This is a genomic window from Leptotrichia sp. SK-5 (assembly GCF_055387215.1).
In genome coordinates this window covers 1,845,489-1,960,831 of the sequence record NZ_AP028931.1, presented here as the reverse complement: position 1 = coordinate 1,960,831, position 115,343 = coordinate 1,845,489, and the positions used below count along the sequence as shown (strand labels likewise).

The 115,343-nt window shown below is 29.8% G+C and carries 94 protein-coding genes, 1 other RNA gene and 1 pseudogene (2 of these 96 cut by a window edge); 77 read left to right on the top strand and 19 right to left on the bottom strand.

Translation table 11 applies throughout. The features are described from left to right. The 4 genes in view from ACZ5B9_RS09800 to ACZ5B9_RS09785 are tightly spaced (at most 15 nt apart) and all read left to right on the top strand, a layout consistent with a single transcriptional unit that may run on beyond the window. Positions 1 to 209, top strand: the 3' end of a protein-coding gene (locus tag ACZ5B9_RS09800; protein ID WP_464422433.1) for a hypothetical protein. It extends 346 nt beyond the left edge of the window; only the last 209 of its 555 coding nucleotides appear in the window; its start codon lies off the left edge, out of view; the stop codon is at positions 207 to 209. A 15-nt stretch (positions 210 to 224) separates the two neighbouring features. Next, a complete protein-coding gene (locus ACZ5B9_RS09795; protein ID WP_146996249.1) occupies positions 225 to 377 on the top strand; it encodes a cytochrome B6 in 153 nt (50 codons plus the stop codon). A 2-nt stretch (positions 378 to 379) separates the two neighbouring features. Further along, entirely contained in the window at positions 380 to 517 is a 138-nt protein-coding gene (locus ACZ5B9_RS09790) for a hypothetical protein (RefSeq protein ID WP_464422432.1), read from the top strand. A gap of 12 nt (positions 518 to 529) precedes the next feature. Then, on the top strand, positions 530 to 1,336 hold the full coding sequence (locus ACZ5B9_RS09785) for a tetratricopeptide repeat protein (protein WP_464422431.1): 807 nt from the start codon (positions 530 to 532) through the stop codon (positions 1,334 to 1,336). A gap of 79 nt (positions 1,337 to 1,415) precedes the next feature. Here ACZ5B9_RS09785 and ACZ5B9_RS09780 read toward each other — a convergent pair whose 3' ends face one another. After that, complete coding sequence (locus ACZ5B9_RS09780; protein ID WP_464423956.1) at positions 1,416 to 1,490, bottom strand: hypothetical protein; 75 nt, start codon at positions 1,488 to 1,490, stop codon at positions 1,416 to 1,418. Positions 1,491 to 1,668: 178 nt separating this feature from the next. On the opposite strand from ACZ5B9_RS09780, the gene ACZ5B9_RS09775 reads away from it, so the two are divergent. From ACZ5B9_RS09775 to ACZ5B9_RS09680, 20 genes and pseudogenes are all read left to right on the top strand, one after another. Then, a complete protein-coding gene (locus tag ACZ5B9_RS09775) occupies positions 1,669 to 2,160 on the top strand; it encodes a very short patch repair endonuclease (protein ID WP_464422430.1) in 492 nt (163 codons plus the stop codon). 73 nt (positions 2,161 to 2,233) lie between these two features. Beyond that, entirely contained in the window at positions 2,234 to 3,139 is a 906-nt protein-coding gene (locus ACZ5B9_RS09770; protein WP_464422429.1) for a hypothetical protein, read from the top strand. Positions 3,140 to 3,222: 83 nt separating this feature from the next. Beyond that, positions 3,223 to 3,612: a hypothetical protein gene (locus tag ACZ5B9_RS09765; protein WP_006804710.1), complete on the top strand. Its 390-nt coding sequence runs from the start codon at positions 3,223 to 3,225 to the stop codon at positions 3,610 to 3,612. A 115-nt stretch (positions 3,613 to 3,727) separates the two neighbouring features. Continuing rightward, the gene (locus ACZ5B9_RS09760; protein ID WP_464422428.1) at positions 3,728 to 4,396 is read left to right on the top strand and encodes a sakacin A production response regulator; all 669 of its coding nucleotides are present in this window, start codon (positions 3,728 to 3,730) and stop codon (positions 4,394 to 4,396) included. A gap of 12 nt (positions 4,397 to 4,408) precedes the next feature. Beyond that, positions 4,409 to 6,106: a DnaJ domain-containing protein gene (locus ACZ5B9_RS09755; RefSeq protein WP_464422427.1), complete on the top strand. Its 1,698-nt coding sequence runs from the start codon at positions 4,409 to 4,411 to the stop codon at positions 6,104 to 6,106. Between the two features lie 12 nt (positions 6,107 to 6,118). Next, positions 6,119 to 7,387, top strand: a complete 1,269-nt coding sequence (locus ACZ5B9_RS09750) for a J domain-containing protein (protein ID WP_464422426.1) — start codon at positions 6,119 to 6,121, stop codon at positions 7,385 to 7,387. A 36-nt stretch (positions 7,388 to 7,423) separates the two neighbouring features. Further along, positions 7,424 to 9,238, top strand: coding sequence for an Hsp70 family protein (locus ACZ5B9_RS09745; RefSeq protein ID WP_464422425.1), 1,815 nt, complete (start codon positions 7,424 to 7,426; stop codon positions 9,236 to 9,238). A gap of 59 nt (positions 9,239 to 9,297) precedes the next feature. Then, entirely contained in the window at positions 9,298 to 9,855 is a 558-nt protein-coding gene (locus tag ACZ5B9_RS09740) for a DKNYY domain-containing protein (protein ID WP_464422424.1), read from the top strand. A gap of 110 nt (positions 9,856 to 9,965) precedes the next feature. Further along, complete coding sequence (locus ACZ5B9_RS09735) at positions 9,966 to 11,054, top strand: DKNYY domain-containing protein (protein ID WP_464422423.1); 1,089 nt, start codon at positions 9,966 to 9,968, stop codon at positions 11,052 to 11,054. A 51-nt stretch (positions 11,055 to 11,105) separates the two neighbouring features. Continuing rightward, positions 11,106 to 14,390 (top strand): DKNYY domain-containing protein, encoded by a 3,285-nt coding sequence (locus ACZ5B9_RS09730; protein WP_464422422.1) that lies wholly within the window; start codon positions 11,106 to 11,108, stop codon positions 14,388 to 14,390. Positions 14,391 to 14,451: 61 nt separating this feature from the next. Further along, on the top strand, positions 14,452 to 16,260 hold the full coding sequence (locus ACZ5B9_RS09725) for a DKNYY domain-containing protein (protein WP_464422421.1): 1,809 nt from the start codon (positions 14,452 to 14,454) through the stop codon (positions 16,258 to 16,260). Positions 16,261 to 16,384: 124 nt separating this feature from the next. Further along, positions 16,385 to 16,570 carry an AAA family ATPase gene (locus tag ACZ5B9_RS09720; protein WP_464422420.1) on the top strand — a complete coding sequence of 62 codons (186 nt, stop codon included), beginning with the start codon at positions 16,385 to 16,387 and terminating at the stop codon, positions 16,568 to 16,570. Beyond that, positions 16,561 to 17,013, top strand: a pseudogene (locus tag ACZ5B9_RS09715) (PD-(D/E)XK nuclease domain-containing protein); the annotation flags it as partial. The gene ACZ5B9_RS09720 and the pseudogene ACZ5B9_RS09715, both read left to right, overlap by 10 nt. Before the next feature lie 143 nt (positions 17,014 to 17,156). Next, entirely contained in the window at positions 17,157 to 17,558 is a 402-nt protein-coding gene (locus ACZ5B9_RS09710) for a flavodoxin (protein ID WP_464422419.1), read from the top strand. Next, the gene (locus ACZ5B9_RS09705; protein ID WP_464422418.1) at positions 17,515 to 18,702 is read left to right on the top strand and encodes an amidohydrolase family protein; all 1,188 of its coding nucleotides are present in this window, start codon (positions 17,515 to 17,517) and stop codon (positions 18,700 to 18,702) included. Before ACZ5B9_RS09710 ends, ACZ5B9_RS09705 begins: the two co-directional genes overlap by 44 nt. Before the next feature lie 16 nt (positions 18,703 to 18,718). Next, a complete protein-coding gene (locus ACZ5B9_RS09700) occupies positions 18,719 to 19,465 on the top strand; it encodes a carboxymuconolactone decarboxylase family protein (RefSeq protein WP_464422417.1) in 747 nt (248 codons plus the stop codon). Positions 19,466 to 19,501: 36 nt separating this feature from the next. Next, a complete protein-coding gene (locus ACZ5B9_RS09695; RefSeq protein ID WP_464422416.1) occupies positions 19,502 to 20,383 on the top strand; it encodes a LysR family transcriptional regulator in 882 nt (293 codons plus the stop codon). Beyond that, positions 20,367 to 21,014 (top strand): putative quinol monooxygenase, encoded by a 648-nt coding sequence (locus tag ACZ5B9_RS09690; protein ID WP_464422415.1) that lies wholly within the window; start codon positions 20,367 to 20,369, stop codon positions 21,012 to 21,014. Before ACZ5B9_RS09695 ends, ACZ5B9_RS09690 begins: the two co-directional genes overlap by 17 nt. 53 nt (positions 21,015 to 21,067) lie before the next feature. Further along, positions 21,068 to 22,033 (top strand): aldo/keto reductase, encoded by a 966-nt coding sequence (locus ACZ5B9_RS09685; protein WP_464422414.1) that lies wholly within the window; start codon positions 21,068 to 21,070, stop codon positions 22,031 to 22,033. A gap of 511 nt (positions 22,034 to 22,544) precedes the next feature. Continuing rightward, on the top strand, positions 22,545 to 24,377 hold the full coding sequence (locus ACZ5B9_RS09680) for a DKNYY domain-containing protein (protein ID WP_464422413.1): 1,833 nt from the start codon (positions 22,545 to 22,547) through the stop codon (positions 24,375 to 24,377). Positions 24,378 to 24,715: 338 nt separating this feature from the next. On the opposite strand, the gene ACZ5B9_RS09675 is transcribed toward ACZ5B9_RS09680, so the two are convergent. The 8 genes from ACZ5B9_RS09675 to ACZ5B9_RS09640 form a co-directional block, all read right to left on the bottom strand. Further along, positions 24,716 to 25,729, bottom strand: a complete 1,014-nt coding sequence (locus ACZ5B9_RS09675; RefSeq protein ID WP_021768760.1) for a LacI family DNA-binding transcriptional regulator — start codon at positions 25,727 to 25,729, stop codon at positions 24,716 to 24,718. 382 nt (positions 25,730 to 26,111) lie between these two features. Beyond that, positions 26,112 to 26,537, bottom strand: coding sequence for an RbsD/FucU family protein (locus ACZ5B9_RS09670; RefSeq protein ID WP_006804696.1), 426 nt, complete (start codon positions 26,535 to 26,537; stop codon positions 26,112 to 26,114). Positions 26,538 to 26,564: 27 nt separating this feature from the next. After that, positions 26,565 to 28,349, bottom strand: a complete 1,785-nt coding sequence (locus tag ACZ5B9_RS09665) for an L-fucose isomerase (protein WP_315287680.1) — start codon at positions 28,347 to 28,349, stop codon at positions 26,565 to 26,567. A 24-nt stretch (positions 28,350 to 28,373) separates the two neighbouring features. Next, positions 28,374 to 29,360: a substrate-binding domain-containing protein gene (locus ACZ5B9_RS09660; protein ID WP_464422412.1), complete on the bottom strand. Its 987-nt coding sequence runs from the start codon at positions 29,358 to 29,360 to the stop codon at positions 28,374 to 28,376. A 33-nt stretch (positions 29,361 to 29,393) separates the two neighbouring features. Beyond that, positions 29,394 to 30,323: an ABC transporter permease gene (locus ACZ5B9_RS09655; RefSeq protein ID WP_464422411.1), complete on the bottom strand. Its 930-nt coding sequence runs from the start codon at positions 30,321 to 30,323 to the stop codon at positions 29,394 to 29,396. Further along, positions 30,310 to 31,818: a sugar ABC transporter ATP-binding protein gene (locus ACZ5B9_RS09650; RefSeq protein ID WP_464422410.1), complete on the bottom strand. Its 1,509-nt coding sequence runs from the start codon at positions 31,816 to 31,818 to the stop codon at positions 30,310 to 30,312. The genes ACZ5B9_RS09655 and ACZ5B9_RS09650 overlap by 14 nt, the downstream gene beginning before the upstream one ends. Beyond that, complete coding sequence (locus tag ACZ5B9_RS09645) at positions 31,819 to 33,276, bottom strand: rhamnulokinase (RefSeq protein WP_464422409.1); 1,458 nt, start codon at positions 33,274 to 33,276, stop codon at positions 31,819 to 31,821. Positions 33,277 to 33,285: 9 nt separating this feature from the next. Next, positions 33,286 to 33,939, bottom strand: a complete 654-nt coding sequence (locus tag ACZ5B9_RS09640) for an L-fuculose-phosphate aldolase (RefSeq protein WP_464422408.1) — start codon at positions 33,937 to 33,939, stop codon at positions 33,286 to 33,288. 723 nt (positions 33,940 to 34,662) lie between these two features. On the opposite strand from ACZ5B9_RS09640, the gene pepT reads away from it, so the two are divergent. The 6 genes from pepT to ACZ5B9_RS09610 all read left to right on the top strand — a co-directional run bounded on the left by pepT (position 34,663) and on the right by ACZ5B9_RS09610 (position 40,438). Next, positions 34,663 to 35,904 carry a peptidase T gene (gene pepT / locus ACZ5B9_RS09635; RefSeq protein ID WP_464422407.1) on the top strand — a complete coding sequence of 414 codons (1,242 nt, stop codon included), beginning with the start codon at positions 34,663 to 34,665 and terminating at the stop codon, positions 35,902 to 35,904. A 4-nt stretch (positions 35,905 to 35,908) separates the two neighbouring features. Continuing rightward, positions 35,909 to 36,175, top strand: coding sequence for a FimV/HubP family polar landmark protein (locus ACZ5B9_RS09630; RefSeq protein WP_464422406.1), 267 nt, complete (start codon positions 35,909 to 35,911; stop codon positions 36,173 to 36,175). Positions 36,176 to 36,193: 18 nt separating this feature from the next. Then, a complete protein-coding gene (locus tag ACZ5B9_RS09625; RefSeq protein WP_464422405.1) occupies positions 36,194 to 37,210 on the top strand; it encodes a tetratricopeptide repeat protein in 1,017 nt (338 codons plus the stop codon). 55 nt (positions 37,211 to 37,265) lie between these two features. After that, positions 37,266 to 38,015 carry a 3-oxoacyl-ACP reductase FabG gene (gene fabG, locus ACZ5B9_RS09620; RefSeq protein WP_464422403.1) on the top strand — a complete coding sequence of 250 codons (750 nt, stop codon included), beginning with the start codon at positions 37,266 to 37,268 and terminating at the stop codon, positions 38,013 to 38,015. A gap of 226 nt (positions 38,016 to 38,241) precedes the next feature. After that, positions 38,242 to 39,717 carry an IMP dehydrogenase gene (gene guaB / locus ACZ5B9_RS09615; protein ID WP_314291585.1) on the top strand — a complete coding sequence of 492 codons (1,476 nt, stop codon included), beginning with the start codon at positions 38,242 to 38,244 and terminating at the stop codon, positions 39,715 to 39,717. A 28-nt stretch (positions 39,718 to 39,745) separates the two neighbouring features. After that, positions 39,746 to 40,438, top strand: a complete 693-nt coding sequence (locus ACZ5B9_RS09610) for a viral A-type inclusion protein (protein ID WP_464422402.1) — start codon at positions 39,746 to 39,748, stop codon at positions 40,436 to 40,438. Here ACZ5B9_RS09610 and ACZ5B9_RS09605 read toward each other — a convergent pair. Further along, positions 40,395 to 41,738, bottom strand: coding sequence for an ISLre2 family transposase (locus ACZ5B9_RS09605; protein ID WP_464422392.1), 1,344 nt, complete (start codon positions 41,736 to 41,738; stop codon positions 40,395 to 40,397). The genes ACZ5B9_RS09610 and ACZ5B9_RS09605 overlap by 44 nt on opposite strands. A gap of 332 nt (positions 41,739 to 42,070) precedes the next feature. On the opposite strand from ACZ5B9_RS09605, the gene rpsB reads away from it, so the two are divergent. The 7 genes from rpsB (at position 42,071) to frr (ending at position 47,950) form a co-directional block, all read left to right on the top strand. After that, positions 42,071 to 42,856, top strand: coding sequence for a 30S ribosomal protein S2 (gene rpsB / locus ACZ5B9_RS09600; protein ID WP_455035764.1), 786 nt, complete (start codon positions 42,071 to 42,073; stop codon positions 42,854 to 42,856). Between the two features lie 139 nt (positions 42,857 to 42,995). Continuing rightward, positions 42,996 to 43,898 carry a tetratricopeptide repeat protein gene (locus ACZ5B9_RS09595; RefSeq protein ID WP_464422401.1) on the top strand — a complete coding sequence of 301 codons (903 nt, stop codon included), beginning with the start codon at positions 42,996 to 42,998 and terminating at the stop codon, positions 43,896 to 43,898. A 17-nt stretch (positions 43,899 to 43,915) separates the two neighbouring features. Continuing rightward, entirely contained in the window at positions 43,916 to 44,854 is a 939-nt protein-coding gene (locus tag ACZ5B9_RS09590; RefSeq protein ID WP_464422400.1) for a tetratricopeptide repeat protein, read from the top strand. A 9-nt stretch (positions 44,855 to 44,863) separates the two neighbouring features. Then, the gene (locus ACZ5B9_RS09585) at positions 44,864 to 45,559 is read left to right on the top strand and encodes a tetratricopeptide repeat protein (RefSeq protein WP_464422399.1); all 696 of its coding nucleotides are present in this window, start codon (positions 44,864 to 44,866) and stop codon (positions 45,557 to 45,559) included. Between the two features lie 124 nt (positions 45,560 to 45,683). Beyond that, positions 45,684 to 46,514 carry a translation elongation factor Ts gene (gene tsf, locus ACZ5B9_RS09580; RefSeq protein WP_464423954.1) on the top strand — a complete coding sequence of 277 codons (831 nt, stop codon included), beginning with the start codon at positions 45,684 to 45,686 and terminating at the stop codon, positions 46,512 to 46,514. Positions 46,515 to 46,607: 93 nt separating this feature from the next. Then, positions 46,608 to 47,333, top strand: a complete 726-nt coding sequence (gene pyrH, locus ACZ5B9_RS09575) for a UMP kinase (protein WP_464422398.1) — start codon at positions 46,608 to 46,610, stop codon at positions 47,331 to 47,333. A 59-nt stretch (positions 47,334 to 47,392) separates the two neighbouring features. Then, positions 47,393 to 47,950 (top strand): ribosome recycling factor, encoded by a 558-nt coding sequence (gene frr, locus ACZ5B9_RS09570; RefSeq protein ID WP_036071947.1) that lies wholly within the window; start codon positions 47,393 to 47,395, stop codon positions 47,948 to 47,950. 933 nt (positions 47,951 to 48,883) lie between these two features. Here the strand turns inward: frr and ACZ5B9_RS09565 are convergent. The 3 genes from ACZ5B9_RS09565 to ACZ5B9_RS09555 form a co-directional block, all read right to left on the bottom strand. After that, the gene (locus ACZ5B9_RS09565) at positions 48,884 to 49,546 is read right to left on the bottom strand and encodes an HAD family hydrolase (protein WP_464422397.1); all 663 of its coding nucleotides are present in this window, start codon (positions 49,544 to 49,546) and stop codon (positions 48,884 to 48,886) included. 76 nt (positions 49,547 to 49,622) lie between these two features. Next, positions 49,623 to 50,630, bottom strand: coding sequence for a type 2 isopentenyl-diphosphate Delta-isomerase (fni, locus tag ACZ5B9_RS09560; RefSeq protein ID WP_464422396.1), 1,008 nt, complete (start codon positions 50,628 to 50,630; stop codon positions 49,623 to 49,625). 14 nt (positions 50,631 to 50,644) lie between these two features. Further along, entirely contained in the window at positions 50,645 to 51,691 is a 1,047-nt protein-coding gene (locus ACZ5B9_RS09555) for a phosphomevalonate kinase (protein ID WP_464422395.1), read from the bottom strand. A gap of 395 nt (positions 51,692 to 52,086) precedes the next feature. Here ACZ5B9_RS09555 and ACZ5B9_RS09550 point away from each other — a divergent pair, with 395 nt between their 5' ends. From ACZ5B9_RS09550 to ACZ5B9_RS09540, 3 genes are all read left to right on the top strand, one after another. Then, positions 52,087 to 52,701, top strand: coding sequence for a nitroreductase family protein (locus tag ACZ5B9_RS09550; RefSeq protein ID WP_464423952.1), 615 nt, complete (start codon positions 52,087 to 52,089; stop codon positions 52,699 to 52,701). Between the two features lie 142 nt (positions 52,702 to 52,843). After that, positions 52,844 to 53,446, top strand: coding sequence for an ACP phosphodiesterase (locus tag ACZ5B9_RS09545; protein WP_464422394.1), 603 nt, complete (start codon positions 52,844 to 52,846; stop codon positions 53,444 to 53,446). A gap of 73 nt (positions 53,447 to 53,519) precedes the next feature. Further along, positions 53,520 to 54,101: a hypothetical protein gene (locus ACZ5B9_RS09540; protein ID WP_464422393.1), complete on the top strand. Its 582-nt coding sequence runs from the start codon at positions 53,520 to 53,522 to the stop codon at positions 54,099 to 54,101. Between the two features lie 305 nt (positions 54,102 to 54,406). Here ACZ5B9_RS09540 and ACZ5B9_RS09535 read toward each other — a convergent pair whose 3' ends face one another. Further along, on the bottom strand, positions 54,407 to 55,750 hold the full coding sequence (locus tag ACZ5B9_RS09535) for an ISLre2 family transposase (protein WP_464422392.1): 1,344 nt from the start codon (positions 55,748 to 55,750) through the stop codon (positions 54,407 to 54,409). 1,045 nt (positions 55,751 to 56,795) lie between these two features. On the opposite strand from ACZ5B9_RS09535, the gene ACZ5B9_RS09530 reads away from it, so the two are divergent. The 5 genes from ACZ5B9_RS09530 to ACZ5B9_RS09510 all read left to right on the top strand — a co-directional run bounded on the left by ACZ5B9_RS09530 (position 56,796) and on the right by ACZ5B9_RS09510 (position 70,678). Next, entirely contained in the window at positions 56,796 to 65,252 is an 8,457-nt protein-coding gene (locus tag ACZ5B9_RS09530) for an autotransporter-associated N-terminal domain-containing protein (protein ID WP_464422391.1), read from the top strand. Positions 65,253 to 65,533: 281 nt separating this feature from the next. Further along, positions 65,534 to 66,955 carry a phospholipase D-like domain-containing protein gene (locus ACZ5B9_RS09525; protein WP_464422390.1) on the top strand — a complete coding sequence of 474 codons (1,422 nt, stop codon included), beginning with the start codon at positions 65,534 to 65,536 and terminating at the stop codon, positions 66,953 to 66,955. Positions 66,956 to 67,079: 124 nt separating this feature from the next. Next, positions 67,080 to 68,048: a metallophosphoesterase family protein gene (locus tag ACZ5B9_RS09520; RefSeq protein WP_464422389.1), complete on the top strand. Its 969-nt coding sequence runs from the start codon at positions 67,080 to 67,082 to the stop codon at positions 68,046 to 68,048. A 350-nt stretch (positions 68,049 to 68,398) separates the two neighbouring features. Next, complete coding sequence (gene typA, locus ACZ5B9_RS09515; protein ID WP_464422388.1) at positions 68,399 to 70,210, top strand: translational GTPase TypA; 1,812 nt, start codon at positions 68,399 to 68,401, stop codon at positions 70,208 to 70,210. A 33-nt stretch (positions 70,211 to 70,243) separates the two neighbouring features. Further along, a complete protein-coding gene (locus ACZ5B9_RS09510; protein ID WP_464422387.1) occupies positions 70,244 to 70,678 on the top strand; it encodes a hypothetical protein in 435 nt (144 codons plus the stop codon). 115 nt (positions 70,679 to 70,793) lie between these two features. Here ACZ5B9_RS09510 and ACZ5B9_RS09505 read toward each other — a convergent pair whose 3' ends face one another. Further along, positions 70,794 to 71,318 (bottom strand): hypothetical protein, encoded by a 525-nt coding sequence (locus ACZ5B9_RS09505; protein WP_464422386.1) that lies wholly within the window; start codon positions 71,316 to 71,318, stop codon positions 70,794 to 70,796. 248 nt (positions 71,319 to 71,566) lie between these two features. On the opposite strand from ACZ5B9_RS09505, the gene ACZ5B9_RS09500 reads away from it, so the two are divergent. Then, on the top strand, positions 71,567 to 72,382 hold the full coding sequence (locus ACZ5B9_RS09500) for a helix-turn-helix domain-containing protein (protein ID WP_464422385.1): 816 nt from the start codon (positions 71,567 to 71,569) through the stop codon (positions 72,380 to 72,382). 59 nt (positions 72,383 to 72,441) lie between these two features. Here the strand turns inward: ACZ5B9_RS09500 and ACZ5B9_RS09495 are convergent, their stop codons facing one another. Further along, positions 72,442 to 73,440: an ABC transporter substrate-binding protein gene (locus ACZ5B9_RS09495; RefSeq protein ID WP_464422384.1), complete on the bottom strand. Its 999-nt coding sequence runs from the start codon at positions 73,438 to 73,440 to the stop codon at positions 72,442 to 72,444. 426 nt (positions 73,441 to 73,866) lie between these two features. Here ACZ5B9_RS09495 and ACZ5B9_RS09490 point away from each other — a divergent pair, with 426 nt between their 5' ends. The 7 genes from ACZ5B9_RS09490 (at position 73,867) to ACZ5B9_RS09460 (ending at position 82,006) form a co-directional block, all read left to right on the top strand. Further along, positions 73,867 to 74,334, top strand: coding sequence for a CopY/TcrY family copper transport repressor (locus ACZ5B9_RS09490; protein WP_464422383.1), 468 nt, complete (start codon positions 73,867 to 73,869; stop codon positions 74,332 to 74,334). A gap of 178 nt (positions 74,335 to 74,512) precedes the next feature. Then, positions 74,513 to 75,418: a hypothetical protein gene (locus ACZ5B9_RS09485; RefSeq protein WP_464422382.1), complete on the top strand. Its 906-nt coding sequence runs from the start codon at positions 74,513 to 74,515 to the stop codon at positions 75,416 to 75,418. A 14-nt stretch (positions 75,419 to 75,432) separates the two neighbouring features. Beyond that, complete coding sequence (locus tag ACZ5B9_RS09480) at positions 75,433 to 76,002, top strand: hypothetical protein (RefSeq protein WP_464422381.1); 570 nt, start codon at positions 75,433 to 75,435, stop codon at positions 76,000 to 76,002. 31 nt (positions 76,003 to 76,033) lie between these two features. Continuing rightward, positions 76,034 to 78,262, top strand: a complete 2,229-nt coding sequence (locus tag ACZ5B9_RS09475) for a heavy metal translocating P-type ATPase (protein ID WP_464422380.1) — start codon at positions 76,034 to 76,036, stop codon at positions 78,260 to 78,262. A gap of 434 nt (positions 78,263 to 78,696) precedes the next feature. Next, positions 78,697 to 80,043, top strand: coding sequence for a magnesium transporter (gene mgtE, locus ACZ5B9_RS09470; protein ID WP_464422379.1), 1,347 nt, complete (start codon positions 78,697 to 78,699; stop codon positions 80,041 to 80,043). 10 nt (positions 80,044 to 80,053) lie between these two features. Then, the gene (gene mgtE / locus ACZ5B9_RS09465) at positions 80,054 to 81,400 is read left to right on the top strand and encodes a magnesium transporter (RefSeq protein WP_464422378.1); all 1,347 of its coding nucleotides are present in this window, start codon (positions 80,054 to 80,056) and stop codon (positions 81,398 to 81,400) included. A gap of 75 nt (positions 81,401 to 81,475) precedes the next feature. Beyond that, positions 81,476 to 82,006, top strand: coding sequence for a DUF5105 domain-containing protein (locus ACZ5B9_RS09460; protein ID WP_464422377.1), 531 nt, complete (start codon positions 81,476 to 81,478; stop codon positions 82,004 to 82,006). Positions 82,007 to 82,175: 169 nt separating this feature from the next. Here the strand turns inward: ACZ5B9_RS09460 and ACZ5B9_RS09455 are convergent, their stop codons facing one another. Further along, positions 82,176 to 83,159 carry an FAD-dependent oxidoreductase gene (locus tag ACZ5B9_RS09455; RefSeq protein WP_464422376.1) on the bottom strand — a complete coding sequence of 328 codons (984 nt, stop codon included), beginning with the start codon at positions 83,157 to 83,159 and terminating at the stop codon, positions 82,176 to 82,178. A gap of 329 nt (positions 83,160 to 83,488) precedes the next feature. On the opposite strand from ACZ5B9_RS09455, the gene ACZ5B9_RS09450 reads away from it, so the two are divergent. Further along, a complete protein-coding gene (locus ACZ5B9_RS09450; RefSeq protein WP_464422375.1) occupies positions 83,489 to 83,986 on the top strand; it encodes a GNAT family N-acetyltransferase in 498 nt (165 codons plus the stop codon). 958 nt (positions 83,987 to 84,944) lie between these two features. Here the strand turns inward: ACZ5B9_RS09450 and adhP are convergent. Next, positions 84,945 to 85,817 carry an alcohol dehydrogenase AdhP gene (gene adhP, locus ACZ5B9_RS09445; protein WP_464422374.1) on the bottom strand — a complete coding sequence of 291 codons (873 nt, stop codon included), beginning with the start codon at positions 85,815 to 85,817 and terminating at the stop codon, positions 84,945 to 84,947. 548 nt (positions 85,818 to 86,365) lie between these two features. On the opposite strand from adhP, the gene ACZ5B9_RS09440 reads away from it, so the two are divergent. From ACZ5B9_RS09440 to ACZ5B9_RS09415, 6 genes are all read left to right on the top strand, one after another. Continuing rightward, positions 86,366 to 86,827 (top strand): YhcH/YjgK/YiaL family protein, encoded by a 462-nt coding sequence (locus ACZ5B9_RS09440; RefSeq protein WP_464422373.1) that lies wholly within the window; start codon positions 86,366 to 86,368, stop codon positions 86,825 to 86,827. Positions 86,828 to 87,074: 247 nt separating this feature from the next. Then, positions 87,075 to 88,097, top strand: coding sequence for a hypothetical protein (locus tag ACZ5B9_RS09435; protein ID WP_464422372.1), 1,023 nt, complete (start codon positions 87,075 to 87,077; stop codon positions 88,095 to 88,097). Positions 88,098 to 88,133: 36 nt separating this feature from the next. After that, complete coding sequence (locus ACZ5B9_RS09430) at positions 88,134 to 89,087, top strand: NAD(P)-dependent oxidoreductase (RefSeq protein ID WP_464422371.1); 954 nt, start codon at positions 88,134 to 88,136, stop codon at positions 89,085 to 89,087. Between the two features lie 32 nt (positions 89,088 to 89,119). Continuing rightward, on the top strand, positions 89,120 to 90,565 hold the full coding sequence (locus ACZ5B9_RS09425) for a PTS galactitol transporter subunit IIC (RefSeq protein ID WP_314291641.1): 1,446 nt from the start codon (positions 89,120 to 89,122) through the stop codon (positions 90,563 to 90,565). A 36-nt stretch (positions 90,566 to 90,601) separates the two neighbouring features. Beyond that, on the top strand, positions 90,602 to 91,591 hold the full coding sequence (locus ACZ5B9_RS09420) for an amidohydrolase family protein (RefSeq protein ID WP_026746928.1): 990 nt from the start codon (positions 90,602 to 90,604) through the stop codon (positions 91,589 to 91,591). A gap of 88 nt (positions 91,592 to 91,679) precedes the next feature. Further along, positions 91,680 to 93,197, top strand: coding sequence for an FGGY-family carbohydrate kinase (locus tag ACZ5B9_RS09415; RefSeq protein ID WP_464422370.1), 1,518 nt, complete (start codon positions 91,680 to 91,682; stop codon positions 93,195 to 93,197). A gap of 139 nt (positions 93,198 to 93,336) precedes the next feature. Here ACZ5B9_RS09415 and ACZ5B9_RS09410 read toward each other — a convergent pair whose 3' ends face one another. Beyond that, positions 93,337 to 93,852, bottom strand: a complete 516-nt coding sequence (locus ACZ5B9_RS09410) for a hypothetical protein (RefSeq protein ID WP_464422369.1) — start codon at positions 93,850 to 93,852, stop codon at positions 93,337 to 93,339. Between the two features lie 284 nt (positions 93,853 to 94,136). Here ACZ5B9_RS09410 and rapZ point away from each other — a divergent pair, with 284 nt between their 5' ends. The 17 genes from rapZ to ACZ5B9_RS09325 all read left to right on the top strand — a co-directional run. Beyond that, positions 94,137 to 95,024, top strand: coding sequence for an RNase adapter RapZ (gene rapZ, locus ACZ5B9_RS09405; protein ID WP_464422368.1), 888 nt, complete (start codon positions 94,137 to 94,139; stop codon positions 95,022 to 95,024). A 9-nt stretch (positions 95,025 to 95,033) separates the two neighbouring features. After that, complete coding sequence (gene uvrC / locus ACZ5B9_RS09400; protein WP_464422367.1) at positions 95,034 to 96,818, top strand: excinuclease ABC subunit UvrC; 1,785 nt, start codon at positions 95,034 to 95,036, stop codon at positions 96,816 to 96,818. 19 nt (positions 96,819 to 96,837) lie between these two features. Beyond that, positions 96,838 to 97,854 (top strand): hypothetical protein, encoded by a 1,017-nt coding sequence (locus tag ACZ5B9_RS09395; RefSeq protein WP_464422366.1) that lies wholly within the window; start codon positions 96,838 to 96,840, stop codon positions 97,852 to 97,854. 285 nt (positions 97,855 to 98,139) lie between these two features. Continuing rightward, the gene (locus tag ACZ5B9_RS09390; protein ID WP_464422365.1) at positions 98,140 to 99,657 is read left to right on the top strand and encodes an ABC transporter ATP-binding protein; all 1,518 of its coding nucleotides are present in this window, start codon (positions 98,140 to 98,142) and stop codon (positions 99,655 to 99,657) included. Beyond that, complete coding sequence (locus ACZ5B9_RS09385; protein WP_464422364.1) at positions 99,650 to 100,717, top strand: ABC transporter permease; 1,068 nt, start codon at positions 99,650 to 99,652, stop codon at positions 100,715 to 100,717. Before ACZ5B9_RS09390 ends, ACZ5B9_RS09385 begins: the two co-directional genes overlap by 8 nt. Before the next feature lie 47 nt (positions 100,718 to 100,764). Next, positions 100,765 to 101,634: an ABC transporter permease gene (locus tag ACZ5B9_RS09380; protein ID WP_314291655.1), complete on the top strand. Its 870-nt coding sequence runs from the start codon at positions 100,765 to 100,767 to the stop codon at positions 101,632 to 101,634. A 26-nt stretch (positions 101,635 to 101,660) separates the two neighbouring features. Further along, positions 101,661 to 102,416 carry a class I SAM-dependent methyltransferase gene (locus ACZ5B9_RS09375; RefSeq protein WP_464422363.1) on the top strand — a complete coding sequence of 252 codons (756 nt, stop codon included), beginning with the start codon at positions 101,661 to 101,663 and terminating at the stop codon, positions 102,414 to 102,416. 22 nt (positions 102,417 to 102,438) lie between these two features. Beyond that, positions 102,439 to 102,843, top strand: coding sequence for a hypothetical protein (locus tag ACZ5B9_RS09370; protein WP_464422362.1), 405 nt, complete (start codon positions 102,439 to 102,441; stop codon positions 102,841 to 102,843). Between the two features lie 470 nt (positions 102,844 to 103,313). After that, positions 103,314 to 106,142 carry an excinuclease ABC subunit UvrA gene (gene uvrA / locus ACZ5B9_RS09365; RefSeq protein WP_464422360.1) on the top strand — a complete coding sequence of 943 codons (2,829 nt, stop codon included), beginning with the start codon at positions 103,314 to 103,316 and terminating at the stop codon, positions 106,140 to 106,142. A 248-nt stretch (positions 106,143 to 106,390) separates the two neighbouring features. Further along, positions 106,391 to 106,912, top strand: coding sequence for a DUF1439 domain-containing protein (locus tag ACZ5B9_RS09360; RefSeq protein WP_464422359.1), 522 nt, complete (start codon positions 106,391 to 106,393; stop codon positions 106,910 to 106,912). Positions 106,913 to 107,036: 124 nt separating this feature from the next. Further along, positions 107,037 to 110,420 carry a DEAD/DEAH box helicase gene (locus tag ACZ5B9_RS09355; protein WP_464422358.1) on the top strand — a complete coding sequence of 1,128 codons (3,384 nt, stop codon included), beginning with the start codon at positions 107,037 to 107,039 and terminating at the stop codon, positions 110,418 to 110,420. Positions 110,421 to 110,584: 164 nt separating this feature from the next. Then, positions 110,585 to 111,505, top strand: coding sequence for a DDE-type integrase/transposase/recombinase (locus tag ACZ5B9_RS09350; RefSeq protein ID WP_464422173.1), 921 nt, complete (start codon positions 110,585 to 110,587; stop codon positions 111,503 to 111,505). A 136-nt stretch (positions 111,506 to 111,641) separates the two neighbouring features. Further along, positions 111,642 to 111,906: signal recognition particle sRNA large type (gene ffs / locus ACZ5B9_RS09345), an RNA gene on the top strand. A gap of 106 nt (positions 111,907 to 112,012) precedes the next feature. Further along, a complete protein-coding gene (locus ACZ5B9_RS09340; RefSeq protein ID WP_464422357.1) occupies positions 112,013 to 113,260 on the top strand; it encodes a GNAT family N-acetyltransferase in 1,248 nt (415 codons plus the stop codon). 63 nt (positions 113,261 to 113,323) lie between these two features. Next, positions 113,324 to 114,622: a TIGR00341 family protein gene (locus ACZ5B9_RS09335; RefSeq protein WP_464422356.1), complete on the top strand. Its 1,299-nt coding sequence runs from the start codon at positions 113,324 to 113,326 to the stop codon at positions 114,620 to 114,622. 221 nt (positions 114,623 to 114,843) lie between these two features. Next, a complete protein-coding gene (rpmF, locus tag ACZ5B9_RS09330; RefSeq protein ID WP_006803402.1) occupies positions 114,844 to 115,035 on the top strand; it encodes a 50S ribosomal protein L32 in 192 nt (63 codons plus the stop codon). A 296-nt stretch (positions 115,036 to 115,331) separates the two neighbouring features. Continuing rightward, on the top strand, positions 115,332 to 115,343 hold the 5' end (the start) of the coding sequence (locus ACZ5B9_RS09325; protein ID WP_464422355.1) for a beta-ketoacyl-ACP synthase III. Its footprint extends 966 nt past the window's final position; only the first 12 of its 978 coding nucleotides appear in the window; its start codon is at positions 115,332 to 115,334; the stop codon falls past the right edge of the window.

Sequence of the window (115,343 nt, the reverse complement as noted above, 5' to 3'; positions counted from 1 at the left end):
ATTGGTTTCAAATGTATAAAATGTTATTTGGAAAAACAGAAATTGAAGAGTTTAAAAAAGAAGATTTGATTCCAATTGCGGAAGACGATGAATATATGTTATTCATTGAAAGAAGAACTGGAGAAGTGTATATTAATATTTATGAATTATTCTTTTTTTGTGCAATTTCTGATAGTTTTGATGAATTTTTAGATGCGATTAAAAAATAAGCAAAAGGTGATTTTATGAAATTTATAAAAAAATGGAAATTACTATTTTTATTGGTGTTTTGCATTACAATGTTAAATTCCTGTGCAGTGGTACTGGGAACAGCAATATTGGCACCGACAGCACTAATAGGAGGAGCATGTATAGTTGATCCAGGAAAATGTCCGTAAGGATGTGGAAAAATGAAGAATACAAAGAAAAATATCTGAAAATTTTGAAAGATAGGATTGAGAGGGTTTTTAATTATGAAGAAGAGAATATTTCAGTGCAGATAGAAGTTACTGAGAAAAATAAAAAATATATGAAATAAGGAGATGATGCAGTGAAAAGAAAGTTATTATTAATTTTTTTAGTCTTGATATTGTCTTTTAACATTTTTTCAAATACAAATTCTAAAGAAAAGTTTAAATTGGCAAAAACATATTTAGATCAGAAAAATTATAGGGAAGCTGAAAAAATATACTTGGAATTGGCTAGGGAAAAAGATATTCATGCGATATATAATTTAGGTTATCTTTATATGGAGCAAGGAAAAATAGTGGAAGGTGAAAAATATTATAAAATGGCTGCTGATATGGGGTATGATGATGCGATGTATAATCTAGCGATGTTTTATGATAGACAAAAAGATTTTGTTAAAGAAAAATTATATCTAGAAAAATTAGCTGTGAAAAATCAAAATGATGCAATATTCCAATTGGCTATAATTTACAGGCAGGAAGGAAACTATCAGAAGGCAGATGAACTTTATAAAAAATTATTAAAAGCAAAATATCAAGAAAGTGAAGTTTTTTATAATTTAGGAGTTTCTTGTTATTATCAAAAAAAATACGATGAAGCAGAAAAATATTTTTTAAAAGCAATAGAATTAGGTAATAATGATGATCCAAAATATAATTTAGGTATCTTATATAAAGTTCAAGGAAAATTTACACAAGCTAAAAAATATTTAATACCACTTGCTCAAAAAGGAAAAATAGATGCAATGATAAATACGGGAGCAATTTATCGAGATGAAAAAGATTATAAGAATGCTAAAAAATATTATAAAATGGCGATGGATAAAGGTTCACGAGAAGCAGAGGTGGAATACAACACTATATTGATAATGGAAGAACACGGATTATAATATTTTATAAATTGCAATATTAATTGAGACATTTTACCAATTTTTTATATTCTTTAACAAGGGGAAATCCCCTTGTCTTTTATGTTAAACCAAAATTTTGAACATCTAAAATTTTATAAAAGACAGTATATTTTAATTTTTGTAGACTTTCAATAATAGTTTTAAAAGTTTCTTTATCATCAATGGTTACTAATTCCTTTAAAAATGCTCTAGGTAGTTTTTTTCATAAAATTAACCGATAAATGATTTTTCTTTACAGAAAAATAGTTTCATGTTATTATTTATTAGATAATCTATTATTTAAAATATCTAAGAAAGTACTTATAGTAAAAATGAAAAAGAAAGCCCCTCTTACAAGAAGCCAGAACATGGCAAGAATAAAATCCAAAAATACAAAACCTGAAATTTATATCCGGAAATTGCTTTATAAGATGGGATATAGATACAGAGTAAACTATTCACAGCTTCCAGGAACACCTGATATTTTTATTTTGAAATATAATACTGCGATATTTGTAAATGGATGCTTCTGGCATAGGCATGAAAATTGTAAAATTGCAACTTTTCCTAAGACACATGCTGAATATTGGGAAAAGAAGTTTAGGAGAAATGTAGAGAGGGATATTGAGGTTCGTGAGAAGCTTTTTGAAATGGATATTAGTGTTATTACGATTTGGGAATGTGAAATTAACAGGATGAGAAAAAATGAAGAATACAAAGAAAAATATCTGAGAGTTTTAAGGGACAGGATTGAAAGAGTCTTTAATTATGAAGAAGAGGATATTTCAGTGCAGATGGAGATTGCAGAAGAAAGCATGCAATAAAATAATTGAAATTTGGTTAATTTGTACTGAAATGGCTTTGAAATAATTTGACAAAAACTAGGAGGAATTTTTTGTGAATAAGAATTTAAGCGAGTTTGAAAACAAATTGCCTAGTGTATTAGAATACGATACACAGCAGCTTTTGGATTATTATTATGAAAGTCCAGAAAAAATGAAGATTGCAGAAGTATTTTCTGAATTTCTGTCGGAAAAAGGAATAAAAGTGGAATTGAAGGAAATAGGAGAATATCAGTATATTTATGAGATTGAAACTGGATATTACTTATTGCCTTTATTTGTCGGAGGCGGAACCACTGATAAAAGAATGTCGGTGAGCATCAATGTTCATCTTTTTCACGAAAAATATTTTCCTGAAGGAATGAAAAATTGGAATGGATCTCAAATGAATCTTAATTATAAAGATTCCTTGGTACAGGCTTTTGAAAATTGGTTCAATTATGACAGGCTGAATTATTTAAAATTAGTAAATCCTGATAAAACAGATTTGAGAAGAATAAAAATTAATGGAAAGAAAAAAATCATTGTTTCTGGAAATGTAAAAACAATATATAACTATGCTGAAGAAAAATATCAAGAAAAAGAAAGAGAAGAAAATTTTGGTAATTTGAGGGAAATGGATAGAGGACATGAGGGAGATTTTGCCTTTACGATGGCTGAAGTTTTGTTTGATAAAATGATACATTGTGGTTATAATGTCAAATTAATGGATGATTGGGTGTATGATTTTGATAATGAGTGCTATTTACTTCCTTTGCTGTCAACGAAAGACTATAAAACTATTCCGCACAATGATATTTATCAGGTTGTTACTACGATACAAGTTCATAATAAAAAATATTTTCCAAAAGGGAAATTATATATTCAAAAATTGACAGGCGAACCGCTTTATGATGCAATTTGGATAAATTATAGAAACTGGATAAATAATGACTATAAAAAGTTGTGTGAAAATATTTAAATAGAAATAAACTTTTAAAGTATTAGTAACATAAGAATCATTGAAAAAGATAAATAATCAGAATAAGAAAGAAGGAGGGTTTAATGGCAATTAAAGGGAAAGAGGAATTAAAAAAACTGAATACTTTGCAAGTAAAGTTACAAAGTGAGATTGAAGCTATAAAAATAGAAAGGGAAATTCTGAATAATAAACTTCAAAGTGCTGAAAGAAATTTAGGAAAAATACGAGAAGAAATAAAAAAATTAAAGGAAGGGAACAAAATAATCGTTTCAGAACACGCAATGCTGCGTTACATAGAAAGAGTCTTGGGAATTGATTTGAAAGAAATTGAGAGACGCATTTTGACTGATGAAGTAAAGGAGCAGTATAAAATAGTTGGAAATGGGAGATTTCCCATTAATGATGAATTTAGGGCATTGATAAGGGATAATGTTGTTGTTACCATAACAGGAGTTGAAAAAAATAAACAATAAAAATAATGAAGCTATATATTTTTTCTATTTGCAATGGAGAAAGTGTATAGTTTTTTATTTTAATAAAATATGTTATAATTTTAAAAATAAAAATTAAACGAAAAGGATGATAAATATGAATAAAAAATTTAATTACAAGCCATTAATTGAATATACAGACTATGCTGGGAGAAAATATATTAAACCTGAAAAAGCAGGAGATTTGAAGGAAGATATGGAGCTTTTTAGGAAAAATGGACAGGCTGCACGAAAGATTTTTACTGAAATAGCTAAATCTGTGGAAGAAAATGTGGAAGGATTTCATTTGCAGAAAGTTAGCAGCTGGATGAATCAAGGACAGGTTGCAAGACCTTATCTTTGGGTGTTTTTGAAGCAGGATGGAGATACTGAAAATGAATCTGGAATTGCACTTAGAGTCTTTAAAAATGAGAAAACTAAAAAAGTCGGAATTTCGATGGAAGTGAGTTTTGTTGAACGTAAAATTGGAGAAAATACTCTTGAAAGACAGAATAAGGTTTTAGACTTGCCAATTAAGAAGCCACTTTATTATTTTGTGCAGTTTTCAAAAAGTAAGGAAAACTGTATGCTGGATAGAATTGAAGGAAGTGAAAAAAATAGGGAAAAATTGCTTGAAGATATGAAAGAGAAAAATATCAGAAAAGTACTTGTTAAATTTGATGTGGAAGAAATTGAAAAATTTGAAAATCTTGAAGATTTGACAAAAGAATTTTTAAAAGGCTTTAAATTGCTGATGCCATTTTATTTGAAAACCAAGGAAATTTAGGAGGTAATGATTTTGAATTTTTCAGAAGCATTTAAAATACTGGAAATAAATCCGACAAATGATAAAAAGAAAATAAAAGTTGCTTATTCCAAGATGTTGAAAAAATATCATCCTGAAGATTTTCCTGAGATGTTTATGAAAATTAATGAGGCTTACGAAAAAGCTTTGGGATATGCAGAAAATAATTTTTCTGAAAATTTATATAAAAATACTGAAAATTTTAAAAAAACAGAAGAAATGAAAGAGAGTGATTTTTCAGATATTTTTGATTCAAAAAAATTTGAGAAAAAAGAAGATAAATTTACTGAAACATCTGAAGAAAGACAGTCAAAGGAAAAGTTTTTTGAAAAAAAAGATAGTAAAAATAAATATGAAAAACTTAATATTTTTGAATACTTAAAAAATTCTATGCGGACAGAGGATAGATTTACAGAAGCGTTTAAAATACTAGAAATGGAACCTACAACTAATAAAGAAAAAATAAAAAAGAAATATAAAGAGCTATTAAAGAGGTATCATCGCAACCATCTTGAAAATTATGATGAAATATTTAGCAGAATTAACGAGGCTTACGGAATTGCTTTGGGATTTGAGCAATCGAATTTTAATGAATATGAAGGGGATTCTATTGAGGATATATTTGATAATTTTTTTAATTCTGGCAATAATTCAAGCGATAAAAGTTTTTTTGGAAAAACACAAGATTTTTCAAATAGTTTTGATGAAAATGAAATAACGAACAAATCAATATCTGAGTGGTTAGGACGGCTTAAAAATCTTCTTTTATCTGAAAAACGTCCATTAACAGAATATCGAGAAATTTTACGTGATTTTCATTTTAATTTTGATGTTTCGGAAAAAAATCAAATTAGAGAAATTTTACAAAAAAATGGATTACGTGGTTATGCTTGGAGAAATATAACGAGAATTGAAATGGAACTTTTAATTTATAATCTAAATAATTCTAATATGAATGCAGATATTTTAGGGGAAACTTGGGTAGATACTGGTAAAAGTGAAAATGTAAGTTTAGATGAAATTGTAAAAAATATTGTAAGTGAAAATTTTTCAGAAAATGAAAAAGGATATGAAAAATTTATCAAGGATTATTTTAATATTAAAATTTTTAGATTATTTGGAAAGAATATTGCGTTATACCCTTACAGAGATATAGAGCAAGTAGGCACAACTTTTAAATTTATAACTTATAAAATACGAAATGAATATGTTGATGTTAATAAATATATAGAAATTTTTGATAGAGAACAAAAAAATAATAAGAAAGTAGGAATAAGTTTACGCATAACGCCTTATTTATGGAGTATTTTTGGTGCGATAGTTTTATTTTTATTCTTTTTAAATCCTATTGTTGACTGGTACATAGGGATTCTGGGGACTATTTTTTTCATAATTTTAGACTGGGTTAATATAGCTAGGGAAAAAGAATTTGAGTGGAGTATGCAGTATGGGTATTCAAGTTATTTGTCAATCTTAATGAGTATAATGTTTGTTGTAAATCTTATTGTTATTGGCAATGCAGAATATGAATCCTTAATTATACCATTTTTACTATATTCACAGTTAATATTTCAATTTGTATTTTTTAATATCATTTTGTTTGTAAAAATGGTAGTAACTACAAATATAAGATATAAACGCCTAAGAAAATTTTCAAAACAAATTCTAGATACGTTTATTTTAGAAAAGTAAGGAGTGGTAATTTTGGAGTTTGGTGAAGCGTTTAAGATACTAGAAATAGAGCCGACAGATGATAAGAAGAAAATAAAAGTTGCGTATTCCAAGATGCTTAAAAAATATCATCCTGAGGATTTTCCTGAGATGTTTATGAGAATTAATGAGGCTTATGAGAAAGCATTAGAGTATGGAGGAGAGGATTTTCAGGAAGAGTTTTTTGGAAATGAAGAAGAATTTGAAGAATATGAATATGAAGGATTTTCTAATGAATATAATATAGAAATAACTAATGATGAAGATGAGGAGTTTTCTAATATTTTTAGTGGGGAATTGGAGAAAGTTGAGAAGAATGTAGATAATTGGATAGAGGCATTTGGGAAATTGTTGAATGGGGAGAAAATGTTTTTTGGAAGTTTGAGATTTTTGATGGAGGAGTTTGATAGCTTTGGTAAAGAAGAGAAAAGAAGAATTAAGGAAATTTTGAATTTGGAAAATGACAATTATGAGAATAATGTGATTTTACAGTCTAAAAATATTACTAAATTTGAGAAAGATTATATTTTTCTGCACTTGATAAAAGATAAAACAAAATTTCAGAAAATAGAGGAACTTTATAGAAGTAATGAGAAATCTGAAAGAAATAAGGCAGTTGAAATTTTTGTAGAAAATTATTTCAATGTAAAAAAATGGGGAATATTTGGGTTTTTTATATTTTGGAACATTTATCCTAAAAGCTGCAAGAACGGGAAATTGCATCATTTACTGTTTTTCTTAAAAAATAACGTGCCTTTTAAGAGAATTGCCTATCATTATGAAAAAATAAAGGAAATGCTTCATCGGATGGAAATTTTTCAGGATGATGAGATACAAAATCAGGAAACTGGGTTGTTTGGAATTGTATTTATTCTTAGCAGTTTAATGGTAGTTTTTATATGGATTTTTAGCCTGCCTGTAATAACGGATATGATGCCTGCTGAATATGAAGATGTTTTGACGACTTTTGGAATAGTGAAAACTTTTTCAATTATACTGGCAGTTGCTAGAAGTTATTATGATATTATGCTTGCAAAACGTGGAAACAGCATAAATATAGCGAGCATGCTTTATATTCAGATTCTGCTGCTAGGGATCTACCTTTTTAAAATTTATTTAAAATATGAAATAATTGATTTTACACTAAATGGAACACTCGTATTCTTGTTTGCAAAATTACTGATTGTAAATAGAATAAAATACAACAGGATAAGAAATTATGCAAAAGATATATTGGATAGTGTTTCTTTTGATATTTTATAAAAAACTTAAAAAATTTATTGTTGAAGGAGAATAAAAATGGGAAGAATGATTGGAATTGATTTGGGGACAACAAATAGTTTGGCGACATATATTGATGATAATGGGGAAATACAGTTTGTAAAAAATGAATATGGGAATATTTTGATTCCGTCTGTTGTGGGAATTGATGAAAATGATGGAATAATAGTGGGAGAACTGGCGAAGGAAAGAAGAATGATGAATGCTGGGGAAACTGCGAGCAATTTTAAAAGAAGGATGGGAACGGAAGCAAAAATTAAAGTAAAGAATAGAACTTTTGATGCACAAATGCTTTCTTCATTTGTACTGAAACATTTAAAGGAAAATGCTGAAAAGCAGCTCAATGAAAAGATAGACAGGGCAATAATAAGCGTACCTGCATATTTTAATGATAAACAGAGAAAAGATACTAAAATAGCGGCGGAACTGGCAGGACTTACAGTGGAAAGGCTTATAAATGAGCCAACAGCTGCGGCATTGTCGCTTGGAAGCCATATTTTAGATCAGAATTTGAAGTTTATAGTGCTTGACTTGGGTGGAGGGACATTTGATGTTACTTTGCTTGAAACATTTGAGGATATTATGGAAGTAATTTCGATAAGTGGGGATACGATGCTTGGTGGAGAGGATTTTACTACCAAAATATGTGAAATTTTCTTGAAAAATATAGGATTATCAATATCTGACTTGAGCCGTGATGAAAGAACAAAACTGTACACAAAGGCAGACAGGGCAAAAAAACTGATAAGTTTAAAAGATGTGGAAATTGAACTGGAAATTAAAGGAAAAGACTATAAAGCAGAAATTACACAGGCAGATTTCAGGGTGGCTGTAAAACCATTGCTTGTAAAAATGAAAGTTGCGATTGACAAGGCTTTGCAGGATGGAAATACGGATGCAAGAGAAATTGAGAAAGTTGTGCTAGTCGGCGGGGCTGTAAAATTAGGAATTGTGGAAGAATTTGTGGAAAAGTATTTTAATAAAATGCGTGGAGAAAAAACTTATTTTGACAATACTGATTTTATTGAAGGCAATAAACTCGTGTCAATAGCTCAAAATCCTGATACTGTCGTAGCTTACGGCGTTGGTGTAACTGTGGGAATGAAGGAGAGAAACAAGGCATTTAAGGAAAGAATTTTGACAGATGTGTGTCCTTTTACACTCGGAATTGAAGTAATTGGGCAGAGATTTGCACCGATTATTCCAAGGAATACAACGGTTCCTACAAGCAAGTCTGAATATTTTTCAACAGCAGAAGACAATCAGACAATAATAAGAATCGCAATTTATCAAGGGGAAAGCTTGAATATAAATGATAATCTATTTTTGGGAGAATTTGAAATAAATGTTCCAAGAAATAATGCAGGAAATGAAAAAGTGAACGTAAGATTCACTTACGATATAAATGGGATCTTAGAGGCAGAAGCAACTGCAATAAGTACGGGAGAAAAGAGAAATAAATTAATTATAAATGGCGATTTATCCGAAGAAGAAAAAAATGAAAGAATAAAAACATTGGAAGAAATAAAAATTCAGTCAGAAAATCAAAACAAAGATAAATTGCTGATTGAAAGAGCAAACCGAATTTATGCAGAAATAGTAAATACAGAAATCAGAAACTACATTTCAGAATATTTGGAAAATTATCAGATGATTGTAAGAACTGGCGATAGAATACGTATTCAAAAAGTAAAAAAAGAGTTTTCAGCTTTTCTTGATAAAATAGATCCAGAACTGAACGACTTGAGTGTTGATGATATTTTGAGAGATATTGACGAAAAAGAAGAAGATGGTGCTGTGGAAGAGGAAGATGAACTGGAGTTTTGGAATTAGAAAAATAAATCTATTTTAATTTTTTGATGAGTTTATGAAAAAATAAAAGGAGTAGATGTATGAAAATAAAAAATTTGTTAAGAATTTTGTTATTATTTATTTTATTGGGAAGTATTGTAAATGCTGAGTATTTGAAAGAAAATGGAAGAATTTATTTTGTTGATAACAAAGATGGGACTAAACAAGAGGTAAAGGATGTAGATTTTAAGACTTTTGAAATTTTTGAGAAGGATTATAATTTTGCAAAAGATAAAAATAGTGTTTATTATAAAAATAAAAAATTAAATGGAATAAGTTCGGATAACTTTAAATATTTTGACGGTGGATTATCAGAAGGGATTTTTGTAGATAAAAAAGGAATTTATATACTTTCAGAAAATAAAATAATTCAGCTTGATAGTAAAGGAGTAGATTTGAAAAGTATTCAAAGAATTGATAATTCAAATTATTTTAAGGACAAAAATGGAGTTTATTATATGGATTGGGAAAAATTTGTAAAAGTAAAGGGTGCAGATAAAAATAGTTTTAGAATAGTGACTCCTTGGGGATATGGACAAGATAAGAATAAACGTTATTTTTACTATCCAGAGAGAGATAAAAAAGTTTTGACAAGATAAAAGATGAATAAAGATTAAATTATAAAAAATTATTTTATTCGGATTATTGAGAAAAATAGAGAATTTATTGAAAATATGGAAATAAAAAAATTTAAAAAGGAGGAGTGATTATGAAAATTAGGAAAAATTTATTAAAAATTTTGATTTTATTTATTTTGGCAGGAAATATTGTGAATGCAGAATACATAAAAAGAAATGGAGAAATTTATTATCGGGAGTGGATGGAACAAAAGCCGAAATTATTAAAAAATATAGATAAAAAATCATTTGAAATATTGGAAAATGATTTTGCAAAAGATAAGAATAATATTTATTATCAAGGGGAAAAAATTGAAAAAATAGACCCTAAAAGTGCTAAAATATTTGGAAGCCATTTTGTGAAGGATGAGAAAATTGTTTTTGATGCTTATGAAAAAAAAGAATTGAAAGATGTGGATATAAAGACACTTAAATCAGTTGGAGATTATTATTTTAAAGATAAGAACAATGCTTATTTTGATATGAAAAAAATTGATGAGAAAGTTGATTTAGAGACGTTTGTTTATTTGGACGATTTTTATGCGAAAGACAAGAATAATCTATATTTTCGTGAGCAAAAAGTGAAAGGGATAAGTCCGAATAATTTTAAGTTTTTGACTTCATTAAGCAGTGTTCCCGACAATATCATTAAAAGCGGGAATGATTTTTATCTTGTTTATGAAAATAATTCGAATGAAAAAATATATGCGAAAAAAATGGATTTTCCAATTGACAAGGATACTTTTGAAAGTTTTTCCATGAGAGTTTATAAAGATAAAAACAATTTTTATTATTACGATGAAACTGATGATATAAAAAAGGGAAAAACGCTTATTAAATTTAAAAATGAGGCTGATATAAAAACACTTAAATTTTTGAAGGAAAAAAATGGTGAAAAAAGTGATGAATATATAAAAGATGAAAAGAATGTCTATTATGTGGATGAAGAAAATGTAGAGATAAAAAAGATAGAAAATGCTGATTACAAAACCTTTCAAGTTATTGAATACTTATATGCAAAGGATAAAAACAATGTTTATTATAAAGGGAAAAAGTTAAATAATATTAATCCAAATTACTTTAAAATTGTAGATAATGAAATAAAATATAATAATGAATTTTATAAAATTGATGAAAATATGAATCTTATAAAAAAAGAGAATAAAAGATTGATAAAATAAAAAAGTATTTTATTTACTAAAAATTAAAACTTATAAAAAAGGAGTAGGTACATGAAAAGAAAAAATTTATTAAAAATATTAACTTTATTTATCCTGGCAGGAAGCATTGCAAATGCAGAATATCTGAAAGAAAATGGCGAAATTTATTATCAAATACCGTATTATGAGATTAAGTCGAAAGTAAAAGATGTGGATATTGAAAGTTTTGAACCTTTAAGGGAAGATAGAGGTCTTATTGGTGATTATTATGCAAAAGATAATAAAAGTGTTTATCGTTTTGGTAAGAAACTTAAAGATGTTTTGCCTGAAGAATTTGAAATAGTAAAAGAAAATTATGTAAAAGATAGTAAAAATGTATATAAAATTGAATCTGAGATTACAGATATTATACCAATATTTTCAGATAATAAAATAAATACGAAAAAAATATCTGTAGACGGACTTGATGTTAAAACTTTTAGAGCTTTAGAAAATAGCAAAGATGTTGCGAGCATAGATTATTTTGTTGATAAAAATAATATTTACTATGCCTATGAGAATTTGGAAAAGATACAAGGAGCAGATAAAAATTCTTTTGAGGTTTTGGGTTATTATATCGCAAAAGATAAAAATAATGTTTATTATAATGGTAAAAAAATGGAAAATGTGGATTCTAAGAGTTTTAAAAATTTTGGTGATTTTATAGGAAAAGATAAAAATAGAGTTTTTTACATTACAGGAAATGAGGATATCAAAGATGTTGATGCAAAAAGTTTTGAGATAATGGGAGATACTCGTTATTTTAGAGATAAAAATAATATTTTTGTTATTAAATACAGTAATGATTTTCCTGATGGAGAAGGTTTTATAAAATTACCAAATATTGATAGGAACAGCTTTATTACTTTGAGTGAGGAAATTGGAAAAGATAAAAATGGAGTTTATTATATTGGTGAAAAAATAAACGGAATTAATCCGAATAATGTTAGAGTTATTGAAGAAATGGGACAGGATAATTATATTCTTCAAAGCGAAAATAATTACTATTTGACATTTAATAGCAATAGTGACTTGTATGACAGAAAAAACGATAAAATTGAAGCAAAAAAAATAAATAATTTGAACATTGATTTTAGTACATTTAAGTATTTTGGAATTTTGAACTACTATAAAGATAAAAATAGTTTTTATTATCATTCAGATAATGATTTAAAAAAAATCAAAAGTGAAATCGATGATAAAAGTGCTGAAAAAGTACTTGAATTAAATGATTTTGTAAAAGATAAAAATAATCTGTATTATTTTTCTAATGGAAAAATTAATAAAATAAATTTGAATATTGATGTAAACAGTTTAGTATTTTTGGATAATAACAGTTCTTCTTACAGCAGTTATATAAAAGACAGAAATAACGTATATTTTGTAGATAATAAAAACGGGAAAGTGAAAATAGTAAAAAATGCTGATAAAAATACATTTCAAATTGTAAACGGAAATTATGGGGTAGATAGGAAAAATGTTTATTATAACGGAGAAAAGCTAGATTCTGTTGGTATAGAAGGACTTAAAATTTTTGATGATAATTACTTAAAGGATAATAAAAATGTTTATGAAATCTATATGACAGATGATGAAAAAATAAAAATAAGAGCAATAAAAAATTTAAACATTGATGTGGCAAGTTTTGAGAATATTTTAAAAGAAGCATTTTATAAAGATAAAAATTCGGTTTATTATGTTGATATGACTGAAGATAAACAGGAATTAAAAAAACTGGAAGGAGCAGATGCTGACACATTTGAGCTGGGAATTTTTTCAAAAGATAAAAATAGCGTATTTATTGATAAACAGAAGTTAAAAGGGGTTAGTCCGAAAGGATTTGAAATTTTGGATAAAAATAGGTTTCAATTTATAAAAGATTACAAGAATATTTACTATTTGAGTGAAAATGAGAATGGTACGACTTACACACCAGTAGTACTGAATATAAATGGAGTAGATATTTCAACATTTGAACTTGTTGAAAATTCTTCTATGGGAATTCATGCATATTTTAAAGATAGCAGAAATGTTTATTTTTTTACGACATCCAATGCTAGTAATATAATAGAAATTAGAAAAGTAAATGGAGCAGATCCAAAAACATTTAAATATTCAGGTTACTATTACTATGGAAAAGATGATAAAAATGTCTATTTGTTTAATAAAAGAGCAAACGGAATAGATGCAAAAACTTTTGAAAAAGTAAGTTATAATATCGCAAAAGATAAAAATGGGTTATATATTTTGGAAAGTATTAATGAATTTGAAATGATAACTAAAAAATTGAAGATAGATGGATTGGACTGGAAAAGTTTTGTGAACATTGATGGCGACTATTATAAAGATAAAAATAATGTTTATTATGAATCAGATAATAATCTTTATAAAATAGAAAATGCTGATTTAAAAACTTTTGAAATTTTAGATTCAAGTTATACTGGTTATGGTAATTTTTCAAAAGATAAAGATTATATTTATCTAAATAATAAGAAATTAGAAGAAATAGATGCAAAAACTTTTGAAAAAATGCGGGCTAATCTTATAAGGGATAAAAATGGTATTTATAAAATTGAAGAAGACGAGGGAAAATACAAATTTAAAATAGTTCCAATCAATATAAAAATTGATTTCAAAAATCTAAAAAACTTAGATTTGGGATATTTTAAAGATAGCAAAAATGTTTATTATTTTGACGTGGATAAATTTGAAAAAATAGAAGGGGCAGATGCTAGTTCATTTGAAAAAGTAGAATATGCTGGTTTTTACAAAGATAAAAATTATGTCTATTTTAACGGTAAAAAGATAGTTGGAATGGATTTTAAAGATATTGAAAATAGAGATGAGGAATGGTCAATTATAGAACTGGAGGGAACGTGGATAAAATACAAAGATAACGTTTACTATAAAGGAAAAAAATTAAAAGGGATTAGTTCTGATAATTTTAGTTATTTTAATGGCGGATTATCGTATGAAATAATACTATCTGATAAAAATGGTGTTTATAAATTTACTGAAACTGAAGATAACAAAAAAACAATAGAAGTAACTCGATTAGATAGTAAAGGCATTGATTTAGAAACTCTTGAAAGAATTGAATCTCCAATGGATAGTTCCAATTATTTCAAAGATAAGAACGGCGTTTATTTTATGGATGGAAATAAATTTGTAAAAGTAAATGGAGCGGATAAAGATAGTTTTAGAGTAACAATGAGAGGAAAATATGGGAAAGATAAGAATAATGTTTATTTCGAAGGGAAGAAAATGGAAGGGAAAAATCCAGTTGACTTTGAGGAGGAAATGGAGATTAAGCAATAAAAATTATTTTATTTGAATTGTTAATAAATCAAAAACTTGAGAATAAAAAAGGAGAGTTGTTGTGAACATTAAAGGACATTTGTTAAAAATTCTATTTTTTTTTGTTTTGGTGGGGAGTATTGTGAATGCAGATATTCGTGTGATTCCTATTTATGAAATTAATGGAAACAATGTGTATTATAGAACAGAAAATGGATTAAAAAAATTGCCGAATGCAGATGCGAAAACATTTGAGATTCTGGGTTACCATGTTGCAAAAGATAAAAATTATGTTTATTATTGGGATGAAAAATTAAATAAAATAGATCCAAAAACTTTTGAAGTAGTTGAAAGATATGGTATTACAATTTTTAAAGATAAAAATGGAATTTATACTTTTGGAAAAAATTATGATAAATTAAAAGTTATAAATTTTAAAGAAAATGGGATTGATATAGATTTTAATGATTTTAAAGTAATTTCAAGTGAAAATCCAACTATTTATAGAAATAAGAATGATATTTATTTTCAAAAAGGCGAGAAAATTTTACAAATAAAAAATGTGGACGCAAAAACTTTTGAAGAAATAAATGGACGTAGCTATCTTGATAATAAATATTATAGGGATAAAAACAATGTTTACTATTTTTCTGAAGATAAAATATTGAAACTAGAAAATGCAGATAGAAACAGTGTTAATGAATTAAGTGAAAATATTTTAAAAGATAAAAATTATGTCTATTTTGAAAATCAACAAATAAAAGGTTTAGATGTTAACAGCTTTAAAGTTATTTATGAAAATAGAATATCAGAACCTGAAAATTTGATAAAGGATAAAAATGGTGTCTATTATATTGATGAAAATAAAAAAACTTTAATAAAATTTAGAAATGATGAGATAGATATAGAAAGTTTTGGAATAGCGAATGAAATGTTGGATGATTATTTCAAGGATAAAAATAATGTATATTATTTAGAGAATTATAAACTTCATAAGTTAGATGATTTGGATATTGAGACTTATCAAAATATTTCTATGACAAGATACAAAAAGGATAAAAATAATTTGTACTTTAAATGGAAAAAAGTAAAAAATGTTAATCCCAATGATGTTGAAATAATTGGAAATGACTTCATCAAAATAAAAGATACATTATATGAAATTTCTAATTTTGAAGAAAAAGAAGTTGAAATACTACCTTTAGCAGTTGATGTAAAAACCTTTGAATATATTGATAACAAGTATTATAAGGACAAAACTAACATTTATTATAATAAAAATGGAAAATTAAAAAAAATAAAAGATGTAAATTTCAAAAGTTTTGGAATACCAGAAGAAAATTCTTATTTTGGAAAAGATAAAAATAATATTTATTATAAAGGCGATAAATTAGAAAAAATAGATAGAAATAGTTTTAAAGTATTAAATGAATCTTACGATAATTCTATAATAAAAGATAAAAATGGAATTTACATATTAACTAAAGAGAGTAGCATAAAAAGAATTAAAATTGATAAAAATGTTAAGAATATTAATTTTAATAGGTTTGAAGAAATTACAAATTATCCTTATGTTTTTAAAGATAAAAATGCTGTTTATACTTTGAATACATATGATGATAAAATCGTTACTGTTTTCAGTTCTAAAGAAAATGATTATAAAATAAATGAATTAAGTGGTGTAAATCCTAATACATTTGAAATGATTGAACCTAATTATTTTAAAGACGATAAAAATGTTTACTATTTTTCAGATAAAGAAAAAATGATAAAGAAAATTAAAAATGCTGATATTAAAAGTTTTGAAATAATGAATGATGACTATGCAAAAGATAAGAATGGTGAATATTATCGTGGAGAAAAGATTAGAGAAAATAGAGGAATTAAATAGGATAAGTTTCAAAAAAATGATATAAAAAAAACAGGAATTGAAAAGAAAAAAAGGATAATATGCAGAGCAAGAAATTTACTATATCTTAAAGAAATAATTGAAAAAAGAAAGGGGCAAATTTAATATGGACATTGGGATTAAAGCAAAACTGCCAATTGGAATATCTGATTTCAAAAAAATTATCAAAAATGACTATTATTATTTTGATAAAATCAATCTAATTGAAAATATTTTAAATGATGGTTCTGAGGTAAAACTGTTTACTCGTCCGAGACGATTTGGAAAAACATTGAATATGTCGATGCTTTAAGAAAAGGAGATATTTCAAATTTCAAAAAATATCTAAAAGAAATTCTATTGGAAAATGCTGGAATATTTGATGTGAGTGGAACTTACAAAGAGCAATTTTATCATGGGTTGATGCTAGGATTAGTTTTAATTTTAAAAAATGAATATGAGATTACACCGAATAATTTTGCAGGAAAAGGGAGATATGATTTACTTTTAAAACCTAAAAATATTTTGAAAGGAAAAGAAGGAATTATTATTGAGTTGAAAATTATTAATGAAGTGAAAAATTTAAATGATAATAAAATTTATGAAAAACTTGAAAAAGAATGTGAAGTTGCATTAAAACAGATTGATGAGAAAGAATATGGTTCAGTTTTAAAAAATGCTGGAGTTGAGAAAGTTTTGAAAATTGAAATTACATTTTTGGGAAAAGAATTTGAAATAAAGTTTGAAAGAGAATAATAGGAAATAGTTTTTAAGATATGCTTTTAAAGCATAACTAATTATAAAAAATAAGTATTTGATATAATAGGATAAATATTGTAAAATAAATCATAAGAGAATAAAAAATTTAGATTTTATCTAATTTTGAGAGGTGATTTTTTATGAATAAAGTATTAGTGGCTTATTTTTCAGCAACAGGGACAACAAAAAAAGTTGCAGAAAAATTGGCAAAAGCGACTGGGGGAAATTTGTTTGAGATAAAACCGCAAGTTGAGTATACTTCAATTGAAAATGTTGTGGAAAATATTGATGATTATGATACTGTGTTTGTTGGATTTCCAGTTTGGTGGTATATTCCGCCTCGTATTATTCAGACTTTTATTGAAAAACATAATTTGAGCGGAAAAAAGATAATCACTTTTGCGACATCAGGTGGAAGCGGAATAAAAGGCTCAACAGAATTTTTGAAAAAAAATTATTCGGAATTGAATATTATTGAAGGCAAAAGATTTGGGTGGAATGAAAGCTTGGAAAGCATTGGGGCTTGGGCTAAAAAATTGTAATTTGTTGATAATTATAAACAACATATTGACAAACTCAAATGAAGCTGAAAAAGAAAGGATAAAAATGAATATAAAGGAAACAGAATCTAAAAATATAACGAGTGAAAATCCAGTAAATGATAGAATTGTGAAAATTACTGGAAAATTTATGAAAGAAAATCAAAATAATTTTAAACTGAAAGACAGAAGTGAAGTATTTTTAAATAGAAAAAAAGATTTGAAAATTGATGCTTTTACACATATTTTGACACCAAATTTTTTTAAAGACATTAAGGAATTAAATCCTAAAATTCCTCAAATGTTTGGTACATTAATAAATGAGCCTTTAGTAAATGTGGATACAAGAAGAAAATATCATAGTGAATATTCAGATGTTAAAGAAATTATTTCAATGATAAATTTTAATCCTGAAGATTTTACAAAAAATAGAGAAAAAACTTATGAAATTACAAGAAAAGCTAATGAAGAATTGATAGAAACAGTAAAAGACAATTCAGACTTATTCGTGGGAGCTATTGGAATGGTTCCGATGAATAATGTCGATGGAGCGGTAAAAATTATTAATGAACAAGTTGGTAAAAATAAAGAAATGTTTGGAATTCAGTTGTTTTCAAAGGCTCTTGGAAAGCCAATTGCAAGTGATGAATATTTGCCAATATTTGAGGCAGTGGCAAAAAATGATGTGGTAATATTTTTGCATCCTGTGTATGATATGAGTAAAAATGATAATAATATCGTATTTTCGTGGGAATATGAACAGACACAAGCTATGAATGAGATTGTAATGACTGGCATTTTTAAGAAATATCCAAATATTAAAATATTAGTTCATCATGCTGATGCTATGGTTCCGTTTTTTGCAAACCGATTGCCACTTGTGATGCCAAAAGAATATACAGATGATTTTAAGAAATTTTATGTTGACACGGCAATTATTGGAAATACAAAGGCTGTGGATATGGCAATTGATTATTTTGGGGAAGATAAGGTAATTTTTGCAACTGATGCTCCTGTGGGAATGCAGCCAGCTGGTGCAACTGTTGATGTGATAGAATCTATCGAAAATTTAAATGTAAGTGATACAATTAGATATAAAATATATCGTAAAAATTTAGAAAATATATTGAATGTGAAATTTGATTAAACAGAGGTGAAAGAAAATGAGTAAAAAAATTACTGTAGGAAGAGATTTATTAGGTAATATTGCACCAAAATTTGCACAATTGAATGATGATGTTTTGTTTGGGGAAGTTTGGGCAAGAGAGGATAAGTTGTCGGCTAGAGATAGAAGTTTAATTACGGTCACTGGACTTATGGCTGATGGAATTTTGGATAGTTCTTTGAAATTTCATTTAAAAAGTGCTTTAGAAAATGGGGTTACAAGAGAAGAATTGGCAGAGGCTGTTACACATTTAGGATTTTATGTGGGATGGCCAAAAGCCTGGGCTGTATTTCGGCTTTTGAAAGAGATCTATTCAGAAGATGGAACGGCTGATCCTGTAAGCAGCTTGTTTGGGAAAGGCGATTATAACGAGGCTTATGCAAAATATTTTAATGGGAAAACTTATCTAAAAACATTAGTTGAGCCGAATGACACTTCAAAAGTTGGTATTCATAATGTTGTTTTCGAGCCGGGAGTTATAAATAACTGGCATTCTCATTCAAATGGACAAGTATTATTGGTGACTGATGGATACGGCTGGTATCAAGAAGATGGGAAAGAAGCGATAGAATTACATCCAGGAGATATTGTGAATATTCCTAAAAATGTTAAGCATTGGCATGGAGCGGCAAAAGACAGTTGGTTTACTCATATTGCTTTGTCAGATGGCGGTTCGACTGAATGGTTTGGGATATTGTCAGAAGATGAATATGAAAAGTTGCCAAAAGCGGTGAATGCAAGATAAATTAGTATAAAAAAATTATAAAATGAATGAGGATTTATGGAATTAAGAATTTTAAAATATTTTTTAATGATTGCAAAAGAGGAAAATATAACAAAAGCGGCAAAATCACTTTATATCACACAACCGACATTATCACGGCAATTGGCACAGCTTGAGGAAGAGCTGGGAGTTAAACTTTTTACGAGAAGTAATCATAAAATTTTATTGACTGAAGATGGGAAATTTTTGCAACGAAGGGCGAGGGAAATACTTTATTTAACGGAAAAAACGAAAAAAGAGCTGTCTTATGACAATGAAATTGTTGCTGGAGAAATATCTATTGGATGTGGCGAATTTTTGGGAATGAATGAACTTGCAAAATTACTCTCGGAATTTCAGGAAAAGTATCCAAATGTTAAATTTGACATTTATAGTGGAACAGCCGAAGATATTATTTATAGAATTGAACACGGTTTTTTAGATATGGGACTTGTGTTTGACTATATAAATAAGGAAAAGTATAAATTTATAAGATTGAAACAGATTGAAGAATGGGGACTTTTGGTTAGAAAAGACAATAAATTAGCCTCAAATAAATTTATTTATCCAGAAGAAATCAAAAAAGAATCGATAATTATTTCTAAAAATAAATTGATTCAAAATGAATTTTCAAATTGGATGGGAATTCCTACGGAGAAATTAAATGTTGGCGCTACTTTCACACTGGTTTATAATGCTGCGATGATGGTAAAAAATGGAATGGGAATGGCAGTTTGCTTAAAATTAGAGAATAATTTTGAAGATTTGAAATTTATTCCATTTTATAAAGCAGCAATTTCTAAGACAATTTTAGTTTGGAAGCCGTGTTTGAAATATTCAGTGGCGACGGAAAAATTTATTAAATTTATTGAGGAGAAAAGAAATGCTACTAATTTTTAATATTTTTGAACTTGGTATCAAAGAAGGCAAAAAAAATGCATATGTGGCAGTTGGTAAAAATAATATTACAAAATCAGTTTTAAATGATAAAGGGACACTTGGGATGTATTTGGTTCAGGAAAAAGAAAATCCCAATATGACTTATATGTTTGAGGTTTATGAAGATGAGAAAAGTTACCAGGAACATGTCAAGTCAGAGCAATATAAAGAATTTTTAAAAAAGTCGCCAGCAATTTTGACTGAGCATAAAAAGAAAATTCAAGTTGTTCCAGAATATATGGGAGATAAAAATTTTGTGCAAACAAGAAATACCCGTGTAAATTATGTTACAGTTGATATAAAAGAAGGATTTAATGATGCTTTTAGGGAAATTGTACTTGATGAAATGAAGCAGTCGATAAAAAAAGAAGAAAGTGTTTATGTAATTTATGCTGCAACAGCAAAAGAAAATCCAGACAAATGGCACTTTTTTGAAATTTATGAAAATGAAAAAGCGTATCAAAAGCACAGAAAAACAGCTCATTTTAAAAAATATATAGAGCAAACGGAAAATATAATTGAAAATAAAGAATTTATAAATATTGAAGGTGTAATATTATTAAATAAAGGTAATTTAAATTATGTAAAATAAAAATATTAATTTTGAACTTTGGAAAAATATATGAAAAATGGAGATGATTTTAAATGAAAAAAACAAAAATACAAGAAATAGAAATACCTAAAGTAGCATTAGGAACTTGGTCTTGGGGATTTGGAGGAATCGCTGGAGGAGATTCGATTTTTGGAAATAAATTAGGAAAAGATGAATTGAAACCTATTTTTGATAGAGCAATGGATTTGGGACTAAAATTGTGGGATACTGCAACTGTTTATGCGAGTGGTCAATCAGAAACTATTTTGGGAGAATTTGTAAAAGATAGAAGTGATGCGATAATTTCTACAAAATTTACACCTGAACTTGCAGAAGGAAGAGGAGATAATGCGATTTTTGAATTTCTTGATGAAAGTTTAGAAAGATTGAATAAGAAAGTCATTGATATTTATTGGATACATAATACAAAAGATATGGAGAAATGGGCACCTAAATTGGTTGATGTGTTAAAATCAGGAAAAGCGAAAAAAATAGGAGTTTCTAATCACAATTTAGAACAAATAAAATATGTGAATAATCTTTTAAAAGAAGCTGGATTTCAGTTACACGCTATTCAAAATCATTTTAGCTTACTTTACAGAACAATTGAAACAACTGGAATTTTAGATTATTGTAAGGAAAACAATATCGTAGTATTTTCGTATATGGTACTGGAACAAGGCGCTTTATCTGGAAAATATACAAAAGAAAATCCATTGCCAGCTGGAACAAGAAGGGGTGAAGCATTCCCGCCTGAAACTTTGGCAAAATTGGAGCCGCTATTTTATGAAATGAAAATTTTAGGTGGAAAATATTCTGCAACAATTCCTGAAATTGCGACTGCTTGGGCGGTTGCAAAAGGAACTATTCCAATAATTGGAGTTACAAAAACTAATCAAGTTGACGATGCCAAAAGGGTTGCAAGTGTTGAATTAAGTGATGAAGATGTTGAACTTATGGATAGAGTAGCTATTAGTACAGGTGTTACTGTAAAAGGCGAATGGGAAAGTTCGATGTAGTTTATTCATAGGATGAGCTTTATATCTAGTGTTTATAGAAACGATAGTTTGAAGGAATAAGCATAAAAGCGTTGAAATATGCTGAAAAATTGTAGAATTAGTTAAATAAATTTAAAATATACTGTTAAAAAATAATGTTATTAAATAGCACCAAAAATTTTGGATACAAACAAGATTAGAGGTGCATTTTTTTGTTAAAAAAGTAAGTTTATTTTCAAAAACTTGATTTTATTACAATATATACTCGAATCCATTTAAAATAAAACTATTAAAAATTATATAAATTTAGGGTTTGAGTAAAATAGTCATAGCTTTTGAGTTCGCTTTTGAGGCAGTTTTACTATACAATAAAAATCATTAGAAATATAGAAATTTAATAGGGTAAATTTCAAAAAAATGATATAATAAAACCAGAAATTGAAAAGAAAAAAAGATAATATGTATAACAAAAAATTACTGTATTTTAAACGAGGTTTTAGTATAAGAATTAGATATTTAAAAAGGAGTCGATATGAAAATTAGGAAAAATTTGTTAAAAATTTTAACATTGCTTATTTTATCAGGAAACATTATAAATGCGGGCTATATTAAAGAAAAAAATAAAATTTATTTTACTGATGAAGCTACAGAACCTGAAAGAAAGGAAATTGTAAAAAATGTAGATTTCAGGACTTTTAAAATTTTTGAGAGAAATGATGATTTTGCAAGAGATAAAAATAATATTTATTATAAAAATAAAAAATTAGAAAATGTAGATGCGGATTCTTTTCAGATAGAAAATTCTTTTATTGCAAAAGATAAAGATAATGTTTTTTATATTGCAAATAATGAGATTATAAAAATTAAAGGCTTTAGTCCAGAAAAAAGTAAAGTTATTGTTCAGTTTTACGTACCAGCTATACTAATTAATAAAAATGGGATTTATACTTTTGATAAATATGAAAATGGAGAAATTACGATAAAGTCAATAAAACCTGCGGGAATAGATACGAATACTCTAGAAGTCGTGGACGGAGAAAACATGACAATGCTTTTGTACTTAAAAGATAAAAATAACGTTTATTTTATTAATTATAAAGAAAGTGAACAGAAAATTTCAGATATTGATGTCGAAAATGCAGAGGATGTGGGAAATGATAACTGTAATATCGATATTGAAATAAAAAAATTAGAGAGTGCAGATAGTGGCAGTTTTAAAATAGATTCTATATACGGGAAAGATAAAAATAACTTATACTTTTTAAATAAAAAAATAATAGGTGTAAATCCTAAAACTTTTGAAGTTGTTGGCTCAAATAAACTTATTATCAAAGATGATAAAGGGGTTTATTATCTTGGAAGAGAAGAAGTGAAAAAAATCCAAAATACTGATTTAAATACTTTTGAAGAAGTATCGAAAGAGTATTATCGAGATAAAAATAATGTTTTTTACTATGATAATTATGATGGTGATGTAAAAAGAGTTAAAGGGGCAGATGCAAAAAGTTTTGAAGTAATAGATGGTTATGCGATAGGAAGAGATAAAAATGCTGTTTATGACAGAGGAAAACAGATAAAAGGCTTGGATCCCGTGACATTTGAAGATTTGAGCGGAAATTTTTACAAAGATAAAAATGGAGTTTACTATGAGGGAATGCTGATGAAGGGAATTGATCCAAAATCTTTTGAGCCATTTGTCAATTATACACATGTGAAAGATAAAAATGGAATACACCACTTTTATCAAAAGAGCAATAACGTTGTTGTTGAAAAAGTTGAAATTTCTCCAGAAATTGATTTAAAAACCTTACAACCTATTGAAAATTATTCTGGATATTCAAAAGATAAAAATAACGTTTATTATCATTTCCAAAAAATAGAAGATGCAGATACAGGAACTTTTGAACCTGAAGGATATTCTATTGGAAAAGATAAAATGGGAGTATATTATGAAACTCGTAAAGTAAATGGAGTGGATGTAAATAGCTTTGAATATTTAAAAAATGGTTTTTTTAAGGATAAAAATAATATATATTATAAAAATAAAAAGATAGAAAATTTTAAACCAAAAAACTTTGAAGTAATAGACTATTCTTTAGTAAAACAAAATGAAGATTTGTACTATTTTACTGAAGATGAAAGTGATAATACAAAATTTGTTCCATTAGAAAGCAAAAATGTGGATATTGATACTTTTCAAATTCTTGATGTAGATTATGCAAAAGATAAGAATAATGCCTATTACAAAGGTAAAATTTTTAAGGAAGCAGATGCAAAAACTCTTGATAAACATTATAATGAAAATGATAATGGCTATAAAATAAGAGATAAGAAGAAAGTGTATAAAATAAAAGAATTAAACTAAATAAAATGGTTATATTTATAAAAATGATAATAATTCAAATATAAAATATTAAAAAAATTTACTAAAAAGATTCTGGATGTATTTACAGTTTATAGATTGTGTTATTGATGCATCCAGCTTTTTCATTGTAGTTGACACTTTTGTTACTAATGTTCGGATAAATGATGATATTATGAAGTAAATTTTAACTTTTTCATTTATTCTCCTTATGTTCTTTATATTTATTATTATTTTTATTGAAAATAATTTCCTCTTAACTTCTCCTATTTTTATTCTGAAATATAGTATAGCCATTATACTAGTTTTGTAGTAAAAAATTCATATTATCGCTATTATTATTAATCTTTAATTTTTACTAATTTTTCGGAATTTCTGAGAATTAAAGTAGGAGAAACGATAACTATTTTCTTACTTCTGCTACTATTTTTCATCTCTTCAAGTAAAAGTTTCGCTATTTCCATTCCTGTTTCTTCTATGTCTCTATTTACTGCACTTATATTTATTCCTAATATTTCAAAATATTTATGATTATCATAGGATACTATTGCTATGTCATCGGGTATTTTTAGATTTTTTTCTCTTATTGCTTGTAATGCTCCTAAAGTCATTTCATTATTACATATAAAGATTGCAGTTATTTCCTTATTTTTTTCAAGAATTTTTTTTGTGTTTTCATATCCGCTATCAAAGTGAAAATTCCCTTCATATATATTTTCTTCAGATATTTTTTTGTTTTTTTCCAACATTGCTTTTTTGTATCCTTCTAACCTATTTAATCCATTTGTTGTAGAAAAAGGTCCTGTAATTATCGCAATATTTTCATGTCCTGAATTAATTAATGCTTCTGTTGCTAAATAACCACCTTTTATATCATCAAAAAATACTCCCGTAAAAGTTTCATCAAAAATTTGTCTGTCAAATAAAACAAAAGGAATACCTGAATCAAGCAATACTTTTATATCCTTTTTTTTATGATGCTGAAGAGATATCGAAAGAATAATACCACTTGGTCTTTGTTCAATTACATTTTGAAATACTTTTTTTTCTTTTTTTATATTCTCATCAGTACTGTAAACAAGCATATGTAAATTATTTTTATCCATTATGTTAGAAATTCCCTTTATTATATCTCCAAAATATGAATTTTGAATATCTGGTATAATTACAGCTACTGTATTTGACTTATTGCTAGATAAGGAACGGGCGATTCCATTTGGTATATAATTTACCTCTTCAATAATTTTTAATATTTTTTCTTTTGTTTCTTTACTAACATAACCATTATTTGAAATCACACGAGATACTGTTGATTTTGAAAATCCTGATAATTTAGCTATTTCTTCTATTTTCATTATATTACTTCCTTAAATCATAAATATTATTTTTTTATTTCAATCATTAATAAATGTTATATCATATTTTACCATTTAAATATTAAATATCAGTTTAGAATTTTTTATTTTTTGAATATGATAAAATTATTTTTTAAATTTGGTGTAATAGATTAATTTATGATATATAAATCTTTTCTCAGTGTTCCTATTCAAAAATATAATACCATGAATTCATTATTTACGCTATCTTTTTCTTTATTTATAGAACTACATAGTATTTTTTATTAAAAAATATTTAATAATTGTAATCTATAAAAAGAACACGATTAAAAGATTAAAATTTAAAGCTTAAAAATCTATAAAATCGTGTTCCCTTATTTTGATATTTGTTATTTATATGTTATTTTATAATTCCTTTCTTTAAAATAACATTTGCATAAATAGCTTCTTCAGATGTAGCAATTATGGCGTATGCCTTTTTTGCTCTTTCATAAAATTCAAATCTTTCTACAAATTCAAAGTCTTTAAATTCTTCATGTTTTTCTAAAGTTTTTCTATAAACACTCCATACTTCAGGTTCTCCTACATACTCGCTTCCTGTTTTCATTAATGAAACTGCACTTTCTACATACGTATCAAGGGGCAATATTTCTAGTATTGATTCTAGAAGTTCTGCTACACCGCTTGCATCTGATCTGATAAGTCTTTGTGCATGACTTGCAGCAGGAAAGTTTCCATCTCCTATCACAATTTCATCTCCGTGTCCCATTTCACATAATATTTTCAGTAATTCTGGACTTAAATTTTTAGGTATATTTTTAAGCATTTTTTTACTCCTTCATTTAGATATTTTCTATTTACCTATTTTTTTATAAATTGGTCCAAAATTTTCACATGCTCTGTAATCAGCACCTTCTTCATTCATGTCTCCAAAACTTGCCCAAACTTTAGGACGGAATATTCTGTCAGGATTTACATTGTGCATACATACTGGAATTCTAAGCATAGATGCTAATGTTATAAGTTCATCACCTATATGTCCATAAGATATTGCTCCATGATTTGCTCCCCAGTTATTCATTACAGAATAAACATCTTTAAATGCTCCTTTACCAGTAAGTATAGGTGCAAACCAAGTTGTAGGCCAAGTTGGATTTGTTCTACTGTCAAGTGACTCATGAATGTCTTTATCTATATCAATTGCATATCCTTCAGCAATTTGAAGTACAGGCCCTTGCCCTTTAACAAGATTTATTCTGCACATTGTAACAGGCATTTCTCCTTTTGTAAGGAAGCATGAAGAGAATCCTCCACCTCTGAAATAATCATAATCTGCTGCAGGCCAGCTTGTAGATTTTAAGGCATTGTTCACTTCTTCTTCTGTAACTTCCCAGTATGGTTTCATAACTCGTTTACCATCTCTTATTTGATCTCCAGTTGCATCTAACGTGGCTGATCCTGAGTTAATTAAGTGAATTATTCCATTTTCAGCTTTTCCTGTCAATTTTTTACCTGTAACTCTTTCTACAGCTTCTGGACTCCAGTAAGTTCTAACATCTGCAAATATTTGTGCAGTTCCAGTCAAAAGATGTCCAAATAGCATTGATATTCCGTTTAAAGCATCATTTTCAGTTGCAACTGTAAAAGCTTGTCTTATTCCATTCCAGTCAAAAGATGAATTTAATATAGCCTCAGAAAAGTCACCATTAGGCATAAAATCTGTCCATTGTCTTTGTCCTTGGAAACCTGATACTATTGCATTATTTCCTTCAGATTCTTCAACAAATCCCATTTCAGCCAATTTAGGATTTCCAATCATCATGTCTCTTATTATAAGAGTCATTTTCACAACTGTTTCCCATTCTTTATTTTTTACTTCCTCTGTTCTAGAAACTTTATTTATATCTAATCCTTCTTTACAATGTTCTTTAACCCATTTCAAAGCTTTTTCATATTCTTCCTTATCGTAAATCTCATTTTGTATTCTTCTAGTAATTTCACTCATATCTTTGAATTCAGGACGAATTCCCAAATAATCTAGAAGGAATTCGTTATTGACCATAGATCCTGCTATACCCATGGAAACTCCACCTACAGATAAGTAAGATTTATCCTTCATTGTTGCAACAGCCAATCCAGCTTTTGTGAATTTCAGCAATTTTTCTTTTACATCGTCAGGAATGGAATCATCAGATAAATCCTGTACATCATGTCCATAAATTCCGAATGCAGGAAATCCTAGTTGTGCATGTCCTGCCAATGCCGCTGCAAGATAAACTGCTCCTGGTCTTTCTGTTCCATTAAATCCCCAGATTGCTTTTGGAATGTCAGGTGTCATATCAATTGTTTCACTTCCATAGCACCAGCAAGGTGTTACAGTTATTGACAAACCTACATTTTGATCTTTAAATTTTTGATTACATTTTGCCGCTTCAGAAAATCCTCCAATTGTTGTATCAGAAATCACGCACTCTACTGGTTCTCCACTAGGATGTTTTAATGTGGAAGAAATTAACTCTGCAAGTTTTTTTGCCATTCCCATTGTTTTTTCTTCTAAAGACTCTCTAACTCCGTTTCTTCTTCCATCAATAACAGGTCGAATTCCTACTTTAGGAAGTTCTCCTCTTAATCTGTTCATTAGTCTCACTCCTTAAATCTTTATTTATTTTCTTCCGAAAGGAAACATCTTTTTAGTAATATCTGGATTGTTTATATTTTCTTTAGTTACAAGAATTGCTCCTGTATCTATTCTTTTTTCAACTTTTTCACCTTTTGAAAGTTTATATAATTGTTGTACTGTTTGATATCCCATGTTATAAGGATCTTGTATAACTAATCCTGAAATAACACCTTTTTCAAGGAATTTAGCTAAATCTTCAGATGAATCTATTCCTACTAGAGCTACTTTACCAGTTAACCCTTTTTCTTCTACTCCTTTAGCAACACCAAAAATAGAAGGTTCGTTTGTTCCATAAATTCCTGCAATATCTGGATTTGCATTGATAATGTCAAGAGTTATTGCCAATGCTTTTGATTTATCTCCATCACTAAATTGTGTATTTAATATCTTAATATCTGGATATTTTGCCAATGCTTCCCTAAATCCAGCTTCTCTTTCTATAGCTGTTGTTGTTCCAGGATTATGAGAAACTACTGCCACTTTACCTTTTCCGTTTATAAGTTTTGCTAGTTGTTCTCCAGCCATTGCTCCTGCAGCTTTATTATCTGTTGCAATGAAACTTGATGTAATATCATCTTTTACATTTGAATCAAATGTTACAACTGGTATTTTTGCATCCATAGCTTTTTTCGCTACTACTGCCAATGCGTCTGGGTCAAGAGCTGCAATTCCTAATGCAGATACTTTTTTGTTAATTGCGTTTTCAACCATACCTACTTGTTTACCAATTTCAGTTTCTTTTTCAGGCCCAATAAAGTTTACTTCTACTCCTAATTCTTCTCCAGCTTTTTTAGCTCCTGCTTCTACTGATCTCCAAAATTCATGCTGGTAACCTTTACTTACCAATTCAATTTTAATTTTGTCTCCAGAACTTGCTGCTTGTCCTGCTCCAGCATCTTTTTTGTCTTCACTTTTTCCACAGCTAAGAATTGCTGCAAACACTACCAAAAATAATAATAACTTTTTCATAAGAAATCTCTCCTTTAAATTAAATTTATTTTTTTATTTTTTATTTTTTAAACTATCTATATATACTGCCACAAGCACTACTACTCCTATGGCAAATTGTTGCCAGAATCCTGATACATTAAGCATATTAAGCCCATTTTTCAATGTACTCATTATAAAGGCTCCTAGTATTGTTCCTAAAATTGATCCTGAACCTCCCATAAGGCTTGCACCACCGATTACTACTGCAGCAACGGCATCCATTTCATATCCTGTTCCTTCAGTAGGTTGTGCTGAAATTAGTCTTGATGCAAGAAGGATTCCTGAAATAGCACATAGAAAACCACTTAATCCATATACAAATAATTTTACTTTATCTACATTTACTCCTGAAAGTTTTGAAGCGGCTTCGTTACTTCCAACTGCATAAGTATATTTTCCAATGACTGTTTTTTTAAGTACAAAAGAAAATATTGCTGTTATTATAATTAGATAAATTACTGGATTTGGAATACCTAATACTGTTCCACCTGATAATTTATCAAAACCATCGTTTAATCCTGAAACTGGGATTCCGTTTGTTATCGCCAATACAAGCCCTCTAGCAATCATCATTAACCCCAAGGTAGTTATAAATGGAGGTAAATTAGCTTTAGATACTAATAGTCCGTTTATTATTCCACATGCTACACCACTTATCAGTCCCAAAATTATTGCTAGTATTGTTGGAATTCCAGCTTTCATTGCTAATCCCATTATAACTCCTGAAAATGCTACAATAGAACCTACTGATAAATCAATACCTCCTGTTATTATTACAAATGTCATTCCTATAGCTATAATTCCAATGATAGCTGTCTGTAAAGCTATTGTCATAAAATTTGTTATTGAAAAGAACTGACTGGATGTTATTGAGAAAAATATTATCATAATTATTAAACTGGCAAATGTAACTAATTGTTGCATTATTTTATTCTTTTTCATATTTATTTATTCCTCCTGTCGCAAAATATAGTATTCTTTCTTCTGTTGCATCTTTTATATCTATTATATTACCTATTTTCCCTTCATGCATAATCATTACTCTGTCACTCATTCCAAGTATTTCAGGTAATTCAGATGAAATCATTATAATCCCTGCTCCTGTTTCGACCAGTTCATTCATAAGATTGTAAACTTCTCTTTTTGCTCCTACATCTATTCCTCTAGTAGGCTCATCAAATATTACTATTTTCTTATTTTGACAAAGCCATCTTGCCAATATAACCTTCTGTTGATTTCCTCCACTCAGATTTTTTGTAAGCTGTTCTTTTGATGGAGTTTTTATTTTCATTTTTTCTATGTATTTCTTTGTTATATTTTCAGATTTACCTTTATTTAATACTGATTTATCTGATACTAAATTTAAATTAGCAATCATAATATTGTCTTCTATTGACAAATTAAGAAAAAGTCCATCTTTTTTTCTATCTTCTGTTAAGTATGCGATACCTAATTTTATTGCTTCCTTAGGATTTTTTATATGTACCTCTTTCCCCTCCATGAAGACTTTTCCACCTGATTTTTCATAAGCTCCAAAAATAACTTTTGCCATTTCTGTTCTTCCAGATCCCATTAATCCTGCAACACCTAAGATTTCTCCTTTTTTTACTGAAAAGTTTATTGCTTTTACGTGTTTTTTATAAGATAAATCTTCAACTTCTAGTAAAGCGTCACCAATTTCAACATTTCTTGCTGGATATTGATCGGTTATATCTCTACCTACCATCAGCTTTATTAAATCATCATTTGTTGTGTCCCTATAATTTACAGTATCTATATATTTACCATCTCTCATTACTGTTGCTCTATCTGCAATTATTTTAAGTTCTTCCATTCTATGTGAAATATAAATTATACCTACACCATTCTTTTTAAGGTTTTCAATGACTTCAAAAAGTTTTTCAATTTCCCTGTCTGTAAGAGCTGCAGTTGGTTCATCCATAATCAATATTTTTGCATTTGTTGAAAGCGCTTTTGCTATTTCCACCATTTGCTGTTCAGCTACACTTAAATTCATTACCTTTTCCTCAGGTGATATTTTTAATCCTAGTTGATTCAGAATTTTTTGAGCTTCTTCATTTTGTTTGCTTTCATTTACAATCCCCTTCATCCCTTGGAATTCTCTTGTAATAAATATGTTGTCTGCAACTGAAAGATGAGGTAGCAGGTTAAATTCCTGATAAATTATACTTATTCCATTTTCCTGTGCTTCTTTAGGATTTTTAAAATTTACACTTTTTCCATTGTAAATTATCTCACCTTCATCCTTTTGATATACTCCGGTAAGAACCTTCATTAATGTTGATTTTCCAGCACCGTTTTCTCCTAGAAAAGCATTTACTTCTCCAGCATACAAATCAATGTAAGCATGATCCAGAGCTTTTACTCCTGGAAAAGTTTTTACTATATTTTTCATTTCCAGTATTTTTTCAGCCATTTATTTTTCCTCCTTTCTTTTAGATTTATATTCTATTATTTCTACAGAATTTTTTACAATTTCTCTTCCTTCTTCTAAATTTTTAACAAGTCCAAGAGCAATAAACTGTGTTATTATATTTCCAAACGCTGATGCTTCTATTGGCCCTGCCTTAATTACTCTATCTGTTTCATCTGAAATTTCCTGACATAGGAATTTATCCTGTATTCCTCCTCCAATTGCTATAATTGAAGTGAATTCATTTCCAACCAGTTTTTCTAGTTCCTTTATACTCTTATTGTACTGTTTCTTTAAGCTGTTGTATGCTACTCTTAGTAAATCCTCATCTGTTTTTGGAACTTCTTGCCCAGTTTCCCTGCAATATGCTTTTATTTCCATGTCCATCTTTTCAGCGTGTAAAAATCTTTCATTTTCTAAATCGACAAATGAAATCAAGTTTGATTTCTTAGCCATATTTCCAAAATCTGAATAATCTATATCAAGATTTTTTTCATTAAATATTTTTTTCAGCTGCTGCAGTATCCACAAACCTGGTATCATTTTGAGCACTCTTGCTTTTTTTTCTATTCCGCCTTCATTTACAATATTATTTTTAAAAGCTTCTTCATTTACAACGGGAACATCTGATTCAAAGCCAATTATTGACCATGTTCCGTTTATTACATATAAAGAATTTTCTACTAACGGTGCTCCTGCTATTGCCGCCGCTGAGTCATGAGATGCAGTCAAGATTACATTCAAAGGTTTTATTCCCAGTTCCTTCTGAATAGTTTCTTTCAATGGTGCAAGGACTTGACCTCCATGTTCTATATCTCCAACAATGCTTTTAGGAATATCCAACTTTTCAAATATTTTTTTGCTCCATTTCTTATTATCAATATTTACCATTCCGCTAGTGGAACTGATTGTATATTCCCATGATTTTTTTCCTGTAAGAAAATATGCAAATAAATTTGGCATAAATTGAAGCTGTTTTGCTCCTTTTTCAAGAACTTTTCTTTTATGTATATCATAAAATATTTGATAAACGGAATTAAAAGAATAAAACTGAACTCCTGTTTCATTAAATATTTCTTCAAGAGAAACTTTATCGTGAACTTCTTCAAAAACTTCTTCCGTTCTCGTATCTCTATAGCATATAGGAAGCGACAATAGTTCTCCTCTTTCATCAATCCATCCGTAATCTACTCCCCAAGTATCTACACCTAATCCCAGAACCTCAATATTTTCACTAGTAACAATACTTTCCTTCGAAAATACTTTTTTTAGCCCTTCTTTTAATTCATTATATAAATAAGGGAAATCCCAATATTCATATTGATTTAATTTAACAGAGCAATTTTTAAATCTGTGCATTTCCTTCAATTCTATTTTCTTAGTATCCTCATTTAAAATACCCAAAACCAATCTTCCTGACGAAGCTCCGTAATCAAATGCCAGAACTGCTTTTTTTCCCAATGCAATCACCTACTTTATAGATTTTATTTGTCCGTATGTTTTAAATCTCTCAAGCATGCTGTTCATTTCGTTGTCAGGTAATATAATAGGTTCTCCTATATTTCTCGCCTTTATATACAAATTAGAGATATACTCTACCTGAACTGTTATATTGAAAGCATTTGCTATATCCTTTCCAGCTGTTGTCAATCCATGGTTTGCGAGTATTACTGCAAGACTGCTTCCCATTGCTTTATATGCATTTTCAGCTAGTTCCTTTGTTCCATACGAAGCATATTCAGCACATTTTACTTTTGTTGCTCCTGTAACAGCAATCATATAATCAATTGCTGGTAAATCTTCTCTCAAGCATGCTAATACTGTAGTGTACACTGGGTGGGTATGTATAACAGCATTTACATCTTCACGATTTCTGTATAAAATCATGTGCATTTCCAATTCACTTGAGGGTTTCAATCCTTCGATAAGTTTTCCTTCCAAATCAACTATTGAAATCATTTCTGGAGTTAATTCTGAATAGTTTACTCCAGTTGGGCTTATTGCAACCAACCCTTCTTCTCTGTTAAAAATACTTACATTACCAGCTGTTCCGTTTGTAAGTCCTTCTGATAATAATTTAAGAGAATATTCAATTACCTGCTCTCTTTCTTTTTCAAGAATCATAATTTCCTCCTTTTAATTGTGGGAGCGTTCCCAGTTAATTATTTTGCTCTTTTCCACGAATCATAATCTCCTTCTTTTATTCATAGGAGCGTTCCCAGTTCCCTGTTTTACTTCTTTTTCAAGAATCATAATCTTGTCATCTACTTATAGAAACGCTCCCGATTACCTGTTCCCTTTCTTTTTTAAGAATCATACTTCCCTCCTTCTGTTTATGAGAGCGTTCTCTTTAAATAGCCTCTTTTATAGCATATTATCGGTATAATCTAATTAATTTAAGTATGTGAGAACGTTCCTATATATATCTTACTACTAATATAACCTATTTTTTAAAAAAGTCAATACCCTTTCTTAATTTTTTTTAATATATTTTTGTAACAAATGTTTGACATCTATACAATTATGTTTTATTGCATACTCAATTGCCCGTTGACGAACACGGTATATTTCTGATATACTACTCATATGAAAGGTTTCTCCTTAATGTGGTTTGGTAGATTTACATTATATCAGAAACCTTTCTTTTTTTTGTATATTTTTGTCACATATGTATTATCTCACAACATATTTTTTGTAAAAATTAGTAAAAAATTTAGTTTGTATTACTAAAAAGAAAGATTTTATAGCTTTATTTATGAAGAAATTTATTATTAACATTGAAAAAAACTCTAAAAAATTGTAAAATAAATTATAAGTAAAAAAATATAAAGAAAGTAGGGAAAGTAAATGGATTTAAACAAATATGAAACGCTTAAAGAGAGATTTTTGAAATATGTTAAAATTGAGACTAGGTCCGATGAGAAAAGTGAGAGCATCCCATCCACACCAACACAGCTTGAGTTTGCCAAAATGCTTGTAAAAGAGTTGGAAGAAATAGGAATGGAAGATGTATATGTGAATGAAAATTGCTTTGTTAATGCAACTTTGAAAAGCAATGTTGATAAAGATGTGAAAACTATTGGATTTATTGCACATATGGATACGGCTGATTTTAATGCAGTTAATGTAAATCCACAGATTGTGGAAAACTATGATGGGAAAGATATTGTTTTGAATAGGGAGCAAAATATTGTGCTTTCTGTGGACGAATTTCCTAATTTAAAGGAATATGTTGGAAAAACTGTAATTACTACTGATGGAACAACTCTTTTAGGGGCTGACGACAAGGCTGGAGTTGTGGAAATTATAGAGGCTATGAAATATTTGATTAACCATCCAGAAATCAAGCATGGAAGGGTAAAAGTGGCGTTTGGGCCTGATGAGGAAATTGGGCGTGGAGCAGATAACTTTAATGTAGATGAATTTGGAGCAGATTTTGCCTATACAATGGATGGCGGGCCTGTTGGAGAGCTTGAATATGAGAGTTTTAATGCGGCTGGAGCTGTATTTAAAATAAAAGGAAAAAGTGTTCATCCAGGAACAGCCAAAGGAAAAATGATAAATGCAAGTTTAATAGCTGCAGAAATTATAAACAGTTTCCCAGCAGATGAAGTGCCTGAAAAAACAGAAGGATACGAAGGGTTTTATTTTCTTGAAAAAATTTGTGCTAATTGTGAGGATGCTGAATTATCATATATTTTAAGAGACCACGACAGACAGAAGTTTGAAGAAAAAAAGAAATTTGCTGAAAATGTTGCAAAAAAAATTAATGAAAAATACAAAAAGGAATTAGTAACAGTTGAAATAAAAGACCAATACTACAATATGGGAGAAATTATAAAAGATCACATGGAAATCGTAGAAATAGCCAAAAAAGCAATGGAAAACCTTGAAATAGAACCAATAATCAAGCCAATCCGTGGAGGAACAGACGGCTCAAAAATCTCATTCATGGGACTTCCAACACCAAATATTTTTGCAGGTGGAGAAAATTTTCATGGGAAATATGAATTTGTGGCACTTGAGAGTATGATTCTAGCAACTGATGTAATTATAGAGATTGTAAGATTGAATGCCGAAGGAGAGTAAGAAAATGCGAAAGGCGGCATTAAAAACTTATCTGTATGAAATAATTTTTATATTAGTTTATAAATTTAAGTATGGAAAAGCGTTAAAGTATTTAAATAAAATAAAAATAACTAGATTAACGTTGCCAATAATAAAGTTCAATTTAGCTAAAACATATGAAGAAATTGGAAATTTTGAAAAAGCAAAAGAGTTATATAAAGAAGTGGCTGAAAAAGGGAATAAACTTTATATGGGTAAAATTGCACAGGAGAAAATTTTGGAACTAAGTTAATAGAAGGAGTGATTGAGAATGAAAAAAATTTTATTGGTGAGTTTTATTTTATGTAACATCTATGGATTTTCCGCAAAAGTGAGCGTTCAGAGGAGTAGCACTTTAAAAAGTGAAAATAAAGATGGCAAAAACATTGGTGAAATGACTATAAAAGATACGATCAAGGAAATTAGTGAAAATGATAGAAAAAGATTTGAAGAGATAGATTTGGAAAAAAAAGAGAAAAAAGAGGTTATAGATTTAACTATGAAGGAATTGACTGAGCTCGGAATCAATAAAAAATCTATTGAAACAACATTTAAGGCAATAGAAGAAGAAAGTGACTATGAAAAAAGAAGAAAATTATTTCTGCAAGCTATAGAGGAAGATAAAAAAAATTATCTGCCATATTATTATTTAGGGCAAGAGGCGGATAATATCAAAGTTGCGATGGAATATTATAAGGATGCGATTAAGGCAAATCCTAAAAATCCGATGGCTTATACTAATCTTGTAGCAAAATATGGACAGGCAGGGATGGAAAAAGAGCAAGTGGAGCTTGCTAAGAAAATGATAACATTGTTTCCAGAGTTTCCAGAAGGATATTATTCGATAGCTGCAATAGATTTTCAAAATGAAAATTATTCAAATTCAATAAAATATGCAAAATTGGCGATAGATAAATATGATAAAATGAAGAAACTGGATTATTCTTATGTTACAGAATCAGCAAAATACAGATATAAGGCGGATGCTCAGTATCTTGTATTTTTAAATTATATTCAAATGAAAAAGTATGATGAAGCATTTGAATATTCTAAAGAAGCATATATTTTTATGGCTCAACATGATAATGATTTGAGATTTCAAATTTACAGTATGCTTGCTGATTTTACAGAAGAGATAAAAAATAAGAATAAGGAAAAATATAAGGAATATATTTCAAAATTAAATGCACTAAGATTGGCAGAAGAGCTTGTGAAGGCAAATAATAAAATAAAAAGTGGAAAAGCAGGCGATAAAACTATAAAATTTAGTCCTTTAAAAGCAGATTAAATTTAAAAATGAAACATATAAAATAAAAATATAACATGGAAGGATGTTGATTGAAATGTTTGATTTGGCTGGAGAAGTTGCTCTTGTCACGGGCGGAGCAAAAGGTATAGGAAAAGGTATTGCAAAAGCATTGAAACAAGCTAGAGCAAAAATCATTATAGGAGATATCGATAAAGAAAAAGGTAAGGAAACAGCAAGTGAACTGGATGGCGAATTTTATTATCTTGATGTTACAGATAAAGAACAAGTTCAGTATGTTGTTCAAAGTATTTACGAAAAATATGGCAAATTAAGCATCCTATGTTCAAATGCGGGAATTTTTCCACAAGTAAGCATTGAAAATATGACAGAAAAAGATTGGGATAAAGTTCAAGATATAAATGTAAAGGGAACTTTTTTTGTGTCACAGGCAGTACTAAAATATATGAAAAAACAAAGCTATGGGCGAGTAATACTGACTTCTTCGATTACAGGGCCTATTACAGGATTTTATGGATGGGCACATTATGGTGCTAGTAAAGCTGGACAGTTGGGATTTATGCGAAGTGCAGCATTGGAATATGCAAAATATGGAATTACAGTTAATGCTATTCAGCCAGGAAATATATTAACAGATGGATTGATAGAGGCTGGAGAGGAATATATGAAAAAAATGAAGGAGATAATACCAGTATATACTTTGGGAAAACCTGAAGATATTGGATACACAGCAGTTTTCTTGGCCAGTCGAGAAGCTGGTTTTATTACAGGTCAAACAATAATTGTAGATGGTGGGCAGGTATTACCAGAAACTCCCAATATGTAGGAAATAAAAGATTACATTATGATTAAACTTAGTTTAAGTTTGGAAAAATTGTAAAAAAATCTTTTAAAAAAAGTATTGAAATTATATCTTGTTTTGTGATAAAATGATATAATTTAAAATAAGGCAAGAAAAGTAATACAGAAGAGTCTAGTTTCATAAAATTTTCTCTTGATTTACTAAATTTGCAAATTTGGAAATTAAAAATAAAACGAGGAGGATATTTAAAATGAGTCAAAAAGATAAAATTGTAATTTCTGAAGGATTAACTTTTGATGATGTGTTATTAATCCCACAAGCATCAAGTGTAGTACCACATGAAGTCTCTTTAAAAACTAATTTAACTAAAAAATTGGTGTTAAATATTCCAATATTAAGTGCAGCAATGGATACTGTTACAGAATCAAAACTTGCAATTGCACTTGCAAGAGAAGGTGGAATAGGCTTCATTCATAAAAACATGACGATTGAAAGACAGGCTGAAGAAGTGTCGAAGGTAAAAAGATATGAAAGCGGTATGATTACAAATCCAATTACATTGAAGGAAGATGCTATTTTAAAAGATGCAAATGACTTGATGAAAAATTATAAAGTTTCGGGACTTCCTGTGGTTGATAATGACGGTAATTTAAAAGGAATTATTACCAACCGTGACTTGAAATATAGAGAAGATTTATCATTAAAAGTTGTAGATATTATGACTAAAGATAACTTGGTAACTGCACCTGTTGGGACGACTCTTGAAGGTGCCAAATCAATTCTTTTAGAAAATAGAATTGAAAAATTGCCAATCGTTGAAGGTACAAAATTAAAAGGATTAATTACAATTAAAGATATTGACAATGTTATAAATTATCCTAATGCTGCAAAAGATGAGCAAGGTAGACTTAGAGTTGGGGCAGGAGTTGGAGTTGGAACTGATACAGTGAGAAGAGTTGCAGCTTTAGTAGAAGCTGGGGTTGATATTATTGCTGTTGATTCAGCACATGGACATTCAATAGGAGTTATTAATAAAATAAAAGAAATCAGATCAGCTTTTCCTGATTTGGACATTATCGGAGGAAATATTGTAACTCCAGAAGCAGCGCTTGATTTGATAGAAGCAGGAGTAAATGCAGTGAAAGTAGGAGTTGGACCAGGGTCAATCTGTACAACTAGAGTTGTGTCAGGAGTTGGAGTTCCACAAATTTCGGCTGTAATGAATATTGCAGAAGTTTGTAAAGACAAAGGAATCGGACTTATTGCCGATGGTGGAATAAAATTATCTGGAGATGTTGTAAAAGCTATCGCAGCTGGAGCAGACTGTGTTATGCTTGGAGGAATGCTTGCGGGAACTGATGAAGCACCAGGAGAAGAAATTTTGTATAATGGAAGAAAATTTAAGACTTATGCAGGGATGGGTTCACTTGCGGCTATGAAGAGAGGAAGCAGCGACAGATATTTTCAGCTTGAAGCGGCAACAGAAAAATTAGTTCCAGAAGGAATCGAATCAATGGTTCCTTATAAAGGTGCATTAAAAGATACAGTTTATCAAATTTGCGGTGGACTTCGTTCTGGAATGGGATACTGTGGAACAGCTACAATTGAAGATTTAAAAGAAAATGGAAAATTTGTAAAAATAACAGGAGCAGGACTGAAGGAAAGTCACCCGCATGATGTTATAATTACGAAGGAAGCGCCTAATTATAATAATTCAAATAATTAAAACTAAAGGAATTTGTGAAAGGATGAGAATGAATAAAGTAAAAAAAATAGCACTTTTATCAGTATTGGTGTTTGGAATAAGTGTTTTGTCTTATTCCTATGAGGATTATTATCAAAAAATTTATACAGTAAAAATTTCTAAAGATGATTTGTTTAAAATCGTAAATGCAACTAAAAATCAGCAAAAAAAATTGTCAAAAATATTTGATGAATATCAGAAAAAAGCTGAGGGAGTAGAAAAGGATTTAGTCCAGTTTGATGGGAAAAAAGCTAAAATTGGTAAAATAGAAGAAGACAGATACAGAGCAATTGCAAGAGTTTTGTCAAATGAACAGCTGGAAGCTTATAATTCCTACATAAATTCCCAAAAGAATTTGTTTAACGAAAAAAATGATAAAGTTAAAAACTTTATTGACAGTATGGATTTGTCAAATGAGCAAAAAGCACGTATTTTGAAATATGAGCGGGATTTTAAACGAGAAGTCGGTAAATTAAAGGATCAAAGATTGTCAGAAGAGAATTTTATTGCAAAATATCAAGAATTAAAGCAGGAAAGAAATGAAAAAATGCGTACAGTTTTGTTAGATGATCAGGTAAAATTGATAGAAAATTTTGACAGAGTAAAAAATATAGGGGCAGTCATTAAATACCACAACAAATCTTTTTTGACTGCTTTTTTTAAAATATTTTACTTTGTGATATTTCTTTCAAAACTTCCCTAATCGGACATTCTCCTCCTCTCAAATATGGCATATTTGTGCTTTTTCCTGTTTCATTAACAATTTCTGGCAAGCATTCCATCTCTATTACCTTTTCTAGTGAACCCATTCTTTTGCCGCTAAAGTACAATTCATACGCCTTTTCCCTATCTTTTCCATAGTTTGCAAAGAAAGTGTGGTATAACGCTCTTGCTTTTATCTTTCTTCTTGAAAATGCTTTTGGCCTGCTTGATAGAAATCTTGAGCATTCGTGGGATACTAGGGCTTCCGTCCTTGAGCCTATGTAGTCCTCCTCCGTATATATTCTTCTTATCTTCTCATACTGATTAAACAGCATCTTCATCTGGTCTTTTCTTCTCTGGCTTACATTCTCCTTTTCCTTGAAATTTTCATAAAAATTCTCAAGTTCTGCAAAGTTATCTTTCTCAAACCACCTGTAAAGATTTTTTGATATTTCCTTGTCCCTTTTAGAAATTTCAGCTATGGCTTTTACTAAATGGAACTTGTCATAGATGTGTATTGGCTTGTAAATTCCAAGTTCTCTTACAAAGCTGTCTATCCATATTCCTCCATCAGAGTTCACAATTAGTTTCTTTTTGTCCATATTGTATCTTTTTTCAAGATAGTTAAGTACATACTCCGACACTTCCTCAAGCGATACGGATGTAGGAAACATTATTGTGTGCTTGTCAATGAGTTTGTTCCTGTCTGTGCAGATTTCCTCAATTCCACGATGTATTACAACCATCCTCATATATGTATTTTTACTTCTTCTACACTTCATATGGTCTTCATCAATCTCCATATATACTGGCGAATTGTTGTCTCTTTCAAATCTTTCAATATCAAGTTTTGGCATTTGAAAAGAATTGACAAGATTATACACGGTAGCCCTTGAAACACCGTAAGTTTTTGCAAGAAATGAAGCTGTAGTATGCTGATATTCAAAAAGTATAGTAAAAATCATCTCCTCAGAAAGCCGTCTATACCGCTTAAGTCCAATTTTCTCATCAATGTAATAGTGAATGCCTGTTTTCTTGTCTACATATTTTCGACGTTCAAAAGTTACATCCCCGAAGGCAGTGGTAACAGTTCTTTTAACAAATCCTTTGCTTTTAAACTTATTTTTTCTTTCGTTAGAATGAAAGAAGTAATCATCAACTCTTTTGACATAAACTCTAAACAGCGTTTCAAAGGCCTTCGAGACAAACAGCTTAAACTGCTGCTCAAACGGAAGTCTGAAAGAAAAAATATTTTTAAAAAAAGTCTTTACAAGTGAAGAAAAATTTGATATTCTAATCATAGAGGGAACCACCTTTCGATAGGATTTAGGGATTATATTGTAACTGGTTTCCTCTTTTTTGTTAATTTGAAATTTAATTAAATTTATTTGCCCCTATATTTTTTACTCTGCCAGAAAATTTTTAGAGTATTGACAAAAGTTATAAAAAAATGTTAAAATACAACGATTAATCACACTTTGTACTGTTTAGAGATAGGGTGTTGCAATTTTATAGTTTATTTTTTAAAAAATTTTTATTTACAAAAAATAAAAAAGATAAAAAACAAAAATTACAATCTGTCTTTTAAAGAAAAGTGGGAGAAAAACCAAAAAAAATTAGGAGGAAAAACGTAATGGCAGTAATTACAATGAAACAATTATTAGAAGTAGGAGCACATTTTGGACATCAAGCAAAAAGATGGAACCCTAAAATGAAACCCTATATTTTTACAGAAAGAAATGGAATCCACATTTTGGATTTACACCAAACTTTAGGAGCAACTGAAGCAGCTTACGAATTTGTAAGACAAATTTCAGAAGAAGGTGGAAAAGTATTATTCGTAGGAACTAAAAAACAAGCTCAAGAAGCTATTAAAGAAGAAGCAGAAAGAGCTGGAGGATTCTATGTAAACCACAGATGGCTAGGTGGACTTTTAACTAACTTGGACACAATAAAAACAAGAGTAAAAAGATTGAAAGAACTTGAAGAAATGGATGCAGATGGAACTTTAGATGAAGCATACACTAAAAAAGAAGCAGGATTATTAAGAAAAGAAATGGCAAAACTTTCTAAAAATATTGGTGGAATCAAAGAAATGAACACATTGCCAGCTGCATTGTTTGTAGTTGACATCAAAAAAGAATTTTTGGCATTAGAAGAAGCTAAAAAATTGGGAATCCCTGTAATCGCATTAATCGATACAAACGTAGATCCTGATTTAGTAACTTACAAAATCCCAGCAAATGATGATGCTATAAGATCAGTAAAATTATTTGCACAAGTTATTGCAAATGCAGCAATCGAAGGAAACGGTGGAATTGAAAACGTTGTTGAAGGAGCAGAAGTAGAAGTTCCTGCAAACGAAGAAATCGTTGAGGAAGTAGTAGAAGAAGTTGTTGAAGAAACTACAGAAGCATAGTTAAAACATAATCCAAAAAAATTAAATAAAAGTAATAGGGGAATAAAGCCATTCCCCTGTTCTCGTAAAAATAGTAATTAAAAGAATAAACTCATATTTCTATTGGTCAAAAAATAAAAAAAGGAAAGGATGAGAAATCATGAAAAAAGTTTTAATGGGATTATTTTTAATAGCAAGTTTAAGTATTTTGGGTATAAATAAAGAAAAATCTCCAATGGAGCATGATATAAATTATGTATGGTATCATTATGAATTGGATTCTAAGTATGAAAACCTATTTTCAAAACAAAAAAAGGAATTTAAGGATAAGTGGGACATTTACCAAGATAAGAATGATCATAAAAATTTTATTATGCTACTAAAAAAATATATTGAGAAATATCCAAGCGATGCTTATGCCTATGAAGCTCTAGGTACAATGTATATGGCAACGAATAATTTTAAGGAAGCAGAAAAAAATTATTTAAAAGCTATGGAGCTGGGAGATAATGATACAGCGAAATTTTCTTTAGTTGTTCTGTATAGCAAGAAAGAGTTAAATAATGATAAAGAAAAATCAAAACTTGCTGAGAAATATTATGAAGAACTGAAAAAAGAGGGATTCAAATCATATGACAGCCTTGAAATTCTTAGAGGTTCTAAAACTGGGGCATTACTAGGAAGTGCTAAGGCGATATTTGGATTAGCAGCTTATTATGATAATTATGAAAATTATAAAATATCAGAAAAATATGCTACAGAATTTTTAGAATTTGATAGAGAAAATTTAGACAATTTAATGTTTTTGAGTAACGCATACATTGCACAAAAAAAATATGCTGAATCAGAAAAACTATTTTTACCACTCGCTCAAAAAGGAATGATGCAGGCACAATATCTTTTAGCACTTGGATATTATCACGCTGGAAATCTTAAGGAAGCAGAAAAATGGGCTAAAAAGACGCTGGAAAAACCTGAAAGAAAACAGTCAGATGATATTGAAGCAGCGAAAGAATTGCTGAATCGAATAAATTCAAAATTAAAAGAATTAAATAAAAAATAAAGGGAATGGTGAAAATTATGAAAAAAGTTTTAATTGGATTGTTTTTGGTAGCAAGTTTAGGTGTTTTAGGTGCAAAAAATCAAACTCTAGATACAGCAAATGATGTAAAAAAAGGAAAATATTTTTTAGATCATGAGATAACTTATGTAGAAGCTCATTATGAAATAAATCCTAAATATGAAAATATATACTCAAAAGAAAAGAAAGAGTTTAAAGATAAGTCGATAGCTTATGTGAATAAAAAAGATTATAAAAGTTTAGCCGAACTATTCAAAAAATATATTGAAAAATATCCAGATGATGCTTTTGGTTACGAAACTTTAGGTACAACATACATGGCAATGGATAATTTTAAGGAATCAGAAAAATATTATTTAAAGGCTATAGAGCTTGGTGATACTGATACTGGTAAATATTCATTGGCTCTTTTGTATATTGATGAAGATTTAAATAAAGACAAGCAAAAAATTGAACTTGGTGAAAAATACATCAAAGAATTAGAAAATGAAGGATTTAAATCTCATTACAGCCTTAGAGATCTTAGGGATGATAAAAATGGCGCATTAATGGGAAATGCTTATGCAACATTAAGATTAGCAGCTTTTTATAGTAACTATGGAAATTATAAACTTGCAGAAAAATATGCAACAGAATTTTTGGAATTTGATAAGGAAGATGTCCAAAACTTGAACATATTGAGTGAAGCATATATTGCTCAGAAAAAATATTCAGAAGCAGAAAAATTCTTTTTACCACTTGCTCAAAAAGGAAATGCACAGGCACAATACCTTTTAGCACTTGGGTATTATTATGCTGAAAATCTTAGAGAAGCGGAAAGCTGGGCTAAAAAGGCGTTGGCGCAAGCTGAAAAAAGAAAACATTCAGATAATACTAGAGCAGTAAAAGAATTATTGAGTTTTATAAATTCAAAATCAAAAATGCAAAATAAAAAGTAGGTGGAAATTATGAAAAAAGTTTTAATTGGATTGTTTTTGGTAGCAAGTTTAAGCGTTTTGGGTGCGAAAAATACAAAAAAAGCAGCAAGTACCCAAAATTATACTAAAAATGTAAATAATCAGTATTCTGTAGTAGATGGAAACCTTATGAATATGTATTCAAAAGAAAAAAATGAATTTAAGAATAAATATATTGCTTTATCTGAAAAAAATGACAAGAAAAATTTAATTGCATTACTGAAAAAATACGTTGAAAAATATCCAAATGATGCTTACGCTTATGAGGAGATAGGAACTGATTATGATATATTAGGTAATCCAAAAGAGGCAGAGAAGTATTATTTAAAAGCAATTGAGTTAGGAGATAATGACACAGGAGCTTACTCACTAGTTTTATTATACAGTGATGAAGATTCTTTAAAATCATTAAATTTAACTGCTAAAGAGAAAAAAGAAAAAATGAACATAGCAGATAAATATGAAAAGCAACTATCAGATGCTGGTTTTACACATGACAAACTTAAACAACTTAGAGAGCATAAACAGATGGCATTAGTTGGTAATGCCTATTCAACATACCGATTAGCAGTCCAATATTATGGTGCTAAAAATTATAAGATGGCAGAAAAATATGCGAAGGACTTTTTAGAATTTGATAACGAAAATCCAGAAATTTTAAATATGCTAAAAAATATTTCAAAATAATTTTTGTGAATAATAAGTTAATTATTAAGTAAAATAAATAAAAAAATTAAAAATATAGGAGGGAAATAAAGTGGCAATTACAACAGCACTTATTAAAGAATTAAGAGAAAGAACAGGAGCAGGAATGCTTGACTGTAAAAAAGCTTTACAAGAAAATGACGGAGATATTGAAAAAGCAATTGACTGGTTAAGAGAAAAAGGGATTGCTAAGGCAGCTAAAAAATCTGGAAGAGTTGCAGCGGAAGGATTGGTATTTGCAGCGATTTCTGAAGATAGAAAAAAAGGTGCTATCTTGGAATTTAACTCTGAAACTGACTTCGTTGCTAAAAACGATGAATTCAAATCTTTTGGAGAAAAATTGGTGGCATTGACTTTAAGCCATGATTTAACAAGTGAAGATGAATTAAAAGCATTTGAACTTGAAGGAAAAACTGTTGAAACTCATTTGACAGAATTAATCGCTAAAATTGGTGAAAACATGAATATTAGAAGATTAAAAGTTGTTTCAACTGACGGATTCATCGAAACTTATATTCACTTAGGTGGAAAAATCGGTGTATTATTAAATGTTAATGGAGAAGCTACTCCTGAAAATATCGAAAAAGCAAAAGGTGTTGCAATGCATATCGCAGCAATGGATCCAAAATATTTGGATAAATCACAAGTTACAGCTGATGATTTGGAAAGAGAGAAAGAAATCGCAAGACATCAGTTAGAATCAGAAGGAAAACCAGCTAATATTATTGAAAAAATATTAGAAGGAAAAATGAGAAAATTCTACGAAGAAAACTGTTTAGTGCAACAAAAATATGTTAGAGATGACAGCGTTACTATCGAACAATTTATTGCCCCAAGTACAATAAATTCATTTGACAGATTTAAAGTTGGAGAAGGAATCGAAAGAGAAGAAGTAGATTTTGCTGCTGAAGTAGCTGCACAAATTTCTGGAAATTAGTTTTACTATAAGGGGAATGAATCCCCTTATTTTTTCGCAAATTTTTAAATAATTGTTTTAGACAAAGCATATTTATTTAATTTATAAAAAATTATGGAGGTTCCTATAATGCTTAAATATAAAAGAATATTATTAAAACTAAGTGGAGAGGCGCTTGCAGGGAATAAGGAATTTGGTTTTTCAAATGAAGTGCTTGAAAGTTTTGCAAAACAGATAAAGGATGTACATGAAAAAGGTGTACAAATTGCTATTGTTATCGGCGGTGGAAATATTTTCCGTGGGATAAGCGGGATGGAAAAAGGCTTTGACAGAGTGACTGGAGATACGATGGGAATGCTTGCAACAATTATGAATGGACTTGCATTGCAAAATGCAATTGAAAGCATAGGAGTACCAACGAGAGTTATGACAGCACTTCAAATGCCGCAAGTAGCCGAACTTTATATTAGACGTAAAGCAATAAGACATCTGGAAAAAGGAAGAGTTGTTATTTTTGCAGGTGGAACAAGCAATCCTTATTTTACAACAGATTCTTCGGGAGCATTGAGAGCTGTGGAAATCCAGGCAGATGTACTTGCGAAAGGTACAAAAGTTGATGGAATTTATAATAAAGATCCGATGAAATTTGATGACGCTGTAAGATACGAGACAGTAACTTTTGATGAAGCTATTTCAAAAAATCTTGGAGTAATGGATACAGCGGCACTTTCATTATGTAGAGAAAATCATATGCCGATTGTGGTGTTTAACGCTTTGGAAGAAGGAAATATATTAAAAATGGCTCAAGGCGATAATATAGGAACAACTGTAAAAAAATAATTGACAGAAAATATAATTTGATATAAAATATTTTAATAAAAAATAAAAAGGTGGTAAAAATGTTAGAAGCAATTTTAAAAGAAGCTGAAGAAAAAATGCAAAAATCTGTAGAAAATACAAAAACAAAATTTTCTCATGTAAGAGCTGGGCGTGCGAGCGTTTCTATGCTTGATGGAGTAACTGTGGAAGCTTATGGTTCTGCTACCCCACTTAATCAAGTTGGAACAGTTTCAGCTCCAGAAGCTAGATTATTGGTAATTGATCCTTGGGACAAATCATTAATTCCAGCAATTGAAAAAACGATTTTACAGGCAAACTTAGGATTTAATCCGTCAAATGATGGGAAAATCATCAGACTTGTAGTACCAGAACTTACAGAAGACCGTAGAAAAGAATATGTAAAAATGGTAAAAAAAGAAGCTGAAGAAGGAAAAGTAGCAATTAGAAACGTGAGAAAAGAAGTAAACAATAAACTAAGAAAACTTGAAAAAGATAGTGAAATCACAGAAGATGAATTGAAATCAAGCGAAGAAAAAGTACAAAAATCAACTGATAAATTTATCGCACAAGTTGATGATGCCTTGAGTAAAAAAGAAAAAGAATTGTTGACAGTTTAATTTTTTGGATAAAATTTAGGAATGAAATAAAAATAGGGAATTATGTCTAGTTCTGGTAGAATTAGAACAGTTCCCTTTTTATATTTTAAATAATACTTGAGATTTATCTTCATTTAATACTATTTCCCATTTAAATAGTAGAAATCAGAAAATTCATGGAATTAAAGATTTTTTTTATAAGATTGTGTTGTTTATAACCTATGTAATTATAAAATTTCTTTAATTAAAATTAATCATTAAGTATCCACCTTAAAGACTTTTGTAATTTTATTTATATGTTTTTTTTAAGTAAGGGCATCAGACGCCATGCCCTTACAACCTCGCTTTACGCAAAACTTTCTTATAAAGAAAAAATAAAACTCGCTTCGTAAAAACTACGCTCAGACAGTTATTTTTCCTTTAACGAAATTTTGCTTATTTAATATTTTCCAAATGTAAAAACCTAAAATTTAAATATAATAATTTTTATAATTTAATATAGAATGTCGTGATTTTTTGGGAATGAAAACGACTAAACACATTTATGTGTTTCTTTCGCTAGAACCTTTATAGCAGACATATTTTATAGAGTTGTTCTAATTATCTATTTGCGAAAGTGAGCGTTAGCGAGTTTCGTTTTCGTAGTAATTCAGTTTTATCCAAATAATAAATGTTTTGACTACTTTCCCAAATAAAATTTGGGAATATTTCAAAAAATGCTTAGACAAGCCAGGGTTGCAAGGGAAATGGCGATTGATTTCCCTTGCTTATATAAAAAGAAAAAACATGAAATTATGAAAAAATATCTATTAATAACAAGCAGTTTTTCAAACCCCAAATAAAAATCCCTTATGTGGATACTTAAAAATTAGATTTGGATTTTTTTAATAAGGATCAAATCAATTATTCTAGAATTTTATTGCTATTTTTTTAATGGTGTTTAGTAGAAAAATATTATTTCCAAAATAATTTATCAAATAATGTTTTTCGAGGTGGCATTCCCTCCAGTTTAACTCCATTTTTAATCCAGTATGTTTTTTTGGAAATATCATAAAGTGGCTTGTCTGCCAAGCTATCAGAATAAAATTCTGTGATTTCGTACTCAAAATCATTTTGTTTTGCCCATTCGTTCAATTTCTTTACTTTTTCATCGCCTTTATTATTTTCACCATCAATTTTAGCAATGAAAGTTTCCTTGTTATCGTTTACAAAATTTGTACCAAAGACCTTGTCATAGCCAAGTGACAATAAAAATTTTTCTATTAGGAATAATGGACTTGCAGAAGATACAATAACCATTTCGCATTCTTTTTTGTTTTTTTCCAGCTCGTCTTTTATCCACGGATAAATTTTATGCTTTTTAGTTTCCCAGAAATCTGCAACTAATTTTTCAATTTCTTCTTTTGAATGGCTTTCTAAAAATTCAAAATATCTTTCTTTCAAAGTAGTTAGATTTATTATTTTTATTAGGTAAAAAAGTAAATCCTTTGAATATTTTATCAAAAATAAAATAGATTTTAGTGGATATTTTTTTAAATAAAATGTGGAAAAATTAACACCAGTTTCTCCATCGTAGATTGTCTTGTCAAAATCATAAACTATAATTTTTTTTTTCATTAATTAACTCTCTTTCTTTGATTTATATTCGCTTAAAATCATTTTTTGATATACAGTTAAGTTATCAGCAGGTTTGTTAAAGTTTTTGCATAGAAAATTCCAATGTTTTTCCGTACAAAACATACTTTGTATTTTGCAATTCTTTAATATTTTTTGCATTTAAGGCACACATTATCATTTTGCATTCAGTTTTCCAGTTTTCCACAATTTTGATTATGTTTTCAACATCATATTTTACAGCTAACTCTAAAATCGTTCTGGAAAGACCAACAGCCTTTGCTCCCAAAACAAGGCATTTTATCATATCCAGCGGATTTCTTACACCGCCACTTGCGATAATTTCCACTTTGTCAGTATAATCTTTTAAGTTTAAAAGGCAGGAAACAGTAGTTTGTCCCCAGTTATTAAGGTAATCAAGGCTATTTTTACGTCGCATATTTTCAATAAAGGCAAAACTTGTGCCACCACGCCCACTTATGTCAAAAGTTTTTATTCCCAGCTTAATTCCCTGCTTTATAGTATCTTCTGTCATTCCAAATCCAACTTCTTTTAAAATAATAGGAATTTCTATATTTTGGACGAATTCTTTTAAATTGTTTTCCCATTCGTTAAAATTTCGGCTGCCTTCTGGCATAATTAATTCCTGCATCAGATTTACATGAACTTGTAAAAATAATGGATTTAGAGCCTTTATAGCGGCAATTCCAGCTGTGTAATTTTTATCAATCCCAATATTTGTGGCAAGCTGTAAATCTGGATTTTCCTTTTTTACAATCTTAAATGAATCATCATCAGAATTTTTTAGAGCGGCGCTATATGAGCCTGTTACGAACAGCAAATTGCATTCATTTGCAACTTTTGCCAGTTTTTGATTAATCTTTTTCGCATTTTCACTTCCGCCTGTAATTGCGTTAATAAAAAATGGAAATTCAAAATCGTGGCTTGCAAAATGAGTTGATAAATCAATTTCATCCAGATTATATTTTGGAATGGAACTGTGAATAAGTTCAACATCGTCAAAGCTGTTATAGTCACTTTCGTGTTCCAATGCGTACTTGATATGATCATCTTTTCTATTTTTCATATTTCTCCTATTTTTTATAATTTTTCAGCATACAGCAATTCAATCCCATATTGTTCCCATCTGTCGATAATAATTTTTGTATCATTTCCATCAAAAGAAAGTGCAATTCCGCAATCTCCACCGCCAGCACCGCTACTTTTGGCACAAATATCCAGTTTTTTCGCAGAATTTACTAATTTTCTCAATTTTTGGCTGTAGATACTTTCATTTAAGTTTTTAAGCAATTTTCCATTTTCATTAATACATTTTTTTATCATTGGCTTATCACTATTTTTTATGGCAATTCTCAAATCTTGTACGATATGTTCTACATTTTTTAAAAAGTTTTCATCAATGGAACTTTTTACAATGTTTATTAAATTGCTAGAAATAGCAGGTTCCTTTGTCCAGCCAACTAAAAAATTACAATTTAAATTGTTTTTGTTAAAGTGAAGTTCGGAAATTTCGTAATTCCAGTTAATTTTTAGAACATTTTCTAGAGTTTCATTTTTTATTAATTCACAAATTTTTTTTCTGTCGAAAGATTTATAAAAAATTAAGTTTCCGTAGGAAATGCAGGCTATATCGCCCATAGAGCCGTTATCTCCACGTTTTAGCAGCACATAGGAAGACAGCTTGAAAAGTATTTCCTTTGAAACTTGCAGATTGTAGAGGCTTAAAATGGATTTTATTGTTAAAACGACAACACTTCCGCTCGAGCCAATTCCTAGTTTTTTGTTATCTATTTCCATTTTTCCATTAATTTCTAGATTAAAAGGCTTAATTTCCAAATTTTGTAATTTTAAATATTCATTCATAACGGATATTGCTTCACAGATTAGTGAATAATTTTTATCAAAAATTTGTGAAGTTTTTTTATCGAAAGCAGTTTTTTCAAGAGTTATGGCATAATCAAACATATCTGAAAAAATTGTATATTTATCAGCAAAATTTATTTTTGAAGTCATAAAAATATTTATGTTTTTTATGATTGCACTTTGTCCAGCTGTTAGAATGGAATATTCTCCAGCTATATAGAGTTTTCCGCAGGTTTGGTTAGTTATTATTTTATTTTTTTGCATTTTAATATTTCTTTCTTTTTTATAATTTTTAATTAACAAATTATACCACAAAAAATGGTTATAGTAAAACAGCTTTATGATGATTTTTTTGATTTTTATCAGTTTGATTCTGGCTTAATTAGAGATATGTTTTAATAATATCTGACGAGAAGTCCCTAGCTTCTGTAAATGAAAAAAGTTCGCATAATTGACAATACAAATATAATATGATAACATTAATTACATAAATTGGAAAAAAGGATGTGAGTTGAATGAATGAAGTAATAAAACAATTGCAAAATAGACGTTCTGTAAGGGAATTTACAGGAGAAAAAATAAAGGAAGAAGATTTACAAACAATACTTGCGACTGCTTAAAGGGCGGCAAATTCAGTTAATGGACAGCAGACTTCTTTAATTATCATAAAAGATAAGGAAAAATTGGAAAAAATTGCAGAACTTTGCGGAGGACAGAAACATATTGCAGAGGCTGGTGCTTTTGTATTTGTCTTAGTTGACTTTCATCGTGGAGTTTATGCTGCAAATTCTGTTGGAAAGAGAAATATTGGACCAAAATCTGCAGATGGAGTGCTAGTTGGTGCAATAGATGCTGGAATAATGGTAAATGCATTGCAAACTGCGGCTCATGCACTTGGATACGGAACTACTGTAATTGGGGCAATAAGAAAAGCAACAAAGGAATTTATAAAAATGCTGGAACTTCCAGAATATGTATTTCCAATTGTTGGGACTACTATCGGAGTGCCTGTGGAAAGACAATTAACGAGAGTAAAACCAAGAGTTCCGTTAGATACATTTGTATTTGAAGATACTTATAATGCAAAAAAAGTGGAAGAAGGAGTGGAATTTCACGAAAAAGACACGATAGAATGGCGTGAAGAAAATGGTACACCACAATTACCTTCATACAAGGAAATGATTGCAAGAATTTACGAAAATTTCTATAATACATCAAAACAGGACTTGGAAGATCAAGGATTCAGATTTGCTGATGAACTGGATGAGAAATAATTAATGGAATTTTTTAGAACGGAAATTACTAGATTAAATTATTTTTGAAATTATAAAAAAATAGGGAAAATTCTAAATTTCTTTAATTTTTATGGTTTAATCTGGTTTAGTTTTAAAAGTAAAGTGGGAAAGAGAAAATATTATGAATTTTTTAGCACATTCGCTGATTTCGTTGGAAATTGATGAAAAGGAAAATAAAAAAACGCTGTATGGAAATTTTACCGGAGATTTTTACAAAGGGTTAGTTGATAAAATAGATCTTTCTGATGAATTGAAAGAAGGAATTGTCTTACATAGGATAATAGACGGCATTTCTGATAGGAATGAGAATTTTCTGAATGATTTGCTTACAGAAAAATTTGGGATTTTTAAAGGAATTGTGGCAGATATGTTTATTGATCATTTTTTATCCCAAAATTTTAATAGATTATTCAATGAAAATATTAATAATATTGAAAAGAAAATATTGTATAATGTATCTGAAAATCAAAAAGTTTTTCCAAAAAATTTTGTTGGAACTTTCAAATGGATTAACAGTGAGAAAGTAATGTCAAATTACAAAAATATTGATTTTTTGGAGCGTACATTTTATGGAATTGCTCAAAGAGTTAGAAAAGGAGAGATTTTAAAATTAGCTGTGCAGGAATTAAAAAAAGACTATAAATCTTTTGAAGAAAGGTCCATAAACGAATTTTTTTATGTAAAAAAAGAAAGTATAAAAAAATTTTTTGAGACTAAAGTTTGATTTTAGAGCGTTTTTGCTATAATTTTGATTTTTAAATATAGTTTAATAGAAAGAAATTGGAGGAAGAAGAAAAATGATAAAATTTACAAAAGTAAGAAAAATGTTAATGGGATTAATGGTTGTGGGACAATTAATAGCTGTACCAGCTGTGGCAAATGCAGCACCCTCAAAAGAGTCTGTAGAAGTAAAAAAATATGATTCATTAAAAACAGCAGCAGAAGACTATGCAAAAGTTTTGCAAGAAATTTCAAATTATGGTTCAAGACAGATGTTAAAATCTATAAACCCTGATGTTGATAAATATGTTGCTAAAAAAAATAATGCGACATTAAAAAAACAATGGGAAGATTCAAATACAATGCTTATTGAGCAGTTCGATGTATCTGTTTACAAAGTAAATGAAAATGGAAATGAAGGTGAAGTTGTATTTTTGATAAAAGGGTATGATGAAAAAGCTTTAAATAAGTATTTAGGAGATAATGCTAGTAAATATGTTGAAAAAGTTGATAATTCAAAAGATGAAATAGAAATTAATATTGATAAATATATAAAATTACAGTATGATTATCTAACAAAAACGAAAAAGATTAACTTAGCTACTTCAACAGTTAAATTTAAAAAAGGTAGCGACAATAAATGGCAAGTTGTTAAATAAATAACTGTGTAACAATTAAAAAATAATTTTTGAAACTTATAGAATTTTGATATTTTATAAGTTTTTTTTATATATAGAATTTATTTAAAAATAATTCTGTTAAAATTTGTTTAATTTTTTCATTTTACTTATTTTTTATTTTTTTAATCTTTTTTAAAAAAATAATATTTTATAATTAATATGAAAACACAAAGAAATTAGTATTTAATTAATTTTGCTTTTCAAAATGTGTTTTTTATCAGACAGAGTAAAAAATATAGGGGCAGTCATTAAATACCACAACAAATCTTTTTTGACTGCTTTTTTTAAAATATTTTACTTTGTGATATTTCTTTCAAAACTTCCCTAATCGGACATTCTCCTCCTCTCAAATATGGCATATTTGTGCTTTTTCCTGTTTCATTAACAATTTCTGGCAAGCATTCCATCTCTATTACCTTTTCTAGTGAACCCATTCTTTTGCCGCTAAAGTACAATTCATACGCCTTTTCCCTATCTTTTCCATAGTTTGCAAAGAAAGTGTGGTATAACGCTCTTGCTTTTATCTTTCTTCTTGAAAATGCTTTTGGCCTGCTTGATAGAAATCTTGAGCATTCGTGGGATACTAGGGCTTCCGTCCTTGAGCCTATGTAGTCCTCCTCCGTATATATTCTTCTTATCTTCTCATACTGATTAAACAGCATCTTCATCTGGTCTTTTCTTCTCTGGCTTACATTCTCCTTTTCCTTGAAATTTTCATAAAAATTCTCAAGTTCTGCAAAGTTATCTTTCTCAAACCACCTGTAAAGATTTTTTGATATTTCCTTGTCCCTTTTAGAAATTTCAGCTATGGCTTTTACTAAATGGAACTTGTCATAGATGTGTATTGGCTTGTAAATTCCAAGTTCTCTTACAAAGCTGTCTATCCATATTCCTCCATCAGAGTTCACAATTAGTTTCTTTTTGTCCATATTGTATCTTTTTTCAAGATAGTTAAGTACATACTCCGACACTTCCTCAAGCGATACGGATGTAGGAAACATTATTGTGTGCTTGTCAATGAGTTTGTTCCTGTCTGTGCAGATTTCCTCAATTCCACGATGTATTACAACCATCCTCATATATGTATTTTTACTTCTTCTACACTTCATATGGTCTTCATCAATCTCCATATATACTGGCGAATTGTTGTCTCTTTCAAATCTTTCAATATCAAGTTTTGGCATTTGAAAAGAATTGACAAGATTATACACGGTAGCCCTTGAAACACCGTAAGTTTTTGCAAGAAATGAAGCTGTAGTATGCTGATATTCAAAAAGTATAGTAAAAATCATCTCCTCAGAAAGCCGTCTATACCGCTTAAGTCCAATTTTCTCATCAATGTAATAGTGAATGCCTGTTTTCTTGTCTACATATTTTCGACGTTCAAAAGTTACATCCCCGAAGGCAGTGGTAACAGTTCTTTTAACAAATCCTTTGCTTTTAAACTTATTTTTTCTTTCGTTAGAATGAAAGAAGTAATCATCAACTCTTTTGACATAAACTCTAAACAGCGTTTCAAAGGCCTTCGAGACAAACAGCTTAAACTGCTGCTCAAACGGAAGTCTGAAAGAAAAAATATTTTTAAAAAAAGTCTTTACAAGTGAAGAAAAATTTGATATTCTAATCATAGAGGGAACCACCTTTCGATAGGATTTAGGGATTATATTGTAACTGGTTTCCTCTTTTTTGTTAATTTGAAATTTAATTAAATTTATTTGCCCCTATATTTTTTACTCTGCCTTTTTTATCAAAAAAACTTGACATATTTTTTTTTATAGGGTATACTAAGATTGTTTCAATAGTCTTTGTAAAATGATACGGATTTAATAATTTTATAAATAAAAAAAAGGAAAATCTTGAGGAATAGTAAGTTTTGTAAAGTTGAGCTATTGTATCCGTTGTGTCAAAAACATTGATTTAATGAACAATTTAATAAAATTAGAAAAAAATTAAAAAAAGAAATAACTTTTGAGATTAAGAAATTTTTTATTTTTTCAAATAGTAAAAATTTATCATTTTTTAACGATAACTATACAAATAAAGAAAAGGAGATAAGCCAACATGATATTAAAATAAGTTTTTCTTATGAATATGTATTATGTTGCTTTTGATATATAAATTTTTATGGAATAATTGTATGTGTTATTAATTTAGAAAATATAAAATTTAATTTTACAAAAATTTCTTGTCGAAATTAAAAGGTAAGAAAGGGCTATAAGCGAATTGAATATTGCTTTTTGCTAATTAATTCGTTAATCTAAAAAATTATTTGAACTTAAAATATTGTATATAAACTAATATGGTAATTAACCATCTTCTTGACAAGTTAAAAGTTTAGTTTATATCTAGTATTATAAGTATTATAATTTTAAAAATAAAAAAATAGTTAATTTTTTATTTGTTGAAATCACTATCACTCACTTACCAATTTTAACAAAAGATTAATTATTTCTACAAAAAAAATCACTTATAAATGCTCTAAGGAACGTTTTACCTTTTGTATACTATATTTTAATTATTTTTCTGAGCTTATTATTTGTTTCAAAATCATGTTTTTAATCTTTTGTTTTTTATTATTGACTATTCTAGTACTTACTTTTTTGGTACAGAATGAAACATTATACTGCTTAATAGTCACTTTTTGACTATTTTCATAATTTTAAGGAGGAAGATATGAGTAATAACTTACGACAGATTGCTAAAGATTTGCGATCATTTGTAAAAAGATGTAAAGATGTACACTATTCTGACAGCCTGTTAATCACTTTCCTTGTTACTGGGCTTCTTACATTTGTGCCTAGAACGCTTGTTGCTGATGTGGTTACAGAACAACAGGAAGTAACAGCGCAAACATATGATGCCATTACTGATCTTAGACAGTCTTTCATACGTGCTAGAAAAGAAAATGAGCAATCTTTAAAAGGTGCCGAAAGAGAACTTGCAATGTTGTTGCAACAAGGAGAACAAGTAATTAAAAGTCCATGGGCATCATTCCAATTTGGTACAGGATATACTAATAACGACTGGGGAACTACTTACAGAGGACGTGGAGGTAAATTCCTAGAATATTACAGAAGAGATAATGATTTGACTAAATATGTATTTGACGCAAGCAAACATTTATACGGGGCTACTAACTTAAACATACCTCGTAACCAAGAGCCAAATTCATTAACTATCAATCCGGCTAATGTGCATGAGCCTTATAAGAATTATGTTCCTGAAAAAATAGATAATATTAACACACCAAATGCGGTAAGTTATAATCCAGTTATTTATGTAAGCACTCCAGTTTCAACAACTACAACAACTTATTCTTTTAGTGATAATAGAACACCAACAACACCTACACTTGGAGGAGCAGCTAAAACATCTTGGGGAAATTTTGGAGTTGTAACTAATAGTACGGGAGCACCATTAAAACCTGATTATACTTTTTCAAGTGATGACTATAAGTCATATAATGGATGGGATAGCAATACAGTATCATATAAATACAAGAATGACGGAACAGCAGATTATCGTAATGAACCTAATGTAACAGCAACTATTTCTAAGATAGGAGGTTCTGGATGGGGTTCTATGGCTACAATGTGGAATGGACGTGACTATACTAGTAATACAACAGATTTAAATGATGTTAAAGGAACTAGTAATTGGTGGAATCCACATACTTCTTGGAGTTCAAGTGTACAGTATGAGAACTTAAATGATGCTACAACATCAAGCATTGCTCCAGGATCTACTGCTACTACACCTTATTATACACCTGGACAATACTGGAATAATTCTGTTTATGGAAGCAATGGAACGATTGGTTATGATTATATTTATGCTAGAAATCGTAGCTGGTGGCCTTCTTGGTGGTCTTGGGGAATTAACTCTGGTGTAGGTGATACTACAACTAGAAATAATGCTTATAATCACTATATTGATAGTGCTAATCACGATGAAAATATATATGGTACTGGACATAGTTATAATAATTTTTCAGTAGTTCATACTATACCAGGAGGAACTCATACTTGGACAATATCAGGACTTCCTGGAGGAGGATCAGTTTCTAGTACAGTAAGTGAGGCTGATGCAAGACAAAGAGCAGTTAGACAAATAATAGATAATCAACATGCTAGTAACTGGTCTACTTGGTACAGTACTTATTTTAATGCATATGGATCTACTTACACAGGAACAGGTGGGTATAGAGAAACATTAATTTATGCACCTTCAAGTATAGATATAAACTATACTAATGCACATATAGGAGATAGCCATCCAGGAGGATCATTTGCATTTATCGGTGCATTGTCTGGTGGAAGTGCTGCAGTAACTGCTAAGATGAATGCTACACGTGTTTGGTTAAAAAATGGAGCAACTAGTGGAAATGCGGCATATGTAATTTCTACTAGTGGAGGAGATAAAACTTTAACATTTGAGAATGGAAGTTATATTGAAGGACATAATAATGATATAGGATTTAATATACAAGCTCGTGATTGGGCTCCTACTGTAAATGTAAGTATAAAAGGAAACGCTGATTTAACATTTACAGGAAGTAATAACTCTGTATTTAAATTAAACAGCCATATTACTAAGTTAGAAATAATAAATGGAAACAAAGCAGCTTCAGCAAGTGCTTTTGGTGATGATGTTGTAGCTTGGGGAACAGGACCAAATAATTATGGAAGAATTCATGTTAATGGAAATAACAATATAGTTTATGATGCTCGTAATATTGTACGTGATGCTACAAATTCAAAACTTTGGTTATCTGATGTACAGGTAGGAGGAGTTAATAACGTAATTGTAGGATTAAGACGAAGTACATATTTCCCAGGTGATGTCAAAATACAAGGTGCTATAGGTGGAGGTACTATGCCTGTTACTACAAACAATATAGCAATTTTCGCTGGAAATGCTCAAGGAGCTGTACCAAACAGTGCATATAATTCTCACGCAACAGCAGCAGATGCTGGTAATATGACAAAAGCAGTTAATGTAACTGTTCTTAATGTAGGACTAGGTTCAAATTCAACTAATTCCACTTTAGTTTATGCAAATAATGCAACACAAGTAGATGTAGCACAAGCAGCAACAACTAATAATGGTATAATTACAGATGGTGCAGAATGGATTACAGGTAAAAATGGAGTACATAGAGGATACGATGTAAAATTAGGGGCTACTTCTGAAAAATCTGTAATTGGATATGCTACTGGAGGATATTTAGGCGGAGGTATTACGGCAGTTGATCCAACATCTTCATCTACAATTAACTTTAAATCTAATGTAGACATGGTATCTAAAAATGGAGTAGTTTTCTATACTCAGGATGGTGGATTAATAACACAAGGACAGGGAACTGCAAAAGATACAAGAGCAGGAGGATATCATTCTATAATTGCTTTAGCTGATGGTGTAGCAACTGGTAAAAACAGATCAGCAGCTTCTACAGTTAAAATTAATGGTAATATAACTGCGGCAGATCATGTTGCTTTGAAAGATGCTACAACGTATGCAGGACTTACAGCTGCCCAGCAAGCTGCTACTTATAGTAACATTGGAGGAGCTGCCCTTAATGGTGGACAAGTTCTTATAGAAAATGCAGCAAAAGCTGGAAGTACAATAGAAGATGCTACTAGTTCAAATCAATCATTAATTTATGGTATGGCAGCTTATGCATATGGTAATAACTCTAAAGTTACTTACTCAGCAGAATCTGGTAAAGAAGCCTCTGTAAATGTAGTAAGTGGTTCAAGAGGAGCTCTTTGGGCAGAAAATAACGGTACAATAGAATTTAATGGAGATATTACTCACCAAAATAATGTTGGATCTAGTATCACTGATGCAAGCGGTACAAGATTTGGTAGAGGTAATATTACAAATGATGATATAGGACGTTTTGATAACGATCATGATTTAATATCACCATTCTATGTAAAAAGATGGGGAAATGGAAATGTTACAGGTTCTGTTTCAAATGATTCAGCTTCTATTACATTCAACAAAGCTACTAAAATTAATATGTATGATGGTATTTTATTAAATGGTAACGTTTATGGTAATAGATATGAAAATAATAAAGGATATGCGATTTCAGATTATCACAAAGAAATAACAGATAGCTCAGACCAATGGAAAGCTGCAAAATATAAAGGTATGGGACAAGTAACTACTGATATTCTATCTGATAATATTATAATGGGAATTGTTAACCAAGCAAAAGATACTATTAACTGGACATCTGATAAAGCTGGAGGAAGTGGAACTGGAGCGGTAACAGGTAGTGAAAACTTCTTAAGTGGAATTGGTGCTTATGCTGGTGGTATGAAAATTAACAATACTGCTAACCATAAACTTGATACTACTTTAATTAATGGTGCTTTAAAAATATCTGAAAATGTTAATATAGAAGATATTGAAACAACAAAACCAACTGGAGTAACAAATCCTAAAAATGATGCTTTCAATCACATAAAAATGGAAAGTGAAAAAGTAACTAATGAGGCAGAAATCACTGGAGATGCTGCTAATAGAGATATTTTTGGAGCTAGTAGAACTACTAATTATCAACTTAATAATGTAGGATTTACTGTTGGTAACTCATTAAGCAGATGGGATAGAACAGATAACCCTAATCCAACTTGGAGAAAAACAAGAAAAGATGAGTCAGGATTTACAAACTTAGGAAAAGTTGACATTTGGGGAGGTTCTAAAACTAATTCTATAACAGGACTTCTTGTAAACTTTGGAACTATTCAAAATGGTGACGGAACAACTAAAGGATACGTTAGAGTTGATCACGGAAATGCCATTGTTGGTACTGACGGAAGTGAACTGAAAAACTTGAAAGGCAGTGAAATAACAGTAACTGGTAAATATGTAAAACCTACTACTAATTCACCAACATTAGGAACTAATGGTGGTAGAGGAGACGATACAAGCTATGGTGGAGAAAACTATGGTATTGTAGGTATTTCTGACGGATATGTAGGATATAATTATGCTAATTTACTTAATCATACAGGTGTAGATAACTCTATTAAGATTACACACGAAGATGCTAAGATTTTTGTTGAAGGAGATCAAGCAACTGGTATTTATGCAGAAAATAGAAATGATGCTGCAAAAACTAATGTAGTTATTGATTATACAAATAGCAAAGCTGGAACAACTGGTATTGATATAAGAAATTCAAATATTACAGATACCAATGCACGTGGAATTGGTATTGCATTAGTAAACAAAACTCAAAACTATACAAATGAAACACAAGCAGGTGGAACTATTAACTTGACAGGAGCAAGTGATGGAGCATTTACATTTGGAAATAAAGCAACAAATACAAAAATAGGTTCACTTACTCTGGATATGGGTAAAAATGATATTCTAACTGGTAAAAATGGTATAGGTATCTATGCAGAAGCTGCTAAAATTAATTTAACTAATGATAAATTTACAGTTGAAACTCAAGATAATGGTGTTGGATTATGGGGAGTAGATGATACTCATGTTGCAACAGGTGCAAATCACCAAAAAACATTCCAATACAATTATAGTGGAGCTAGCAATAAAAATGGATTTGCAATGGCATTTACTGGTAAGAAATCTGGTATAACAAATGCATCAAATGATTTAGATATTAAATTTACTAACGTAAATGATACAGCAGTTGACCTAGCTTATGAATTAACAGAATCTAAAGCTGCTACACCAACAGCTAATCGTGGAACTTATAAAGGTATCGCTGGTATCTTAGTAAACACTAATGATGCTGGAGACACTGTAACTAACAGAGGTAACATTGAAGAAGATAAATCATCTGTTACTAATATAAGAGCTTATGGAGCTGTAGTTAATAAAGGTACATTTGTAAACTATGGTAACATTAAACTTAATGATTCATTGAATGAACAAGCTAACAAGATTACTTCTGAAGATATGAAGAAAGCTAATATCGGTATCTTTGCAAACGCTGCTAATGGTAATGCTGGTGGAACTTATACAACTATTACAAACCATGGAGATATTACAATTGGAGATTCTACAAATGATAAGAATATAGGAAGCTGGGCTATTTATGGATATAACGTAAATACAGGTGCTAAAGCTGATGGAAGTAAATCTCAAATTACAGTTAACAAAAATAACTACGGAATCTATTCAGGAGATGGAAATGTAAATATCCAACAAACTAAGATTTTAGTAGGAAATGACACTGTAATGGGACATGTTCAAACAACATCAGGAGTATCAACTACACCAGGAGCATACCCAATTAATAGACAAACTCAATATGCTAACCCTAATAACTTATTATCAGCATTAGATACTCCAAGAGAAAGAGATTCAGTAATCGGGGTTTACATTGACAGTAATCAAACTAGAACAAATACTGCAAGAAACATTAATGTAAGTGCTGATATGGATATCGACAGATTCTCATACGGTATTGTAATGGCTGAGAAAAACGGAGGAGCTCCAACAAATGTAACAATTGGTTCGGCTACAGATCAACCAACAATTAGATTGGCATACTCTACAAATAACAATGCAGGTGGACATGTTAAATCAACAAAACCTACAAACCCTAAAGTTCCAGAAGAAGTTTACGAACAAGGAAATGCTGTATATTACTACTCATTAGATACTGCATCAACAGGAAAATCTTATGCTAACGTAACAATGGATGGAGATTACAATACAGCTTACTATACAAAAGGGGCAATAGACAACTATGGAACAATTGACCTAAGATCTAAATATGATGTTGATAATCAAAATAATGATAGCTTAGGATTCGGAAACGTTGGGGTATTCTCAAGTAACACTGGAGTAGCTTCAACTAACTACGGAACAATTACAACTGGTATGTCAGATACAATCAACATGAGATATTCAGCAGCGATGGCCGCAGGACGTAATGTTTATAAAACTGACGGAACATTTGACAGAACACAAGAAGAAGGATACGTTGTAAATAGAGGAATAATCAATGTTAAGGAAAAAGAAGGTATCGGAATGTTCGCAACTGGTACTGGATCTAAAGCACTTAACTATGGAACAATTAACCTTGAAGGTGAAAGTTCAATCGGTATGTACCTTGACAGAGGAGCAATCGGAGAAAACCACGGAACAATTACTGGTAATGCTCAAAACTTGAAAGGGGTAGTTGCAATTAACGGAGGATACATTAAGAACTACGGAACAATTAATGTAACTGGAACAGGTTCTTATGGAATTGTAACTGATGGTTCAAGATTCCTTGTTGATGCAAACGGAAATCCTACAGAAGTTCTTTCATCAACAGATCCAAGATACTTAACTGCAGCAGCTAAAACTGCAGGACAAACTAACGGAAAAGGTGGAACTGACTTATATGGAGGAACTGAATCTTCAATTGAAGAAGGTACAGCAGGAAATCCTAAGACAACAGGAGTTGGAACAACTATAACTGCTCCAGACATCGTACCGTTAACTAAGATAAGTGTTGATGGTATTGATACTCCAATCTTCAATGTTGAAAGTGATGCTGCAAACCCTGGAGATTTTGCTAAGAATATAACTGTAACAAGTAGTATTCAAACTGGTGGAACAAGAATAATTGATCTTAATACGAAAGATGAATGGGGTAACCCAGCTTGGCCTCACCATAACAGAGAGCAAATGTCAGAAGTTACAAGTATCGGAATGTATGTTGATACATCAGGAGTTAGATATACTAACCCAATCAATGGTATTGAAAACTTACGTAAATTAGGAAAAGTTGACTTGTACTTCGGAACAGAAGCAACACTTTATACAAACTCTAAAGCAATTAGAATTGGAGATAAATATGACGAAAATGGAAATCTTGTTGCTAAGAGTAATATCTTGAAACCATTTAACGATGCGTTGAATAAATTACCAGGTGGAGCAAGAATTAATCCATTATCAGCAAGCTTAACTTGGCAAGTATTAGCAAAAATATCTGATGATAATCAATTATCAGAAGTGTACATGAGTAAAGTACCTTACCACTCATTTGCATTTGATGATGATAAATCACTTATAAACTTCACTAATAACTTGGATAACATTTATGAAATTGCAAGACCAGGAAGCCCTGAAAAAGTTATCTTTAATAAACTTAATACTTTAGGTAATGGAGAAGGACATATCCTAGCTCAAGCATTTGACCAAATGAGAGGACACATTTATGGTGGAGTTCAACAAAGAATTAAAGCAACATCTGATATTCTTGGTGGAGAAATAAATGGACTTAGAGGAGAATCTAATGGTTCTAAAGATTCTAACAAGTTCAAAGCTTTTGGACAAAGAAATGAATTTAAAACTGATACAGCTGGAATGCCTGATTGGTTCAGTAATGCAGGAGGATTTGTTTATGTTCACGAAGATGAAACTGTAAGACTTGGTCAATCTTCTGGATGGTATGCAGGGGTTGTAAACAACTACTTCACATTCAAAGATTTATCTAAATCATACGAAAATCAAGCAATGGCTAAAGTTGGAGCATTCAAACAAATACCACTTGATGAAAATGGAACTCTTAGACTTAACATAGGTGGAGACGGATTCATCGGTAGAAACGATACTAAACGTAGATTCTGGGTAATTGATCAAGAATTTAGAGCAAAAGCTAATTACTATTCTTATGGTGCAGGAGCAAACATTGGACTTGAAAAAGCATTTGTAATAAATGATGGATTTAGCATTGTTCCAAGTGTAGGAATTAAAGCTGAATACGGAAGATTCTCAGGAATCCACGAAGTTGGAGATATGGCATTGAATGTTAAGAGCGATGACTACATTTCAGTAAAACCAAATGTAGGAATTGACTTCAAATACACTCAACCAGTGTTCAAGAATACAAACTTCACAGCTACATTAGGATTTACTTATGAAAATGAAATTGGAAAAGTAAACAGTGTAGAAAATGAAGCAAGAATTGTAGGAGCATGGACAGACTATTATACAATCAAAGGAGATAAAGAAGACAAGAAAGGAAACTTCAAGTCACATCTAAACTTAGGATTGGATAATGGAAGATTAGGATTCTTGGTAAACACAGGATATGAAACAAAAGGACATAACTTCAAAGCAGGATTAGGATTGAAAGTATTGTACTAATACAGAGTATAAACTTTAGATTTAATAATGTTTGAAGGAAAGGAAATAGCTTAAACTTAGAGAGAGGCTGCCATATAGGTAGCCTTTCTTTTTATTTTAATTTAAGGTAGAAAAATTTTATAAATATTGGTATAATTAAATATAAGATTTAAAATTAAACTATTAAAAACTATATAAATTTAGAGTTTAAGTAAAATAATCATAACTTTTGAGTTCGTTTTTAAAGCAATTTTACTATAAATTTAATTTTTAAGTATTTTTTGTAAAAAAGGAGAATTAGTGTGAATAAGAAAAATATTTTGATATTTATATTTTTACTATTGGGAACAGTTTCATGTACGTCACTTTCAGAAGGGCTTACAATGAAAAGTGAAGTTTATAATGCAGATAATGTCGATTTTTATTATGATCTGACGTATAAAAAAGATGGAGAAACCCATTATGAAAGGCAGATTTGGGAGCAGGCCTATGATATTCTGGATAAGGCAGAGGATTTTTTTCTAATGGATATTTTTGTATTTAATGATTTTTTAGGAAAAGGTGTTAAGGAAAAGTTGCAGCCTTTGCCGATTGCAGAGGAGTTTGCACAGAAAATACTCGAAAAAAGGGAAAAAGATCCGAATGTGGAAATATACTTGATACTCGATGAAAGTAACACTTTTTATGGGGCATTTGACAACAAAACTCATAAAAAGCTGGAGCAGGCAGGTGTAAAAATCGGATATGTGGATTTAACAAAATTAAGAGATCCAATGCTTGTTTATTCGGCTCCATGGCGTCTTTTTATACAGCCTTTTGGAAATCCAAAAAATCGTGGAAAAACTAAAAATCCAATTTACGAAGGTACTGACAAAGTTACAATCCGAAGCATTTTAAGAGCATTAAATGCCAAAGCTAATCACAGAAAACTTATTATGAATGAAACTACAGCAATGTTGACATCGGCAAATCCACATGCAGAAGGTTCAAAGCACTCAAATGTGGCATTTAAGTTTTCATCGCCAATTATTAAGGAAATTTACGAAGGAGAAAAGCCGGCTGCAAAAATTACTAAAAAAGATGGAAGCTTAAAACAAAAACTGCCAGATAAGGATTTTAGTAAAATTCCATTTTCATCAAATGACAAGCTAAAATTACAATATTTTACGAATGGAGCAACAGCTAAAGATATTTCCCAAGAATTAAAAAATACACAGTTTGGGGAAAAAGTCATTATTGCCCAGTTTTTCCTTGCAGACAGAGGAATAATTAACGATATAAGGAAAGCTGCACGGCGTGGGGTAAAATTTGAGATAATTTTGAACAATTCAAATGCAGGACTCCCAAATAAAGCAGCTGCTGGAGAATTAATGAAATATGCAAGAAAGCATAATTATGACATAAATATCAAGTTTTACAACAAAGGAGAGGAAATGTACCACGTAAAAATGCTTTCTATTTTGAAAAGTGATTATTTGATAACTTACGGCGGTTCAACAAACTTTACAAGAAGAAATATGCGTAATTTCAATTTGGAAAATGAAATAAAAATTATGTCAGCTTATGATCAAAAAATTTCTAAAGATATTTTGGATTATTATGACAGATTATGGACAAATAGAGATGGAGAGTTTACACTGCCTTATGATGAACATAAAAATGAAAAATTAATGAATGATTTATTGTTTAGATTTATGGAAATGAATGGATTTGGAGCCTTTTAAAATATAAATATAGCCTTAAATACTTATCTTGCAGTAAAGGTTTGTCCTAATAATTAAAATAATTTATTTGAAAAATTTAAAGAATAAATATATGGATTTTATTAAAAGAAAAAGAGTGATTTTTATGGAAAGTGAAATTAAGACGAACAAGATTAAGATAGAAAAAATAGATGAGAATGATTATAATCGAATTTTTGTAATGTCAGATATTCATGGACAATATGATTTGTTTTTGAAAATGCTGGATAAAATTAAATTAAAAAGAGAAGATTTACTTGTGATTATAGGAGATATTTGTGACAGAGGTAAAAAGTCTTATGAAATTTATATGAAATGTATGAAAATGATAAAACTTGGGTATAACTTAAAGTTTATTTTGGGAAATCATGAGGATATGCTTCTGGAGGACTTAGAAAATGATTATCCAATTAGATATGAAACAGAATATTCTGTTTTTAGAAATTCTAAATATTTTGAAAATAAGGATATGAAAGATTGGCATGAAGAGAATTTTTTGGAAGAAATAGAATGGCTTGTAAAATGGCTTAAAAACTGCCCTTTGATAATTTCTGGGAATGAAAATATATTTGTACATGCAGGGCTTGATTTGAATAAGGTTTTGGAAAAGCAAGAAAAGGAAACAGTGCTTTGGACCAGAGAAGAGTTTTGGCTTATGGAAAATGTAGAACTTGAAGAATACAAAGGTAAAAACATATATTTTGGTCATACGCCTAATATAAATGGAAGAATTTCTAAAAAAACTGATAGAATAAAGGGAATAGATTGCGGTGCATTTTTTACGCATTTTTTAGGATGTATAGAAGTAAAAAGTCAAGAGGAAATTTATGTTTATGAAGATGAATTTATCCAGTTTAGCGAGGTTTCAGGAAAGGTATTTTTGGAACTTTGGAACGAGGAAGTGGCAGAGTTTATAGATTCTGAAAAGTATAAGATTAAAAGTGGGAAAGGGGAAGTAATAATTTTAGAAAAATTAGATAAAAATGAAAAAAAAATTTTAGCAGATTTTTGGAAAAAATATGAAAAATTGCTTGGAAAGAATATTGCAAATTATATTAAAAAGAAGAAATTATAAGTTAAAAAATTTAGGGGAATTGACATTTTTATAAAATATGCTATAATAAACGTGTAAAATCCCTAAGGGAGACTTTGTATAATATTTAAAAAAAATGTGCTACAAATTAGACTGGAAAAATCCAGTCTTTTTTGTTATAATATTTTAGGTGAGTTTTAGCACAACTCACAAAATATTATATAAAGAAGATAGTGAGATGGTAGATTTCATTGCGATATTTATTCTTTTTGTAATTATTTATTACAGTTTGAATAGATAAGAGCATGAATTTCACCTCTACTCCTCGCCCTTAGGGGAATACTTTAAAATTTAAGGAGGAAATATTAACAAGAAATTTGTTAAAACAAAAAATGAACAAAATTAAAAACATTGCAATTATTGCACACGTAGATCACGGAAAAACGACTCTTGTCGATGCTTTATTGAAACAGGCAGGAACATTTGGGGAACATGAAAAAGTAGATGAAAGAATTATGGATAGTAATGATTTGGAAAGAGAAAGAGGGATTACGATTTTTTCTAAAAACGCTTCATTTCATTATGATGGTTATAAGATAAATATTGTGGATACTCCTGGCCATGCGGATTTTGGTGGGGAAGTACAGAGGATCTTGAAAATGGTAGATTCTGTTTTACTTCTGGTAGATGCATTTGAAGGTGTTATGCCACAGACTAAATATGTATTGAAACAGGCGTTAGAGCATGGACTTCGTCCAATTGTGGTAGTTAATAAGATTGACAGGCCAAATTCAGATCCTGATGCAGTTGTGGATTCTGTTTTTGACTTATTTGTGGATTTAGGGGCAAATGATATTCAGCTTGATTTTCCAGTAGTTTATGCATCTGCAAAAAATGGATTTGCTAAATTGGAACTGGAAGATGAAGATAAGGATATGAAACCGCTTTATGATAAAATTATGGAGCATGTGGAAGATCCTGAAGGAGATGTGAATGAGCCGCTTCAAATGCTTGTTACAAATACTGAATATGACGAATATGTAGGAAAATTAGGAACTGGAAGAATCTATAACGGAAAAATTGAAAAAAATCAGGAAATTACATTGATTAAGAGAAATGGTGACTTGGTAAATGGTAAAGTTACTAGAATTTATGGATATGACGGACTTAAAAAAGTTGAAATGGAAGCAGCATTTGCTGGAGATATTGTAACAATTGCAGGAATTGAACAAATTGATATAGGAGAAACTGTGGCAAGTAAAGAAAATCCTAAGCCATTACCATTAATTGATATTGATGAGCCAACACTTGCGATGACTTTTATGGTAAATGATTCGCCATTTGCAGGGCAAGATGGAAAATTTGTAACTTCGAGAAATATTTTGGAAAGATTGCAAAAGGAAGTAAATCATAACGTGAGTATGAGACTTGAAATGACAGATTCGCCAGATGCATTTATTGTAAAAGGAAGAGGAGAGCTTCAATTATCTATTTTGCTTGAAAATATGAGAAGAGAAGGTTACGAAGTGGCAGTTTCAAAACCTGAAGTTATTTTTAAAGAAGAAAATGGACAGAAACTAGAGCCAATTGAACTTGCAATTATCGATGTTGCCGATGAGTTTGTAGGAGTTGTAATTGAAAAATTAGGACTTAGAAAAGGTGAGATGGTAAACATGAATCAAGGAAGCGACGGATATACAAGACTTGAGTTCAAAGTGCCTTCACGTGGATTAATCGGATTTAGAAATGAATTTTTGACGGAAACAAGAGGAACAGGAATTATAAATCACTCATTCTTTGAATATGGAGCTTTCAAGGGAGAAGTTACAGGACGAAGAAGAGGAGTTTTAATCGCAATGGAGCCTGGAATAAGTTTAGGGTACTCATTAAATAACTTACAGCCACGTGGAATCTTATTTATAGGACCAGGAGTGGAAGTTTACGAAGGAATGATAGTTGGAGAGCATTCAAGAGAAAACGACTTAGTTGTAAATGTATGCAAAGGTAAAAAACTTACAAATATGAGAGCCGCTGGAAGTGATGATGCTGTGAAATTGGCACCTCCAAAGGAATTTACACTGGAACTTGCACTTGAATATATTGAAAATGATGAGTTAGTGGAAATTACGCCTAACTCTATCAGACTTAGAAAAAAATATTTGAATGCTAACGATAGAAAAAAATATGAAAACTCTAAAAATTAAATATTAATATAAATTAGTAGCGATGTGATTTTTATGGATAATATAAAACTGGAAGAAAAGTTAAAAGCTGAGTTGTCAGAAGAAAAAATAAAATTTATTGAAAAATATAGCTTGGAAATAAATTCTAAAAGGCAATGGATAACTAGAAAAAATAATACACCTGAACGATTGTATTTTTCACATAAATTTATTTTAAGAAATAATATCTTAGAAATAGTTTTTAGAAAATATCAGCTTTGTTTTGCAAAATTAAAATATTTTAGAGCGAATATTGAAAAATATGATTTTTATAAATATACTCCCAAAGAAGGTTTTATAAAAACGCAATTGTGGGATGTGGAATTTTTTTATCATAGAAAATCAGAAAAAATAATAGATTTAAGATATTTGCAGCAAATAAGAAAAGTGGAAGATTTTTTGGAACTTATCGAATGGCTTGATAGTTTTGAAAGAAAGAAAATTATTTAAAACATTATTTAGTTTATAAAAAATTTGCTATAAAAATAGAATTCAAGTTATCTTTTTAGCTTTGAAGTCTTAAGTTTTTATAGCAATTCTTTTTTATTTATATTTTTTGTGAATGTTACATTTGTATACCTAGTGTTAGTGCTTTTAGAAGTTTTTCATTTTTTTCAGGGCTTATTTCCCAAGTATTACCTTTTTTTGTATAGATAACATCAAATGTTTCTTCATTGTATTTCAAATCAGGACTATTTAATTTTTGCGAAATAACTTCTGAAAAAATCTTTTTACTTTCTTCTTCTAGTTCTTTTCCAGATTTTCCCATCAACTTATCTAGATTTTGCATAGATTTTTTTTGAATTTCTTCCATTACTCCTGTTAAGGCAGGAGATTTCATTGTAACATTCAAAATAGATTCATTATTATTTGTAGTAACTTTGTTTATTTTATATGTTATTTTTTTGTATCCGTCAGTGAACAACATTAGTGCTTCTGCTGTTTCTTTATCATTTCCTACTAATGATGAAACATTTCCTTTTTGTAAAGAAGCCATTGTATTTTCAAAGTCCTTTTGAGTAGCATGTTTTCCACCACAACTTACAATTGTTAACAAAATTAAGATTAATACTGATAATATTTTTTTCATAAAAATCATCTCCTAAAAAATTTATTAATACACCATGTCTAATTATATAATACCTTGAAAAATACAAAAAACTTATCATAAATTGTGAAAAAATAACTTTTCATAAAAAAGATTTTATTATTTATTTAAAAATAAAATATATACTAATTTTATGTGGTATAATAATAGAATAATAAAAAATAGTAATTAAAACTTTAAATTGTTATTTATTATTAAAATAAAAGGTTTAAAAGAAATGGGCTGATAAAATGAAAATAAAAGAGATTGCCGAATATATGAGAAAAAATATTGAAAAAAGTTGTACTGTTGAAGGAACTGCTAGAGAATTTGGGTACAGTAAATTTGAATTTAGTAAAAAATTTAAGAAAAAAACAGGGTTTTTGCCAAGTCATTTTCTTTCGTTTTTGAAAATTGAAAAAGCTTTAGAAATAATAATTAACGAAAATGAGAATATTATCACTGCTCAAATAAGAACAGGTTACAGTAGTTCAGGCACTTTTTCAAATATTTTTAAAAAATATACGGGAATTTCACCATCAAACTATAAAAAAACTATCAAAAAATTTTATAAAACTATCAAAAATTATATAAATTCAAGTGAAGTGACAGAAATTTCTTACAATAAAGCTTTAAAAATAAATAAAGCTAAAAATTTTTTATATGTAAATTTAATTTATCCAGAAAACTATGAAAGTGAAATTACATTTATAGGACTTTTTAAAAATTGTATTCCTGATGATTTACCTGATTTTGGAAAAGTTTTAATTTCTACTAAAGTAAAAAACAGATGTATTTTTGAAAATATTCCTAACGGTAAATATTGGATTATAGGCTGCTCAATAGAAAAAGGAAGTGCTTTGAAAGACTTTTTTTATCTAAGAAATTCAATACATGCAAAAGAAAACAAAGCTATTACTTTTCCACTGGATAAAGAATACACATTAAAATTTAGAAAACCAACCTCCTCCGATTTTCCATTCTTAATAAATATTCCAAAACTTGTTAAAGAAGTAATTGAAATTAATATGGATAGACCTTCTTCAACACTTTATTCAAAAAAATAAACTGAAGCTATTTTCATAAGCTCCAGTTTTTTATATTTTTTAATTTAGAAATTTTTAAATTATTTTTTAGTTTCTACTATTTTAGCTTGTTTTAAAATACTATCTGGTACTTTGATTCCTAATAATTCCATATTTTGTTTATTAATTTCAATTTGCAAGTTTTTAACTGTTTCTATTGGAATTTCATTTGGTTTTTTACCTTTTAGTAAAATTTCAGCTGCGATTTCTCCAGAACGATAGCCAATATTATAGTCAGTAGTTCCTTGTGAAATTAATCCTCCTGCATTTGAGTAAACGTCATTTGTAGCTAGAATTGGAACTTTTGTGTTGTTAAAAACATCAAGTATTGCTGCAAAATATGATGCTACTGTATTGTCTTGAATTGCATAGTAGATATCAATTTCCTTTGAAATAAGGTTTGCTGCTGCAACCATTTCTGTTCCGTTTGTAACAGCTTTTTCAACTACGGTAAATCCATATTGTCCTGCGAGTTTTTTCAAATTATTTACTTCAGAAACTGAGTTTTGTTCAGATGAATTATAAATGATTCCTATTTTTTTAGCTTCTGGTAATAATTCTCTCATTAATTTCAAGTTTTCGTTTATTGGTGCCGCTCCACTTGTTCCTGTAACATTGGGAATTCCTTCAAGTCCTGCACTTTTTGGATCCGTAACTGATGCAAATACCACAGGGGTATCTCCTATAATCTGATTTTTAGCCGCCTGTGCTGTCGGTGTAGTAACCGCAAATACCAAATCTTTCTTATCCGCTGCAAACTGTTTCATAATCAATGTTTGATTACCCATGTCATTATTTGCAATTTTATCATCAAAATCAGCCTTTATTCCAGCTTTTTCCAAAGCATCTTTAAAACCTTGTTTTGCTGCGTTTAATGCTGGATGATCTACAATCTGTGACAATCCAATTTTATAAACCTTTTCACTAACTTGAGAATCTTTTTTTCCGTCTTGAGAATTATTACTTTTTTTATTTCCACAAGACAAAAGCATTCCTCCTAACATACCAAATAACAGTACACCTCTCATAATTTTTTTCATCTGTTTTCCTCCTAAAATAAATAATTTTGAATTTTTATAGTAAAAACTTTAAAAGTAAATTTCTGTTTTTTCGCTAAAACTTTGAATTTGTTTTTAAATTAAATTTTACTATGTTATTATTTTACCATATTTTTTTTAAATTTCCAGTAATATTTTGAAATAAAATTAAAAAACTAACTTATAGTTACTATAAATCTTATTCTATTAAATTAGTAAAGAAAGTATAAAGTTTCTATTAAAAAAAATGTTTAGTAAAAATATTTATAATTTTACTAAAAAAATATTTAAAGAAAGGATAATCTATGTTTTTAAAAGAAATTCAAAATTTAGGATATACTTCATACAAAAAAACTTGACAAAAAACGATTACTGTTGTAAACTATTAATATATAAGATTACAAACGTAAACGTTAAGCGAGGTAAAATATGAAAGAAAACTGTAAAATTGATAAAAAACAGCATATAACCGATGCAGAATGGGAAGTAATGCGTGTTGTGTGGGCAAATAGCGAAGTTACTAGCAAGTTTGTGACAGAGGTGCTTTGTGAGAAAATGAACTGGAAACAGGCTACAATAAAGACGCTGTTGAATCGGTTGCTGGAAAAGAATATTTTGAAAAAGAGGGAAATTCGGAATAAGTATATTTATTCGACGGATTTTACGGAAAAAGAGGTCGCTAACAGTTATATATTGGGAACTTTTGATAAAATTTGCAAAACGAAAGTTGGAGAAATGATAGGGAAAGTTATTGAGAACAGTGAACTGAGTTTTGGCGACTTAGACTTGATTTTAAAGGCTGTGGAGGAAAAGAGGAAAACGGCTGTGGAAGAAGTTTTGTGTGATTGTCTGGAGGGGCAGTGTAATTGTGAACATAATGGACATAAGCATATTTAAGATATAGTGTACTAAATGAAATCACAAGAGTAATTTGTTATTTTAGTAATAGACTTGTTAGGAAAACTGTAAGTGTTAATAAAGTAAGGTATTATGAAGTAAGGAGTTTTAACTCCTTCTCAAAATAAAAAGAAGAACATATTTAGTAAGTATAAAATTTGATAACTGGAGGTATAGAATGAATATTCTAGCGGGAAAAACTAAATACGAATTCGGTGTGAATAGAATTTTGAATGAAACAAATGATTCATTAAATTATGAAGAAATAGAGCAAGATATTGATTATATTGAAAATAAAAAAGGTGATCAGCTATACTGTATGAAATCTCTTGGATTTGAGTATTTACAACTCTCTTCAAAAAAATTATTTGTAGAAAAGGATATAAAAACTTGTAGATATTATTGCTATATAATTGCTAAATTGGAATTTTTATCAAAAGCATTAGATGAGAAGGTATTTTTGGATAATTCAGATTTATTTTATATGCTGATGTCAAATAATCCTGATTTTATAGTGTTTTTAAAAAATAATATAGAGGAAATACAACCTAACGATTATGATTCAGAAAAAGATATTTATAAAAATTTAACTAATACATATGGAGATTTTTTTATAACAAGGACAACTTTATTAGCAATGATTGGTGATTTTGAAGAAGTGAAAAAGCGATGTTCATTATATTTGAAAAAATCTAAAAATTTTAGAGATAGTTATTATAGATACCGTGTTTATGGAATGGAATTTTTGAAGGCTTTAGCATTAAAGGATATTGAAAAAATGAAAGAAACGATAGATATGATGATGATGCCTAAAATAGCAAAGGCATTGGTTAAAGATCGTATTACTAACTATAGTTTTTATTTACATATTTATGTTATAATATATGCAAAAATAGCATTGCTTCATGGATTTGATTTAGGTATAGACAATGAAGTTGCCCCTAAAGAAATAATTGATAATACTCCATTAGAAAGTTATGAAGATCCATACGATTTTATGAAAAAATTTGATTTAAAAACAATAACTCCAAAAGAATGGAGAGAATGGACAGAAAGTTATTCAACATTTATACCAATTGATTAAGAGGTGATAAGATTATGTCAGAGATAATAGACTTTTACACAAGAATTAAATATAAAAAAGATAATATGATAAAAGAAGATGATATACTGGATGATTTGGATATCTATGATGCTATACTAGAACTTGAATATGATACAATTGTTTATTATGATGAAAAACTTCTAACATTACAGGGACGTGCCAATTGGAGTTATGCAAGAACTTTTTCTCCAAGTCAGGAAAGAAATGAACTTCAAGAAGTTGCAAAAAATAAAGGAATAGATAATTTATACTATATTTTTTGCAGTTATTCACTATCAATGGGAATAGTGTATGGAATCATAAATTTTGATATTAATAATAATGCTATTTATGAAAAAATTTTTAAGAAAGAAAACTATGAAGAAGTTTTAGAAAAATTAGTTCCTGAATTAGTTAAAAAATTTCAAGTGCTTAACGAAGAGGAAGAAGAGTATACTGATGACAGTAAAGATCTTGATGATATTGTGGAAGAAATGAATGATAAAATAAGTAAATATTGTTATCAAGAATTTATTAAATTTATAAATGAAACAAAGTTAGAAGAATTAGATTTTAATTGTTAATGAATTTTTGAAGAAATGAAAGGAGCATAACATGAAAACAGAAAACTATACAGTAACTGGAATGAGCTGTGCAGCTTGTGCCAATGCTGTGGAAAAGGCACTTAATAAAAATAACGATATTAACGCTTCAGTTAATATTGCAACTGAAAAATTGAATATTGAATATGATGAGAAAAAATATAATTTTGATAAAATTAGGAAAATAGTGGAGTCAGCCGGATATGGACTGGTTGAGGATATGACAGAAGATAAAAAGATGGAACTTTATCAAGAGAAAATAAAAAGTTTGAAAAAGCGATTAATTTTGGCAATTGTGTTTGTTGTTCCACTTTTGTATATTTCGATGGGGCATATGCTTGGGGCAGCACTTCCTGAATTTTTGAATCCTAAGGTAAATCCGCTTAATTTTGCATTGGCACAGTTTGTATTGACTTTGCCTATTATTTATGCTGGGAGAGATTTTTTTTCGCATGGATTTAAAAATTTAGTAAGAAAATCTCCAACAATGGATTCATTAATTGCTATTGGGGCAACAGCGGCGGTACTCTATGGAATTTACGCAACTTTTAGAATTGTAACTGTAGACCCTGAAGCACATATGGATTTATATTATGAGTCGGCTGGTACAATTATTACGTTAATCTTGTTTGGAAAACTGCTGGAGGCAAAAACAAAAGGTCAAACTTCATCGGCAATAAAAAAACTTATCGGACTTCAGCCTAAAAAGGCTAAAATTATTGAAAATGGAGTGGAAAAGGAAGTTCTGATTGAAAAATTGAAAGTTGGAGATATTGTAATTGTGAAACCGGGAGAGAAAATTGCGGTGGACGGAAGGATTGTGGAAGGAGCGACTTCTGTTGATGAGTCAATGTTGACTGGGGAAAGTTTGCCAGTAAGCAAAAAAGTTGGGGATAAGGTTGTTGGAGGAAGTATTAATAAAAATGGAAGTATTAGATTTGAGGCGACTGAAATTGGTAAAAATACAGTTTTGTCGCAAATTATAAAACTGGTTGAGGAGGCACAGGGTTCAAAGGCTCCGATTTCTCGGATGGCAGACATTGTGGCGGCATATTTTGTACCGATTGTTATTGGGATTGCGATAATTACAGGGATTGCATGGTTTCTGAGTGGAAGTGGATTGGTTACTGCATTGTCGTTTTTCATCGCTGTACTTGTAATTGCGTGTCCGTGTGCATTGGGACTTGCAACACCTACATCAATAATGGTTGGGACTGGAAAAGGGGCTGAGAACGGTATTCTTATAAAAAGTGGGGAAGCTCTTGAAACAGCATACAAAATAAAAACAGTTGTATTTGACAAGACTGGTACGATTACGAAAGGAAAGCCTGTACTTACTAATTTGATTGCTTATGGAAAATATAATGAAAATGAATTGTTAAAAATTGCCGCAAGTGTGGAAAATAATTCAGAACACCCATTGGCAGAGGCAATTGTAAATGAAGCAAAAGAGAAAAATATTGAAATTAAGCCGTATGAAAAATTTAGGGCAATGCCAGGTTATGGTATTCGTGCAACATTTGAAGGCAAGGAAGTGCAAATTGGAAATAGAAAACTTATGGAAAATCGAAAAATTAATGTGGAAATTTCTCAAAAAGATTATGACATTCTGTCGGATGAAGGAAAAACGCCAATATACATTTCGATTGATAACGAATTGGCAGGGCTTGTTGCAGTTGCAGATGTTATCAAGGAAACAAGCAAGGAAGCTATAGAAAAACTGAAAAAAATGGGAATCAAGACAATAATGCTAACTGGAGATAACGAAAAAACTGCGAAATTTATCGCAAAACAAGTGGGAATAGATGATGTAATTTCAGAAGTACTGCCTTATCAGAAATCTCAAAAAGTAAAGGAACTTCAGGAAAAAGATGAATTTGTTGCAATGGTTGGAGACGGAATTAATGATTCACCAGCACTGGCTCAGGCAAACGTTGGAATTGCGATAGGAAATGGAACAGATGTTGCGATAGAATCAGCTGATATTGTCTTAATTAGAAACGATTTGAGAGATGTTGCGGGTGCAATAGCATTAAGTAAAGCGACAATCACAAATATAAAGGAAAATCTGTTCTGGGCATTCTTTTATAACGTACTGGGAATTCCATTTGCCGCTGGAATATTTTATGCATTTTTCAATGGGCCAAAATTAGATCCGATGATAGCGGCTTTTGCAATGTCGTTTAGTTCAGTATCTGTTTTGGGAAATGCTTTGAGATTGAAATTTTTTAAAGTTAAATAGAATTTTGAAAAATAGGTTGAAGTTTACAATATTATAATTTATAAATAGAAAATGACTTAATACCTTTTAATAAATAACAATTTACAAACTTGTAGAAATGATATAAAAAAATCCTTATTCTTAGATTGAATAAGGTATTTTTTATTAAAAAACTTAAAAAGTCTATTCTAAGAAATTTATTGACAATAACTGCTTTGTCTGATAAAATTTTATAGGCATAAAGCTATTTTTTAGATTTAATTTAAATTTTGAATTTATGCTAATTTTCTATTTTATGGAGGTGAATGTTTTGAACGAGGAAGCCCCGAGTAAGAAACTGAAGAATTTAGATTTTACAAATGTATGCAATGGATAAGGGGAATATCTTCGTTACTGTTATTCTTCTTATTTTGAAATTGTATAAAATGAAAAAGTATAAAAGGAAGGAGATAACAGTGGAAAACAACACTATTCAAACACTTATAGATGAAAAAAAATATTTTGAAATTAGAAAATATTTGAACGAATTAAATACTGTTGAGGTTTCGGAACTGTTAAATCAGTTTGAATCTTCTGAATTAATAATGATTTTTAGATTACTTTCTAAAAATAGGGCAGCGGATGTATTTTCATATTTAGATACAGAGCATCAGGAAATGATTATTAATACTATGACTGATGTGGAAACTAAAAATATATTTGATGAGCTTTATTTTGATGATATTGTTGATATTATCGAGGAAATGCCGTCAAATGTAGTGAAAAAGATTTTGAAAAATACTGATGCAAAAGATAGACATACAATAAATCTTTTGTTAAAATATCCTGATAATTCAGCTGGAAGCATTATGACAACAGAATATATGGATTTGAAAAAGGATATGAAAGTATCTCAAGCAATTGCCAAAATTAGAGATACTGTGGAAGATATGGAAAATGTCTATACTTGCTATGTAATTAGTGAAGACAGAAAATTAGAAGGAGTAATTTCCTTAAAGGAATTAATTACAAACGAAGATGATACAGTTGTGGGAAATATCATGAACCGTAATTTTGTAAGTGTTCATACAAACGATGATCAGGAAAATGTTGCTGAAATAATTAAAAAATATAATTTGATTGTACTTCCAGTTACAGATATAGAAAATAGACTTCTTGGAATAATTACGATTGACGATATAATGGACGTTGTTGAGCAAGAGGCAACAGAAGATTTCCACAAAATGGCAGGAATTTCACCAGTTGAGGAATCATATCTTAAGACAAGTGCTTTTACGATGGCAAGACAGAGAATTAGCTGGCTTATTGTACTTATGATTTCTGCAACTTTTACAGGAAGAATTATAAAAAGTTATGAAGATGTATTAGAGTCAGTAGTTATTCTATCTTCATTCATCCCAATGCTAATGGATACGGGAGGAAATGCAGGAGCTCAATCTTCTACAATTGTTATTCGTGCTTTAGCATTAGGTGAAGTAAATCCAAGAGACACTTTTAAAATATTAAAAAAAGAATTTTCTATTTCGTTTATTGTGGCAGTCGTTCTAGCGGGAATTAACTATTTACGACTTATGACTTTGACAAAAACTCCTTTAAATGTAGCTTTGACTGTTTCAATTACCCTCATTTTTGTAGTTATGATTTCCAAAATAATAGGTGCATTTTTACCTATCGTTGCAAAAATATTTAAAATGGATCCCGCAATCATGGCAGGGCCTTTAATAACTACAATTTTAGATGCTTTGACTCTTTCTATCTATTTTAAATTTGCAACTATATTTTTGAGTAATATTATAAAGTAAGGAGGGAATGATGAAAGAATTAATTGAAACTCTTTTAAAAGAAAAAAAATATTTTGAAATAAAAAGAGAATTAAACAAATTAAACACAGTAGAAATTTCTGACATATTGAATCAGTTCAAATCTCCTGAACTTGTAATAATGATTTTTAGACTGTTAAAAAAAGATAAAGCGGCAGATGTATTTCCTTATTTGGACTCAGAACATCAGGAAATGATCATTCATACTTCAACAGATATTGAAACCCGTGAAATTTTTGATGAATTATATTTTGACGATATTGTTGATATTATTGAGGAAATGCCGTCAAATATTGTAAAAAAAATATTGAAAAACACTGATAAAAAAGATAGACATCTGATAAATCAGCTGTTAAAATATCCTGATAATTCGGCTGGAAGTATTATGACAACAGAATATGTGGATTTGCAAAAAAATATGACAGTTTCAGAAGCAATTGAAGAAATTAGAAAAACCGGAAAAGATAAAGAAAATATTTATACATGTTATGTTACTGGAGAAAACGGAATACTGGAAGGTGTACTTTCTCTCAAGGAATTAATTGCCAAAAAAGATACTATCCAAATTGAAGATATTATGAACAAAAATTTTGTAAGTGTCAATACAAACGATGACCAGGAAATCGTAGCAGATTTATTTAAAAAATATGACTTTATTGTAATGCCAGTTGTGGATCATGAAAACAGAATTTTAGGTATAATTACTATAGATGATGTAATGGATGTTGTAGATCAGGAAGTTACAGAAGATTTTCATAAAATGGCAGGAATTACTTCCCCTACTGATGATTCTTATTTAAAGACAAATATTTTTACAATGGCAAGACAAAGAATTGGGTGGCTCGCCGTACTTATGATTTCTGATACAATTTCTGGAAATATTATTCAAGGTTATGAAAAAGTATTGGCAAAGTCCATAATTTTAACAGCTTTTATTCCAATGCTAATGTCAAGTGGAGGAAATGTTGGTTCTCAATCATCAACAGTTGTAATACGTTCGTTGGCACTTGGAGAAATTTCTCCAAAATCTGCCTTTAAAGTTATAAAAAAGGAATTTTTTATCGGTATAATGGTTTCTATTGTCTTATCAGCCTTAAATTTTATAAGATTGATTACATTGGAAAAAACAGATCCGACAATCGCTCTTATTGTTTCATTAACCCTTGTATTTACAATAATAATTTCAAAACTGGTAGGAGCATTGCTGCCACTTGGAGCTAAAATCGTAAAAGCCGATCCAGCCGTTATGGCAACGCCTCTGATAACAACAATTTCAGATGCTGTAACCCTTGTTATTTACTTTACTTTTGCAACAATGCTTTTAAAGAACCTTAAATAATATAAATCTAATGAAATACTGTCTATAAAATTATATAAACATAGTATAATGTAGAAAAAATTGAAGGAGAAATTTATGAAGGCAAAAATTTTAATTTTACTAAGCATGCTTTTATTTGTAGTAAGTTGTGGAACTCATCCTGCTCAAAAGGATTTTGAGGAAAAAATGAAAATAATCCAATCAGGAGATATGTCAAAATTTGGAAAAGCAGAAGGAAATGTTAACGTTATTTTAGAAGAATTTGGTAAAATATATGGTAAAGGAATGAAAAAAATAACTTATAAAATAAATAAAGTTCAAACAAAAGGAAATACTGCAATAATAAATGTTTCTTTAAAAGCCCCTGATTTAACTTCATATGTAGGTGAACTTCAAAATAGACTTTCTGAAAGAATGTCTAAATCAATGCCACAAACTAATGCTGAACTTCAAAAACAAGTTATTCAAATTGGAAAAGAATTTTTTGATGAAAAATTTGACAGTAAAGATTTAAAATATTCAGAAAAAACATTGGATGTAAAATATATAAAAAATGGTAAAGACTGGGTAATTAGTGATGAAAATGAAGAATTTTTCAAAATTATTACTTTTGGATTAAGTAACTAGAATATTATTTTTCTTATAATTATAAATGCTCTAATTTTAATTAATTGGAGTATTTTTTTTGAAAATAAGTACTTTCATTAATCTTCTTTTTTAAATTTTTCCAAAAAAAACCACACCTCTTACCTTGTATTCAAGATTTTAGGTGCAGTTTATTTTCCTATTTTTTAAATTAATATTTTGTAATCAGGTATTCAAATGCTCCTAGTGCTGCTTTTGCACCTTCTCCCATTGCGATAATTATTTGTTTTTGTCTGATGCTAGTAACATCTCCTGCTGCGAAGATTCCAGCTACAGAAGTTGAATTATTTTCAGGGTTAATTACAATCTCTCCAATTTTATTTGTTTCAACCAAGTCTTTTACAACTTCGCTTCTTGGCGATAGTCCAATTTCTACAAACATACCTTCTACATTCAATGTTTTTTCTTCATCAGTTTCTCTGCTTTTATAAACAATGCTTTCCACAAATTCATTTCCATTAACTCTAACTGTTGCAGAATTTAAAATAGTTTTTATATTTGCTTGTTCAGCCAATTTTTCTTGTAAAACTTTATCTGCCTTTAATTCAGGCATAAATTCAATTAATGTAACCGATTTTGCGATTCCAGATAAATCAAGTGCCGCTTCCACACCTGAATTTCCTCCACCAATTACAGCCACATTCAACCCTTTATAAAAAGGTCCGTCACAAGTCGAGCAGTAATGAACTCCCTTTCCAACATATTCAGCTTCTCCAGGTATATTCAAACTTCTAGGTTTTGCTCCAGTTGCTACAATAACTGTTTTTGTTTTATAAGTTTTTCCATCATCAGTTATTAAAATTTTATCCTTGCCTTCTTCTTTAATCTCTTTTACTAAATGCCCTTCTTTAAATGCAATTTCATGTTCTTTTAAATGTTTTTCCAATGTTTCAGCAAATTTAGCTCCAGTTGTAGAAACAGTTCCAATAATATTCTCAATTTCATTTGTATCAAGAACCTGTCCCCCAATCTTCACTCCAATCATCGCTACATTAAGTCCTTTTCTAGCTGCATAAATTGCTGCTGAAACAGCCGCAGGCCCAGAACCAATGACAGTTACATCATAAAGTTTATTTTCATCAATTTTTACTAATTTTCCTTCATCTAAAGCACCAAGGTTTAAGCTAAAATCCATTTTCTATACCTCCAAATTTAATTTTTATTTATTTTCTAATACTTTATTTAATTTTGTAATCATTACAATTTATTTTAATATAATTTTCTAAAATTGTCAATATTTAAATTTATAATATTTTGAGAAATAAAAATTAATAACAATAAAAAATGTTGAGTTTATAAATATCTTCTAATAAAAAAAGAATTAGAAATATATTATTTGACGAGATGAATAGGATTTTTTGAACTAAAAATTTAAAACATTAGAAAATTAATTTTTATAAGTAAATTTATGTTGTAAATATGATATAATTGAATTCTATAAAATAAGTTAAGGGGAAATAAATTATGAATATTAGAAAAGCAAAAATGGAAGATTTAGATGAGATAACTGCAATAGAAGCAGAGTGCTTTCCAGCAAGTGAGGCTGCAACTAGGAAATCTTTTGAAGGAAGATTAGCTGTTTATCCTGATTATTTCTGGATTCTTGAAGAAAAAGGGAAAGATGGAAATAAAAAAATTGTGAGTTTTGTGAATGGAATGGTGACAGATAGTCCTAATTTGGAAGATGAGATGTATGAAAATCCTAATTTACATAACGAAAAAGGAAATTGGCAAATGATTTTTGGAGTAAATACATTGCCTGAATACAGAAGAAGAGGATATGCTGAAAAATTAATCAATGAGCTTATATTTGAGGCAAAAAGCAACGGCAGAAAAGGGGTTGTTCTGACTTGTAAGGATAAACTTGTTTCATATTATTCAAAATTTGGGTTTAAAAATGAAGGAGTCTCAGAATCTGCTCACGGTGGAGTTGTCTGGTATGAAATGAGATTGACATTTTAAAAAATTTAAAATGAAACAAATAGTTCTTATTCTTTCCTGGAAAAATATGGGCTGAAAGACTTTGATAAATGAAGCGAAAAATGGTATTTTTTAGATGAAGATTTTTGCCATGAATTTTTTAAAAATAGCTTTACAGTTGTCGTAATTTATGATATTATAGATAATAGGAGAAGAGCTTTTTAAAAAAACTTCTAAATTTTTTTTAAAAAAAGTAGTCTACGGTGAATTAACAGAAATCGAAGAAGATTATTATTTTATGTAGAAATTGCCACGATACTGTAAAAATGGGACTTAGAACATATTTTTTGCTTTTTTGGAAAAGAAAACTAAAAATTTAAGCGATTCTCACGCAAATAGTCAAATAACATACCATAAAATAAGGGTTTAATTGCAGGTAAGTTATATACTCCGAGAGGAGACGGAAACTTTTCATTGTCAGCTTCCTGTTTCGTTATTTCTGAAAAAGCAACAGTTATATACTCCGAGAGGAGACGGAAACTTTAACGCAGAAATAAGTTATGTTTTAAAATTAAAAATGTCTATAATAAGGCATTTTTTTTATGTTCTAAATTGCAATGTTATATTAACCTTCATTTAAATAAAAAATTTATTATAAACTTTTCCAACAAAGGATAAAAACCTAATGTTTTCAAGTAATTTAAGATATAATTTTCATATTTTAAACAGAGCCTAGTATAAACTAATCCGTCGGAGCATTTTTCTGTGCTGGCAAAACTGTTTGAACATAGCGAGTTTTTTGTCAGTGCAGAAGGATGTCGTAGACTAGGCATAGGTTATTGGGTAGCAATCTTGCCACAATTTTAATTATTAGGATAAACCTTTACTGCAAGATAAGATTTTGCAGCAATGAGCAATCCTACGAAAATAAAAAATAAAAAATGTAACTAACAATTAAGTTAATTACATTTTTTTGTTTATTTAGATAAATTTAAATGAATTAATGTTTATGTCCACATCCGCATGAATGTTTCATATCAATAACCATACGTCCTTGGATTGTTCCTTCTTCCATTTCTTTAAAAATTTCAGGAGCTTCGTCAATATTTCTTGTTTGAACTACTGGTACAACCAATCCTTCTGCTCCAAATTGGAATGCTTCTTTTAAGTCTTCCCTTGTTCCAACAAGCGATCCGATTACTTCGGTACCATCTAATACTGTTTTTACGATTGGCAAGTCCATAGTTTCAGATGGAAGTCCAACTGCAACAACTTTTCCAGCGGCTCTTACTGAATCAATAGCTTGGTTAAATGCAACTTTTGATACAGCAGTAACTACAGCAATATGAGCTCCAATTCCACTTAATTCTTTAATTTTTGCAACAGGGTCTTCTTTTTTACCATTTATAATATAGTCAGCTCCAACTTCTTTAGCAAGTGCCAATTTGTCGTCGTTTATATCAACAGCAATTACATGAGTATTGAATACTTTTTTAGCATATTGAACTGCCAAGTTTCCTAATCCTCCAGCACCGTAGATTACTACCCATTGTCCAGGTTGAGGTTTTCCAACTTTTATTGCTTTATAAGTTGTAACTCCTGCACAAGTAATACTGCTGGCTTGAGCTGGATCCAATCCTTCTGGAACTTTTACTGCATAATCAGCTGTAACGATACATTGTTCAGCCATTCCTCCGTCAGCAGAATATCCTGCATTTATTACATCTCTGCATAAAGTTTCTTGTCCATTGATACAGTATTCACATCTTCCACATCCTTCAAAGAACCAAGCAATACTTACTCTATCTCCAGGTTTTAAAGATGTTACACCATCTGCAACTTCTCTTACAATTCCAATTCCTTCATGTCCCAAAACTCTTCCTGGAACTTTTCCAAAATCTCAATGAGCCACATGTAAATCAGTATGGCAAACACCGCAATATTCCACATCAACTAATGCTTCTCCTGCTTTTAGTCCTCTTAATTCTTTTTCTACAACTTCTATTCCAGTTCCTTCTTGATTAACGACTACGCTTTCATTATACTATTCCTTTCTGTTTTAAAAATTCATATTAATATATGTGAATATGTTCACATAATAATATATACCTCATAAATTTAAAAAAGTCAAATATTTTTTAATAATTTTTTTATAATTTGAGATGTTAAAGTAATATATAAAAGAAGAAACACCTAGTAAAAATAATACATCAAAATCTCCTAGAAATTAGAAATTATCATTATTATTTGAAATTAAAATTTTAAGTGATAAAATAATATTTATTACCAAAATTACTGGTAAAAGAAAAGATTAAAAAACTGCATAAAATTATTGTTATAATTTCATTTTTTGAATCTTGACAAAGAGAGAAAACAAGTTATACTTTTAGTGGATAGTAGAGAAATATCTTGGAGGTTAAAATGATATACACAAATTTAAAAGATACTTTGCAAAATAAAAATGTTGCTAAAAAAGTTCAAGAATGTATTGAATATACAAATAAAAATTTAGAGGAACTAAAAAAGCTTGATGCTGGAGCGTATGATATTGATTTAGGAATAAAAATGCATGTAAATGCTTATGAAACTGGCACAGAGGAAGATAAAATCATGGAAACCCATCTAAAAAATTTGGATGTGCAAATAATGCTTTGTGGAGAGGAATATGTGGCATTTAACACTTCAAATAATATGAAAGTTGAAAAAACAGAAGAAGAGAAAGATTTAGTTATTTACTCAGGTAATGTATTATTTAATGTTCTGTTAAAAGAGGGAGACATTTTAATTCTGTATCCAAATGATGTGCATATGCCAGGATTAAAAGTGAAGGAATCAAAGAAAATAAAAAAACTTGTCTTTAAAGTACCATTAAAGGAACTTTAATTTTTTATTTTTAATTAAAATAATTTTAGTCTTTATTAGACCTGTTTGGTAACGGTATTAAATTCGAAAATATAATGAGATAAATATTTCTCTAAAGGGATTGAGTCATCTTATTAGAGATAAAAAATATAAAGTTGCCGAACAAGTCTATTATTATTTCGAGTTTTGCTTAGATATATCTAAGTTATTATTAAATAAAAAAAACTTTTGTTTTAAAGTAATCATTTTTTGGAAAGGAGGGAAAAAAGTGAATGTAAAAAAGGTTTTTTCGGATGAATTACCATCATGCTATGCAGTTAATCGTATTCAAAAAGATGATAAAGATTATTTGCTGGTGGCATCAGAAGTTGAAAATTCTTGTTTTGCTTATGATATAAATGATAATTTTTCAAAAAAAATTGTTTGGGATAGTGTAGGTGGGACAATGAGCATTATTCAAGTGCCAGGTACACTGGATTTCTTAGCAACTCAAAAATTTTATCCAGGTTTTAATTCAAAAGAATGTCAAATTGTTTATGGAAAATATAAAGATGAAAAATGGGAAGTTAAAAAAATTGCAGATTTTCCGTATTTGCATAGGTTTGATTTGATAAAACAAAAAGATGGAAAAATATTATTTGTTGGTTGTACGATTGCAAATTCTAAAAAATTTGTCGAAGATTGGTCTGATAAAGGTAAAATTTTTGTTGGTGAATTTGATTTAGATAGTGCAGAATTAACAAATTTGAAAGAATTGCCGTTAAGATTGTTAAAAAATCATGGATATTATGAAGTTCAAAAAGAAGGATACTCACTTATTACAGCTGTGGAAGGAATTGTGAAATTAACTTATCCTGAGTATTCAGACACAGAAGACTGGAGACTTGATGTAATTTTTGGCGAGGAAACGAGCGATATCGTTCAAGTTGATTTGGATGGTGACTCTCAAAAGGAAAATGTTATAATTCAAGGATTTCATGGAGATACGCTTAGAGTTTTCAATGAAGATTTTTCAAAGGAATTATATAAATATCCAGAGCCAACAGAGTTCGGACATGCTATCTGGGGTGGAAAATTATTCGGGAAAAATGTGTTTTTGTATGGTTTTAGAAGTGGAAAAGCTGATTTGTCGCTATTTAGTTATGAAAATGGAAAATTTGTTCAAAATATAATTGAAGAAAAATGTGCGTCAAGTAATGCAATAGCCTTTGAAAAAACTGGAAAAGCATATGTATTTTCGGCAAATAATGGAAATCATAAAGTGACGCTTTATGAGATTTCAGAAATTTAAAATTTTAGTGATAAATAAAAATACAGGAGGTATTAAATGGCAAAAGAAAAAGTATTAGTAACAGGGATTGTACCAAAAGAAGGACTTACAGAATTAATGGAAAAATTTGATGTGACTTATTCAGAAGAACCTTTCACTAGAGAATATGTGCTAGAAAATCTTCATAAATATGATGCACTTTTATTGATGGGGCAAAAAGCAGATAAAGAGCTTATAGAAGCTGGAGAAAATTTAAAATTAATTTCTTTAAATGCGGTAGGGTTTGACCATGTTGATATTGAATTTGCCAAAAGTAAAGGAATCGTAGTTTCAAATTCACCACAGGCAGTGAGAGTTCCTACAGCGGAAATGACTTTTGCACTGTTGCTGGCCGCAGCAAAAAGATTGGCATTTTACGATAAAATCGTAAGAGATGGAAATTGGATCGACCCAAGTGAAAGAAAATATCAAGGATTATCATTGGAAGGAGCAACTTTAGGAGTTTATGGATTTGGAAGAATTGGGCAAACAGTTGCAAAATTAGCTCAAAGTTTTGGCATGAAAGTTTTGTATCACGACACTTTTAGGCTTAGTGAAGAGAAGGAAAAAGAATTAAATGTAAAATATGTTGAGTTTGATGAGTTATTGGCAAATTCTGATGTAATAACAATCCATGCGCCTGGATTACCTGCTACAAAAGGTAAATTTAATAAAGAAGCGTTCAAAAAAATGAAAAATAGAAGCTATCTTGTAAATGCCGCCCGTGGTCCAATTGTGGTGGAAGCTGATTTGGTGGAAGCACTGAAAACAGGAGAGATTGCGGGAGCAGGGCTTGATGTGTTTGAGTTTGAACCTAAAGTTTCAGAAGAATTGAGAGCCTTAGACAGTGTGATTATGGCACCTCACGCTGGAACAGGAACTGTTGAAGGAAGAATAACTTTGGCAAAAGAAGCGGCTGACAACATTATTGAATTTTTTGCGGGAAATGCAAGAAATGTGGTAAATCCGTAAAAAATTAAAATAAAAATTTTAAGGAGAAAATTATGTTAAAAGTATTTAGTGATATATTTAATACGCTGGGACCAGCAGTAGTTGTACCTATAATGATTTTTGTAGTAAGTGTAGCACTTGGAGTACAAGTTAAAAAATCTATTATGAGCGGACTTTATGCAGGTATTGGTCTTACAGGATTTGGATGGGTAATAGGAAGTTTTGCGCCAGCAGTAACTCAGTTAGTTGATCAAATGGTAAAAGCTACAGGATTAAAGTTGGAAGTGGTGGATATGGGTTGGCAAATGGGCTCAAAACTCTCATTTTCAACAACTATTGGACTTTCATTTTTTGTATTTGGGCTATTAATTGAAATTTTATTATTTGTAATAGGAGTAACTCGTGTATTTGTTCCGTCAAATTTATGGAATAATTTTGGATACATGATTTGGGGAGCAATGGCTTATCAATTTACTCAGAATTTTGCGTTATCATTTGCGTTTATGATTTTTATGTTACTTTACTCGCTGCTTTTATCAGAAACAGTTGCTGACAGATGGTCTGAATATTATGGAGTTAAAAATGCAACCATTAATTCGATTCATAATGTAGAATCATTAGTTCCGGCGATTATTTTAGATCCTCTATGGAATTTGTTGGGACTTCACAAATCAAAATTAAATCCAGAAACATTAAAGACAAAATTGGGAGTTTTTGGAGAACCAACAATGCTTGGAGCAATTTTAGGACTTATTATGGGAATTTTCGGGAATATTAAATCATTAGGAACTTTGACTGCCTGGGGACAAATTTTAGGATTTGCTGTTTCGCTATCGGCTGTTATGACAATATTTCCATTAATTACAGGAGTATTTGCAAGAGCATTTGGACCACTTGCGGAAGCTGTTGAAAAAAATAAAAAGCAAGATGCTTCAGCTGAACGTGAAACTGATAAAAAAAGATGGTTTATTGCTGTTGATGATGGAGTGGGATTTGGAGAACCTGCAACAATTATCGCAGGAGTACTATTAATTCCTGTTATGGCAATATTGTCATTTGTTTTGCCAGGAAACAAAACATTACCGATGGTTGATTTAATCGCAATTCCTTTTATAATCGAAGCAATGATAGCAGTAACTAAAGGAAATATTTTAAAAACAATATTAAATGGAATAATTTGGCTAAGTTTAGGACTTTATGCAAGCAGCTTTATAGCACCATATTATACGAGTGCAGCAATTGCAGCAAAAGCTTTACCTGCAGGGGCGGCATTAATAGCAAGTTTTAACTTGACAGCCAGACCGTTAAATGCACTAATTTTCTTTGCTTGGATTTCAGGAAATCCTATATTTATTGGAATTACAATAATTGTATACCTAGTGGGATTATTCTTCTTAAGAACAAAACGGGAAAGCATATATGCTTACTTGAAAAAAATGGCTGATAAGAATAGTGGATTTGAGGGAAGTAAAGAAAAAATATTTATGGAACAAAATTAAATTATAAAAATTGAATTATAATTAAAGGAGAAGGATATGAAAAAAATAGATGCACATGCACACATTGTAAAAGCAGTTGCTGGATTTAACAAAAAAGGAAGAATGACTCCGCTTGGTAATGGAAAAGTAATTTGGGATGATGGAGATGTGACTCAATTATTCCCTGAAGGTTATGGAGATACAGAGTTTACAGCAGAATCATTTTTGAGATTAATGGATGAAAATGGCATTGAAAAATCTGTACTTTTACAAGGACATTTACATGGATACCAAAATTATTACACTTATCTTGCAATAAAAAAATATCCTGAAAGATTTATTGGAGCATTTTCAGTAGATCCTTACGCTAAGGAAGCTCTTGAAATTGCTCAGAGATATGTGGAAGTCTTGGGATTTAGAGCAATAAAATTTGAAATAAGTGAAGATGGGGGAATTCATGGATATAGAAACACAAATCCATTTAGACTTGATGCAGATCCATTTGTGACAAGATTATTTAACTATTTGGCAAATTATCCTGGATTTGTTGTTACAGTGGACTACGGTAACTGGGATCAAATAAGCCATCAGCCACAAGCAATTGCAAATCTTGCAAAACTTTATCCTAATATTGATTTTGTGGTTTGCCATTTGTCATTCCCGCATGCAGCTACTCCAGAAAGACTGAAAGCTGACCTTAGCATGTGGAAGGAATACCCTAATATATATAGTGATTTATCAGCTATTCAAGATATTGACAGACCTGAAGACTACCCATTTCCAAATTCATACAAAAATGTAACTATAGCAAAAGAAATTTTGGGAGCAAAACGACTTATTTGGGGAACAGATTCACCTTGGTCTGCTACATTTAATACTTATAATGAATTAGCAACTTGGCTTGAAAATGTAGATATCTTCACAAAAGAAGAATTGGAAGATGTTTTTTACAATAACGCTCAGAAAGTATATTTTAAACCTGAAGCTGTAAAAGCTATAAAAGAGTCTGTTGACCCGGCAACTGAAGGAATAGAAATAAATCTTTAAGAAACTTTAAAATATTTAATCTGGAATACAAGGGACTTATGTTTCTTGTATTTCTTAATATTAACTTTTTAAAAAAGGAGAATAATTTATGAAATATTTTTTGAGTGTAGATTATGGGGGAACAAATACAAAAGCTATTATTTTTAATGAAAATGGAGATGAAATTGGAGTTTCTTCGTTTCATACAATGAGGAAGGAAATAAAACCAGGTTACAGGGAAGTTGATTTAAAAGAAACTTCAGATGCAATTTATGATTCAATAAAGAAAGCTTTAAAAAAATCAAATTTGACAGGGAAAGATATTACTGCAGTTGCCTGTGTCGGTCATGGAAAAGGGCTTTATGTGCTGGATAAGAATCGCAAGGAATTTATAAACGGTATTTTATCCACAGATGGAAGAGCAGGAGAGCTGGCAAATAAATTTGAAAATGAAATAAAAAAATTGTGGAATAAGACAAGGCAGCATGTTTTTGGAGTTCAAAGTCCAGTATTGCTACATTGGTTAAAAGAAAATGAACCTCAATCCTACAATAATATAGGAGCAATTTTATCAGCAAAAGATTACGTGCGTTTTAAACTCACTGGAAAAGTGAATCAGGAATATGGAGATGCTTCAGGAAATCATTGGATTAATTTTGAAACAGGAACTTATGATGATGAAATTCTAGAATTTTTTGGAATACCTGAAATGAAAGAGGCATTGCCGCCATTGGTTGATTACAAGGAAATTGTCGGAGGAATTACAAAAGAGGTTTCTGAAATTACAGGACTTCTGGAAGGGACGCCTGTTGTTGGAGGACTGTTTGATATTGATGCCTGTGCGATAGGTTCTGGAGTTCTGGACAGTTCTGCATTTAGTGTTATTGCGGGAACTTGGAATATAAACACTTATCCGTCAAAAATACCTGCAGGCTATGAAAGTGGTCAAATGAACTCGTATTTTCCAAATAGGGATTTTTTAGTAGAAGAGTCAAGCCCAACTTCTGCTGGAAATTTAGATATTATTTTAAAGATGCTAATGTCGGAAGAAATGTCCAGTTTAAAAGAAACTGAGAGTATTTATACAGGACTTGAAGTTTTTTTAAAGGATACGACAGCTTCTTACAGTAAAGTTATATTTTTACCATTCCTGTATGGAAGTAATACTCACACTGAAGCTCCATCATGCTTTTTAGGACTTACAGCGACAACTACAAAATTGGAAATGATTCGATCTGTTTATGAAGGAATCGTATTTTCTCATAAGCAGCATTTGGATAAATTGGAGAAAAGTTTAGGGAAAAGACCTCAAGTAATCCGTATTTCAGGTGGTGGAACTAACTCAAAGCAATGGTGTCAGATTTTTTCAGATATTTTGAATATTCCAGTTGAAACTTTGCAAGGAAGTGAATTAGGGGGACTTGGTGGAGCGATTGCAAGCCAGCAAGCTATAACAGGAGATTCATTAGAAGACGCTGTAAGAAAAATGGTCAGAATAAAAGACAGATACGAACCAGATCAGGAAGAGCATAAAAAATATATAAAAAAATACGAAGTGTATCAGGAAATTTTGAAAAGCATGGATACAACTTTCCATAGCTTAAAAAAATTAAATGAAGAGCTATAAAAATCAAAATCATTTTTAAAAGGTGATCTTGACTAGAATCAGAAAGCAAAAAACTAAATAAATTTATAAGACTCCTTAAAAATACAAAATTTAGGCAGTCTTATTTTTATTTGCTACAAAAAAAGAGAAATAGAAAAATCTATTTCTCCACTAAAACTTTATTATTTTTGATTTTAATGCTTTTTATAGAATTAAATTTTTTGTTATTTCCTAAGTAGAGCAAAGGCTTTTTGTATTGTAGTTCGTAGGATATGGTACTTATAAGGGTAAGGGCGTATTTGTCTGGCTTGGTATCTTTTCCGTCTTTTGTTATTAATTTTTTTAAATTAAAATTCCAAAGATAAAGATTTGAATTTTTATATTCTAATTCACTTTCAAATTTGGCTTTTCCAGTAGTCAGTTCAGAAGTAGCTCTGTCTTTAAATTCATAATCAGCATCAATTATAAGTTTATCATTTTCAAAGTAGACTGTAGGGTTGGAAAGTTTCATATCTCCAAGTGTATACATTGATTTTTCGATTGGAAATTGTGATGTAACAGCAGAAATTATAGTTTCTTTTGGAATTTCTGTTTTATTTTGTGTAAATAGATAGGTACTAATGGCAATTATGAAAAGGATAACTCCTAAAATTATAAAATTAATAAATTTTTTCATATTATATTTCTCCAATTTTAAATTAAACTATTAAAAATTATACAAACTTGGGATTTAAGTAAATAGCCCTAGCCTTTGAGTTCTGTTTTTATAAAATAATATTATCACATGAGGCTTTTAAAGTGCTTAGAATAGGCATTTAAACAATAGATGAAAAAATAAAGCAGTAAAATAATTATTACTAAAATATTTCAAAAATAGTTTATGTAAATGAAAAAATTATGGTATAATTAACAAAGAAAAATATTAAAAAATGAGACAAAAATAAAACATGAGGGAGCAAGATGATAATGGAAGAAGAAGGAGAAAAAAAAGAACTTGTTATAATAACAGGAATGAGTGGTGCAGGAAAATCCGAAACGATGAATTTTTTTGAAGACAGAGAATACTTCTGTATTGACAATTTTCCGATAAGTCTGTTTCAGTATCTAAATGAGATATTTTTGAGCAACAAAAAAAGAAATAAAGTTGCGGTTGCGATAGATATAAGAAATCAGGAATTTATAGAGCAGTTTTTAAAACAGCTTGAGATTTTGGATAAAAATGGAATAGACTATGAAATCATATATCTTGACGCAAGAACAAATGTACTTCTTAGCAGGTATGAGCTTTCCAGAAGAAAACACCCTTTAAATTTATATGATACACTGCTTGAAAATATAGAGGCTGAAAGAAAAATAATTAAAGACTTTATGTTAAAGGCAGATTTGGTAATAGACACTACTAAAACGTCTGTAAAGGAACTTCAGAAAATATTGGAAAAAGAATTTGCAGGGAAAAAAGCAAAATTAAGTGTAAATCTAACTTCTTTTGGATTTAAGAATGGAATACCGCTGGATCTGCATTTGATGTTTGACTTGAGATTTTTGCCAAATCCCTATTATATTCAAGACTTAAAGCGTAAAACGGGTAATCATAAAGATGTACAGGATTATGTAATGGGACTTCCAGAAAGTCAGGAATTTTATAAAATGCTTCTTGATATGCTCAAATATTTGATACCAAAGTATGAAAAGGACGGAAAATCTCATTTGCGTATAGGAATAGGGTGTTCAGGAGGTCAGCATAGATCTGCAACCTTTGTAAATATGCTATGTAAGGATTTATCTCAGAGTCTAGAATATAAGATAACAAAATTCCATAGGGAAATAGGTGATAAAACGGAGGTATAAAAAGACAAAATGGAAGAAGAAATAAAATCACCAATTAAATATAAAGATATTCCGACACATCCAGGAGTTTATTTGATGAAAAATGCTCGAGGAAAGATTATTTATGTTGGGAAAGCGAAAAATTTGCAAAATAGGGTGAAATCTTATTTTATGAATGTAAATTCGCATAATCAGAAGACTCTGGAATTGGTGAAAAATATTAGAGATATTGAGTTTTTTATCTGTAAATCAGAAGTTGAGGCACTTATTCTAGAAAATAATCTTATAAAGAAGAATAAGCCAAAATACAATATTTTATTAAAAGATGAAAAAACTTACCCATATATAAAGTTTACAAAAGAAAAATTTCCTAAAGTGGAAATTGTAAGAAGTACCAAAAAATTAAATGAAAATGCAGAATATTTTGGGCCTTATCCGATGGGAATATTTTTTGCGATGAAGTCGCTCATTAAGATATTTCCAGTACGGGACTGCAATCGAAATATGGACAAAATTACAAAACCCTGCTTAAAATATTATATGAAAACTTGTCCTGCCCCTTGTAAATACAAAGATATCGAAGATGAGTACAGTACAAATGTCAAAAATTTCAAAAATTTTTTGAAGGGGCATTCTGACAAAGTTATTGAAATGCTGGAAAGCCGAATGAAAAAGTTTAGTGATGAAATGGAATTTGAGCGTGCGATTAACGAGCGTGAAAAATTGGCTGTGATGAAAAAAATGCTGGAAACTCAGATTATTGAATACAGTAAGGAAATTGACGAAGATGTATTTGTATTCGAGGAAAAAAGAGAAAATGTGTTTTTGTGCGTACTGAATATTCGGGAAGGGAAGGTTATTAATAAGAACCACACAGTAATTTCGATGGAGAGAAGTCAGGAGGAAAACCTGTTTGAGCGGTTAATTACTTCGTATTATGAAAAAAGGAACATTCCAAAGCATATTATTTGTGATGAGAGATTTATGTCAAGCGAACTTTTAATAAAAGAATGGGCAAAAATTGAAAAACATAGGGAAATAAAATTTCATTTTCCAAAAATAAATAGCCGAAGATTGCAACTGTTAGAAATGGGGTATTTAAACTTACGTGAAGAAGTGGAAAAATACTACAGAAAACGTCGTATGGTTCAGGAAGGGTTGCGTAATTTGAAAAAAGAACTGCGGTTAAAAAGTTTGCCTTACCGAATTGAATGTTTTGATATTTCAAATATTCAAGGAAAAGATGCGGTTGCGGCTATGACGGTGGCACTTGATGGAGAAACAACGCCAAAGGAATATAGACATTTTAAGATTACCGTAAAAGACACGCCCGATGACTTCTTAATGATGAGGGAAGCATTGACACGAAGATATTCCAAAATGGAAAATGATAAAATGCCTAATTTGATTCTAATTGATGGTGGAAAAGGACAGCTCGGTGTAGCTGTAGATGTACTCGAAAAACTTGGGAAAATAGAGCATACTGATGTAATTGGAATCGCAAAAAGGGAAGAGGAAATTTTTAAAAGTTATGAAAGCGAGCCTTATTTATTTGAAAAGACAGACGAAACATTGAAAATTTTGCAAAGATTACGGGATGAAGCTCATAGGTTTGGAATTACTCACCATAGAAAATTACGAAGCAAGCGAAATGTAAAAAGTGCATTGGATGATATTGCAGGAATTGGACCAAAACGTAAAAAGGAATTAATAAAAAAATTTGGATTGATAAAAAATATACGAAATGCAACATTGGAGGAACTGATGGAAGTTGTGCCAGAAAACATTGCTATTTCGATAAAAGAAAATTTATAAAAATATTAGGAGGAAAAACTTGAAAAAATTAATAATTTTGATGTTGCTTGGATGCACTGTGACGAGTTTTGCTCTTTTTGATAAGATAAAAAAGGAGATAAAATGGAAGGAAGAAGAAAAGCCACGATTTAATCAGGTAAAAGTGATAATTGATGGGGAAGAGAAAATGCGGAAGGTTATACCAGGGCGGTATGAGATAAAATTGTTTGAAATTACTTATCCAACAGATTTATTTGGGAAAAATAGATTTTACAATGAATTTAACACTTTTCTGAAAAATATAAAGAAAGGAAAGAAATATTCCTTGCTTCTGGAAAATAGATTTTATCAGGAAATGCAGGATATAAAAATCGATCAGCTTTCGGAAGAGGAAAAAATACTGGAATTACCAGCTTCTTCTTTGGATGAGTATTATAGACAGCAGATGGTTGCAATGTCAAGCGGCGCTAATTTGACGGAATATATAGGAACAGATCAGGAATATTTAAATAGACAGATTTATGTACTTTATGAGCTTTTAAATAAAACTGATTTTAATCCCGCAAATGTTTATTCTGAACTTGACAAGGAATTTTTAATTGAAGAATTGAGAAACCATCGAAAAGAAGTTGTGGAAAACTTTGAAAAATCGAATGTTGAATTTTTTATAAAGGAAACTTATGAAAATTCTGGATTAAATAAATTTAAGGATGATTCAATTTATAAGTTTGATAAGGATATTGTTCTTTCTGATAAACTGGAGGATCAGGCTGTGTTGCCAGAGCTTCAGAGAAATATATATTTAACAGGTTTTCCTAATGATATAATTGAAGAACTTGCCAAAAATAAATTAAAATTAAAAAGATCGCCATTGCTGCTTGAAAATAACGAATATACAGGGTATACTTATAATGAAAACAATACAGTTGTGTTTATTGGTGGGAAAAATCCTAAGTATTATTACAAGGATTACAAGATAAATGTAGTAAAAAAACCAATAGCAGTACTTGATTTGTTGAAGACAAATTCTAATTATTACGTGTCAGATTTTTTTTAAAATTATATTTTTAATAATATAAATAATAATACGAATTCCAAATCATTCATTCGTCTATTTTTTTATGTTTAAATTTTAGATTATTTTTTTTATTTATAGTTTTTTTGAGTACTTATAATTTTCTAGTTAAAGCAATATTTAAAATAAAAGAATATAAAAACAAAAGGAACAATAATTGTTTATAAAAATAATTGAAAAATGTAAAGCGTAAAAAAATTTTTTGGATGAATGATTTTAGGAATAAAAAATATTGAACAAATAAAATCTTAAGAAGTAGGAGGAAAGATGAGCGAATATATTTTGGAAATGAAAAATATACGGAAAGAGTTTTTGGGCGGAAAAATTGTCGCAAATGATGATATTACGCTAAAAGTAAAAAAAGGGGAGATTCATGCAATTGTTGGGGAAAATGGAGCAGGCAAGTCCACGCTTATGAAGATTTTAAATGGATTGTATTCTCCGACTTCTGGTGAGATTTTTTATAAGGGGGAAAAAATTGATATTGAAAATCCTACAACTGCGGCAAATTTGGGGATTGGAATGGTTTATCAGCATTTTATGCTAGTTGATACATTGACAGTTGCTGAAAATATGGTTCTAGGATTTGAACCTACAAAGGGTGGTGTATTTTTTGACCTTAATACTGCGAGAAAGCAGGTCAGGGAAGTTTCTGAAAAATATGGGCTGAACATTGATCCAGATGCGAAAGTATCAGATCTGTCAGTTGGGATTCATCAAAGAATTGAGATTTTAAAGGTATTATTTAAAGGTGCAGAATTACTTGTATTCGATGAGCCAAGTGCAGTGCTTACACCACAGGAAGTAAAAGAACTTTATGAGATTATGAGAAACCTTATAAAAGAAGGAAAAACAATTATCTTTATTTCACATAAATTGCAGGAAGTACTTGATTTATCAGATAATATAACAGTTATTCGACGTGGAAGCGATGTTGGAGGATTGAAAACCGCAGAAGCAACAAAGGAAAAAATCGCAAACCTTATGGTTGGACGTGTGGTATTGTTTGAAGTGAAACGTCCAGATGTAAAACTTGGAAATGTGGTTGTAAAAGTTGATAATCTGACTGTAAAAAGTGGAGGCATTGAAAAAGTTAAAGGTGTTTCATTTGAAATACATGAAGGTGAAGTGCTTGGAATTGCTGGAGTAGAAGGAAATGGACAGACTGAACTTATTGAGGCCTTGGCAGGGCTTGTAAAAGTTGATGGTGGAACTTATTTTATAAATAATGATGAGCTGGAAAACAAGACACCTAAACTTATCAAGGAAAAAGGACTTTCCCATATACCTGAAAATAGACATAAACGAGCAACTATTGATGATTTTACAATAGAGGAAAATATGGCTTTGGGACTTCAGGATTTGTATTCTAAAGGACTATTGCTTAATTATAGTGAAATTGAAAGAAAAACTAATGAATATATAGAAAAATACGATATTAGACCTACAGATGGAAAAATCAAGTTTGGTGGATTATCTGGTGGAAATCAGCAGAAAGTTGTTGTAGCAAGAGAGCTGGAACGTGAAAACAAATTTATTATTGCGGCACAGCCTACAAGGGGAGTCGATATAGGGGCAATAGAAATGATTCACAATACAATTTTAAATGAAAAAACTAAGAAAAAGGCAATAATGGTTGTTTCGGCGGAACTGTCGGAAGTAATGGCTCTGAGTGATAGAATAGCCGTAATGTATTCAGGAAAAATTGTAGGAATTCTGGATAGAAAAGATGCAACAACAGAAAAATTAGGAATATTAATGGCAGGAGGGAAAATAGATGATTAAAAATAGGATAAAGGATTTTCTACCGTCTATAATTGCAGTATTAATCGCATTGATTATTGGTGGAATAATAATGATGACGAAAGGTGTAAATCCGTTTACAGCCTACATTGATATGATGAGAGCAGCTTTTTATCAGGCTTCTCCAAGATCACCATTCTTTAGTGGACTTGCAAAAACATTATTTATTGCAACGCCATTAATATTTTCAGCACTTGCGACAATGGTAGCTTTTAAAGCGGGATTATTTAATATTGGAATGCAAGGGCAAATGGTTGCTGGGGGACTTGCTGCAACTTTCTGGGGAATTACATTTAAAAATTATGTTTTTGGAAATGTATTTGTTGTAATACTTGTAGCTATAATCGCAGGATTTTTATGGGCTGGAGTAGCTGGACTGTTACGTGCAAAGTTTGGAGTGAATGAAGTAATCAGTACAATTATGTTAAACTATATCATGATTGAAGTGCAAAATTTCCTGTTAAACGGAATTTTAAAAGATACAACTACACAAAATACACAATCGCCACGTGTTTTTGAAGGAGCCAGATTGCCGTTACTTTTTGCAAAAGTTACAAAACAGAACTTGAATTTTGGTTTTGTAATCGCAATTCTTCTGACAATAGGAATATTTTTCTTTTTCAAATATTTCAAAAAAGGATATGAAATAAAAGCAGTTGGACAAAGTGATACAGTTGCTGAAAATGCAGGAATTAATCCAAAATACATTATGTTTTTGGCAATGGGAATCGCTGGAGCGTGTGCTGGACTTGGAGGAGCTGAACGTGTTTTAGGTGGAGCTTCTCAGTACACATACACTGAACTTATAATGGGAGATTATGGATTTACAGGACTTGCAGTAGCGCTTCTTGGAAAAAATAACCCATTTGGAATATTAGTTGCGGCTATATTTTATGCGGCACTTGAAGTTGGGGGACAAATGTTGCAGCAAAGATACCAGATTGACAAGGATATTGTATTTATTGTACAAGCGTTAATCATTATTTTTGTAGCATCAGAAAATTTATTTAAATTTATGCTTAACAAAAAGAAAACGGCATAAATTTAGTTATTTAAATAAAAAATATTGAGTCAGAAAGGAAAAATAAAATGAATATATTACAACAAATATTTAATTTATTACAGCAGACAATAATAATAGCACCTCCAATTCTTATAACAGCCGTAGGAGCGTGTATTTCTGAAAGAAGTGGAATTGTTAATATTGGACTTGAAGGAATTATGTTAAGTTCAGCATTTGCAACAGCAGTTGCTAATATAACTACAGGGAATCCATATTTAGGAATAATTTTTGGAATAATAGTGGGAATTCTAATTTCGCTAATTCATGCAGTAATCAGTATCAACCTTAGAGGAAATCAAATTATAAGTGGAGTTGCAATAAATCTGTTTGCGGCTGCAATAACTTCATATTCAATAAAAACTATCTTTAAAACTGCTGGAAGTACTCCATTAGCAAAATCATTGGCAAATCGTCCATTAATGATAATACTGATTTATGCAGTTGCCATAGCAATGTATTTCTTTTTGTATAAAACTGTTTTAGGTTTGAGAATCCGTTCAGTTGGAGAACATCCATTAGCAGCTGATACAGTTGGAATAAGTGTTTACAAGACAAGATATATTGCTGTACTTATATCAGGTGCATTAGCAGGGCTTGGTGGAGCTTATCTTACAGCTGTATTGCTTCCTGCCTTTTCAAATAATATGTCAGCAGGACGTGGATACATCGCATTGGCAGCAATGATTTTTGGAAAATGGAATCCATTAGGAGCAATTTTAGCAAGTCTATTATTTGCTTTCGGACAAGCATTTGCAGATGTTTCAAAAACAATCGGACTGCCAATATCTCAGCAATTTTTGACAATGATACCATACGTTTTGACTTTATTGGCGTTAGTTGGATTTGTAGGAAAATCGAAAGCACCGAAAGCATCAGGATTGCCGTATGAAAAATAAAATTTGATAACAAAAAAGGAATAAAAATGACAAAATCTTATCAGGAAATAAATGCAGAAACAATTGACCGATGGGTTGAAGAAGGCTGGGAATGGGGACAGCCAATTAGCCATGAAACTTATTTAAACGCTAAAAATGGTAATTGGGATGTCCTCTTAACACCAGTCAATCCTGTACCTCACGAATGGTTTGGAAACTTAAAAGATAAAAAAATATTAGGACTGGCTTCTGGTGGTGGACAGCAAATGCCTATATTTGTTGCTTTGGGTGCAAACTGCACTGTTTTGGATTATTCAGATAAACAGCTGGAAGCTGAAAAAATGGTTGCAGAACGTGAAAAATATGAAATAGAAATTATCAAAGCTGATATGACAAAAAAATTACCATTTGCAGACAATAGTTTTGACATAATTTTTCATCCAGTAAGCAACTCCTATATCGAAAAAGTTGAACCAGTTTTTAAAGAATGTTACCGAATCCTGAAAAAAGGTGGAATTTTATTGTGCGGCTTGGATATTGGAACAAATTATACTGTAGATGAAAAGGAAGAAAAAATCATCAATAGTCTTCCATTCAACCCATTAGTCAATGAAGAGCAAAGAAAACAGCTGGAAGAACAAGACTGTGGAATTCAATTTTCCCACACAATATCAGAACAGATAGGTGGACAGTTAAAAGCTGGATTTAGACTAACAGATGTTTATGATGATACAAATGGATTTGGAAGGTTGCATGAACTTAATATTGCAAGTTTTGTAGCAACAAGAGCAATAAAAGAATAAAAATACAAAAGGAATATTTAATATGAGAAAAATAGTTTTTATATTTATGGTATTTTCTTTAGTTTCTTTTTCAAATTCAGAATTTCCAGGCATTAGATTATTAGTAAATTTTAATCAATGTGACAAAAATGATAGAGAACATTTAGAAACATTGAAAAATGAAAATCAAAAAATGATTGAAATATACAATAAACTAATTCAAAAATTTGATAAAGGTGGAGAAAGTTACTATAAATTAAAACAAAAATTAGTTAGTTCACAAGAAAACTGGTTAAAAAACTTTTATGAAGGATTGAAAGATTTGACAAAAGATGTTTATTTTGTTAATTTATGTGCGGCTGAACAATTTCGAGTGAGCTCAGAGGTTAGTTTTATACAACAAAGAATATTAGAATTAACTGATGAATATAAAAAATATTTAGATTAAATAAATAATTGAAAAAATCTGTTTCATAGATTGTAAAAAAAATTTGTGAAACAGGCTTTTTTGTCTTTAAAACAGTAAAAAATTTATTTTAAAGTTTATAAAATAGTGGTTATTAATGAATATTTTTTCTGTAGTTTATATGTTTTTTCTTTTTTATAAAGCAAAGGGGAACAGTCGCCATCCCCTTTGCAAACCCGGCTCGTCTAAGCATTTTTTTGAAATAAAAATGAAACTCGCTACGTAAAACTTCGCTCAAACAATCATTTTCATTCCAAAAAAATCACGACAATTTTAATTTAATTATAAAAAGTAATCTAACTAAAATAAATAAAGAAAAAATTTAAACATTATAGAAAATACTTATTAATTATTTCATAAACTTTAAAAGTAAAAAATTAAATTTAAAATAAAAAAATAAAATGGAATTGGTTTATTGAGGGGAATTTTAGGAGAGAGGAACATCGAAAAGAATGAAAGACAACAAGATAAAAATTATTGGAGCAAGAGAGCATAATTTGAAGAATATTGATATTGAGATTCCTAAGAATGAGCTTGTGGTAATTACAGGGGTTTCGGGGAGTGGGAAGTCTTCGCTTGCGTTTGACACGATATATTCGGAAGGGCAAAGGAGGTATGTGGAGAGTTTGTCGGCTTATGCGAGAATGTTTATTGGGCAAATGCAGAAGCCTGAACTGGATAGTATTGAGGGGCTTTCGCCTGCGATTTCGATTGAGCAGAAAAGTGTTTCTAAGAATCCACGTTCGACTGTTGGGACAACTACGGAAATTTATGATTATATGAGGCTTTTGTGGGCACACATTGGAGAAGCTCATTGTCCTATTTGCCATCAGAAGGTGGAAAAACAATCGATTCAGGAAATTGTGGACAATCTTGTGAATGGTCGAAATGAAAAGGATAAACTTATTGTATTGTCACCTGTTGTTATTGATAAAAAGGGGACTCATAAAAATTTATTCTTGAATTTGCAGAAAAAAGGGTTTCAGAGAGTTCGAGTAAATGGTGATATTCTGGACTTGAATGACACAATTGACTTAGATAAGAATAAAAGACATAATATTGAAGTTGTTGTGGATAGGCTTGTTGTAAAAAAAGATGATAAGGAATTTTTGAGCAGAATTACAGAAGCTATCGAAACGGCGAGTGAGCTTTCTAATGGAAAAATTATTGCAAATGTGAATGGAGAAGATAACAAATATAGTGAAAATTTTTCCTGCCCAAATCATCCTGATGTGATTTTTCCTGATGTTGTGCCAAGACTGTTTTCATTTAATGCACCTTATGGAGCCTGTGAAGTTTGTAATGGGCTTGGTTCAAGGCTGGAAGTGGATGAGAATAAATTGATTGTAGATGAAAATTTGTCAATTAATGAAGGTGGAATAGTTTTTCCAGGAGCAACTACGAAAAAGGGATGGAACTGGGATTTATTCACAGCGATGGCAAAGGCACATAAAATTGATTTGGATAAAAAGGTGTCTGAATTGACTCGAAAAGAGAAGGATATAATTTTTTATGGAAGTAATAAGAAGTTTAAGTTTTCTTGGAGCGGGGATAGTTTTAGTTATAATGGAAATAGAGAATTTGAGGGAATTGTGAATGGTATTGAGCGTCGATATAGAGAAACTGCTTCGGAGTCAGCAAAGGAAGAGATGGAAGCCAAATATATGACCGAGAGAACTTGTAAGACTTGTAAGGGAAAAAGACTGAAAGATGTTGTTTTGGCGATAACTGTAAATGATAAGAGTATTATTGACTTGACAGAAGTAAGTGTTGTTGATGCACTGAAATTTTATGAAAATATTACGCTTACTGAAAAGCAGATGCAAATCGCGGCGGAAATATTGAAAGAGATAAAAGAGCGGCTAAAATTTATGATAAATGTAGGGCTTGACTATTTGAGCCTTTCCAGAATGACAAAAACTCTATCTGGTGGGGAATCACAGAGAATAAGACTGGCAACTCAGATTGGAAGCAGGCTTACAGGTGTAATTTATGTACTGGATGAGCCAAGTATTGGACTTCATCAGAGAGATAATGATAAATTGCTTGCAACATTGAAGGATTTACGTGACATTGGGAATAGTCTGATTGTGGTTGAGCATGATGAGGATACGATGAGAGAGGCTGATTATCTGATTGACATAGGACCAGGAGCTGGAATTAATGGTGGAAAAGTTGTTGCAGAAGGGACTCCGAAGCAAGTTATGAAAAATAAAAAATCATTGACTGCACAATATTTGAATGGAAAAATAAAAATAGAAGTACCTGAAAATAGAAGAAAAGCCACTAAAGAAATTGTTTTGAAAAATGCGAAGGGAAATAATCTGAAAAATGTTACAGTACATATTCCATTGGAAGTATTTACTGTGGTTACAGGAGTTTCTGGAAGTGGAAAATCGACATTGATAAATCAGACACTTTATCCAGAACTTCACAACAGGCTGAATAAAGGAAAATTGTATCCGCTAGAAAATAGTGGGATAGAAGGTCTTGAACATTTGGAGAAAATTATTGATATAAACCAGTCGCCAATTGGAAGAACTCCTCGTTCAAATACTGCAACTTATACGAAAATATTTGATGATATAAGGGATTTATTTGCTCAGACAAATGATGCAAAAGTGAGAGGATACAGCAAGGGAAGATTTTCGTTTAATGTGAAAGGTGGAAGATGTGAAGCCTGTAGCGGTGCTGGAATTAATAAAATTGAAATGAATTTCTTGCCAGATGTTTATGTAGAATGTGAAGTTTGTAAAGGAAAACGTTATAATAGAGAAACGTTGGAAGTACATTACAAAGGGAAAAGTATTTCGGATGTGCTGGATATGACGGTTGAAGAAGCATACGAATTTTTTAAGAATATTCCGACACTTGAGAGAAAATTGCAGACATTAATTGATGTGGGAATGAACTATATCCAGCTGGGACAGCCTGCGACAACTCTTTCTGGAGGGGAAGCCCAAAGAATAAAACTGGCTACAGAACTTTCTAAAATTTCACGTGGTAAAACAATTTATGTGCTAGATGAGCCTACAACTGGACTTCATTTTGAAGATATTAGAAAACTGCTGGAAGTACTGAATCGTCTTGTAGAAAAAGGAAATACAGTACTTGTAATTGAGCATAATCTCGATGTTATAAAATATGCTGATTATATAATAGATATAGGTCCTGAAGGTGGTCATAAGGGCGGACAGATTATTGCACAAGGTACTCCAGAGGAAATATTAAAATCTCGAAAATCACATACAGCAAAATTTTTAAAAAAATATTTGAAATAAAAATTCAGATTTAAGGTAAAACTAATTTTAAAAATATGAAATAATAAATAATATTTTGTATTATTAGGGCAAGCAAATACTTGAAAATTATTTTAAAATATACTCAAAACCGTTTAAAATTGAATTGCTAGAAATTATATAAATTTAGGGTTTGAGTAAAATAGTCATAACTTTTGAGTTCTGTTTTAAACTAGTTTTACTATAAGTTCAAGTAAATTGTAACAAAGAAAAGGAGAAAAAGATTGGTTATGAAAAGTAAAAATTCATTTTTAAAAATGGTGTTATTAATGCTGATAATGATGTTTGGAGTAATTTCCTGCGATTTTTTGGCAAATAAAACCATTCGTGTGCCAAAATCGGTAATTGAGTCAAAGGCTAAGGAAAAATTCCCGATTACAAAGAACTTTCTAGTAGGGAAAATTACTGTAAAAAATCCCAAAATTTCATTTAAAGATAACAGAATTTATCTTGTAACGGATTATGACGCCTCATTGCTGGCAGATAGATCAGAAGGAGTTATTGAGTTAAATAGTGAAATTAAGTTTGACGAAAAAACAAACCAGCTCTATTTGGTAGACATGCAAGTAGAAAAAATTATGGATAAAAATGGAAAAGATGTTGTGACAACACCTGTTGCAAAATCAATGAAAGCCCTAATATCAAATTATTTGGAAACAAATCCAGTTTACAAATATGAGCCAGATGATAAGAAAAAAGTTAAAGTAAAAAATATGTTTATAAAAAATGGAAAGTTATTTGTACAAACTTAATGGAGAATTTTAATTTTTACAGTGGAATTTAGATTTCACTGTTTTTTGTTGAAAAAATTGTATATTTTTAATTTGTCTGATATTATTAAGTAATGAAGATGTTTTTAGGAAGGAAAGTACAGAATTGGAAAAATTATTTGAGAAACTAAAAAAATTGACTACCCCAACTATTTCTGATAGGGGGAAAATGTATTTTGTTAATAAAAAAGCAGAATTGACAAGACTTATAAAAACTTCAGATAAAATAACGATAGAATCACGAGTTATGGGAAGTTATGAAAATATTTACTATGTTGATATAACTTATTTTGAAGGTAATGAGAAAAAAGAAGAGAATCTTGTGTATGAATGTGACTGTCTAAATTTTTTGGAAAATAAAAAACCTTGTAAACACATTATAGCGACTGGAATAGCGGCAGATAAAGAAATCGAGGCTGGAAATATTTATTTTAAAAAAAATAGGGAATTTAAAATGGAAGAGGAAGAGCATAATATTAAAAGAGAAGAAGCGAAAGAAGAAAATGATTCCTTTGAAACGCTTCAAAAAAATTTAGGAATAAAAAAAGCATTTTCTAAAAAAAATACATATAAAGATATTGAAAAAGAAGCAATTAAAAAATTTAAGGAAAGGTTACTAGAATTAAAAAACAGAATTGGCAACGATGAAATTCCAAATTTGGAAAAAACTGAATACAAATTGGAACTTGAATTAAACCAGGATATGCCATCAATGTCTACTTTAAGAGTAAGAGCGGGAGAGAAAAAATTAAGTTACATAAAAGATCTAGAACATTTTGTTCATCAAGTGGCAAGAGGAAAATCTTATGAAATAAGCTCTAAAAATGTTTATAATCCAAATATACATTATTTTAACGAAATAGATAAGAAAATAGTTGAAAATTTGAATAATTATTTTGGTAATAAAGAAAAATTTGGGATGCATTTTAATGGTTATTACGTAAAGCTACAGGGGGAACCCTTAAATCCGATGTTGGGAGAGATGATATTTTCAGCTGTAGAAAATAAAAAAACAATAAAATTTGGAAATAAAACACTTTATGTGACAGGAGAACATGAACCTGTGTTTGCATTTCAGAAAGATAAACGTGGACGAGAAAAGATAATCATAAGGGATTTTTCGGTTTTATCTCCTACGAGTCGTTATTTTAACTTGAATAGTGGGATATCAAATATTATAAAGTTTTATAAAATGAGTGGCATGGAATGGGAAATCATAAATACACTTACAGTAGGTAGTAAAAGTGAAATAGAATTTTTGAATGAAATATCGGGAAAATTAGTTAATGAAATAATAGAAGTTCTTTCAAAATATGAAATTCCAATTGCCAAAGTTACAGAAGAATACGGAAAAGTTAATATTTTTGTGGAAGAAGGAAATAGAAAAAATAAACTTTTGATAATGCTTTCGTGTCTTGAAGAAAGTGTCAAAATAGACGGTAAATATTTTATTCCTCGAAAAAATAAAAAACTTCAAAGAGAGATTTCTGAAGATTTTCAAGAAAATGCCGATGCTCACTTTATAGATATAGAACCACGCTTAGAACGTGTATACAGCAAAAAAATGAGAAAATTCACACACAAACAGTTAAAATCTGATGATATTATGTTAGAAATTGATAAAAACAAGTTTTTAAAAATAGCGGATATTATTGACGAAAAATATGCTGAAAATGTAAATATAAATGTAAGTGACAAAGTAAAAAAAATTCGTAGAGTTAGTGTACAAATGAATATAAAATCTGTTGAAAATGAACTTTTTAGTTTCGATTTCAATGTTGAAGGAGTTGATGAAAAAGATGTCGAAACAATTTTAGAGGGAGTAAAGAATGAAGAAAAATTCATTACGCTGTCAAGTGGTGAACTTGTGAAAATAGCTAACAAAAGTAGTGAAGAGATGATTGGAATTGTAGATGCGATTTCAGATTTGAAGATTGGAGAAAATAGAATTTCTAAGATAAAGGTTTTACAGCTGGCACAAGTTTCTAACAGTATTAACGAGGAATTAAATGAAATGGAAGAATTTAAGGAACTTTTCCAAAAAATAAAAAATCGTGAAAATAAGGAACCATCAAATATAAAGGCAAAACTGTTTCCCTATCAAAAAATTGGGTTTAATTGGCTAAAAAATATGTACGATATTGGCTTTAGCGGAATTTTGGCAGATGATATGGGACTTGGTAAAACTTTACAGGTGATTTCGCTTATTTCAGAGATTCAGCTGAGAAATAAAGATTTGTTTGGAATAATTATTGTTCCGACTTCACTTCTGCACAACTGGAAGGAGGAATTTCATAAATTTTCGGATATAAAGCCAATTCTTGTAGAAGGAGCTGCCAGTGTAAGAAAAGAGCTAATTGAAAAAGTTGAAAAAGGAATTTTGATAACAACTTATCAGACTTTTAGAAATGATGTAAAAAATTATAGAAACAAAAAATTTGATGTTGCAATACTGGATGAGGCACAAAATATAAAAAATGTATCTTCACTTGTAAAAAAAGCAACAGATAAGCTAAACAGCTCTGTAAATTTTGCACTTACAGGAACTCCAATTGAAAACAGCATTATGGAACTCTGGTCAATTTTTGACTTTATCTTGCCTGGTTATCTAGACAGCATAACAAAATTTAGAAAAAAATATAAAAATTCATTAAATAATCCAGATTCTAAAAAAATATTTAATTTGAAAAAAATAGTTTCTCCGTTTATTTTACGAAGAACAAAAAAAGAAGTATTAGCAGAACTGCCTGAAAAAGTAGAAAACAATATGATTGTTGAATTAAGCAGTGAGCAGAAAAAATTATATATGGCATACGTAAAACAAGCCAAAAAACAACTTATAGAATTTGACAAGGAAGAAAACAATAATCTGAAAGTACTGGCAATTTTAACAAAATTACGCCAAATCTGTAATTCTCCACAATTGTTCGATGAAAATTATAAAGGTGAAGTTGCTAAAATTGAACTTTTAAAGGAATTAATGCCTGATATTTTGGGAAATAACCATAGAATGCTTATATTTTCACAATTTTTAGGAACTCTTGAAGAAATAAAAATAGAATTGGAAAAAGAAAAAGTTAAATATTTTTTCATAGACGGAAGCGTGAAATCAAAAGAACGTATGGAAATTTCCAAAAAATTCAATTCAGGTGAAGGACAAGTTGTTTTAATTTCGTTAAAGGCTGGAGGAACAGGATTAAATTTGGTTGGAGCAGATGTCGTAATTCATTATGATCCGTGGTGGAATTTTGCAGTAGAAAATCAAGCAAATGACAGGGCTCACAGAATCGGACAGAAAAAAAGCGTCCAAGTCATAAAACTGATAACAGAAGGTACAATTGAGGAAAAAATAATAAAACTTCAAGAAAAAAAACGAACCTTGAGTGAAAATATTTTGGAAAAAAACAATAAAAGTGATAATCAGAAATCAAAAGATATTTTTGAGATGAATGAGAGAGAATTGATGGAGCTTTTGAGTCTTGAAAAATAAAATATTGATTTGAAAAAATTTCAAAAATTTTAGATTTCAGTGCTTATGAAAAAAGAAGTTTTATTGTTGTGAGATAATACATATGTGACAAGAATATACAAAAAAAGAAAGGTTTCTGATATAATGTAAGCCAACCAAAACCACATTAAGGAGAAACCTTTCATATGAGTAGTATATCAGAAATATACCGTGTTCGTCAACGGGCAATTGAGTATGCAATAAAACATAATAATAATTCAAAGGCAGCAGTGAAATATAAAACATCACGTCAGCAGATAAAACGTTGGAGAGACAGATACGACGGCACAGTCCAGTCTCTTCTGCCAAAAAGCAGAAGACCTGAAAGCCACCCAAACCAGCACACGCAGGAAGAAATAGAACTGGTTATGAAAAAATACAGGAAATTTGGCTATGAAGGGCTGGCAGAAGTTTATGTCAAAGCGAGAAAGGAAGGCTACAGCCGTACATACGATTCAATGTGCAGGATAATAAGGAAAATGAAGGGCAATGCCAAAGAAAACATTAAAAAGCCGCATAAAAGAAAAAAGAAGGCTGAACAGGCGAAGTACCCTGGGGAAAGAGTACAGATAGACATAAAATATGTTCCGGAAGAATGCATACAGTTTGGCACACGTGACCAGAAGTATTATCAAATAACGGCATTAGATGAATATACAAGAAAAAGAGTGTTAAGGATAGCAGATGAAAAAAGCACCTATCAGACCGCAAAGTTTCTAGAGAACTTGGAAAGGGAGCTGGGATTTGACATAAAGAAAGTTCAGACAGACAATGGGAAAGAGTTCACAAATTCTGAAAGTGATAAGAAAACGCTGTTTGAGGTGAAACTGGAGGAGAAGGGGATAGAGTACGTGACAACCCGTCCATATTCGCCATGGGAGAATGGAAAAGTGGAAAGAAGCCACAGGCTTGACAGCAAGTACTATGGGGACAAGAAATTTAAAAGCAAGGAAGAACTGTTAAGGGCAATAAGGAAATACAATACAAGATACAACAACATATCAAGAAAAGTACTGGGCTTTAAGAGTCCAAATGAAGTATTAAAAGAGTACAAGGAAAATCAGTAGGTTAAAGATACATTAGGAAAGAAATATTTTTTTTAATATATTTTTGTAACAAATGTTTGACATCTATACAAGTGCTTATGAAAAAAGAAGTTTTATAACATTGACAATATTTAAGAAAAATGATATACTAATTTAGTCATACTAGCCGGGGAGTTAGCGGTGCCCTGTATCTACAACCCGCTTTAGTAGAGGTGATGTCAAATTTAAGGGAAGTTCTAGTATCAACGTCTTATTTCAAAAGTGTTGAGAAAATAGTCCTGTATTGTAGAGAGTTAGCGAAATGTGTCAGGTCGGGAACGAAGCAGCACTAAGTTAGTTTCTCTAGGTTTACAGGGTAGCTGTTTTTGAGCTTTTGGATTAAGAAACGGATGGTAGAATGTTTTCGAGAATTTGATGTATGACTTTTTATTTAATTAATTATAGTGTATTATCTTAAAATTGAAATTCCTTTTTTAAAAATTAAATTTTTTTAGTTTAGTTTCTTTTACTACGAATGGAGGTTTCACGATGAAAGTAGTTGAATGGGATAGAAAGGAGAATATAAGTAAAATTTTAATAGATTTATTGGAGATAGATCCGAAATTTTCTTTTGATAAAGAGAAGGATGATATATTTTTTTTATATAATAATGGAGAGTTGTGTGGATATGTAATTCTTATTTTAAACAATATTGCCCAATTGAAAAAAATATTTATTTTACCAAGATTAAGAAATAATGGATATGGAACATTTTTTTTAAAATATATAATTAATTGGATTACAAATAAAAATTTTGATTCACTAATCATAACTAATCATAAAAAAATGAACAATTTCCTTGAAAAACAGCGATTTATAAAAACAGAGGACGGATATATATTAAATAATCTGAGAGAAACTAAAAGACAGAAAAAAAACATGCTATCTATTTCCAAGTTTGCAATTTGTGTAAATATTGTTTTGGCTCTATTAAAAATTATGGCTGGGAAAATTTTTTACAGCATGTCGCTACTTTCTGACGGATTAAATTCACTTTCGGATTTGATTACAAATGTGCTGGTTATCGTGGGACTAAAGGTTGGAAGTAATCCTGAAGATAAGGAACATCCATTTGGGCATGGAAAGATAGAATCGGTTTTTAGTGTGATAATAGGGACGTTTATAATGATAACGGCTTTTGAGCTGATAAAAGATAATTTTTCAAAATTAACTTCTTTTGGTAATGAAAATAATGTGAATATTACACTTATTCCAATAGTTATAACTGTTTTGGCAATATTGATAAAAATTTTTCAATTGACTTTTATGAAGAAAAAGGCAAAGAAATATAATAATGCCTTGATAAATTCCTTACTTGCAGATTACAATACTGATATTGTTATTTCCAGTTCTGTTTTATTTGGGTTGCTTTTATCAAGGATTCATCCTATATTTGATACGATTGTAGGATTTATTGTGTCAATTTATATTATAAAGAGCGGTTATGAACTGATAAAGGAAAATTCTTTGATATTACTGGATTCACAAGATGATGCCCTGATTGAAAAAATTCGTTCAGAAATATTACAATTTGAAGAAATTGAAAATGCGCACGATTTTCGCATGACTACTTCTGGAAAAGACATTTATATGTTTGTGGATGTACGAATGGATAAAAATAAGACGATTGAAGAAGCACATGATATTACAAATAAAATTTCAAAAAAAATTAAACACAAATATAAAAATATAAAAAGACTTTTGATTCATATTGAGCCTGTTTATGAAGATGATTAAATTTTTTGAAATAGAAATTAAATAAGTTACTAATTTATAAAAATATAAAGGAGATATAGTAAAATGATAGAAAAAATAAAACATGAGAAATACAAGATTTTAAAAAGAAATATTATTGAAGATTCTGATTTTACGAAGGAAACAATGTTTATTCTGATTTGTGCAATGATTATAGCGTCAATAGGATTAAATACAAACTCTGTTGCAGTAATTATTGGAGCAATGTTGATTTCGCCACTAATGTCGCCAATTCAGTCGCTAGGATTGGGATTATCAAATGGAAATTTAAAAAGAGTTTATGTATCACTTTTTAGATTGGGAATTTTTATATTAATAAGTGTAGTAAGTTCCACTTTTTATTTTTTAGTAAGCCCTATAAATGATGCAACACCACAGATACTAGCAAGAACTTATCCTACTTTATGGGATGTTTTAATCGCAATTTTTGGTGGAACTGCAGGAGTAATTGCAAAAACTGAAGAAGATGGTGGAAATGTAGTTCCTGGAGTAGCTATTGCAACAGCATTAATGCCTCCTTTGTGTGTAGTAGGATTTGGGATTGCTCATGGGAATCTGAAAATTTTTCTTGGAGCAGGATATTTGTTTATAATAAATGTATTTTTTATAATGATAGCAACATTAGTTGGCTTGATAGTTTATTCTGGAAATATTTTTGAAGCAGGACATAAAATTTCAATAAAAAAACAAATAATATTTTATATAGTAAGTTTAATCATAATTATTCCAAGTATATATACAGCAACAACTTTAGTTCAAGATACAGCGAGAGAAAATTCATTAAAAAAATTTATTTCAAGGGAATTAAAAACTCATTATGTTTTTGATAATTCTATTAATAAAAAAGATAAAACTGTTACTTTAAAAATTGTAGGAGATGCCTTTAAAAAACAGGATATTGAGAAATTAGAAAAAAAACTGGAAAAATATAAATTGAAAAACTATAAATTAAAAATACAGCAGTTATCCAATGAAAAGTATTTAACAGCACAGGACTTATCAAAATATCTGAACGAAGAAAAAATAAAAGAAAATGCTGAAGATGTTTCATTACCGATTGAAAATAAAAATCAAGAAATTTTGGAAAATGATTTAAAAACTGTTGAAAATATTTTATATAAAAATTTTTCAAATAATATTAGTGAAGTTAAAATTGGGAAATTGATAGATGCAAATAATAATGAGAACTTTGTTGTTTTAGTTGTTGGGAATGAAACAATGACAGATGAAATTTCTGAAAAAATAAAAAATCTTGAATTTGATACTGAGAAAAAATATCAAATTATTATTGAAAAAAATAAGCAAGAAAAAGTTAATACATTATCTGAAGAGAATCAAAAATAAATTTTTGAAAAATTAAAGTAACAGAAATTCAATAAAAGTTAGAAAAAATAATAAGAAATCTTGTGAATAAATGGAAAAAATAGATTAAAGCCTTGACAAATAGCTTTAGATTTATTATAATAGTTTGTATAAATGTAAAAAGTTATGATTTTATATAATTGTTTTTACAATGTTAAGTTAAAATATTAATGATATAAAAATTAGAAAGGAGTCGATAAATAATGGCAGTACCTAAGAAAAGAACCTCTAAAGCAAAAAGAAATATGAGAAGATCACATGATTCTATCAAAGCTCCAAATATTGTTGTAGAAGCTGATGGATCGGTAAGAAGACCGCACAGATTAAACTTGGAAACAGGAGTTTACAGAGGTAGACAAGTATTATCGAATAATGAAGCAACTGAAGCTGAGTAGTTTGTTGAAGCAGGATTTATGTCTTGCTTTTTTTTTGGCTTTATTATTTATTAATTTAAATGTTTTTAGTTGTATTTTTAAAAATTTTATGATAGACTTTAGTAGAATGATTTTAAACTGGAATTGGTATAAAATTATAGTAAAAAAACTTTAAAACTGAACTCAAAAGTTATTACTATTTACTCAAATACTGAATTTATATAATTTTTAATAGCTTAATGTTAAGCGAGTTCGAGTATATAAGGAAACTAAGAAATATAATAAAGTAAAAATAAAAAATAAATTTGAGGTGAAATATGAAAGTTGGA

Coding starts and splice junctions, on each gene's coding strand:
- ACZ5B9_RS09665 (WP_315287680.1), bottom strand. CDS start 28,349: ATGAACAGATTAAGAGGAGAACTTCCTAAAGTAGGAATTCGACCTGTT.
- ACZ5B9_RS09650 (WP_464422410.1), bottom strand. CDS start 31,818: ATGGCTGAAAAAATACTGGAAATGAAAAATATAGTAAAAACTTTTCCA.
- ACZ5B9_RS09440 (WP_464422373.1), top strand. CDS start 86,366: ATGATATACACAAATTTAAAAGATACTTTGCAAAATAAAAATGTTGCT.
- ACZ5B9_RS09640 (WP_464422408.1), bottom strand. CDS start 33,939: ATGATTCTTGAAAAAGAAAGAGAGCAGGTAATTGAATATTCTCTTAAA.
- fni (WP_464422396.1), bottom strand. CDS start 50,630: ATGAAAAATAGAAAAGATGATCATATCAAGTACGCATTGGAACACGAA.
- ACZ5B9_RS09680 (WP_464422413.1), top strand. CDS start 22,545: ATGAAAATTAGGAAAAATTTGTTAAAAATTTTAACATTGCTTATTTTA.
- ACZ5B9_RS09335 (WP_464422356.1), top strand. CDS start 113,324: ATGATAGAAAAAATAAAACATGAGAAATACAAGATTTTAAAAAGAAAT.
- ACZ5B9_RS09450 (WP_464422375.1), top strand. CDS start 83,489: ATGAATATTAGAAAAGCAAAAATGGAAGATTTAGATGAGATAACTGCA.
- ACZ5B9_RS09555 (WP_464422395.1), bottom strand. CDS start 51,691: ATGCAAAAAAATAAAATAATAACTAACCAAACCTGCGGAAAACTCTAT.
- ACZ5B9_RS09660 (WP_464422412.1), bottom strand. CDS start 29,360: ATGAAAAAGTTATTATTATTTTTGGTAGTGTTTGCAGCAATTCTTAGC.
- ACZ5B9_RS09370 (WP_464422362.1), top strand. CDS start 102,439: ATGAGAAAAATAGTTTTTATATTTATGGTATTTTCTTTAGTTTCTTTT.
- typA (WP_464422388.1), top strand. CDS start 68,399: ATGAACAAAATTAAAAACATTGCAATTATTGCACACGTAGATCACGGA.
- ACZ5B9_RS09425 (WP_314291641.1), top strand. CDS start 89,120: ATGTTAAAAGTATTTAGTGATATATTTAATACGCTGGGACCAGCAGTA.
- ACZ5B9_RS09505 (WP_464422386.1), bottom strand. CDS start 71,318: ATGAAAAAAATATTATCAGTATTAATCTTAATTTTGTTAACAATTGTA.
- tsf (WP_464423954.1), top strand. CDS start 45,684: ATGCTTGACTGTAAAAAAGCTTTACAAGAAAATGACGGAGATATTGAA.
- ACZ5B9_RS09500 (WP_464422385.1), top strand. CDS start 71,567: ATGAAAATAAAAGAGATTGCCGAATATATGAGAAAAAATATTGAAAAA.
- frr (WP_036071947.1), top strand. CDS start 47,393: ATGTTAGAAGCAATTTTAAAAGAAGCTGAAGAAAAAATGCAAAAATCT.
- rpsB (WP_455035764.1), top strand. CDS start 42,071: ATGGCAGTAATTACAATGAAACAATTATTAGAAGTAGGAGCACATTTT.
- ACZ5B9_RS09745 (WP_464422425.1), top strand. CDS start 7,424: ATGGGAAGAATGATTGGAATTGATTTGGGGACAACAAATAGTTTGGCG.
- ACZ5B9_RS09630 (WP_464422406.1), top strand. CDS start 35,909: ATGCGAAAGGCGGCATTAAAAACTTATCTGTATGAAATAATTTTTATA.
- ACZ5B9_RS09540 (WP_464422393.1), top strand. CDS start 53,520: ATGATAAAATTTACAAAAGTAAGAAAAATGTTAATGGGATTAATGGTT.
- ACZ5B9_RS09350 (WP_464422173.1), top strand. CDS start 110,585: ATGAGTAGTATATCAGAAATATACCGTGTTCGTCAACGGGCAATTGAG.
- ACZ5B9_RS09795 (WP_146996249.1), top strand. CDS start 225: ATGAAATTTATAAAAAAATGGAAATTACTATTTTTATTGGTGTTTTGC.
- ACZ5B9_RS09410 (WP_464422369.1), bottom strand. CDS start 93,852: ATGAAAAAATTTATTAATTTTATAATTTTAGGAGTTATCCTTTTCATA.
- ACZ5B9_RS09735 (WP_464422423.1), top strand. CDS start 9,966: ATGAAAATTAGGAAAAATTTATTAAAAATTTTGATTTTATTTATTTTG.
- ACZ5B9_RS09495 (WP_464422384.1), bottom strand. CDS start 73,440: ATGAAAAAAATTATGAGAGGTGTACTGTTATTTGGTATGTTAGGAGGA.
- ACZ5B9_RS09380 (WP_314291655.1), top strand. CDS start 100,765: ATGAATATATTACAACAAATATTTAATTTATTACAGCAGACAATAATA.
- ACZ5B9_RS09460 (WP_464422377.1), top strand. CDS start 81,476: ATGAAGGCAAAAATTTTAATTTTACTAAGCATGCTTTTATTTGTAGTA.
- ACZ5B9_RS09705 (WP_464422418.1), top strand. CDS start 17,515: ATGAAAGCTTGGAAAGCATTGGGGCTTGGGCTAAAAAATTGTAATTTG.
- ACZ5B9_RS09385 (WP_464422364.1), top strand. CDS start 99,650: ATGATTAAAAATAGGATAAAGGATTTTCTACCGTCTATAATTGCAGTA.
- ACZ5B9_RS09605 (WP_464422392.1), bottom strand. CDS start 41,738: ATGATTAGAATATCAAATTTTTCTTCACTTGTAAAGACTTTTTTTAAA.
- ACZ5B9_RS09670 (WP_006804696.1), bottom strand. CDS start 26,537: ATGCTTAAAAATATACCTAAAAATTTAAGTCCAGAATTACTGAAAATA.
- uvrC (WP_464422367.1), top strand. CDS start 95,034: ATGGAAGAAGAAATAAAATCACCAATTAAATATAAAGATATTCCGACA.
- ACZ5B9_RS09690 (WP_464422415.1), top strand. CDS start 20,367: ATGCTACTAATTTTTAATATTTTTGAACTTGGTATCAAAGAAGGCAAA.
- ACZ5B9_RS09765 (WP_006804710.1), top strand. CDS start 3,223: ATGGCAATTAAAGGGAAAGAGGAATTAAAAAAACTGAATACTTTGCAA.
- pyrH (WP_464422398.1), top strand. CDS start 46,608: ATGGAGGTTCCTATAATGCTTAAATATAAAAGAATATTATTAAAACTA.
- ACZ5B9_RS09530 (WP_464422391.1), top strand. CDS start 56,796: ATGAGTAATAACTTACGACAGATTGCTAAAGATTTGCGATCATTTGTA.
- ACZ5B9_RS09490 (WP_464422383.1), top strand. CDS start 73,867: ATGAAAGAAAACTGTAAAATTGATAAAAAACAGCATATAACCGATGCA.
- uvrA (WP_464422360.1), top strand. CDS start 103,314: ATGAAAGACAACAAGATAAAAATTATTGGAGCAAGAGAGCATAATTTG.
- ACZ5B9_RS09340 (WP_464422357.1), top strand. CDS start 112,013: ATGAAAGTAGTTGAATGGGATAGAAAGGAGAATATAAGTAAAATTTTA.
- ACZ5B9_RS09565 (WP_464422397.1), bottom strand. CDS start 49,546: ATGAAAAAAAAAATTATAGTTTATGATTTTGACAAGACAATCTACGAT.
- ACZ5B9_RS09775 (WP_464422430.1), top strand. CDS start 1,669: ATGAAAAAGAAAGCCCCTCTTACAAGAAGCCAGAACATGGCAAGAATA.
- fabG (WP_464422403.1), top strand. CDS start 37,266: ATGTTTGATTTGGCTGGAGAAGTTGCTCTTGTCACGGGCGGAGCAAAA.
- ACZ5B9_RS09520 (WP_464422389.1), top strand. CDS start 67,080: ATGGAAAGTGAAATTAAGACGAACAAGATTAAGATAGAAAAAATAGAT.
- pepT (WP_464422407.1), top strand. CDS start 34,663: ATGGATTTAAACAAATATGAAACGCTTAAAGAGAGATTTTTGAAATAT.
- ACZ5B9_RS09695 (WP_464422416.1), top strand. CDS start 19,502: ATGGAATTAAGAATTTTAAAATATTTTTTAATGATTGCAAAAGAGGAA.
- ACZ5B9_RS09510 (WP_464422387.1), top strand. CDS start 70,244: ATGGATAATATAAAACTGGAAGAAAAGTTAAAAGCTGAGTTGTCAGAA.
- ACZ5B9_RS09390 (WP_464422365.1), top strand. CDS start 98,140: ATGAGCGAATATATTTTGGAAATGAAAAATATACGGAAAGAGTTTTTG.
- ACZ5B9_RS09480 (WP_464422381.1), top strand. CDS start 75,433: ATGTCAGAGATAATAGACTTTTACACAAGAATTAAATATAAAAAAGAT.
- ACZ5B9_RS09545 (WP_464422394.1), top strand. CDS start 52,844: ATGAATTTTTTAGCACATTCGCTGATTTCGTTGGAAATTGATGAAAAG.
- ACZ5B9_RS09485 (WP_464422382.1), top strand. CDS start 74,513: ATGAATATTCTAGCGGGAAAAACTAAATACGAATTCGGTGTGAATAGA.
- ACZ5B9_RS09790 (WP_464422432.1), top strand. CDS start 380: ATGTGGAAAAATGAAGAATACAAAGAAAAATATCTGAAAATTTTGAAA.
- ACZ5B9_RS09760 (WP_464422428.1), top strand. CDS start 3,728: ATGAATAAAAAATTTAATTACAAGCCATTAATTGAATATACAGACTAT.
- ACZ5B9_RS09610 (WP_464422402.1), top strand. CDS start 39,746: ATGAATAAAGTAAAAAAAATAGCACTTTTATCAGTATTGGTGTTTGGA.
- ACZ5B9_RS09535 (WP_464422392.1), bottom strand. CDS start 55,750: ATGATTAGAATATCAAATTTTTCTTCACTTGTAAAGACTTTTTTTAAA.
- ACZ5B9_RS09455 (WP_464422376.1), bottom strand. CDS start 83,159: ATGGATTTTAGCTTAAACCTTGGTGCTTTAGATGAAGGAAAATTAGTA.
- ACZ5B9_RS09625 (WP_464422405.1), top strand. CDS start 36,194: ATGAAAAAAATTTTATTGGTGAGTTTTATTTTATGTAACATCTATGGA.
- ACZ5B9_RS09700 (WP_464422417.1), top strand. CDS start 18,719: ATGAGTAAAAAAATTACTGTAGGAAGAGATTTATTAGGTAATATTGCA.
- rapZ (WP_464422368.1), top strand. CDS start 94,137: ATGATAATGGAAGAAGAAGGAGAAAAAAAAGAACTTGTTATAATAACA.
- rpmF (WP_006803402.1), top strand. CDS start 114,844: ATGGCAGTACCTAAGAAAAGAACCTCTAAAGCAAAAAGAAATATGAGA.
- ACZ5B9_RS09430 (WP_464422371.1), top strand. CDS start 88,134: ATGGCAAAAGAAAAAGTATTAGTAACAGGGATTGTACCAAAAGAAGGA.
- ACZ5B9_RS09585 (WP_464422399.1), top strand. CDS start 44,864: ATGAAAAAAGTTTTAATTGGATTGTTTTTGGTAGCAAGTTTAAGCGTT.
- ACZ5B9_RS09590 (WP_464422400.1), top strand. CDS start 43,916: ATGAAAAAAGTTTTAATTGGATTGTTTTTGGTAGCAAGTTTAGGTGTT.
- ACZ5B9_RS09730 (WP_464422422.1), top strand. CDS start 11,106: ATGAAAAGAAAAAATTTATTAAAAATATTAACTTTATTTATCCTGGCA.
- ACZ5B9_RS09740 (WP_464422424.1), top strand. CDS start 9,298: ATGAAAATAAAAAATTTGTTAAGAATTTTGTTATTATTTATTTTATTG.
- ACZ5B9_RS09710 (WP_464422419.1), top strand. CDS start 17,157: ATGAATAAAGTATTAGTGGCTTATTTTTCAGCAACAGGGACAACAAAA.
- ACZ5B9_RS09655 (WP_464422411.1), bottom strand. CDS start 30,323: ATGAAAAAGAATAAAATAATGCAACAATTAGTTACATTTGCCAGTTTA.
- ACZ5B9_RS09675 (WP_021768760.1), bottom strand. CDS start 25,729: ATGAAAATAGAAGAAATAGCTAAATTATCAGGATTTTCAAAATCAACA.
- ACZ5B9_RS09475 (WP_464422380.1), top strand. CDS start 76,034: ATGAAAACAGAAAACTATACAGTAACTGGAATGAGCTGTGCAGCTTGT.
- ACZ5B9_RS09685 (WP_464422414.1), top strand. CDS start 21,068: ATGAAAAAAACAAAAATACAAGAAATAGAAATACCTAAAGTAGCATTA.
- mgtE (WP_464422378.1), top strand. CDS start 80,054: ATGAAAGAATTAATTGAAACTCTTTTAAAAGAAAAAAAATATTTTGAA.
- ACZ5B9_RS09360 (WP_464422359.1), top strand. CDS start 106,391: ATGAAAAGTAAAAATTCATTTTTAAAAATGGTGTTATTAATGCTGATA.
- ACZ5B9_RS09720 (WP_464422420.1), top strand. CDS start 16,385: ATGGACATTGGGATTAAAGCAAAACTGCCAATTGGAATATCTGATTTC.
- ACZ5B9_RS09420 (WP_026746928.1), top strand. CDS start 90,602: ATGAAAAAAATAGATGCACATGCACACATTGTAAAAGCAGTTGCTGGA.
- guaB (WP_314291585.1), top strand. CDS start 38,242: ATGAGTCAAAAAGATAAAATTGTAATTTCTGAAGGATTAACTTTTGAT.
- ACZ5B9_RS09595 (WP_464422401.1), top strand. CDS start 42,996: ATGAAAAAAGTTTTAATGGGATTATTTTTAATAGCAAGTTTAAGTATT.
- ACZ5B9_RS09375 (WP_464422363.1), top strand. CDS start 101,661: ATGACAAAATCTTATCAGGAAATAAATGCAGAAACAATTGACCGATGG.
- ACZ5B9_RS09415 (WP_464422370.1), top strand. CDS start 91,680: ATGAAATATTTTTTGAGTGTAGATTATGGGGGAACAAATACAAAAGCT.